The organism is Exiguobacterium sp. s166 (assembly GCF_018618855.1).
GTDB lineage: Bacteria > Bacillota > Bacilli > Exiguobacteriales > Exiguobacteriaceae > Exiguobacterium_A.
Genome location: NZ_JACSMU010000006.1, coordinates 57672 through 159630 on the forward strand (window position 1 = coordinate 57672; position 101959 = coordinate 159630).

Below are 101959 nucleotides of genomic sequence, written 5' to 3' on the forward strand. Positions count from 1 at the left end.
GTTCACGGCGTGCAGTTTCGTCTGTTGACTCCGCCCATTCCATCAGACCGCCCGGCAGTCCGAACCGGGCTTGTGTTTCATTGCGTTGTTCAAGTAAAATTTGGCCGTTCGTGACGACAAGCACGACGGCACCGACTAGAATCAGCGGGGTCTGTCCGATTTGCTTTCGGAGTGTCTCGACATAACTCATCGCGGCACCCCTTGATGAAACGGACAGCCGGTTGGCTTGGTTGTTTTTTCAACAGTCGCAGAACGGGCAAAGAAATTCGGACGCTTGACGGCCGGATCGAAATCTTTGTGGAAGACATGCGTCGCGGCACCGCTCATGGGCGGTACGAGCCAGGACCATTCTCCGGTTACGTCCCGTTCACAGGCCGCTTCATTTTTTTCGAACCGGGCAAATTGTTTCGTCGCCGTATGATGGTCGACAATCGTCACGCCGGCCCGTTCAAACGAATCAAGGACGGCGTAATTGAGTTCGACGAGTGCCCGGTCTTTCCATAATGACCGTTCGCGGGATGTGTTCAGTCCAAGTTGCTCCGCGACCAGCGACAAGAGGTTATACCGATCAACATCGGCCAAATTTCTTGCGCCGATTTCAGTCCCCATGTACCAGCCGTTAAACGGGGCGCACGGATAGGAGATACCGCCGATTTCAAGACGCATGTCAGAAATCATCGGGACAGCATACCATTTGACGGTATGGTTTGCGAACAAGTTAAAATCAGGATGTTGAATCGTGACTTCAAGCACCAGTTCATCCGGAATCGGATGCAGACTGACTTGTCCGTCGAGTTCGATCAGTAACGGCAGAAGATCAAAGTCGGTTCCTTGTCCACTCCATCCGAACGACTCACAAAGCGAGGTGAATGCAATGGATGCCGGATCACCAATGATACCATCCAGGGTGTCGTAACCGGCATAACGGATTAATTGATGGTTCAAGATGCGGACCCGGTCGGGATCAAAAATCGTAATCGTCGAACGGATCCGTCCATCATTGGTTGCATACTCCATATGATGAAACAAGGTGTCGCGGATCGATTCCACAGTCAGGGCATCCCGGGCGTCAATGACGTGAAGTTGCTCCCAAAAGAGGCGCCCGATACAGCGGTTGCTGTTCCGCCAGGCAAGTTTTGCTCCATAAGTCAGTTCTTGAAGCGTTTGAGTATACGTACCTGTCCGCAAAATTTCTTCGCGGACTTCGTGCAGACGATGTGTTTCTTGCGGGTATTGTTCTATATAGTCATGGAAAAAGCTTTCGGCTTCTGTGAGTAAAGTAGACACGGCGTAAATCCTTTCTTCATCCAACACGACGATTGTTCTTGCTTCAGTGTACCGTTTGCTTGAGCGTTGTGCCAAACGATAATCGCTAAACACTTACTTACAAGTTCAAAAGACGTTAAAAGTTTGAAAGTAGTGTCGAAAGGGGGATAGAGGAAAGAACTATTTGAAAGTGAGGAAATTGTTATGTCATTATTAAAACCTGTATTTGCCCGTTTTTTTGGCGAAGCCTTTTTTGATAAATCGGCTCAACTCGCCTATTATCTGATGTTGTCCTTATTCCCCTTTTTGTTATTTGTAGTTGGATTAGTATCCTTTTTACCGTTCACATCAGGAGACGTCCTTGATTTAATCCGTCCGTTCGCTCCGGCGGAAACATATGAATTGATCCGGAAAAACGTCGTCGGAATTTTTGATGACAGGGGATTGAAACTCGCCTCGATCAGTTTCCTGGCAGCCTTTTGGCTCGCTTCGATGTCGGTGCAGTCATTGGTTCGATCATTGAATGATGCGCTGGAAGTAACGCGGAAAGTGCCGTTTTGGAGAGGGTTACTGCAGGACTTCGGTTTTACGGTCGGCATGATGGTTATTTTACCGATGTCGCTTCTCGTTCCGGTTGCTGAAAAGTTAACGCGGCGTTTCATCACGCATTTTGCCATCGTCAATGATGTCGTCACGAACTACTCCTGGATTTGGTTTTTATTCCGTTGGGGACTCGGATCACTGTTCCTGTTGGTCTTCTTCATTCTGCTGTATCGTGTTCTGCCGAGCGTCCGGTTGACAGTCCGTCAAGTCTTGCCGGGTGCGTTGTTTGCGACAATCGCCTGGCAGGCTGTTTCTGAATTCTTCTCGTATTACGCGGAATTCGGCAGTTACGACCGTCTGTATGGACAACTGGCCGGAATTATCGTCCTGATGACGTGGTTCTATTTGTCATCTGTCGTCCTGATGCTCGGTGGATTGATGAACGCCGAACGGATGCGTCAAAAGAAAGAAGCGAAAGTCTTAAAACCTGAAAAAATCAAACAAGAGACTGTCCGTTAAGGGCAGTCTTTTGTTTGACGTTGAATTACTTTTTGATAGAAGAATACACCGATCAAACCGGTCGTAAACAAGGCGAGCAGAAGTAACGAGAGTTGTTCATAGTGCGTAGTTTTTAAGAACACGCTGGCTGCAACGGCGGCATAAAAACTGCCCAGACTCTTTTTGACGAATTGACTGCTGAAGAGATTGAGGAATGATGCGCCAAGCGGCGAGCCGATGATTGCTCCGATGATTAAAGCAATCCCTAAAGCAAGCGGAGCCTGTGTACCTGACATGAAGTAACTCGTAACGCCGCCGAGTACAATCAACGTAGCTGCCGCAATACTTGTTCCGATTGCTTGCTTAAGCGGGAAACGAACCCATCCCATCAAGAGTGGTGTCAGTAAAAATCCACCGCTGACACCCATCAAAGACGACAGGATTCCGGCAGCGGCACCGATTGCGACCAGTTTATAAAACGAGGCATGCGGCACAGATGTCTCCCGAACCACTTTTTTATCCGGTTTCAAAAACTGAATGGCAAACAACAGGAGCAGGACGATGTAAAGGGTGGAGATGACCGTATCGGCACCGCTGTGCCGTTCCATCCAAAAGACGACAGGCGTAATCGCAGCGGAGCCGATGATACCGGAAACGCCAATCGTGACAGCATCCCGAAGGTGAAAGTTATTTTGACGGAGATGGGCAAAGGTGCCTGTCACCGTCGAACCGAGTGTCAAAAGCAAACTTAAGACGATGGCGGTGCTCGGGGTGTATCCTAATATCAATAAAAGAGGGGTCAGGATGATGCCCCCGCCGATTCCGAAAAAACCGGATAGAATGCCGATTGCGGCTCCGAGTACAAGAAAAAGTAATAAATCCAAGAGTGTTCCTTCTTTCTATAAAGTGATACAGATGACTCTACGGGGAAAGTAATGATTAGGAAAATGAATTATACTGATCGCAACGATTAGAAAAATAAATGAGGGGAATCTATGAATTTTAATGAACTGAAGACCTTTGTCGCGTTGGTCGAAACAAAACATTTTACGAAAACAGCGGACCGCTTATACATTTCGCAGCCGACGGTCAGTCTCCATTTAAAACATTTGGAAGAACATTTTGGACAAAGTTTAATTCATCGCCATACCTTTAATAAAACGATTGAAATCTCGGAAGCGGGATGGATTGTGTACCGGCATGCCAAGGAAATTTTGCACCAAGCGATCCGGCTCGAGCAGGAAATGGATGAGTTGGAAGGCATTACACGCGGGACGCTCAGAATCGCGGCCACACATACGATCTACGAAGCGATGTTAGAAGAGATGATTCACGACTTTTTGCTGGTCTATCCGGATGTTTCCGTCGATGCGCGCGTCATGAATCAGGAACAAGTCGAACAGGCCTTGCTCCATTACGAGATTGATTTAGGTATGGTAGAAGGACTGCATCGCTCGCACCAAATCGAAGCCATTCCTTTTGCGACAGATCGACTGCGCATCATCGGTCATCATCATCTGGTTCCGGAACAGGCAACCTGGATTTACCGGGAAGAGGGATCAGCCGCACGTTTAGCACTGGAAACGTGGTTGCAGACACAAGCAATTGTTCCGAAGCGGATAATCACGGTATATTCCAACCGGTTAATTAAACAGTTAATCAAAAATGGAACGGGGATTTCGATTCTTTCGGAACGTTTGGCGGGAAGCCTGCTCGAATCAGAACGGTTTCAGACATATGATGATTCGCAGATTGATCCAAGGATGTTTCAATTCATTACGCTTAAAGGAGAGACAACCCGTCTGTCCCAAAAATGGATCAATCAACACGGTGGATCCGACTAAAAACTTTTTCGTTGACATATACCCCTGTAGGTATTATTGTATGGAATGTAGCCATTAGGTATGACACAGGTCACACGGAAAAAGGAGAGTGTTCTTCGCATGGAAAAAGTGTATGAAGACAAAATCATTCACCGGATGAACCGGATTGAAGGTCAGCTTCACGGTCTTATCCGGATGATGAAAGAAGAAGCGTCCTGTAAAGATGTTGTCACTCAACTCAGTGCGACACGAAGCGCGATTGATCGTGTCATTGGACTTGTCGTCAGTGAAAATCTAATTGAGTGTGTCACGAATGACGAAACCGACGATAACCATGAACAGGCTGTAGCAGAAGCGGTTCAACTATTACTGAAAAGCAGATAAAAAATTTTACAACGATTAATACCCTTAGGGGTAAAATAGATGGAGGAATTTTTCAGATGTCAGAGATTAAAAAAACAACGATTGTATTGTTCAGTGGAGATTACGATAAGGTCATGGCAGCGTATATCATTGCCAACGGAGCAGCCGCTTACGACCACGAAGTGACGGTTTTCCATACATTCTGGGGATTAAACGCGATGCGTAAAGACGAGCCGATTCAACCGAATAAAACACTACTTGAAAAAATGTTCGGTAAATTCATGCCGCGCGGTGCCGACAAAATGCCGCTCTCAAAAATGAACTTCGGTGGTGCCGGTCAGAAGATGATCAAAAACGTCATGAAAAAACACAATGCGATGCCGCTTCCCGATTTAATCGAACTGGCGAAAGAACAGGATGTAAAACTGGTTGCTTGTACGATGACAATGGATCTGCTCGGCTTAAAGCAGGAAGAACTGCATGATGGGATCGAATATGCCGGTGTCGCAGCGTACCTCGCGGATGCTGAAGACGGAAACGTCAACCTGTTCATCTAATTTCGAGGAGGACTGATGCAAGTGGATATCCTGAACATCGTATTTCTAGTGATTGTTGCCTTTCTCGCTTACCGGATGTTTGCACCGACAAAAGGTGTCAACAAACTGTCAGCAACTGAACTGAAACAGCATTTAGGTGACCGTAACCGATTTTATTTGGATGTCCGGACACCGGGTGAGTTCAAAGGAAATCACATTAAAGGATTTAAGAACATTCCGCTTCAAATATTACCGTCTCAACTTGACAAGATTCCGAAAGACAAAGAAGTCATCGTAATCTGTCAAAGCGGAATGCGTAGTAAACAAGCGGTCAAACAATTAAAAAAAGCCGGATACAGCCACGTAACAGAGGTATCAGGCGGAATGAATGTTTGGCGTTAAAAAACACGAGGAGGAATAACAAATGAAACGATTCACAGCAAAAGAAGTACAGGAAAAGCTAGAGAGCGGAGAACAACTTAACATCATTGATATCCGGGAAGTGGACGAAGTCAAAGAAGGAAAAATTCCGGAAACAATTCATATTCCACTCGGACTCGTTGAATTCAAAATGAATGAACTTGATAAGAAAAAACAATACGTCATGGTCTGCCGTTCAGGTGCCCGTAGTGGCCGTGCAGCCACTTATCTTGAGGGACAGGGATTTGATGTCATCAATATGGATGGCGGTATGATGGCATACGAAGGTAAAACCAACTAATTTTTTTAATCTTAATTATACCCCCATAGGTAAAAGGAGCGAATACTTTTGCAGACAATCAAAACAGATATCGTACTCGACGCACGTGGCTTAGTTTGCCCGATGCCGATCGTCCGAACGAAAAAAACGATGAAGACACTGGAACCGGGTCAAGTCGTAGAGGTTCAAGCGACAGATAAAGGATCGACGGCCGATCTCCGGGCCTGGGCAAACAGTACAGGCAACCAATACCTCGGAACGATTGAAGACGGCGATGTTCTGCGTCATTACGTCCGGAAAGCTTCCGGTAATGATCAGGAAGTGCCGGAGTTCGAACAAATCGTCAATAACGAGACGGTCGAAGTTGCTCGTCAGAACGCGGATACGCTTGTTCTCGATGTCCGGGAAACGGCAGAATATGCGTTTGCACATATTCCTAGTGCGGTAAACATTCCGCTGGGTGAACTGGAAGAACGTATCGAAGAACTCGATATGTCTAAAACGATTTATGTGGTCTGCCGAACAGGCAGCCGGAGTGACTTGGCTTGCCAACAACTCGATGCTAAAGGATTCAACGTTCAAAATGTCGTTCCCGGTATGAGTGACTGGGCATTTGATACAGAAAAAAACGTTTAATCCGTAAATTACTGTCAGGAGGAAAGACAAAGATGGCACAAGCAATGACAACAAAAGAAGTGACGCAAAAAATCATTCGCCGCGAAAAAATGTTTATCTTGGACGTCCGTAATGAAGACGCATTCCAGGACTGGAAGATTGAAGGCGAACAGTTTTCCTACTTGAACGTTCCTTATTTTGATTTACTTGATGGTGTCGAAGACATTTTAGACCAACTGCCGACCGATCAAGACGTGCTCGTCGTCTGTGCGAAGGAAGGATCGTCCATTTTTGTCGCGGATTTATTGAAAGAAGCAGGACGGACGGTCTCGTATCTTGCAGGCGGGATGAAAGCCTGGAGCGAACATCTCGAGCCGATTTCACTCGGATCATTAAATGAAACCGGGTCAGATTGTGGAGAAGTCGTTCAGTTCGTCCGGATCGGGAAAGGTTGCCTGTCTTACATGATCATCTCGGAAGGCAAAGCCGTCCTCGTGGATGCCACACGTATGACAGATATCTATCTCGACTATGCAAAAGAACGTCAGCTTGAAATCACACATGTATTTGATACACATCTTCATGCCGATCACATTTCCGGCGGACGTGAGATTGCGGAAAAAACAGGCGCAACATATTGGTTGCCACCAAAAGACGCTACAGACGTCACGTTTGATTATGAAGCGCTCGAAGATGGAAGCCACGTTCAGGTAGGAGATACACAAATTGATGTACGGGCCCTTTATTCCCCGGGACATACAATCGGGTCGACTTCGTTCGTCGTCGATAATCGTTATCTCCTGACGGGCGACATTTTGTTTATTGATTCCATCGGACGTCCTGATTTAGCCGGTCTCGCAGAAGACTGGGTCGGTGACTTAAGAGATTCGCTCTACAACACGTATCGTGAACTATCGAAAGACCTGATTGTTCTGCCTGCCCACTTCATGTTAATCGAAGAATTAAACGAAGACGGCAGCGTCGCGGAAAAACTGTATGTGTTACTTGCCAACAATCATGGCTTGAACATCGAAGACGAAGAAACATTCCGGAAAATGGTGACAGAAAACTTGCCGCCGCAACCGAATGCGTACCAGGAAATTCGAGAAACAAACATGGGGAAACAGACACCGGATCTCGAAGCACAACGTGAGATGGAAGTCGGTCCAAACCGCTGTGCCGTTCGCTAAACTAAAAAAATTACTTCAGGAGGAATTACAATTATGAAATCAGAACTCGTATTAGATGCAAAAGGACTTGCATGTCCAATGCCAATCGTCAAAACAAAAAAAGCAATCACCGGACTCGAATCCGGTCAAATCCTTGAAGTCCATGCAACGGACAAAGGGGCAAAAAACGATTTACAAGCATGGGCAAAATCAGGTGGCCATGAGCTTGTGAAACACGAAGAAGAGGCCAGCGTCTTAAAATTCTGGATCCAAAAAGGGTAATTCAAGTTACAGGAGGGCTGGAGACAGTCCTTCTTTTTCAAAAGGAGTGAATCGAATGGAAATCGGGTTTATCATTACCATTTTTTTGATTGGATTTGTCGGATCCTATATTTCCGGAATGCTCGGAATCGGCGGTTCAATCATCAAATATCCGATGCTGTTATACATTCCGCCGTTGCTCGGATTCGCTGCCTTTTCGGCCCATGAAGTGGCGGGAATCAGTGCCATTCAAGTCTTTTTTGCGACGATTGGCGGCGTTTGGGCTTACCGGAAAGGCGGTTATCTCAACAAGTCATTAATCGTAAGTATGGGTGGCGCCATTTTAAGCGGAAGTTTCCTCGGTGCCTACGGTTCAAATGTCTTGGCGGAAGATACAATCAATATCGTTTACGGAATACTGGCGTTAACGGCAGCGGTCATGATGTTCGTACCGAAAAAAGGACTGGATGATATTCCGCTTGATCAGGTCCGGTTCAACAAAACAATTGCAGCGAGTAGCGCGTTCATCGTCGGAGTCGGGGCAGGAATCGTCGGTGCGGCAGGAGCATTCTTACTTGTTCCGATTATGCTCGTCGTTTTAAAAATCCCGACCCGGATGACGATTGCTTCGTCGCTCGCGATTACCTTTATTTCGTCAATCGGCGCAACGGTCGGAAAGATTACGACAGGGCAGGTCGACTGGGGACCGGCTGCCATCATGGTCGTCGCCAGTCTGATTGCGGCACCGCTCGGCGCAATCGCCGGAAAAAAGATGAATACAAAAGTCCTGCAAATCATTTTGGCTGTCCTGATTTTAGCGACAGCCGTCAAAATCTGGCTCGATATTTTATGAAAGAGTACAAAAAAGCGATACTTTGCTTGTACATCAGCAAAGTATCGCTTTTTTTGATGAAGCTACAAACGGCTTTTTTCAATGACATCAACAAGTTGCCGTTCGACATCGAGTGCGACTTGTTTTAACTCGTCTTCTTCGACCAGACCAATCAGTGCCGTTGGACGCGGCATTCCGATTTTCGTCTGTCCATCTTCCGTATAAACAGCGAGCTTACACGGTAAAAAGTAGCCGGCCCGACGTTCCGCCGACAAGACACGATGGGCTTCCTTTGGATTACAGACTTCGAGGATATGGTATCGGTCTTCAAACGGTAACTCTTTTTCAGCAAATTTTTTCGCCAAATCAAACTCCCATAAGACGCCAAAGGAAACCTCGGCAAGTGCTGTTTTGAGACGTTCGATTGTTTTCTCCGTTGAATGATTCGAGTTGACTGTGTAGTCAAACATGAATACCCCTCCCGGTTTTTTTTAATGTCTTAAATTTATTTCCCTCTTTTGACAGGATGAATCGTCTTTTTTGAATGTGCCGAATGAGAGCAGACCGGGCGACAAACTGTGGGAAATCAAGGTACATTAGAAAAAAGACATCCGTCAGACAATGGACGACGTAAGCTTAAAAAAGGAGGCGGAGGGGGATGAAGAAACGAATGTTGACGATTTTATCGGTCGTAGCATTGATTGCAATCATGATTGGCGGCTACTTTGTCTTTCAGCAACAACAGGCAAAATCGAGTGGGAGCAAAGAACTGACCTATGCCAAAGAAGAAACGGCGATTCTCGCAGGCGGTTGTTTCTGGTGCATGGAGCCGCCGTTTGAAGAGTTAAAAGGGGTCAAATCCGTAATTTCCGGTTATACCGGTGGAGATGTGAAAAACCCGACGTATAATCAAGTATCGGCGGAAACAACCGGACACCGGGAAGCCGTTTTGATTACATTTGATCCGGCTGTTATTTCCTATAAACAGTTACTTGATGTCTACTGGCGCCAAATCGATCCGACCGATCCGAACGGTCAATTCGTCGATCAAGGCGAATCATATACGACGGCAATCTTCTATACAAATGCGGAACAAAAGCAGATTGCGGAACAGTCGAAGAACGAATTAGCTGAGAGCGGAATTTTTGATGAAAAAATTGTCACACCGTTGATTGAAGCGGGTCCGTTTTATGAGGCAGAAGCGTATCATCAAGACTATTACTTGAAGAGCGAAAAGAAATATAAATTTTACCGGGCTGCATCCGGACGTGATGAGTTCATCAATCGATATTGGAAAGATCAACCAAAACTGGACTTACCGAAGTATTCAAAATTGACCGATGAACAAATCAAAGCGAAGTTGACGGATATCCAATATAAAGTCACTCAGGAAGACGGGACAGAACCGGCTTTTGATAATCCGTATCATGATTTAAAAGCGGACGGGATTTATGTGGATCTGATTTCCGGTGAACCGCTGTTTTCTTCTAATGATAAATTTGATTCGAAAACCGGCTGGCCGAGCTTCATTCGACCGTTAGAAAAAGGAAATATCATTGAAAAAAGTGACTTTGCATTAGGGATGAAGCGGATGGAGGTCAGAAGCCGGCACGGAAATGCGCATCTTGGACATGTCTTTAACGATGGTCCTGAACCGACTGGTTTACGTTATTGTATGAATTCAGCTGCTTTACGGTTTGTGCCGAAAGCCGACCTCGAAAAAGAAGGTTACGGTCAGTATGCTTCCGAATTTAAATAATCAGCTAAAAAGGGATTTTTCACTTTCGTGAAAAGTCCCTTTTCTTTCGAAAATGTAAGGTGACCGCATTAAAAATAACTATCCATTTTATCCAAATATTGTTTATACTAGACACAATGTAAGATCATATCTTGAGGAGGAACATTGTGAAAAAGTTAACGATTTGGCTCATGCTGAGCTGTTTGATTCTGACGCTCGGAATCGGACCATCAGCTGTTAAAACAGCAGCGGCAAATGAATTGTCGGAAGCTGTCTTATTAAAGGCAGGACAGGAAACGCTTCTGGAAACAGGAACGAATAAAACGAATACATATTGGTATAAGGTCGATCATCAAGCCGGGATTGAAAAAACGGCGACACATTTTGAATTATCGATTGATACGGATCAGCCGATCGAAGTAACGGCTTACCCTAGTCAAGAGATGGCATCAAAAGATGAGACATTTGACCGTTACCGCGGATATGCAGAACCAAACGATAAGGACGTCACAAAAATCGCTGTTCCGTATGCATGGGACGGACCATATTACGTCAAAGTCGATTATTATCCGGAAATCGAAGAAGATAAGACGGTCAAACCAGCAAATGTCAACTTGACGTACAATAATGTCAAATTGGCTGTCGAATATGAGCCAATCAGCGATATCAGCTGTATGGCGGAAGAAGCACTGAAACAAACATCGGACGAAAAACCGATGCTTGCCTTGATGCATGCGATTCAAAAACAAGTGTTGAGCCAGTCGGAACAAGGACGCAGTTTAACGTCGTTGTACTACAAGGCATCACCATACGTCGTCAAAACCTTGTTGTTCAACAAAGACAAACGGACACAAGCATATGAAGATTTAAAATCACTGAAGCCGGCCATGTCTGCTCTTGTCAACGGTACATCATACACATTGACGAAAACCGATCAAGCAGCGGTCAACCGTTTATACGCGTTGACTCGTGACGCATCACCGGAAGTCATCGCAACGGAAATCAATCAAGTCGCGAAAACGGCGAACATTGAAACAATTGGTGGATCCAATTTGACGGATGCCTTCAAACCATTTGGTATTCAAGTGAAATCAGAAGCTAAAACACGGTTCATCGTTAAGCTGAAACCGGGTCATACAGAGCGGACGATGAAAATCGCCGGTACACAGGCAACAGACGTTGAGAAGTTATCGCTTGGTAAAACAGGTCAGTTTGTCATCGTCACGGAAGATCCGACGGTTAAAAATCAGTCGGCAGCAGTCCTGAAACAATCGTTGAAAAAATCAAGTGCTGTTGAGTATGTCGAAGAAGTTCAGACATACCGAGCAACTGGTGACATCAACTATGACTACCAATGGTCGCTCAACCAAAAATCGAGCGTCGAACAGTTCCCGGATGCGGGAATCGGATTCGAAAAATTCCTGAAAAACAATGCAGGTCAAAAGTTGAAACCAGTCACGATTGCAGTTATTGATACAGGGGTGGATTACCGCCTGAAGGATTTACAAGGGAAAGTTGATATTGCCCAGGAAAAGAACTACGTCGATGTGAACGGGAACGGAAATGCACTCGACGATAACGGTCACGGAACACACGTCTCAGGTGTGATTGCAGCAGCCCTTGAAAATGATTACGGCATTCGCGGCATCCATCAATCGGCGAAAATTCTTCCCGTTAAGGTTTTGAACGCCAACGGTGAAGGGGAAACGGATGCGATCGCACTCGGAATTAAATATGCAGTTGATCACGGGGCAAAAATCATCAATATGAGTCTTGGCGGCGGTGAAAGCCGGACGATGGCATATATGATGAAATATGCGGCAGATCGCGGTGTAACGGTCGTCGCAGCGTCAGGTAACGAATACGATATGTCCGTTGGTTTCCCGGCCAGTTCAGAATACGCCATTTCTGTCGGAGCGACAAATCCGCTCGGTATGGTTGCTGATTATTCGAACTACGGCATCGGACTCGATGTTGTCGCACCAGGTTCAAAAATTGCAAGTCTTGTTCCGGACGGTAATACCGTTTATATGGACGGAACAAGCATGGCGTCACCGCACGTCGCAGCCGTTGCCGGAATTCTTGCGTCACTCGATTCAAAATTGACGCCAAAACAAATCGAGTCGATCTTACGGACAAGTGCTGAACCGCTTGCCTTTGAGAATCCGAACGATTGGTACGATGATGAAGACGAAGATATGGAAGATGAGTATCCACCAGGATATGAAAAAGAAATGACACCGGACTTCCCGGCATTCGTCAGCCCGGTATCGGGATATGGAAAAGTCAACATCACACGTGCGATCTCGCAATTGCACCTAAACGGAAAAGTGAACCCGGTCTATGACAACCAGCTTGTTGTCAGCGGACAAGTTAAAACGGGTACAAAAGTTGAAGTTTGGTCGACGAAAAAGTTGACGGATACAAAAGACACGGCAAAAATGTTGGCAAAAACAACAGCAACAGCCGGTAAATACAGTGTGGCGATTCCCCGTCAGGAAAAAACATCTGTCTTGACGATTCGTTATGCGAACGGTCTTGACGTGACATCGGAACGGACGGAAGTTTTGCCAGGGAAAGCGCCGGCTGCACCGAAAGTCAACCGTGTGTTGGCCGGAGCAACGAAAGTAACCGGTACAGCCATCATCAATGGTAAAATTACAATTAAAGATTCAAAAAAGAAAGTAATCGGAAAAGCCGTTGTCGACAGTAAAGGGAAATTCACGGTCAAAGTCGCGAAATTAGCCCCTAATGCCCGTCTTGCGATCACGGTAAAAGATATTGCCAACCGTTCGAGCAAAGCGACCGTCATTACGGTTCTTGCTCCGCCAGCTGCACCGAAAGTAAAGCCGGTGACAGCCGGTCAAACGAAAGTAACCGGTACAGGTGAGAAAAAAACGCATGTGTATATCCAAAATGCGAAGAAAAAAGTCATCGCCAAAGGAGCCGTTACTTCTAAAGGAACGTTTTCTGTGAAGATTAACAAACAAAAAGTAGGAGCGAAGCTGTATGTTTATCTCAAAAATGACTTGAAACAAACGAGTACGAAGACAACAGTTGCCGTCAAAAAAGCGAAGAAATAAGTCTTAAAAGCACCCTTTTTCGGGTAAAACGAAAAAGGGTGCTTTTTTTTGATGGGTTACCTTATTTTTAAAGTATTTTTTTTGAAAATATGTTACTTTTAATTGATTAAACTATTTTTTAAAAAGCATCATTCAAAGCGAATGATGAGGAGGATATTTCATGATTAATTGGATTCGGAGACGAATCGGACGTCAACTACTGGCAGTGTTTTATGTAGTCCTATTTTTGGTTTCGATTACTTCCTTTTTTGTCTATGATTATATGGAAGAACGAATTGAATCCTCTCGCTCTGATCTCGAAGTCATCAGCGAACAAAACCAACGTGCGGATACATTATGGGATAACTGGCAAACCGTCCAGTTTGGGCTGCGCGGCTTCGTTATCTTTGGTAACCAGGAACGCTTTGATGAAATTCAAGAGTTACGTACGGAAATCAAAAGCGAAACGGACTGGTTTATGCGTAAAGCCAAAACGGATGAAGAAGAAGAATTTGCCGCCCAAATGACGAATCTATATGATTTGTATTATGGAGCTTTGTTTCCATTAACCCAGTCGTATGTGAATGAAAAAAAGGCGAATCAAATCAATGAAGACTTTTTACAAGGGGACAGCTTATTTTCTTTGCCAATTGCTAAACGATTAGTCGAGCAAGGTCAATTAAAGCCAACAGCTGACGGCTCGCTTGATGTTACGCCTGACATTGAAAAAGCATCTTCGGCATTAGAGGAATACCGTGATAACTTGCAACAACAACAGGACGATGCTGTCATGAATTTGCGGAGTGAAGTCACTAAAACCCAATGGATTTGGATCTCGAGTATCTTTGTCCTGATTATCTTTATATTACTGTTTGTTCATCCGTTCCTGAAACGAATGACGAAACAGTTATTACGCCTGATTGAGGACAATCGAAAGCTGTCACGAAACGAGCCGATTGAGATGGATGTCATGGAGCGGCGGACAGATGAGATTGGCATGTTGCGCTCATCCTTTAATCAGATGGCTGTGACGACCAATCTACACAAAGAAGAGATGCAGAATAAAAACGAAGAGTTACAGGCACAGAGTGAAGAATTACTGGCCCAACAAGAAGAATTACAATCGCAACAAGAAGAACTCGAAGAGGCATATCAGGCGACGAAACAAAACGAAGAGAAGCTGAAGATGCGCAGCGAATTAACGGAAGCACTCGCTGTCCGGGAAACGGTCGAATCGTACCCGGCGATTGTTCAAAAAATGTTGGATATTACGTCTTCCGAGTATGGCGCTTTATTATTGTATGACAATGGCGTTTACATCGGTGCGACGACGAACGGCATGAAGATACAACAGATTCAATCCTTACTGGATGATGAGAATTCCTTATTGAACCGGATGCGGTTAGGGACGAAAGTCGTTCAGTCGGAAAAGCGGGTCTCACGAACGGACGATACACCGTACAGCTTTAGTACACATGAAGTCGCCTTGCCGATTTACGATCCATCAACAAACCAATTGATGGCTGCTGTCTATATGGTTCGATACCAATCACCGTATCAGTCTCAGCATCTAGCGGACATGCGTGATTTTTCTCAGCAGATGACTTTATCCTTATTACGGACGCGTTCGTATGACGAGATGAAACAGGAAAAACAAAAAACCGAGCAGGTCCTCGACTCAATCCGGGAAGCGATTATCTATCTGGAAGACGGAAATGATGAATTATATGTCAATCGTCCGTTGTTCGAACTGATACCAGAATTGCAAACCGAATTTACGACGGACCGGACTTTATCGTCGGCCAGTTATGTGATTGAAGTGATGCGTAATATCGTCGATGATGTCGAACGATTTAACGATTACTTAGACTTGATACGTTCTGGAGAAGTTTCTCCGGATAAAGTTCAATTTGATGTCCGTGGTAATTCGGCACATCTTGAAGTATATGCAGAACGAATCGATATTGAAGGTGGCTGGAAAGGGGTCATCCTCGTCATCCGTGATATTACCCGGGAAACAGAAGCGGATCGTCTGAAGACAGAACTCGTTTCGACGGTGTCTCACGAATTGCGGACTCCCTTGTCTTCGATTTACGGATTCACGGAATTGATGCTCAATCGGGAGATTGATGCGATAAAACAACAGAAATATTTGTCGACGATTCATAATGAAACGGAACGGCTGTCGAATTTGGTGACCGATTTCCTCGATGTTCAACGGATGCAATCCGGTGGACAACGTTACCAAATGGCTCACCTTGATTTGTATTCGATCGTCGATCAAGTAATTGGTGTCTATAAGGCGTCAAACGGACTTCACGATATTCAACTTCACGTGTTGAGTGTAGAACGACCAGCGATTATTGGAGACGAAACACGGATTAAGCAGTTGCTGAACAATTTAGTCAACAACGCCATCAAGTATTCACCGGACGGTGGACAGGTTGACATTACAGTCAGCGCGGATCAAGAAAATGCGACGATTCAGATTACCGATCACGGTATCGGGATTCCACAATATGCCTTTGCCCATCTGTTTGATAAATTTTATCGTGTGGATAATTCAGATACACGACGAATCGGGGGTACGGGACTTGGTCTTTCGATTTGTAAGGAAATCGTCAAAGAACATGACGGTGTGATTCATGTCGAATCAACTGTCGGAAAGGGAAGCACCTTTACGGTCGCCCTGCCGTTGCACGCATTGGAAAATGTCTAATCCAAACAGGTATCGGATTGCTTCGGCAACCGGTACCTGTTTTTGTTTTACAATAATTTTTCAATCGCTGAGAAAAAACACAAGACGTTCAGTGAATATTTAAATATAATGAAAAGATAGTTAAAAAACAGAAAGATTTGCCGATAAACATATAGGACAAACGAACTAGGACAAAAGAAAGGGCGTGGACGATGCATAAACTAATCTATACCATCATCGGCGGATGGGTGATGTCTCATTTGTTATGGTTAGGAATCGTCGGTACATCATCGGACCTTTCGAGAACAGGGAACAGCCTGTTCATGATTCTAGGCGCTGTCCTTTCGACGATCATGTTGGTATTAGCGGCGCGGCGTCATCCGAATCGTCCATTTACGCAACGTCTATTTTTACTGCTCTTATTCGGAAATATGTCGCTGGCGATTGGCGAAACGTTAGAATTGATCGTGTCCCAACAGCACTTGGAACGTTCCGGAATATTTGATGGAATTGATTTAATATTCAGTCTGCAAATCGGATTTTATTTGCTGGCTTTTTGTTATTTTTTAATCAGTCGCCGTTCAGAAGTGAATTTACGATTTTTCCTATTTGATGAACTCATCATTTTGATTGTGACAGGAGCGATTTCCTGGCATTATCTCGTCACGCCGTATTTGGAACAGGCGGAACTGTTCAGCATGGAAACACTGTTGTTACTCCGTTATCCATTAGGAGATCTGCTGTTACTGGGTGGGATGTTAATCCTGTTCTTTGGTGTCATGAAACGTGAAAACAGTATCCCGCTTCTGATGATATTGATTGGTTTTCATCTGCAATTAATTGCGGATTTATTATACGTCATTTTGGATCGAACCAATTTTCCGATTTCTTTGATGTGGCTGGATCCGATTTGGATTGCGACCGTCTTATTAATTGGCGGGGCGGGACTGATATTCGACGTTGGTGAACAGCCGATCGGATTTAACGTCAACCGGCGGATTCTAGACGGGATTCGTCTCGTGACACCGTATGTCTTCCTGTTGATTTTGTTTGTGACAATGGCACGTCAAGCCGTCAGTTGGAATGGTTTGACGATTGGTTTAATGATTGCCATTCCTTTATTGATTTCAAGGCAGGTTCGGATCGTGATGGACAATCAACGGTTGCGGGAAAATCTTGAGGCGAAAGTCGAGGAGCGGACGGCAGCACTCGAACAGGCATTGGAAGAGATGGAGCATATGGCCTATCATGACGCACTGACGAATTTACCGAACCGGTATTTGTTTGCCCGCTTGTTCAAAGAGGAACTTCGCCGGGCGGAAATTCATCAACGATTTGTCGGTCTGTTTTTCATCGATATTGATCATTTTAAGCAAGTGAACGATACATACGGCCATCAAATTGGAGATCAGTTGATCATTGATATCGCCAACCGTCTTGAAAAAAAATTGCCGCATAATACGGTCATCTCCCGACAAGGCGGGGATGAGTTTGTTTTACTGTTATTTGATGTCAAAGACGAATCGGACATCGAAGCATGTGGCCGACAGCTGGTTCAGTTATTCGAACGGCCGTTCATTCTGAAAGACACGCCTGTCTTCATGACGGCAAGTATTGGCGGCGCTGTTTATCCGACGCATGCGACCTCCCGGACAGCTTTGATCGAACAGGCGGATGTCGCGATGTATGAAGCGAAGCGGCGCGGGAAAAATCAATTTCATGTGGAAGTCTGAATAAAGCAAAGAGTCCCTGACAACTGTCGGGGACTTTTTTTGACTCATTTCATCTTACTCAGTAATTTCTCCAAAGCGGTCGGATTAGTCACCTGCTCATTGCAATGGTCACTGTCGATACAAATATAATTTCCGATTGCCCGGTATTGATCAGCTGATTGATTCGTCCGGGCGGAGACAAGGGTGACATCACTATATTGATTGCAGATTGTACAGATGCCTTTTTGAATCGTCGGAAGATACGTGCCTTCGATTCCAATCCATTCTCCTTTTAAAAGATAGACAAAAAATTTCTTTTTATTCCCGGTGTCGTTCCAACTTAAATAGGTCGTCTTAAGAAAATCGATTGAGTGAAGGGGCGGATGCCGTAACTTTTTCGTTTTTCGAAACAGTTGCTGCAGTTGCTGTTCGGTAATCGACGGGAAAGATTGGACGAACGGTTGGATATCCTCGAGGTACCGGGCGGAATCCGTCTCGGTTTGAACGGTTCGAACTACCATCAATAACGCCTCCTGTTCGGCAGTCAAAACCGGAAGCAAATCAAAGATTTTTTTAGAGGCACTGTAAATGACGGCGTCCCGGACGTCGGGATCATGGACGGTACCCAATTGCTGAATCATCGCATCGACCTGACCACGGATGAAATTGTACTGAAATGGTTGAATGAAAGGTTCCATAAGATATCGCTCCCTTTGTAATTCTTTATTCACGAAATCGGTTTCGGTGAAACGGTATTTTTTTGTTTTCTTCATGTAACACCCGGGAAATAAATACCTGAGGAGGTGTACAGGAATGCAATCATTGACCGGACTTCGCCTGTTAAATTTAATCAGCTTTTTATTTGTCCTTTTAGCACGTGTCGTCTGGTATGAACCGCCGACGGGAGAGCCTCTTGCCATCGTGCCGGCATCGTTTACGGATGCGGTGTTTGGTGTTGTCTATACGACTTTGCTGATTTGGTGTATCCGGCCTGTCCAAGCGTACCCGGCTGACCGGACATTAATTTTTGATATCAGCGGCTGGTTTATATTGACGATGCTCGGATACGGAGCGAGTAGTATCGTCGGTCCTCCATGGGAACTTGTATTGACAACGATTTCGTTTATCAGTTTATGTATCATCTATATGAAAGTACAACATCATCCGAACCGTTCCCCGTGGATGCGTTCTCCTTTTTCCGTTTTTCTTGCCTGGTCGAGTATCCAGATATTAATTTTACCATTTCGTATTCTGCGTGATTTCCGGTTTGAAGATTTGTTTGGGCTGACGACATCCGAGTGGGTGACCGTCATGTTAATTTTATTTGCCTGCGGCATCGTATTTTTTATTTTCGTGCATACTGACTGGGTATTTGGTCTTGTCATGATTTGGTATTATGTCGGTCTGTTCTTTAATGGACGTTTAACGGACTTTCAACAAGGCGTGACAGTCATGAGCGTCATAGCAGTCCTGGTGGCGGTAGTTCTTGTCTTTCGGAAACGGGACCGGTTGTTTGCGCAAGAAAAAAGACCGGTTTCTTAAGAAAGCGGCAGTTGGTGTCATTGCTTTTGGTTTTTTGGGGTATATCCCTTATAGAAGTATAAAAGGGGGAAATGACCAATGGGGAAAAAGCAGTTGATCGGAACATATGATAATGAGACGGATTTGATTCGTCAGATTGAAGACTTACACTTTGCCGGATATCTGGAAGAAGACTTATACATCGTCCTGCAAGATAAAACCGATATGGCGATGTTACGCGGCCAATCGGCAGCACAGCTTGTTTCAGGGAAACGGACGTTATTCGAACGATTTACTGGAAAGCCGGTAACGGAAGAAGAAACCCGTGAAGCCTTCCAATCGTTAGGGCTGCCGGAAGGCGACATGGAACGACATGTGACAAGCGTCAAACACGGGTCTTATGTTCTGTTGGCGGATGAAGAAGGGGCAAGACGTCCTAAACCAGAACCCCAAAGTATTTTAGAGAGTGAACCGGAAGGCATTGAGGCTGAGCGGAAGCTTGACCATGAAAACCGGGCACTTGAGAACGAAAACGACCGGATGTTGTAACCGTGCCAGAGTGGAAAGGGTGAACGACGATGGATAGCCATTATCACACGATTTTAGTAGCAGTCGACGGCTCCAAAACAGCAGACTTAGCTTTTGAAAAAGCCGTTCAGTTCGCGAAACTCGATCAAGCAAAACTCGTCATCACACATGTCATCGATATTCAAACCTTTGCGAATGTCCGTGCGAACCAGCGCTTCATCGATCAAAATGTCACGGAGTACGCCCAGGAACTCCTTGATAAATATCAAAAACGGGCGGTCGAGGAAGGCGTAGCGGAAGTTGAACTGGTCATCGAAAGCGGATCACCGAAAACATTAATCCCGAAAGTCATTGCACCGCGTGTCGGGGCAGGGCTGATTGTCTGTGGCGCTGTCGGAATGAATGCAATGGAACGAATCATGATCGGGAGTGTCTCTGAAAACATTACCCGTTATGCGAAGTGTGATATCTATATCGTTCGCCCGAAAACACTCAAGTGAATACCACACAAACAGGCTGTTTCGATGAAGAATCGAAGCAGCCTGTTTGATGTTCAGTGATGTTTTTAAGTTAATAAATAATAAAAAATGCCTAAGATGATCAAAATAACCGGCAACAAGACTAGATACATCCAGGACATGTTTTTGGCTGTCTGGCTGTTGCTGTACGTTTCTTCGTTTCGACTCTGTCCGACCATTACTGTAAAAATAAGTCCAAGTACACAGATTACTAAAGCAATCCAAAATAAGACGGTCATGTTTAGCCCTCCTTCAGTAAGATAAATCCTCTCTCCCATCATAACGAAAATTGGATTTACATGTCAGGATAATTGTGACAGTTTGGAGTTGACGCCATCTGGTTTAGGGGCTAAACTACTGATATGAGTTTAGGGGGTAAACTAATCATGAAAGAAAATTTGCGGGAAGCCGTTCAATTATTTGAAGAGGTGATGATTCACGGGACAGAACGTGTCCTGAAATCAGTTGATTCACCGGTTTGGCGTCTCTATTCACCAGAACAACTCCATTTGCTGAAGCTGGTCGATAAATATGGACCGATAGCTTCCGGGCGGATTGCCGTCATTCAAGGAGTTCATAAAAGTGCGATTTCCAATCGTCTGAAAAAGTTAAATGAACACGGCCTGGTCGAAGTCGAACGTTCGGAAGATGATCACCGGACAAAACGGATTATTTTGACGGAAGCCGGGAAAGAAGTCGTCGAAGCGTCGGACCAAGCGATTTACAGTTATTTGGAACAATTGATTGATGGCAAGGTCGACGATGATGAGATCAAACAGTTCATCGAGACGTTCCGGAAAGTCAAAGCTATTTTAAAGATTGAAGATTAATTCAGAAAAACAGACACAGAAGAGGTGGAACGGGAATGCGACAAATCGTCAAATGGCGTTGGCCGATCGTAATCGTCTTGTTGCTTGCGACAGTCGGATTATTTTTAGCGGCACCAAACTTATCGAAACAAGCAGAAGATGCGGGTGCCATTCAGCTCGCGAGTGATACGGATTCACAACGGGCAGCGGATATTTTAAAAGCAGCCGGTGCAAGTGAAGAAACGATTTCGCTGGTCATTCCGCTAAAGGAAGCCGTCACGAAAGAAGACCGGATGGAAATCGGTCAAATCGTTAAAGATTTAGAGAAACTGGATAAACCGGTGACTGGAGTCCTGAATCCGTTTGAGAGTAAGGAAACGGAAGGACAACTGATTTCAAAAGACAAAAAAACAGTCCTCGTTCCGATTACCGTTGATGGTTCACAGGAAGAAATCACGGCACTCGCTGAAGATATCCGAAGTGATCTCTTACCGGATGACCGGACGATCTATCTGACGGGTGAATCACTCATCAATGCCGATGTGAACAAAAGCTCACAAGAAGGGTTAAAACGAACGGAATTAATCACAGTCGGTCTGATTTTTGGACTGTTGTTAATTGTTTTCCGTTCGATTGTCACACCATTCGTTCCATTATTTGCGGTGGGTGTCACGTATTTAATGAGTCAATCATTTGTCGCCTTTTTCGTTGATTGGTTCGGATTCCCCGTCTCGAACTTCACGCAGATTTTCCTTGTGGCGATTCTCTTTGGGATCGGGACGGATTACTGTATCCTGCTTCTGAGCCGGTACAAAGAAGAGTTGACTGCCGGACATGATGTCGAGACAGCCATCGTCAACACCTATAAAACAGCGGGACGGACTCTTCTCATCAGTGGTCTTGCCGTCCTCGTCGGCTTCTCGGCAATCGGGTTCGCTGATTTCCCGATCTTTAAATCGTCGGTCGCCGTTGCGGTCGGAATCGCAGTCTTGTTACTGGTTCTCTTTACACTGGTTCCGTTTTTCATGGCGACGTTAAAAGAGAAATTGTTCTGGCCGTCAAAAAATGCGGCGAGTCATCAAGACAGTCGTTTGTGGGCCCGGTACGGTGGATTATCGATTCGTCGTCCATTGCTTGCGATGGCAATCGTCGCTGTGGTGACGATCCCGACCCTGTTCACGTATGATGACGATCTATCGTTCAACACCGTCGATGAGATTGGTGCAAAATATGAAACGGTCAAAGGATTAAATGCCATTTCAGACGGCTTTGGTGCGGGTGAGTCGTTGCCGGTCAATATTATCCTGAAGGACGACCAAAACATCGTGACTGAAAAAACGGTTCCTTATGCAGAACAGTTGAGCCGCGAACTGGTCAAACTGGATGGCGTCAAAGCTGTCCGGTCCATCTCACGTCCGACGGGTGATGTCATTGACGATTTATATGTCGATCAACAACTGAAACAAGTTGCATCTGGTCTGACGGATGCAAAAGATGGACTCGGTGAAGTTGGTCAGGGTCTTCAGACTGTAGAAGGCAACTTACAGACTATCAGTGGTCAGCTTCCGGCCGGAGATCAAGCGTCGGCAGGAGCAGCACAGCTGCAGCAGGCCGCAGACGGTCTCGGTCAAATCAATCAACAGTTAACGCTTGTTGGTCAAGGGTTACAATCTGCGGAAAACATTCCGCAAACTGTCGGGACATTGACAGCGTTATCCGGTCAATTGACCCAAATTCAAACGGGGATCGCACAAGCGGCAACCGGGATTGAAACACAAGGTGCACAAGCCGGTCAACTCGGTACCGGATTAACCCAACTGGCGGATGGTGTCGGATCTGCCAATGCAGGGCTTGGTAAAATCGAAGACGGATTAACGGAAGCTGCCGATTTCCTGAAAGAGATGGGGAACGCCAAAACGATTCGCGGTACCGGGATGTTCATTCCAAAAGATACCTTAGTGAGTAAAGACTTCGAACCTGTCATTGACCGTTATACGATTGATGATCAAACCGGTCTGAAATTCGAAGTCATCCTGAATGATGATCCGTATTCACCGGAAGCGATCGAAACGGTCGCTGCCATCAAGAAAACGACAGCGAGCACACTGAAAGATACACCGCTTGAACAGGCACAAGTTGCTTACGGCGGTATCTCAAGCATCAACAGTGATTTAAATGATACGTCAAAAGCCGATTTCTCACGGACGGTCGTCATCATGATCATCAGTTTGTTCATCGTCCTTGCGATCATGTTCCGTTCATTGATCATGCCGCTGTTTATGATCGGTTCGCTCCTGTTGACGTACTATACGTCGGTATCGATTGCTGAACTGATCTTCGTCAACGGTCTTGGTTATGACGGCATCAGCTGGGCCGTTCCGTTCTTCGGATTTGTTATGCTCGTCGCTCTTGGTATCGATTACTCGATCTTCCTGCTCGACCGGTTCCGGGAAGAAACGATCAATGGACTCGAGACGAATGAAGCGATGTATGTTTCGATGAAGAAAATGGGATCTGTCATCATCACGGCTGCCATCATCCTTGCCGGAACGTTTGGTGCGATGATGCCGTCGGGTGTCCTGAGTCTGGTTCAGATTGCAACAATCGTTATCACGGGTCTGCTCCTGTACGGATTGATTGTCTTACCGCTCCTGATTCCAGCGATCACGGTATCGTTCGGACCGGGTGTCTGGTGGCCGTTCCGTCAAAAGCAAAATAAGAAGTAAGTCGATTCGACTGGTCCATTCGGAAATCATCCGGATGGACTTTTTCGTTATACTACAAACAGGAGGCGATGAAAATGCAACAGTTTAAACAATTAACGGACCGGATCTGGTATCAAACGCCGGTCAGTGAAACGGATCGGCCGATCGTTGCCGTCATTACGGGAGACGACCGGAGTATTGTAATTGATGCCGGAAACTCAAGTCAGCACGCGATACTCTTTTTGGACGAGATGGAGAAACAGGGGCTAGGACGACCGGATCTCGTCGCATTGACGCATTGGCACTGGGATCATATTTTCGGCATAAAACAGATGGCGGTACCAACGATCGCGACGAACCGGACAGTGGAAGAAATGCAGAAAATGCTGGACTACGAATGGACGGATGAGGCACTGGAAGAACGGATCCGTCAAGGCATTGAAATTCCGTTTTGTGCGGATGCCATCAAACTGGAGTTCGGGAAGGATCGGGAGATCGAAGTCATCTTGCCGACGATTCGTTTCACGGGAGAACTTGGAATCGACCTCGGGGGCGTGACGTGTCTGTTACGGCAAGTCGAGAATGACCACTCACCAGGGAGTGCTCTTGTCTATATTCCGGAAGAACGGGTTTTATTTTTAGGAGATGCCATGTACGCGGATATTTTCTCCGACAAGTGGAATTATACGGTCAATCAAACAACGCGGTTGTTAGATACGATTGCTGAATACGAGGCGGATTATTATGTCTGGTCTCACGGCGAAGCGATGGCAAAAGACGCGTTTGAGCAAGAGGTACACGTCTTACGCCAAATCATCGAAGTGACAAAACAAGCAGAAGGACATGTATCGGAGATGCGCCGGCTGTATCGTGATCTGGTCGGACGGGACTTGACGACAGACGAAGAAGAAACACTCGTATTTTTTGCGAATGGTGTAAAAAAATAATTAAAACAGCAGGTCCTTAACCGTTCATTCGAGAATTCCTATAAGTATAAGATGGAAAAAATCGGATTTTAGCAAAGGAGTTCTCGTAATGGATCGTAAGCCTGAAGATCGGAATGAAACGGCCAATCGTGTATTTTTTGGAACAGCTAACATTTTCACGATCCTTGTAGTGATTGGCTTTGCCTTATATCTGCTGTATCAATTTTTTGTGAAATGACTGATCACCCTGTAGCTCCGGGTGATTTTTTTCGTTTTAGGGGAGTGCAAGCGAACCAGATATTGGGTAATCCTTAACTGAGGGCACAAAGAAAACTCACTTAAAAGGAGGCACTTCAACTATGAAACGCATCCAGATTGCCGACTTTGATCGTCGAATGCCACCACTTGAACTGCGAGAGATGGATGACTATTACGAAGCGGTATTGGTATCAAACTATGATGAATTGTATCCTTCGACCCAAGTACGGACGATACAGTTGGCAGATATTTATGTCAATCTTGTGATGACTTCTGAAGGGGCGCATCTCGTATCCGCGCTCTTTTTAAAACCGGTCGAAGTACCGGATATCGTCGCCTGGATGCAACTCTATACGATAGGTTTTGCGACAGCGGATACAACAGGTTACTACGTGGAACAAGCAGATGAAATTTTAGAAATCGTCTTATATCAAGGAAATCCGATTGTCATTGCGACGAGAGGAACCGATCGATTGTACTATGAGACGGAAGGAGCGATTGAGATGCGGCGGGAATCAAGCGAAGTGATAGGGAAAAAACCGTTGTTGTATTTGAATGGGGAAGCCCGGTTTGAGGTTCCTCATCTTGAATTCAACTCGAATCAGGATGAGGTTCATATCAATGGAACCTTTTTATTTGCAGACTATATGGATACGTATCAGGGACGGGTCGGATTTTTCCGGAAAACGGATTCGAATCTGCCGATTGTCTTACTGGTCGGTAAAGCCATTATCGAAATGGAACTGACAGAAAATCCGGATGGAAGCCGTATCCTTGTCATTGAGCAGCCATACGATGAAGCTTAATTTTCCCGTGAGGATACCGTGGATTTTTTCTGAGAAAAGTTAAAAGGACGAATCTTTAGCTAATCATGAAATCCCTTACAAAATATGCGAGAATAGGAATAGAGACAAAAATGGAAGGGATGCGGGACGAACATGGTGAAAGAGATGCCACGAAATTCTAAGTGGATGCGTTCCTACAATCGGGCACTGGTATTACGTTTGATTCGGATGCATCAACCGATTTCACGGGTCGAACTGGCACAACAAACAAAACTGACGAAACCGACCGTTTCGAATATCGTCGGAGAATTGATTTCGGATCAACTCGTGACAGAGCGTGAACTCGGTGTCTCAAACGGAGGACGAAAGCCAATTTTGCTTGAACTCGTGGCGAAAGAACAATATGTCATCGGGATTGATGCGACAAGTCACCGTTTCATCGGAGTCATCGCGGATTTAAGCGGAAATACGATTCACGAAGTGGAAACGATGGGGAAATTTGATACAAACGAAGAATTAATGGAGGCCGTCGTTCTGTTGTGTGAGGAACTGATTGAGGCAACGGAGCAGGTCGGAACGATTCACGGCATCGGCATATCCGTTCATGGGATGGTCAATCCGGAGACCGGAGTGATTCTGTTTGCTCCTCGTTTTCATCTCCACGATGTCGCCTTAAAGGAACATTTGGAGCAGCATTTTGCGTACCCGGTCTTCATCGAAAACGATGTCCGGGCTCTCGCTTCCTTCGAATTGTTATTCGGAGAAGGTGTCGGAGTCGATCAATTTTTCTATCTGTATGCCGGAGAAGGGATCGGGGGCGCGTATGTCCTGGACGGGAAACTGATTGACGGCGAAAATCACATTACAGGTGAGGTCGGGCATATGCGGCTTGATTTGGACGGTCCGATTTGTTCCTGCGGGAATCGGGGGTGTCTCGAAGCGTTGGCTGGGGAAAAAGCGCTGTTGCGTGATTTTGAAGCCATTGACCCGCAAGTCAAAACACTGACGGAACTGAGAAAACGTCTGACGGACGGGGATCCGTATGCGAAAGCCGCGTACCACCGGGCCGGCGAATACATCGGAATCGGTGTGCTGAATACGATTCATCTGATCAATCCGAAACGTATTTTACTCGGGGGCCCGATGTTCGAACTGGCACCATCAATCGTCAATCAAATTAAAGAACGGGTCGAGCACACGGCTTTGACGACCGCTTCACGTGAAACCGACGTCAAGATGGTTCCTTGGAGTGAAAAACAAGGGGCGCTCAGCGCGGCTGCTTTGGCGACCAATAGTATTTTCCGAACGATTTAAAATCAGCTTGTTGGATGACGGTGTTGCTTACCGGATTCAACAGGCTTTTTTTGATGGAAATAAACGTTGAAAAAATATTTTTTGAAACCGTTTACAAAACAAATCAGCATGTGCTATAGTTTTCTTAAAGTTAGATAATAAATTTAATTTACTAAGTTTTCATCAACTAGTGGAGGTGGATGCAGACCGGCAGGGACCGGTTAAGCTGAAACAGAAAGAAGGGGGCGTCGCGCAGATGGAAACAGAGGATTTATGGGTTTCCTACCGTGAAGCTTTCGGGCGTTACGGAGCAATCCGTGGCTTTTACGTGAACCGTTTGACAGGAGATATGACGGAACAACAGCCGGGAGATAAGCGGTCTGCAGATCAGGACGGCGTTCTCGTTCGGCCACGACAAGATGGAGTCTTTCAATTTCGAATGTCGTCCGTACAAGGGGTACTGACGATTCGGTCTTCAGAACTTCATCTTCGAAAAAATGAGAACGGATACATCGAATTACGGGTGTTGATGCAACACATGCGCACAGCCGGTTGTTTGACGCTCGGTGGAGAATTTTATCTGTTCGTGACACCGGAAGTGGACACGCTCGACTATCGTCTGCGACTGATTGCACGGGTCTTGATTCAACTCCAACGGATGCCGATTGGCATGGAAGTCATCGAACAATGGTGTCAACACGCAAAGTTTGAAGGGCAACAGCTTAGAAAGTACGCTTGACCACTCACATACAAAGGGGATCACTCACATGAAATTCAAAAAAACAAAAGTTCTCGCAGCTGCATCAGTTCTGACATTATCGGCACTTCTCGCAGCTTGTGGCGGCGAAGATGAAAAACAAGCCACAACCAAAGACGGAAAAACGATCATTTCCTGGTGGGGTTGGGCACCTCAGCCTGAAGCTGGTAAGGAAGTCGTCGATGCCTTCAATAAATCACAAGACAAATACGTCGTCGAATTCAAACGGTACAGTGAAGATTACGAAAAGCAACTTCAAGTCGCGATGTTATCTGGTAAGGGGCCAGACATCATCGGCTTAAAAGAACCAATGATTCAACAATACAAAGACCGTGTCGTACCGGTCGATTCTTACATGGATAAAGCAGCCGGCAAAGGATGGAAAGATAAATTCGTTGAGCTCGGAATTGATCAAACGACGATTGACGGCAAACAATATGCAGTTCCAATCGGCTTTACGGGTCAAGCCTACTTGATGTACAACAAAACGATGCTTGATAAATACGGCGTGACGCCACCGAAAAACTACAAAGAAACAGTCGATGCTGTCAAAAAGATCAAAGCGTCCGGTGATAAAGTCATTCCGTTGATGCTCGGAGCAAAAGATGCCTGGATCGATATCGATGTCTACAACGTCTTAAGCCACCAGGTAGCACCGGGTTACATCCAAAAAGTCTTATCTGGCGAAGCGAAATGGACAGACGACGAGATGGTCAAGACAGCGCAAATCTGGCAAGATCTGTTTGAAAAGAAAGTCTTCCAAGAAGGTGCACTCGGACTTGCAACATACAATGACGGGATGAACCAGTTCTTCGATAAAAAAGCAGCGATGTGGGTCATCGGTTCATGGGAAGCGCACTCGATGACGACAGCTGAGAAAAAAGACAAATGGAAAATCAAAGATGAGCTTGGCTTCACACCACTTCCAAACCTTGCAGGTGGAACAGAACAACCAATCATCGCATCAATCGACATGGCGCTTGCCGTCAACAAAGAATCAAAACAACAAGAAGGTGCAGCTGAGTTCGTTGCCTTCATGAGCCAAGGTGAAGGACAGGAAGTCTACATGGGCGAGTTCGAAATGGCACCGGGAATCAAAGAGGTCAAAATTGATTCAGATGCAGCCTTCACATCCGAAGGGGAAAAAGAGTCGTACAAAATGCTGAACGAAACACTTTCTAAAGCTGTAGCAAGCCGTGGTATCCGTGATACAAAACTTAACGATATCCTCGGTAAGGAACTTCAAAACATCGCGACGGGTCAAAATCCGAAAGAAGCACTCCAACGTGTTCAGGATGCAGCCGATCAATCGAAAAAATAAGAACGATACAGTGAAGTGGTGCGCCCTGCGTGCCACTTCCTGATTTTTAAGATCAAGAAAGTGGGGAAATCGTTATGCAGACAGAGCAACAAGAATTGCCGATCAAACCAAAAGCGGAAACGCTGAAACCAGCACCCCGTTCAAACGTTCCGAAAAAGAAAAGAAAAGGCAAAATGAAGCAAAACATGGTCGGTTGGGCGTTCGTCGGACCCATCGTCCTGTTTGTCGTCGCGTTTATTTATTACGGGATTTTCTATAACGCGTATAACTCCTTCTTCTCATGGGACGGGATTTCGTTCGATAAAGTCTTCGTCGGGTTTGAAAACTACGCGGAAATGTTCCGTGATCCGGATTTCTATCTCTCGCTTAAAAACACGTTCATCTTCACGATTTTAACGGTTACGATTCAAGCCTTTATCGGTCTTGTTCTCGCGTACTTCCTGCACACACAGGGACCGTTACGGACTGCCATGAAATCGGTCTTCTTCTTCCCGGTTGTCCTGAGTCCGGTTGTACTCGGTGCCGCGTTCTCACAAATTTATGACTTCCAATTCGGTTACATCAACGAATTTCTCCGGGCAATCGGTCTCGGCAGCTTAGAACAAAACTGGCTGGGTGATCCGGATATCGCGTTGTACTCGGTCATTGCCATCAACATCTTCCAATGGACAGGTTCATCGATGGTCATGTACTACATGGCGATGCTGACAATTGAAAAAGAAATCTTTGAAGCCGCTAAAATCGATGGTGCCGGATTCTTCCGGACGCTTTGGAGTATCGTCTTCCCGAACTTAAAAGGAACGACGTTCACGTTATCGATTCTCGGTGTAATCGGTGGTCTGAAGACGTTTGACCTGGTCTGGATCACGACGGCCGGTGGCCCCGGTTCTTCAACAGAATTCATCTCGACGTACCTGTTCCGTAAATCGATGCTGCAACAAGAAGTCGGTTTTTCAAGTGCCGTTGCCATCATCTTGCTGACAATCGCTTTACTGATTACGTACATCCAGTTACGTGTTCAAAAGAAAATGGATAACTAAGGAGGAACGTCCCATGAATGTAGAATCTAAAAAAAGCCGTTGGGTAATCAACCTCGTCCTGATGCTTGCTTCGATCGTCTGGCTGTTCCCGATCTTTGTCATGTTCAAGGAGAGCTTACGTGTCAACGGATTTGAAAACTATATCGCAACGCTGCAAAACCCGAACTTCCCGACATTCGTCTTTAACAGTTTCTTCGTCGCCTTCTTCATGATCATCATCTCGATCACGATTCTCGCGTTTGCAGCATTCGCCTTTTCGAAACTCGAATTCGCCGGAAAACGTCTGCTGTTCAACATGGTACTCGCCGGTCTGATGTTACCGGTCGCTTCGATGATTGTGCCACTGTTCTTCACGTTACGTTCGTTTGACGGTCTCAACAACCACTGGGGTTTGATCGGGGCAGAAGTTGCCTTCTTCCTCCCGTTCGGTTTAATGCTGATCAAAGGATATTTTGACGAATTACCAAACGAATTAATGGAAGCCGCGTACATTGACGGCGCAACGATCTTGGAAGTCTTCTTCAAAGTCATGTTGCCGCTCGCGAAACCGGCTCTTGCGACAGCGTTGATCTATGCGTTCCTCAACTCGTGGAATGAGTATTTGATGGTCCTGACGTTCATGACGGATCCGGCTTATCAAACGGTCACGATGGCACCAAGTTTCTTCAAAGATGCACTCGGCGGTGACCCGGGTAAAATCTATGCGTCACTCGTCTTAATCAGTTTACCGACAATGGTCTTCTATATCTTCTTCCAACGTTTCTTCCAAAAAGGAATGACGGCAGGTGCAGTAAAATAATTTGTTTTCAGTCAGGAGGAGCACAATGTATTTAGGCGTCGATTATTACCCGGAACAAACTCCACGTGCGTTATGGGAGGAAGATTTCCGTTTGATGAAAGAACTTGGTGTCAACGTCGTGCGGTTGGCGGAATTTGCCTGGACGATGATGGAGCCGGAAGAAGGAGTTTACGACTTCCGGTTTTGGGACGATATCATCGAACGCTTAAGTGCCGCCGATTTTGATATCGTACTCGGGACACCGACGGCGACACCGCCGGCATGGATGTGCCACAAGTATCCGGAGATTCTTCCGGCAGACGAGCATGGCGTGACAATCAGCTTCGGAGCCCGTCGTCACTACACGGTTCACAGTGAAACATATCAAAAGTTTTCGGTTGCCATTACGACTGAAATGGCGAAACGGTACGGGAAACATCCGCGTGTGATCGGTTGGCAGACGGACAACGAATACGGTCATGAAAAATCAGATCGTTCTTACAGCGACATCGACCGGGCTGCATTCCAGCTGTGGCTGAAAAACCGCTACGAGACGCTTGACGCGTTAAATGAAACATGGGGAACCGTCTTCTGGAGTCAGACCTATACGGCATGGGAGCAAATCCCGGTGCCGCGGAAAGTCTACCAGGAACATAATCCGTCGTTACTCGTCGACTTTGACCGCTTCTGTGCCGACGGGTATAACCATTACAACAAACTCCAAGTCGATGCACTCCGGGAACATATTCATCCGGACGCCTTCATTACACATAACCTCGTTTACAGTGATATGGCCGTCAATCAACAGCAGATGGCACAGGATCTCGATTATGTCGCCTTTGATAACTATCCGGTCTGGGGTGGTTTGCCGGAACCGAACCGTTTCGAGAAGATGGCCAGCGATCATGACCTTTGCCGCTCCTCAAAACAAGGGAAAGGTTTTTGGGTGATGGAACAGCTCAGTGGAGCGCAAGGCTGGAGCAAAATCGGTTACTTGCCGCGTCCCGGTCATATCCGGTTGTGGACGTATCAGGCTGTCGCGCGCGGCGCCGAAGCGATCGTCTATTTCCGCTTCCGGGCTGCTTTGTTCGGGACGGAAGAGTTTTGCCACGGTATCATCGATCACGATGGAAAACCGAAACGCAAATTCAACGAAGTCAAACAGATCATGACCGAACTCAATACGTTTGGTGACGAGATCAATGCGAGCAGCTATCAAGCGGAAGTCGGCGTCTATTTTGATCAGGAAAATGTCTGGGCCTGGACACATCAGCCGCACAGCGATGCGTTTGATTTCCGGACCGAGTTCGTCCGGTTCTACGGCGGTGCCGTCCGTCGTCAAGCGTCGACGGATATCGTATTCCCGGGTGACAAACTGGATCAATACAAATTAATCATCGTTCCGCTGTATTTCCTGACGAACCCGACATTTGACCAAGCACTGATTGATTACATGGAGCAGGGCGGACACGTCATCTTCACGTACCGGACCGGCGTCAAGGACCCGCATAACAATGTCTTGCCGTTAACGTTACCAGGGAAATTCGCACCGTATGCAGGAATCGAAATCGATGAGTACGAATCGTTGCAGGCTGTACAGGAAAACCGGATTGAAGGCATCGGAGCATTCGCCGGACAAGGTTCACCGGCCCGAATCTGGTGTGACTTGATTACACCGACGTCAGCTGAACCGCTTGCTGTCTACCGGGATACGTTTTATGACGGGGTCGCTGCCGTGACACGTAACGAATACAAAGGAACAATTACCTACATCGGCGCATCGATTGATGATGCGATGATCGATACGATTTACCGGCAAGCGTTTCTCGATGCCGGCGTTCAGACGTTTGAAGCGCCGGATCAAGTCGAAGTCGTCCGCCGTCACGGGGAGACACGTGATTTCCTCTTCCTGATGAACCATGATACGAAAGCAAGCCGGGACGTTGTGCTCGATGCTGCCTATAAAGAGTTGAATACGAACGAGACATATAGTGGAACAGTGACACTCGCCCCGCTCGAGACGCTGATTCTGACAACGTAAGGAGGAGAACGACCATGGCCATTCTTGAACTGCCGAATCAGCGGTTCGTCCTCGAAGGACAACACGTCGCGCATGTCGTGACGATCGGACAGCACGGTAAAGTGTTGCATACGTATTTTGGAGCACGTCTGCCGTATCCATCCGACTATGAAGCATTGCCGAATCCGGTTCTTGCGCACAGCTCATTTGAATCACCGGATGGTGTCGCGGTCTACGACTTCATTCCGTTTGGTGAGATGGTCTACACGGAGCCGACTTTAAAATCAGAACGGGAGGACGGACAACGAATCAGTCAGTTCGCTTTTGAACGCGCCGAGCAATCCGGCAGTGGATTGACGTTATGGTTGTTTGATTCGTTACAAGAACTCCGGGTCGGCATCAAATACGACCTGTACGAAGCGTACGATATGATCGGACGGTCGCTCGTGATTGAAAATACCGGAACACAACCGGTCCGGTTGACGACAGCCCAATCCTTTGCGATGGGAATTCTGCAACGACCGAACTTGAACGTGCACCACTTCGCGGGGACATGGACCGGCGAATTCCAAAAACAGGTGACACCACTAACGCCGGGACGTAAGACGATTGACAGCCGGCGGGGTGTGACAAGTCATCAGGCGAATCCCTGGTTTGCACTTGAACAAGGGGCGACCGAATCAACCGGGGAAGTCATTTACGGACATTTTGCCTATTCTGGTAACTGGTCGATGCACTTCGAGCAGGATGCCTTTGGATTCGTTCAAGTATCCGGCGGGATGAATGAGTTTGATTTCAGTTGGAAACTCGAAGCCGGTCAACAGCTCGTGACACCGGACTTTTATATCGGGTATGCGGCAGACGGCTTTTCCGGGATGAGTGCCCGGGCGCATGATTTCCAGCGTGACATCATCATGCCGGAATCGGACCGGAACAAGGTCCGGCCCGTCCTCTACAATTCCTGGGAAGCGACCTATTTTGACGTGACGGAACACGGACAACGGGCGCTCGTCGACCAGGCTGCTGCGATTGGTTGTGAACTGTTCGTCGTCGATGACGGCTGGTTCGGTGAACGAAACTCTGATCAGGCCGGTCTCGGTGACTGGGTCGTGAATCCGGAAAAATTTCCGGACGGTTTAACCCCGTTGATCGAGTACGTGAAACAACAAAACATGCAGTTTGGTCTATGGGTCGAACCGGAAATGGTGAATCCAGATTCAAACCTTTACCGGACGCATCCCGATTGGATTTACCATAGTCCCGGTGCACACCGGACGACATCACGCAATCAGTTTGTTCTGAACCTTGGTTTACCGCAAGTCGAACAATTTGTGTTTGAGATGATGGATGAGTTGCTTGAGACACACGCGATTGATTACATCAAATGGGACATGAACCGTGCTTTTTCAGAACCGGGCGTTCCGGAAGCAACACCAGCAGCACAACAGGAATTATGGAAGCGTCATGTCGATGCCTTGTACCGGATCTTTGACGAGTTGCGGACACGTCACCCGGAAGTGGATTTTGAAGCCTGTGCCGGAGGCGGCGGAAGAATTGATCTTGGAATTCTCAAACGGACGGAACAGGTCTGGACGAGTGATAACACGGATCCAATGGACCGGTTGACGATCCAACATGATTTCTCGTTTGCCTATAATGCAAAGATGATGAGTTGTTGGGTGACGGATGGTCCGAACTGGCTGAACGGCCGGAACTTACCGCTTGCGACACGTTTCGTCTCATCGATGCAAGGAACACTTGGCATCGGCGGCAACTTAAGCGAATGGACAGCGGAAGAGTTAACGGAAGCAACCGAGTGGATTGCGACGTATAAAACAATTCGGGAAACCGTTCAATTCGGACGTCAGTACCGGTTGTCGGCAGACCGCATGGCGGCTTCCCTCATGCAATATACGTCAAACGATCAAACGGTTGTCCTGGCAGTAGCGCCGATGCGTCAGCACGGCTCAAACCAGTACCACTTCCGTCTGAACGGACTTGAGAAGACAGGTTTGTATCAGGTCGACGGGCGTCAGCTCAGCGGGGCCTACTTGATGCAACAAGGATTGACGATTACTTATACGACAGATTATGAAGCCCGTTGTCTACACATTCAGCCGGTTCACCGCAGCCTTCCTACATCAGAGTCAAAGGAGCCGATCGCATGACAGACCAGACATTAGAACAGATTTTTGAACAACAATTCGGTCAACCGTCGACCCAACGCTTTTTTGCACCGGGTCGTATCAACTTGATCGGAGAACATACAGACTACAATGGTGGACATGTCTTTCCGTGTGCTTTGACGCTTGGAACGCATGCGGTTGCCCGCAAGCGCGATGATGCGGTCTTCCGGTTTTATTCGCTGAACTTTGAAGCTGACGGCATCATCGAAGTCGCAGGGGATGACTTGACACATCAATCTGCCGATGGCTGGGCCAACTATGCCAAAGGGATGATTCATGTCTTACGGGAAGCCGGTTACCGGATTGATACAGGGTGCGACATTTTAATCAAAGGTGATATCCCGAACGGGGCCGGACTGTCTTCGTCCGCTTCTCTTGAACTGGTAATCGGTGTCTTGCTCGACAAACTGTACAATCTGAATGTCGACCGGATTGAACTTGTCAAATACGGTCAACAGGTTGAAAATCACTACATCGGTGTCAACAGCGGCATCATGGACCAATTTGCCATCGGGATGGGCAAAGCGGGATACGGACTCTTACTTGACTGTGAGACACTTGACTATACGTATGCACCACTCGATTTATCCGGTTATACGATCATCATCATGAATACGAATAAGCGCCGTGAGCTGGCCGATTCGAAATACAACGAACGCCGCTCGGAATGTGAAGCAGCACTGACCTATCTGCAACAGTACCGTCCGTATGCATCACTCGGTCAATGGTCGATGGATGAATTCGAAACGATTTCTTTTGAAGATGAACGATTGCAACGACGGGCACGTCACGCGATTTCTGAAAACGAGCGGACGTTGCAGGCGCTCGATGCTCTAAAAGAAGAGAGACTCGAAGCATTCGGTCAACTGATGAATGCCTCACACCGTTCGTTGCGGGTGGATTACGAAGTGACGGGGAAAGAGCTGGATACATTGGTCGAAGCGGCGTGGGCGCAACCGGGAGTCCTTGGTGCCCGAATGACGGGTGCCGGTTTTGGCGGTTGTGCGATTGCCATCGTCGAAGACGAAACGGTCGAGACATTCATGACGGAAGTCGGTCAAGCGTACGAGACGACAATCGGTTATCCGGCATCGTTCTATACGGCAACTGTTGGTGATGGAGCACGAGAAGTCGAACAGGAGGTCATTTAAATGGCAGTACTCGTAGTAGGTGGAGCAGGTTATATCGGATCACATGCAGTCTATCAACTGGTGGATGCCGGTCAGGACGTCGTCGTGGTCGATCATTTAAAGTCGGGTCACCGTGAAGCCGTTCATCCGAAAGCCCGTTTTTACGAAGGGGATATCCGGGATCGTGCCTTCCTTGACACCGTGTTTGAGACGGAAACAATCGATCAGGTCGTTCATTTTGCAGCCTTCTCGTTAGTCGGGGAATCGATGGAGCATCCGCTCGCTTATTTCGACAACAACGTCTACGGCACACAAGTGTTGCTTGAAGCGATGATGGCGCATGATGTGAAGCAGATTGTCTTCTCATCAACCGCGGCCACATACGGCGAGCAGGAACAGATGCCGATTCTCGAGACGGCAACGACGAACCCGACAAACGCCTACGGTGAAACGAAACTGATGATGGAGAAGATGATGCGTTGGTGTGAAACCGCGTACGGTCTCCAGTATGTGGCGCTCCGTTACTTTAACGTCGCCGGCGCACGTGCAACAGGTGAAATCGGAGAAGATCACACACCGGAAACCCATTTGGTTCCGCTCGTCCTCGAAGTCGCCAACGGTCAACGGCCGATGATTTCGATTTACGGCGATGATTATGCGACGGAAGACGGCACGTGTATTCGCGACTATATCCATGTTGAGGATTTAATCGATGCCCATCTGCTTGCGCTGGAGTATCTAAAACAGGGCAACACGAGTGATGTCTTTAATCTCGGTTCAAGCCGCGGCTTTTCTGTCCGGGAAATCATCGAAGCTGCCCGCCGCGTGACGGGACATGCGATTCCGGAACAAGTCGTCGCACGACGTGCCGGAGATCCGAGTACATTGATTGCCGGATCCGATAAAGCCAAAACGATCTTAGGCTGGACACCAAGCCGGACGGAAATCGACACCATCATTCAAGATGCATGGCGTTGGCACGAACAGCGTCCGCAAGGTTACAAAACACCTGTACGGTAAAGAGAGAGTTAGGAGAGTGAAGGCGATGAATGAACTCATCAAACAATTAATAGAGCAGGCGGTCCGTCAACGGTTGATTGAACCGGAAGACACGGTATATGCCCGAAACCGGCTTTTAACCTTGCTCGGGGAAGCTGCATATGTGGATCCGGGAACAGTCGGCACGCGTCCGATTCCTGATCTTTTGGACGAGATGATTGAACACCAGATCACGGCCGGAAAGCTGGCACCGCGTCTCGACGAAAAAGAACGGCTGGCGGCAGAATTGATGGATGTGTTCGTCGATCGCCCGTCTCAGATTACTTCGACTTTCCGTCAGTTGTACGCTGAAAATCCGCAACAGGCGACTGACTATTTTTATCAGCTTAGTCAAGCGAATAATTACATCCAGACGAAACGCATCGCCAAAAACATCCAGTATCAAGCGGACACGGTCTATGGTGAAATCGACATTACGATCAACCTGTCGAAACCGGAAAAAGATCCCCGTGAAATCGCGGCAGCACAAACGGAGGTCGTCGAATCGACCTATCCGACCTGTCTCTTGTGTGTCGAAAACGTCGGATATGCCGGACGGAGTAATCATCCGGCCCGTGCCAATCACCGGATTGTGCCGCTGTCACTCAGCGGTGAACCTTGGGCATTACAATATTCACCGTACGTCTATTACAACGAACACAGTATCATCTTGTCGCAGGAGCACCGGGACATGGTCATTAACCGTCAAGCATTTACGCGGTTGCTTGAATTCGTCGCCCAGTTCCCGCATTATTTTGCCGGATCCAATGCAGACCTGCCGATCGTCGGTGGATCGATTTTGACGCATGATCATTATCAGGGCGGACGGTATGAATTTGCGATGGATCGGGCGAAGACGCTCCAAGAGTTCGTCTTACCGGATCATCCGGATGTGGCCGGTGAAACATTACACTGGCCGTTGACGGTCGTTCGGTTGAGCAGCATCGATGCTGACGCATTACTCGATGCGGCGGACGACGTCTACCGGACGTGGCTGACGTACGAAGATGCCGATCATCAGATTCTCGCGGCAACAAATGGTGTCCGTCACAACACGGTGACACCGATTGCCCGGATGCGAGGCGAACGGTTTGAACTGGATCTCGTCTTACGAAACAACCGGACATCGACGGATCATCCGGACGGAATCTTCCATACCCATGCCGATATTCACCATATCAAACGCGAAAACATCGGTTTGATTGAAGTGATGGGACTCGCCGTTTTACCGGCCCGTCTTTTAGGTGAACTCGAGGAAGTCGAACAATTTGTGACAGGAACAGCCGCTTTGACGGCTCCTTCCCACCAAACATGGGCAACCGAATTAAAAGCAGCATACAACGGACAAGATGTGACGGAGTATGTCCGCCAAGCGGTCGCGGCCAAATTTGTCCGTGGTCTTGAAGACTGTGGTGTCTTTAAACAAACGCCGGGCGGGCAGGCGGGACTTGACCGCTTCCTTGAAACGGTCAGCCGCCAAGTGGCAGGTGATCGACGATGACGAAGCAGACACAATTAATTCAGGAAACGGATCTCATTCGTCATACGCTGACGCAACCGGGAATCGAAGTCGAGATTTGGAATTATGGCGGCATCATCAACGATATCCGTGTTGCGGATCGGGACGGCCGGATCGAGAGTGTCATCCTGGGTTTTGATACGTTAAAGGAATACCAGGACCATTCTCCATATTTCGGAGCCATCGTCGGCCGGGTCGCCGGGCGCATCGGACAAGCGCAAATGGAAGTGGAAGGAACCGTCTATCCGCTCGCAGTAAACGATGGAACGCATCATCTGCACGGAGGAATCAAAGGGTTTGATCAAACATTTTTTGACATCGTCGAAGCCACAACGGACCGGCTTCACCTCCGGTTGTTCAGTCCAGACGGAACGGAAGGGTACCCCGGGAACGTCACGCTCGATGCCATCTATCAGCTGGACGGTCTCGCCTTGACGCTGATGATGCACGCGACGACGGATCAGAAGACACCGTTGAATCTGACGAATCATACGTACTGGAACCTGTCCGGAAACTTGAAACGGGATATCCTTGATCATCACTTGACGATCCCGAGTAAAACGTATTTACCTGTTGGAGAAGATTTGTTGCCGACCGGTGAGTTGCGGGACGTGACGGGGACTCCCCTTGATTTTCGAACGGGACGGCAGATTCGAAGCAGTGCGGAATCCGATCATCCGGAAACGGTAGCCGCGGGACATGGATATGATCATCCGTTTCTCTTATCGGGACAGCCGATTCGCTTGGAAGACATGTCAAATGGCCGTTATGTAGAAGTGACGACGAATCAACCGGTCGTCATCCTCTATACGGGGACGCAACTCGAGACGGATTATGAGATCCGCGGTGTCGGTGCTCGTCCTTCGCTCGGTCTGTGTCTCGAAACGCAAGTTCATCCGAATGCGGTGAACGAACCAAACTTCCCGGACATTTTGGTTGAACCGGACCAGACGTACCACTGGGAAACGACGTACCGGTTTGGTGTAAATTCGGTATAAAAAAAGAGAACGGATTCGATTGATGTCGAGTTCGTTCTCTTTTGCTATGTTAGTGCGGTTGAGAAGAGGAAGTCTGTTCGATCGCGAGCAGTTGTCGTTTCATGTTCAGACCACCCCAATAGCCCGTCAGATCCCCTTTTTTTCCGATGATTCGATGACAGGGGACGACGATCAGGACACGATTTTTACTGATGGCGGTTCCGACGGCGCGTGTCGCACCCGGTCGATAAATCCGTTGGGCGATATCTGAATAAGTCACCGTCACACCGTATGGAATATGGCATAAGGCCTGCCAGACTTCCAACTGAAAGGGCGTGCCGATCAAATGAAGCGGGAGAGAAAACCGGGTGCGTGTTCCGTCTAAGTATTCGATGAGTTGTTCCTGGTACGGTTGCATGATCTGCGGATGCTCAATCAGTTCGGCCCGGGGTAACTGTTTTCGGGCCCAGTCGCTAAATAAGTCCCGGGGTTCGTTCAATGCCCCGACATAACACAGGCCATCCGTTGTTGCCGCGATTGGAAACGATGTTTCGTTCCAGCGTAACGTCGTGAAGTATAAGTCCATCATCGTACCTCCTTCAACCAAAAGATTCGCGCAAGAAACCGGTCCCCGCCCTCTTCTCCAAAAGAGGGCGGGGACCGGTTTTAGGATTACGACTTCGTTAAGACATCTTGTTGGCGGGGCGACAGGTGAATTGCGTGTCCGATTAACGATTCGACGGCTTCTGTCCAGGCTTCGCTCCGGCTCGGATGCGGCATGATTGGGAAGCGGACATCTTCTTCCTTGGCAGCCATCTCAAGAGCTTGTGCAAACGTTCCGGCGAGATCGACGGCGCCTTCGCCCATCATATGAACGCCTAAAAGGAGATTCGTCGTCGCATCGGAGATGACCTTGATGAAACCACTTCCGGCTTCGATCATCGTTGTTCCATTGGCATTAAGGGCAAATTGGCCGGTCCGGATCGAATGACCGGCGTCCGTTGCCGCCTGTTCCGTCAAGCCGATGGAGACGATTGGCGGAAGAGACCGGATGATGGTCGGGTAATAGGGTACCGTCGCATCGGCCAGTTGTCCGGATAAATGTTCGGCCGTCCGTTTCGCTTCATGGATGGCGCGTGTCGCAATCGCAGGACCAGGTGTTACATCTCCGATGGCATAAATATGCGGACGGTTTGTCTGTCCGAATGGATCGACGGGAATCGTTCCGTCTTCTGCTACCGTCACACCAATCCGCTCGAGTCCGAGTTCCAACGTGTGCGGAACGCGAGGCAACGATTGAAACAAAAAAGGAGCGGACCAGGTCGTCTCCTGTCCCTGTTTGACGACCGTAACGGTCACTGCCTCTTCTGCTTCGATGGCTGTGACGGTCCCAGAGACAAGTTGAATCTTTTGTTTTTTTAAGAGGCGTCGGAGTTCTTTGTTTATACTCGAATCCAACTGGAAGTCGTCGGCAATCAACGTGACCGACGTACCAAGAGCTTGAAAACTCATTGCGGCTTCGACAGCGATATAGTCTTGTCCGATGATGACGAGACGTTCAGGTAATTCGGTCAGTTGGTATAACTGTTCGGCATTTAAGATAGAGGGAGAATCTTGTTCGATGCTGTGGCTTCCGGTCGCAATCACGACGTCGGTAAACCGGTACGTATCAAACTGATGCCCCAGCTCGACCCCAATCCGGTCGTCTGCTAAAAATGAAGCGGTTCCGTGCAAGATTTCAATCGCGTTTGCCTGACAGAGCGCTTCGACTCCCGTTCGTAATTGACGGATGGTCCGTTCCCGGTACTCGACCAATTGACTGAAATCGTGGGTCGGGTTGAAAGAAAAACCGAGAGCAGACATGTGATTCATCTGTTGTTTGATATCTGCGGCATGAGCGACGACCTTGGACGGGATACATCCTTTGTTCAAGCAAAGTCCACCAAGCTGTGCCTGCTCAATCAAGGTGACATTGCGGCCCAGTTGACTGGCACGGATGGCAGCGGTGTAACCGGCCGGACCACCACCAAGAATCACTAAATCACGTTCTTGTGTCAGTTCACCTACGACCATTTAAATCAGCTCCATTAATAAAGTAGTGGGGTGTTCGATTAAGCCGGCGAACCGGTTCGTAAAAGCAACGGCCGTCGCGCCGTCAGCGACACGGTGATCAAAGGACATCGATAGATTCATCATCGAGCGGATGACGATCTGATCGTGATCATCGACGCAGACCCGTTTTTTTGTTTTGTGGAAGGCAATTAAAGCCGTTTCCGGGTAATTGATGATCGGGGTCGCTCCTGTACTTCCGAGGGGACCGACATTACTCATCGTAAAGGTGCTTGGTTTCAGATCGGCAGCTCGCAAGTCTCCTGTCTTGGCACGGGCGGACAGTTCCGCGACACGCGTGTGCAACTGTTGCATCGTCAGCTTGTCTGCGTCACGAACGACCGGGACAATCAGTCCGTCCGCCGTCTCGGTTGCGACACCGATATGATACTGTTGCTCGAGGATGATCTGTTCGTTGGCTTCATCGAGTTTTGCGTTAAACACCGGGAAGTCCTGGAGTGCGACAATCAAGGCTTTGATGAAAAAGGCGTTGACGCTGATCGGTTTACCGGCCGCCTTTAATTCTTCGCGCAAGGCGAGCAGGCGGGTCATATCCACTTCTTCAAAATGCGTGACGTGCGGAATCGTAAAGAGGGACTGTGTCATTTTTTTCGCAATCTGTTTCCGGATGCCGCGGAACGGAATCGTTTCGAACGGTTTAGCAGAAGGGGTACTTGTTTGTTCGACGACATCTGCCTTCTCGACAGAAGCAGTTATATCGAGGAACCGCCGGACATCCTCCTCCGTCACGCGACCGGATGGATCGGAAGGTGGAACTTGTTCCAAATCAATCCCGTGTTCGCGCGCGATTTTACGCGTGTAGGGGGTAGCCAAGACACGCCGACTACTCGATGGAACAGCCGGTGTTAGGACAGACGGCCGGACTTTGATTTGTTCCGTCGTCTGCCGGATCGGTTGTTCCGCAGTTACGGCCGTTTCTGTTTCAAGGGCTTCAATCAATAATAGGACCGTACCGACCGAGACGGTTTGACCAACAGGGATGATGAGGTCCGTAACGACACCGGAAACCGGTGCCGGTAATTCAGCGACCATTTTATCGGTCGACACTTCGACGACAGGCTGATCAATTGTGACACGATCCCCGACCCGGACCAGATAGTTCGCAATTTCACCTTCCGTCATCCCTTCACCGACGTCATGCAACTTTACTTCAATCATCACGTTCACTCCTTAAAAATCGACCGTACGCTGGATCGCTTCAAGTACACGCGTCGGCGTCGGGATGTAATGGTCCTCGAGGGCGAATAATGGAACGGGCACGTCGAACCCGGTGACACGGGCTACCGGGGCACGTAAATATAAGAACGAGGTATCGTTGATCAGCGCAAGCAAATCGTTGCCAAGCCCCCCCATAGCTTGTGCTTCGTGGATGATGACAGCCCGTCCGGTTTTTTGAACGGAGGCCGCAATCGTTTCACGATCAAGCGGATAGAGCGTCCGCAAATCAATCACTTCACAGGAAATACCACGGGTCGCAGCTTCCGTTGCGGCTTTTTGTGCGACTTGGACCATCGCTCCCCAAGCAATCAGTGTCACGTCCTGACCTTCGGTGACACATTTCGCTTTCCCGATTTCAACCGTATAGGCTTCACTCGGAACCGGCTCCTTAAAGGCCCGGTAGCTCCGCATCGACTCGAGGAATAAGACCGGATCCGGATCTTCAATGGCCGCAATCAATAAACCTTTCGCATCATACGGAGTGGAGGGACAGACGACTTTTAAGCCCGGCATCGAAGTGAAAAGGGCTTCCGTGCTGTCGGAATGAATCTCCGGCGCCCGAATACCGGCACCATAAGGGGCCCGGATGACCATCGGCACGCCGTAACGTCCCATCGTCCGCATCCGGATTCGCGAGACGTGGGTCATGATTTGTTCGTAAGCAGGATAGATGAAGCCGAGAAATTGGATTTCGACAATCGGCTTAAACCCGTTGACCGCGAGACCGATTGACGTTCCGACGATTCCTGCTTCGCTCAGCGGCGTATCGATGATCCGGTCCTCCCCGAACTCTTCCTGCAGACCGTCCGTCGCCCGGAAGACACCGCCGTTTTTCCCGACATCTTCACCTAGTACAAGCGTCGTCTCATCGTCCGTCAGTTTTGTCCGTAAGGCATCGGTAACAGCCTGGACGAGCGTCATCTCCGTTTGTCGATTGATTGGTGTCGCCATATCAATTCCCCCTTGCGGTCAGATAATCTGTTTTTTGACGGACTAAATCGTCCGGTAATGTTGCGTACGTATGATCGAACAAATCGTTGACGTCAGGCGGCGGGAAAGCTTCCATCGTTTTGACGGCGGCTTCGACCTCTTCTTGATGCCGCGTCCGGATGGCTTCGATTTCCTGTTCATCGTAGAAACCTTGTTCTTTCATGAAACCTTCCAAGCGGGTGAGGGGATCGATTCGGTCCCGGGAACGGTCCTGATCCCGGTATTTCGACGGATCATCCGCCGTCGTATGGGCACCGAATCGCCACGTGACCGCTTCAATCAAGGTTGGTCCGCCACCGGAGCGTGCCCGTTCCAGTGCAGTCTGCATCGTGAAATAAACGGCGAAGACATCATTGCCGTCAATCCGGACGCTCGGCATCCCGTAAGCCAAAGCCTTTTGGGCAATCGTTTCCGAATGCATCTGTTTTTGAATCGGGACGGAAATCGCATACCCGTTGTTTTGATTAAACAGGATGACCGGAGCCTGGAAGACGCTGGCGAAGTTCATGCCCTCGTGGAAATCACCTTCCGATGTGGCCCCGTCCCCAAAGTAAGCGACGGCGACCTGGGTTGATCCTTTTCGTTTTTCTGCCCAGGCCGCACCGACCGCATGCGGGATTTGTGTGGCAATCGGAACAGCGGGCGGGAAGATATGCAACTCATCCGTCGGGACACAGCCTTCGACACGTCCGTTCCAATACAAAAATGTCCGGACCATGTCGGCGCCGAACGTCAGCGTCGCTCCGTGATCCCGGTACGTCGGGAAGACCCAGTCCTTGTCCTGCAGCGCATACGCACTGCCGACCTGTGCCGCTTCCTGTCCTTCGAACGGCGCATAGGTCCCGAGCCGTCCTTGACGCTGCAGATTGATGGCTTTCCGGTCGAATGTCCGGATCCGGTTCATATGTGTGAAGAGTGCGAGACTCAAGTCTTTTGTCAGCAAATCAGTTTTAGATGTATCAAGGACGTGTCCTGCATCATCAAGTATCCGGTAAATCGGAAATTCGGTTTCCATTCGTGTCACCTCCATTTAGTCGTTCCGGATGTTCCATTTCGGTTTGATCGTATTCGTAAAAATGTTGTTATGGCGTGAGCGGATTTGAATCCGTTTGTTGCACATCCGATTGGCTGCTTCGAGTGTCGTGATCGATTCCGCATGAGACTCGTGGAATACTTCGAGGACCGCATCATAAATATGTTTGGTTTTTAACAGGACACGTTCATGGTTCGCCCCGTATAGTTCGTCGGCAACCTGAATCAGACCGCCGCCGTTGACGATATAATCGGGTGCATATAAAATACCGCGTTGCTGTAATTCGAGCGCAAGGGCATCATCGGCAAGTTGATTGTTGGCCGATCCACAGATTGCCTTACACTGGAGCTGTCCGATGTTCGCTGCTTGGATGACACCGCCATAAGCACAAGGCACAAAGATGTCGGCATCCGTCAGGTGAATTTCATGAGCGGCAATGACACGAACCGTTCCGGGTGTTTTTTCCGCTTGCTCGACGAGAGCAGCGAGAACGGATTCGCTCAAATCGGACACGTACAGGTTAGCACCGGCAGACAATAACTGTTCCGCAACTTTATAGCCGACCTTTCCGAGTCCTTGGACAGCGTAACTGGCCCGGCTTAAATCATCGGATCCGTATAACGTTTCGACCGTTGCCCGTAAGCCGTAAATGACGCCTTCCGCTGTTGGAATCGATGAATCGCCGCTGCCGCCGAAAGCTTCCGGAATCCCTACGATCCGTGACGTTTCCCGGCTGGCATGGACGAAATCGTCCATCGTCGTGCCCATATCCGTTCCGGTGTAGAAACGTCCGCCGAGTGAATCGACGAATCGTCCGAAGGCACGGAACAATTCGGGTGTTTTGTCCGTCGCCGGATTACCGATGATGACGGCTTTCCCGCCGCCGAAATCGACGTCAGCTGCTGCACATTTATACGTCATGCCACGCGACAGCCGCAAGACATCATCGAGTGCTTCGTCGACGGTCGAATACGGTGCCATCCGGCAACCACCGAGGGCGGGTCCGAGTGTCGTATCGTGAATGGCAATGATCGCCTGCAGACCGGACACAGGATCGTTACAAAAAACGACCTGTTCGTGACCGGAAATCTTCTCCATGATGGATGGTGATGGATCCGTGGATGGGTTCAACATATTCATAGTAAACATCCTCCTGACTTTAGTAAGCGCTTTCATTTTGCTCTTTAAAAAACACGCGGCGTCAACTTTTCCTGTATCAGCTGCTTATTTAAAATGATTTGTTTGACTTCCCCAAGACCGATGACACGATCACCTTGTCTGACTTCGACTTTGGCTACTACACGGCGGGATGTGAGCTCGCTGACAGTGGCTTCGATGCGGATATTGGATCCGAGTGTCGCCATTCCTAAATGCTTCAAGGAAACAGCACCACCGACTCCTTCTTCCTGTTCTTCCAGGTAGGGGAGGATGAGTTTTCGAGCGGCCCATTCCATATGATAGACCATCGAGACGGTGGAGTAAGCCGGGTGGACGACCACACCTTCGAACTGAGCGAACATTTCTTCTGTGACAATCGCCTCGATGACAGCAGAGTCGCCGAGCGACAAACCGTTTTTCATATCGTTTCCCCCTTGCCTGTGACCACAGCTGGTCTTACCAAAAATAGTATAACACTTGTCACACGATATTTTATCAATCAGTTACGAAATGAGCAAACATTTTCAGGAATATTTTCCAAAAAGAAATATCATTTTTAGTGTTTCTCTATAGGAAAGGTCTTTATTCAGACTTTTAATTGAAAAAAAGACCGGAATCAAGAAAGTTGGGAGCTTTTAACAAAATGAAGGATTGACAACATTGTGAACGTATCGTAGTTTAATGGTATAACCGTTTTAAAACGGACGTTTATTTATTGTGTTATATAGACGCGAGAAGGGGTGCCACTTGTATAACGAAATCCTGGAAACGATGGAAGCGGAAGAACGATCCCGCTTACAGCTTGCAAGTTTACGTGAGACCGTTCGTCATGTGATGGAACATGTCCCGTTTTATCAAACCCGCTTCATGGAACGGGGACTTAATCCGGAGGAATTCCAAACGATGGCGGATATTCAAAAGTTACCGTTCACATACAAAAGTGATTTGCGGGAACAGTATCCGTTTGGCTTATTTGCGGTTCCGCCTCAGGAAACGGTCCGGATCCATGCTTCATCCGGAACAAGTGGAAAACCGACCGTCGTTGGTTATACACAAAGCGATTTGGATGATTGGTCGAAAGCTGTCGCACGTGGTCTGGTCGCCATCGGTGCTGAAAAAACCGACTTGTTGCACAATGCTTACGGATACGGTTTATTCACCGGCGGACTCGGTCTGCACAGCGGAGCCGAACAACTCGGGATGACGATTGTTCCCGTGTCCGGCGGTAATACCGACCGGCAAATCACGTTGATTGAAGATTTCCAGCCCCGTGGAATTTGCGGAACACCGTCTTATATGTTGCATCTTGCGGAACGGATGGAAGAAAAGGGGTTTAATCCGAAAGCGAGCAGCCTCCGGTACGGGATTTTTGGAGCCGAGCCATGGTCGGAAGAACTGCGGAAGACCCTCGAAAACAAGTGGGGGATCCGGGCTTTTGATATCTACGGTCTCAGCGAAATCATGGGACCGGGTGTCGCAATGGAGTGTCAGGAACAAAACGGATTGCATCTGATGGATGATTTGTTTATCACGGAAGTCATTGATCCCGCAACGGGCGAACCGCTACCAGAAGGAATGGTCGGGGAACTCGTTTTTACAAGTTTGAAAAAGAAAGCGCTTCCAATAATTCGGTATCGTACCGGAGACTTGGCATCCGTCACGACAAAAATGTGCGGCTGTGGTCGGACGACGACCCGGATGTCGCGGGTCAAAGGGCGGACGGATGACATGATGATCATCCGTGGCGTCAACGTCTTTCCGTCCGAAATTGAACGGGTCTTATTACAGCAACCGGGTGTCACACCCCATTATCAAATTCACCGGATTCAACGGGCCGGGCTTGAAGCGCTGGAACTGCACATCGAACTCGAAGCCGGGACAGTTGCTGAAGAACTGAAACGGGTCATCTGTCATGCCATGAAAACCGAATGTCTGATCTCGGTGGATCTGATTTGTCACCCGCCATACGGTCTTCCGCGCTCTGAAGGGAAGGCTGTCCGGATCATCGACCGTCGCGCAATGTCCGAGAAGAAGTTTGTTTAAGCAGAGGAGGAACTGAAATGTACGATGCGACGCATCTTTTTGAACCAACGGTCATGACTGAAGAAGAAAAATTGGAACGGTTTAAAGAACGAATCGAAAACGGGGAAAAAATCGAAGCGGACGACTGGATGCCTGATTTCTACCGCGACACGCTGATCAAGCTGATTTCCATGCACGGCATCAGTGAAATCATGGGGGCTTTACCGGAAAAGGAATGGGTGCCAAAAGCTCCGTCGTTACGCCGGAAGCTCGGCATCATGGCAAAAGTCCAGGATGAGATGGGGCACGGTCAACTCCTGCTTCGGGTCGTCGAGGATTTGATGAAGCCGTACGGAAAAACGCGGGCCGACTTGATGGACGATTTATTTACGGGAAGCCTCAAATTCCACAACGTCTTCCACATGCCGACGCGTTCGTGGGCAGATGCCGGAACAATCGGCTGGCTCGTCGATGGAGCAGCCATCATTACTCAGACGAACATGCTCGGGGCTTCCTACGGCCCTTATGCGCGGGCGTTGCAACGGATTTGTGCGGAGGAAGTGTTCCATGCTCAGCACGGCGAATCCATCATCATGGCACTGGCGGAAGGGACACCGGAACAAAAAGCGATGATTCAGGAATCACTGGATGAATGGTGGGAATCCCTCTTGATGTTCTTCGGTCCGGCGTCGAAAGAGACGACCGGTACGTCCAAACAGGACGTGACGATTGCCTACAAAATCCGGACGAAAACGAACGAAGAGTTGCGTCAAAATTTCTTTACGAAATACGTTCCCCGGATCCGTTCGCTCGGACTCGTCATTCCGGATCCGACATTACGATTCGACGAGGAGACAGGACAGTGGATTTACGCCCAGCCGGACTGGACGGAATTCAAGAAAATCATTCAAGGTGGCGGCCCCCGTTCGAAGGAACGGCTCGCCTTACGTCAAACTTCGTATCAAAACAATGCGTGGGTACGCGAGGCACTTGCTGAGACGATCGGCTGAAGGAGGAGAGACCATGACGGAAACGTTTTATCAGGAGTTCGAGATTTTCAGTAAACGGACGCCGAATGCCGCTTTTACGCATCAGTTCAGTTTACTGGCACCGAATAAAGAGATGGCCCTGTTGATGGCGCAGGAAAACTTCATGCGCCGGGAGCCGGTCGTCGACATCTGGGTCGTCAAACGGGAAGATATCCGGGGAATGACTCCGGATGAAAAGCTGATGCTGCAACGGCTGGATAACAAAGATTACCGGACGACGAAAGGGTACGGCTACCTGAAGAAAAAATGGCGTCATTATGAACAACAGATGCTCGACGAAAAAGAAATCATGTCCTGGCAAGGAGGCGATTCCAAATGACGGAAGCAGAACGTTTGGCCTTGGGCTCACTGCTCTATCAATTAGCAGATGATGACTTTTTATATGCCTACCGCGGATCGGAATGGTTGGGACTCGCCCCGCATATCGAAGAAGATGTCGCGTCGTCCTCGATTGCTCAGGATTCGATGGGGCATGCGGCCATGTACTACCAACTGCTCGAAGAAATCGGCGAAGGAAAGGCTGATGCACTCGCTCATGTGCGGCTTGCGCATGAACGGAAAAACTCGGTCCTCGTCGAACGGGTCAACGGACCGGGATATTATATGGAGAATCCGGAATATGACTGGGCGTATGCCGTCGTGCGCAACTATTGTTATACGCTTGCGAAAAAGGTACGGATTGACTCGTTGAAAAAAAGCAGTTATGCGCCGCTCGCAGCACTCGCCGTCAAGGTCAACATGGAGTTGTACTATCATTTGTTGCACTGGCAAACGTGGTTCACCCAGCTGTATCAATCAACAGAAACAGCCCGTCAGAAGATGGATGCGGCTCTTGAACGGGTACTGGCTGACTTCGGTGACCTGTTTGATTACGGGGAAGCAGCGGAAATGATTGACGAGATGCGCCTGATTGAGGGGAAGGGGATTTTACTGGATCGTTGGTATCAGGCACTGACACCGGTCCTCGTCGATCTGAACGTCACGTTGCCGGAAATGAACATGACCTACAACGGACGAAACGGTGAACATTCTTCTGATTTGAACGATGCCTTATCGACGCTCGGGGAAGTCTATCTGCTCGATCAGTCAGCGGTATGGTGAAGGAGGAACGGCAGATGACGACAAGACTAGAACAGGACATCCGGGAAGCCCTGGATACAGTTAAAGATCCGGAAATCGATGCGGTAAGTATTCTCGATCTCGGAATGGTCGAAGCGACGGAATGGACGGAGACACCGTTCGGATACGATATCCGGATTACGCTTCTCCCGACATTTTTAGGATGTCCGGCGCTTGATATCATCCAAAAAAACACCGAATCCGCTTTGTTACAAGTGCCCCAGGTCAATACGGTCGATGTCGTTTTCCTGTTTGATCCGCCGTGGACCTCGGACCGGATTACAGAACAAGGAATTACCGGTCTGAAGTCCTTTGGAATCGCCCCGCCGCGGGTCGTCGACGGAAAGTGGGAAATCGACTGCCCGTACTGCGGATCGACGTTCGTCTCGATTGAAAATCTGTTTGGTCCGACGGCTTGCCGGAGTATTTTATATTGTAAATCATGCAAAAATCCATTCGAGGCGATGAAACCCGTCTCTACTCTCATGTGAAGGAAGGTAATCATTATGGTAAAACTAATCGCGCTTTATACACATCCGGAGAACAAGGAACAGTTTGACGAGCATTATTTCAATGTCCACGGTCCACTGACGGCGAAGATTCCCGGTCTGCAGCAGATGACGGTCACGAAGATCGTCGGTTCACCAATGGGCGGAGACGGTAAATATTATCTGATGTGCGAAATGGTCTACGAAAACCATGAAACGATGAAAGCCGGCATGCGTTCGCTTGAAGGAAAAGCGTCCGGTAAAGATTTGATGGGCTTTGCGGGAGATCTTGTGACGCTGATGATTGGTGAAGAAGTCCATGCTGACGCCACAGTACGTTAAGACAAGTATCGAGGGGCGAATCGGCCGGATTCGACTGAATCGCCCGGAACGTTACAATGCCTTGAACCGGACGATGATCCGGGAAATCGTCGAAGCGATGGAACAGTTTGATCAGGACGAAGCGATTACAGTCATTGTCCTGAACGGGGAAGGAAAATCCTTTTCAGCCGGAGCCGATATCGAGGAGATGGTCGACGCAACGCCGATTTCGATGGAATTACTCGATCCGTTTGCCGATTGGGACCGGATCAGCCGGTTGCATAAGCCGCTGATTGCTGCGGTTCATGGATTTGTGCTCGGCGGCGGGTTTGAACTGGCACTGGCCTGTGATTTGATTTATGCGACACCGGAGACTCAGTTCGGTTTCCCGGAAGTCGGACTCGGTGTCATGCCGGGCGCCGGCGGGACGCAACGCCTGACGAAACGGATCGGCCGGACCCGGGCCCTTGAATGGTTATGGACGGGAGACCGGATGCTGGCATCGGAAGCAGAATGTCTTGGAATCATCAACCGGATTGTGGAAGCGGATCAACTCGAAGCAAGTGTTTTGGCCGTTGCCGGACGGATTGCGGCACAACCGGTGATGTCCGTGCGACTGATCAAAGATGCAGTCGGTAAGGCAGGCGACCTGTCGTTGCAGGACGGCATGGATCATGAAAGAAGAAATTTCTACTTACTATTCGGGACGAATGATCAGACGGAAGGGATGCAAGCCTTTCTTGACAAACGTCAACCGACATTCAAAGGAAACTAAGGGGAGTGGGAGCTATGTCAACGGTACATGAAAAAACAATCGAGATGAAACGTTCCGTCTATCATCTGGTCATCAACGGCGAGCAAGTCGAAGGGACATCAGGGGAGACCTTCAAGACCTATAATCCGGCAACCGGCGAAGTCATCGCCGAAGTCGCAAAAGCTTCAAAAGAAGATGCCGATCGTGCGGTACAGGCGGCACGGGAAGCGTTTGATCACGGGAAGTGGAAAATGTGGCCGGTCGGCCGCCGGTCGCAAGTCCTGAACAAAATTGCCGGGATCATGCGTTCACGTTTCAATGAACTGGTGGAACTTGAGATTCTCGATACCGGAAAATCCCTCGCGGCAGCGCAAGGGCAAATCACGCAAGCGATTGAAGACTTTGAATTTTATGCCGGAGCCATCGTCGGTCACCGTGGTGCCGTCAATAACGTGCCGGGGCAATTCCATAACTACACGGAAAAAGAACCGGTCGGTGTCTGTGCCCAAATCATTCCATGGAACTATCCATTGATGATGGCGGCCTGGAAAGTCGCACCGGCGATTGCGGTCGGCTGTTCGGTTGTCGTCAAACCGGCGACGCTGACACCGTTGACAGCTATCATCCTCGGCGAGATTTGTCTCGAAGCCGGTGTACCGGCAGGTGTCGTCAACGTCATTCCGGGGTCGGGTCGCGAAATCGGCAACCACTTGGTGGAACACCCGAATGTCGATAAAGTCGCCTTTACCGGTTCGACACCGGTTGGAAAAGATATCATGGGCCGGGCGTCGGAAAGCTTAAAACGCGTCACGTTGGAGCTCGGCGGTAAATCACCGAACCTCGTGTTTGAGGATGCTGACATCACGGCAGCCGTCGACGGGTCACTGTTTGGCATCTTCTACAACAGCGGGCAGTCGTGCGAAGCACGGTCGCGCCTGTATGTCCATGAAGACATTTACGATACGTTCATGGAACAATTCGTCGCCAAAACAAAACAACTGGTGCTCGGTAATCCGTTTGATAAAGGGACACATGTCGGGGCAATCATCGATCAACAACAGCTTGATGTCATCGACGGTTATGTCCAGTCGGCAAAAGCGGACGGAGCTACGATCTTGACGGGAGGTCAAATCGAGAAAGTGGCTGGTTTTGAAGAAGGTTTCTGGTATGCACCGACAATCATTGCCGATGTCACACACGAGATGAAAGTTGTCCAGGAAGAAATCTTTGGACCGGTCGTCGTCGTGATGAAGTTCAAGGATGAAAAAGAAGCCGTTCGTCTGGCAAACGACACGGAGTTCGGACTTGGGTCGGCAATTTGGACAAAAGACGGAGCACGCGCGACGCGGATTGCGAATCAAATCAAAGCTGGTATCGTCATGATCAACTGTCCGTTCTCAGCCTTCCCGGGCACACCATTCGGCGGCTACAAACAATCTGGTTTCGGGCGCGAACTCTGCATCGAGACACTTGATTTATATACGGAAACGAAAAGTATCCTGTCGTATTACGGCAGTCGTCCACTTAATCCGTTCGGACTGTAAAAACCAAGCGTGCGGACGTTCGTCCGCACGTTTTTTAAAGGAGGAAAATCAGATGATGGTTCAACAGATGGTGGTCGTAGGGTCAGGTGTGATGGGCAGAGGGATTGCATACGTAGCAGCAGCCAGCGGATTTGCCGTGACATTGGTCGATGTCGAGCAACAGTTGCTGACGTCCGCACAACAGGAATTGGAACAGGTTGCCGATAAAGCCATCGTCCGAGGGAAAATGACGACGGAAGAAGTCGGGCAACTGTTCGACCGTTTGCGTTATGCAACGGATTTAAAGGAGTCTGTCAGAGACGCAGATCTTGTGATTGAAGCCGTTCCGGAACGGCTTGAGATTAAGCGGACAGTCTTTGAGACACTGGACCGTTATGCGCCGGCTGGTTGTATTTTTGCGACCAATACGTCGACGATGAGCCCGACCGAGATTGCTTCGTTTACGAAACGTCCGGAACGGGTCATGGCGATGCATTTCTTTAATCCGGTTCACCGGATGCCGCTCGTCGAACTGGCACGGGGGCTTGAAACGTCAGAAGAGACCGTGTCGATTTGTGAAACCGTTGCGCAACAAATGGGGAAAGAGACAGTTGTCATCCGGGAGTTTCCCGGATTCGTCACGTCACGCATCAGTGCCCTTGTCGGCAATGAAGCATTTTATATGTTGCAGGAAGGACTCGGCACACCGGAAGAAATTGATAAAGCAATTAAGCTCGGACTGAACTATCCGATGGGACCGTTCGAACTCGGGGATCTCGTCGGACTCGACACCCGCTTAAACAATCTACGGTATCTTCACGAAAAGTTAGGCGAAAAATACCGTCCGGCACCGCTCCTCGAACAATACGTCAAAGCAGGACGTCTCGGACGGAAAACCGGGCGCGGCGTCTATGATTATTCGGACAGCGGGGTGAAGAGCCGATGAGACGTGTCGCGATCATGGATGCGGTCCGTACACCAATCGGCCGCTATAACGGAGTACTCAAAGACGTCCGGCCGGATGATTTAGGGGCTTGTGTCATCAAAGCGCTCGTTGATCGAAATCCGGAGCTGGATCCGCATTTAATCGAAGAAGTGATTTTTGGAAATGCCAATCAGGCGGGAGAAGACAACCGGAATGTCGCCCGCATGTCTGGCCTGCTTGCCGGTCTGCCGGTCGAAGTTGCCGGAACAACCGTTAACCGGTTGTGCGGTTCCGGACTCGATGCTGTCATCGCCGCAGCCCGGGCGATTGCGATGAACGAAGGGGAGATTTATATTGCCGGCGGAACGGAAAGCATGACCCGGGCTCCGCTCGTCATGGGCAAGCCGGAAACCGGTTTCGCCCGCGGGAATCCGGCGATCTACGATACGACGATCGGGTGGCGGTTCGTCAATGAAAAACTGCAAGATATGTACGGAACAGACTCGATGCCGGAGACAGCGGAACATGTAGCGGTCCGCTATGGTATCTCTCGGGAGGCACAGGATGATTTTGCCTATTTAAGTCAGCAACGGGCGAAACAGGCGATGGAGACACATCGTTTTCAAACAGAACTTGTTCCGGTGCAGTATACGACACGCAAAGGACAGGTCGTCGAAGTGAAGACGGATGAACATCCACGTCCCGACACGAGTCGTGAACAACTGGGCACGCTTAAAAGCCTGTTTCCGAACGGCACCGTCACGGCAGGGAATGCTTCCGGTGTCAACGACGGGGCAGCTGCCTTGTTATTGATGAGTGAAGAAACAGCGGAACGTCTCGGGTTGACGCCGCTCGCCTATTACCGGGCCAGTGCCGTTGCCGGCGTCGAACCGGCTGTCATGGGAATCGGACCGGTTGATGCGACGCGCAAAGCGCTGAACCGGGCAGGATTGACGGTCGACCAGCTGGATTTGATTGAACTCAACGAAGCGTTTGCGGCGCAAAGCGTCGCCTGTATGCAAGAACTCGAATTACCAGCGGAAAAAGTCAATGTCAACGGAGGAGCGATTGCCTTTGGTCATCCGCTCGGTGCCAGTGGGGCACGGATTTTAACGACGTTGATTCACGAGATGTGCCGTACGAATCAGACATACGGTCTCGCGACGATGTGTGTCGGAGTCGGACAAGGCATTGCCCTCGTCGTTGAACGGGAGGGACTCACATGATTCATTTGGAACGATCGGATCACGTCGCCATCATCCGGATTGACCGGCCGGAACGGATGAACTGTTTTGATTATCCGACGCTCGTCGAGCTGCAACAGCTGGTCACGACCGTCCGTCACGATCCGACCATCCGGATTGTCATCTTTACCGGAACAGGGAAGGCGTTCAGCGCCGGCGCTGACTTGAAGGAACGGGTGACATTAAACGAAACGGAAGTCCGGCGCAACGTCGAAGCCATTCGTGACGTCTTCACCGACATCGCCAATTTGCCGCAACCGACGATCGCGGCCGTCAATGGTCATGCGCTCGGGGGCGGCTTCGAATGGATGCTCGCCTGTGATTTCCGGATGATCGTCAAAGGAGCACTGGTCGGATTGACAGAAACCAGTTTCGGCATCATTCCCGGTGCCGGCGGGACACAACGGTTGCCACGGTTGATTGGAGAGACCCGGGCGAAGGAATTGATTTTCACTGCTAAGAAAATTGATGCACAGACCGCTGAACAGTACGGAATCGTCTCGCGGGTCGTCGCAACAGGGGAAGAATTGATGGAAGTTTGTCTTTCGTTTGCGGATGAGATGTTACAAAACGGACCGGTCGCCATCCGCCAGGCAAAAATGGCGATTGATCAAGGACTGGATCATACGCTCGCGGAAGGCTTGGGAATTGAGACAACAGCTTATGAAGTGGTCATCCCGACGGAAGACCGGCTGGAGGCGTTACGTGCCTTCGCTGAAAAACGGACACCGCAGTTTCAAGGGAAATGAGGATGGTCGTCTTCTGAAATAACACGTATACTAACGGTACACAAAAAAACGTTATATTAAAGAGAGAGTGAATGACATGAGTGCGAATACACAATCGATGATTTTTACAGTATACGGAGATTACATCCGCCATTACGGCAATCAAATCTGGGTCGGCAGTCTGATTCGCCTGCTGAAAGAATTTGGTCATAATGAACAGGCCGTCCGGGTTGCCGTTTCCCGGATGGTCAAACAAGGCTGGCTGACATCGCAAAAACAAGGGACAAAAAGTTTTTATTCGTTGACCCCGCGCGGCGTTGAGCGGATGGAAGAAGCCGCGCGACGGATCTATAAATCGACGCCTCATGTCTGGGACGGGAAATGGCGGACCTTGATGTATACGATTCCGGAAGACAAACGGCAAATCCGCGATGAATTACGAAAAGAGTTGTCGTGGAGCGGTTTCGGGAATTTATCGAACGGGGTCTGGATTTCACCGAACCCGCTCGAAAAAGAAGCGGAACGATTGATTGACGCCTACGGTATCACCGAGTATGTCGATTTTTTCGTCGGCGAATATCATGGACCGCAACCGGATCAATCGCTGGTCGAACGCGCTTTCCCACTGGATGAGTTGCAAGAACGGTATGAACGGTTCATCGCCGAATACAGCCGGCGTTATATCGTCCATCAAAGCCGGATTCAGCTTGGCGAGATGGATGAGGAGCAGTGTTTTGTCGAACGGACGACCCTTGTCCATGAATACCGCAAGTTTTTGTTTACCGATCCCGGTCTGCCGCAAGAGTTGTTGCCGGATGAGTGGAGCGGTCATCATGCCGCCTTACTGTTTGAACAATACTACCGGTTGCTCGCGGAACCGGCGAGCCGGTTTTTTGAATCGATCTTTCGTGAAACGCATGATGTGACGCAAAAAAGTGCCGATTATGATGCTTCGCAACATCCCTTGTTCGCAGAACGCTAAAACAAAAACGCTCATCCCGAAGAAACGAGATGAGCGTTTTCGTGCCGATCGTCAATTGTCAGCAAGCTGTTTTCGGAAGGCATACCCTTTATCGACATACGAATCGATCGATTCCTGAATCATCTCAAGATCGGCTGCCGTGAGTTCACGTACGACTTTACCCGGTGACCCGATGATGAGCGAACGAGGCGGGAATTTTTTGCCGGACGGGATTAAGGTGTTGGCACCGATGATACATTCTTCCCCGATTTCAGCATGATCGAGGACGGTTGCTCCCATTCCGACAATCGAGCGCCGACCGATTTTGCAACCGTGCAAGATGGCATTGTGACCGACCGTCACTTCATCTTCGACAATGACCGGTGCACCCTCATAAAGATGGATGGTCGCATTGTCCTGGATACTGCAACGTTTGCCGATCGTAATCGGTCCTTCATCGCCGCGCAGGACGGCATTGAACCAAATCGTCGATTCTTCGCCGACGATTACGTCACCAATCAAAAAAGCACCGGGGGCGACAAAAACATGTGTGGCTAGCTTTGGTGAAACATCGCGGTACGGAATATTCATAAGGACGCCTCTTTTCTAAAAATGAATTAAAATTCAGTCCTACTTAGTATACCATTCTTAACAACGGAAACGGAGGGAGACCATGTCTCGTCTATGTACCACATTACAGATTGATGTGCCGATCATTCAAGGGGGTATGGGGAACATCAGCCATGCCGAACTGACGGCGGCGGTCTCGAATGCCGGAGGTCTCGGAACGATTGGATGCGGAACGATGACGCCTGTCGAGGTTAAACAATTGATTGACGCGACACGAAGCTTGACGTCGCGTCCGTTTGCCTTGAATATCGCCATCCGGGTCTCACCTTATACCGAACAGTTGATTGAGTTAGCGATTGAGGAACGGATTCCAGTCGTGTCCTTGTCAGCCGGTAATCCGGCTCCTTTTTTATCGAAGTTACGGGAGGCGGGAATCCGGACGATTGGTGTCGTTGCTTCCGTCAAACAGGCAATTAAAGCCGAGCAGTCCGGAGTGGACATATTGGTAGCGGAAGGAGTCGAGGCTGCGGGAATCAATTCACCGCTCGAGTTGACGACGATGACCCTGATTCCGCAAATCACAGATCATGTCACGCTTCCCGTCCTTGCCGCGGGCGGCATCGGCGACGGACGTGGTCTTGCAGCAGCTTGGATGCTCGGAGCAGAAGGCGTGCAGCTCGGAACCCGGTTGATTGCGACTCAGGAATCCCGTGTCCATGAGCACTATAAAAAACACCTTGTGCAGGCGGATGATCTCGGGACACGAATCATTGGCCGAGAAGTCGGACAAGTCCGGCGGGTGTTGAACGGACCGTACGTCGAGGCGTTGCAGCCGACATCACTCGCTGCCTTTCAAGAACAGACGAACGAATCGTTTCATATCAAAGGGGCACTGGAAGGCGACGAGACGGCAGGATACGTCAATGCCGGTCTCGTTTCCGGTTTGATTGATGATGTTCCGACCGTTGCGGAGCTCTTTAACCGGATGATGGATGATGCGTTCGGGCGAATCGAACGGACATACCGGGCCCTCCAGTGACGTGAATATAAGCGCAGCTGACCGATCAGGTCGGCTTTTTTGTGTTTCAGGACATTTGTCCTTTCAAAAGATCACAGAATAGGGTCTACTCGTAACTAGAGAAAAAGGAGGATGAAGATGCAAGGAGTCGTGTTTGCCTTATTCAGTGGATTGTTCATTGCCTTGCAAGGCATTTTTAATGCCCGGCTCGGTGACGCGGTTGGTCCATGGTTATCCGTGACGATCGTTCATTTCGTCGGTCTGATCGGCTGTTTATTAATTTACGGATTTGTCCGGGACCGGAAAATCGGCGGTTTTCGCACGTTGCCGCTGATTTACGCAAGCGGCGGATTGCTTGGTGTCCTGGTCGTCGTGACGGAACTGACGTCGATTCAATTACTCGGCATGACATGGGCGATGTCGCTGTTGCTCGTCGCCCAGATTTTGTGTGCCTTTGTGATTGATTTGAACGGCTGGTTCGGAGTCATTAAAAAAAGCAGTAATACAGGGCAGTGGGTTGGTGTCGGCTTGATGTTGACCGGCGTCTTGATTTTTTCATTTGCCTGAATGGAATATGAGGAGGAATTAGAATGGGACTCGGAATGTTTTGTGCCATCGTCGCAGGGATGATGATCAGTTTACAGACCGTTTTAAATGCACGGATGAGTCATGCCTTCGGTGCTTGGGCGACGACGACGCTAGTCTTTTTTGTCGGACTGCTCGGGTCGTTGCTCGCATTGGTTTTCTTTCGGGGCGGGGAGGTCGCGGCGCTTACAGAGGTCGAACCGCTTTATCTATTTGGCGGTTTCGTTGGTGTCGGGGTCGTATTTTGTGTCATGCGGGGAATTCAACTGCTGGGACCGTCGATTGCGATTTCCGTCGTCCTGATTTCGCAACTCAGTTTTGCGCTCTGTGTCGATGTCTTTGGCTGGTTCGGTTTACCGAAAGTCGAGTTATCGTTTGGTCAAATCATCGGCCTGGCCGTCATGTTGAGCGGCATTTTCGTCTTAAAACGTTATCAGGTCGTGGACGAGTCAAATCAAACAGATGAAATCAAAGCGATTTCTTAAAAACATCGTCAACCACTCAAAAGAGATCACGGCTTTCACGCAACTTTTACAGTAAAGTGCGTGAAAGGGTGATCTCTTTTAAAAGACGTTTCATTTAAATCAGACGGATACTTCTTCTTTCCAGGCGACGTCGATAAAGGCATCACGGCCGGAGGCTTTCCGGTCTTTTTTGTAGTGGGCCGGATTTTTTTTGTGGAAGTCCTGATGGTATTCTTCCGCCGGATAGAAAGCGTGTGCCGGTTCGATCCGGGTGACGATCGGTTGTTTGAAACGGTTTGTTGCAGCCAGCGCATCACGTGACGCAATCGCTGCAAGGCGTTGTTGTTCCGTATGATAAAAAATCGCCGGAGCATACTGTGTACCGCGGTCCTGGAATTGTCCGCCGGCATCGGTCGGATCCGTTTGAGGCCAGTACAGTTCGAGTAACCGTTCGTATGAGAACAGGGCCGGATCAAATGTAATTTCGACGACTTCGGAATGTCCGGTCGTTCCGGTTTTGACTTGCTCGTATGTCGGATTGTCGACATGTCCTCCTGTATAGCCGGATACGATACTGTGAATCCCCGGCAGTTCCTCAAATGGTGTCACCATGCACCAGAAACATCCTCCTGCAAATGTTGCTTTTTCCATGTCATCTCTCCCTTTCCCTTGGCTTCTTGAGCCGTCATCCTGTCATGTCTGACAGTGAGAAAACGAAAACGACTCCTTTGCTTGGTTGCAAAAGGAGTCGCCGCTTTTTATCAACCAAAGCTTTCGCTTTGCTGGTCGTAGCACCTTGCTATGCGCAGGTTGCTGGGACGTCATCGATCCAGATCTCTCGGTCCACTCTTGATAAGTGTTATATGAAGTTGATGTAAGTTCGTTATCATTGGGATGATAATACCATTCATAAAAGTGGAAAGTCAATCCTTATGTTTGCAGGGCACGAAGAACGGTCGCTCCTAACGTTTTCGCCCCGATCAGCAAGGACTGCTCATCGATTTCGTACTTCGGATGGTGTTGCGGATAAATCGTCCGTCCATCCGTCTTTGCAGAGCCTGTGAAGAAATAACTGCCCGGTACTTTTTCGAGGTAATAGGCAAAGTCATCCGCTGCCATCATCGGTTTCATCTCGCGAACCTGTGCTTCCGGTAAAAAGCCGGCCGCTTCCCGGACGAGCTGTGTTTCATCCGGATGATTCCAAAGCGACGGATAACCGGTCGTGAAATCAATGGAATACGTGGCGCCAATTCCAGCACACGTCGTTCGCGCGACGAGATCGACCTGTTGGCGTAACTGGTGCCGGAGCTGTTCATTGAACGTCCGGATTTCTCCGACGATCCGAGCTTCGCCGGTGACGATGTTCGGTGCCGTCCCGGCGTGGAACGAGCCGATCGCAACGATAGCCGGTTCAAACGGATCAACGCGCCGGCTGACGAGATGCTGGAGATTACAGACAAGCTGGGCACCGGCGACGAGCGCATCCTGTGTCCGGTGCGGCGCCTGGGCATGACCGCCTTGACCGTGAACGACGATCTCAAATTCATCGATGGCACATAATGTATGACCGCTGTGATAACCGATTGATCCGACCGGAAGATCATTTTCGAGATGCGTGCCGAAGATCGCATCGACACCGTCGAGACAACCGTCCTCAATCATCTGGATGGCACCGCCGGGGAACACTTCTTCACCGTGTTGATGAATGAAGACGACACTACCTGCCAGTTCATCCTGTATGGCATGAAAAGCAGCGGCCAGTCCGAGGACAATCGCCGTATGACCGTCGTGTCCGCAGGCATGCATGACGCCGGGGCGGATCGAACGGAACGATAACTCCGTCTCTTCCTGTAACGGTAACGCATCAAAATCGGCCCGGATGGCGATTGTTTTTCCGGGACGTGTTCCTTTCAGTGTCGCGACAATCCCGCTGCCGCCGACGTTTGCCCGGTACGGAATACCGAGTTCATCGTAAAAAGCAGCGATTTTAGCAGGAGTCCGCACTTCCTGAAACGATAATTCCGGATGGCGGTGAAAGTCGCGGCGTAAACGAATCATTTCGGATTCATACTCAGTTAAGTAGGTGAATAAATTTTCTTGCATCGAAATCATCCTTTTCGGTATGTCTTGAGTAAAAACGGGTACAGATAGAGGTAATCAATCAGAGGAGGAATCAACATATGGGTGAAATTATCGTCAATGCCGTTCTTACAGTCAAAGCAGGGTTAGCTGATCAAGTCTTTCCGATTTTAAGCACAGTCTACAAAGCAGCACAAAACGAGCCGGGCTGCTTGCGTTATACATTACATCAATCGATTGAAAATGAACATCAGTTCATGCTCTATGAAGTCTATCAGGATGAAGAAGCACTGGAAGCCCATATTGCATCGGACCACTATAAAGCATACCGGGAACAAATCGAGCTGTACCTGGAGGACCGTCAAGTGACGAAATACGTCGAGATGACATTCTGAAACAAGGAAAGAAGGGCGTATGGATCCGCAAGGATCCATACGCCCTTTTCGTTGTTACATCGATTTAAAGCCGAGGAAATGTTCCCGCCAGCGTGGTTCATAAATCGAATTGATCTGGAGTTGCGATCCGCCCGCATGAATGAAATATTCATTGTCGAGCATGATCCCGATGTGTGACGGTCCGTCCGTGTAGGTATTTTCGAAAAAGACGATATCCGACCGTTTTCCACTGCTGATCGTCGTCCGGCGATTTGTAAAGAAGGCGCCGTACCAGTAGCCGCTGACATTGGTCCGTCCCCCGTACTTCCCGGCTTGGTTCGTTGCATAATGAATCAGTCCTGAACAATCAAACCCGCCGTTGGCTGAGGTTTGCGAACCCCATGTGTACGGTGTACCGAGGTGTTTGGCGGCCGCTTGAATCAACTTTTCTCCGCGCGATGTGTTTTTCTGTGCAATCCGTGTATCCGTCTTGACGCTGACGGCACTAATCGGCAGATAAACAGGTGACCAGCCGGATTGAATGACATAAAAATTGCCGACCCGGTACCGGGGATAAACCCGTTTTCCCTGTTCGATCAATCCAGTGCTTTTTGGACTAGCCGGCGTCGCAAAATAAGACGTCGTTGTTTTGACCGTATAAACTTTTTGCCGGTTAATCGCTTGTTGGGTATAACGCATATCCGGTTTCGTCGTCCCGATGTAGGGATTGATGACATAACCTGTCGTACCGTTCGGTAAGCGGACGTGCCAGAAATCATCGTCAATTGCCTTCAGACCGATCAGCTTCGTGCCTTTATTGAGATAAGCGGCAGGGCGGCTGTACGCGACATCGGCCGAAAACAGCGGGGTCTGATCAAAATGAACATAAAAGACGGTTCCGACTTTAGACGGTGCGACCGGTTTGTTTAAGCCGAGTTTGCTCGAGTCGACAAAGCCAAACGTCGTCCCGATCTTGACCCGTGTGTAGTAGCCGCTTTTGCCGTAAATCGACAGTTGCGTATTCTTTTTCAGGGTGCCGATTTTTCCTGTCAGACTGGCTTTTGGGTGAACGACCACTTTATCATCGAGAACGTAACGGATTCCGGTGACATCATACAAGTCTGGTTTTTTCGTGACGAGATCCGTTGTCTTGACGTAACCGTACACCGATCCGATTTTGACACGTGTATACGCGCCGCTTGTGCCGTAAATATCGATCGATTCCGCCCGTTTCATTGTGCGGACAATCGTTTTTGTCGTCGTGTCTTTAAAAATCGATGTCGGTTTGCTTGCATACCGGAGACCTGTCTTAGCATAGATTTTTGTTGTGGCGAGCGTACTCGTTAAGACGTACGCATATTGTCCCCGGAATAAAATCCGGCTGTAGGCGCCGCTCGTTCCGTAGACTGTTAACAGGGTGTTCGTCTGATGTTGCTTTAGGACAGGACTGGACGTGTTAGGGGCGGAACGGATCGCTGATGGTGTCTGTACATACAAACGGGCTGTCTTGGCATAGACTTTTAAAGGAGCAAGTGCGCTCGTCAGGACATATGCATATTGTCCGCGGAATAAGATCCGGCTGTAGGCGCCGCTTGTTCCGTAGACCGTCAGCAGGGTATTCGTCTGGTGTTCTTTTAAGACGGGACTCGATGCATTGGGTGCTTGGCGGATTGGAGTAGGAGACTGGACATACAAACGGGCTGTTTGTGCAAAGACCTCCAGATCTCCTAACTGAGCCGTCAGGACAAATCCATAGACACCGTTTAAGCGGACTCGTGTATAAGCACCGGATACACCGTAGATGTCGACTAATTGATTTTGTGCCAATGTCCCAAGCAGTTTCCCGGTCGCCGCAGCGGTTGGGTAGACGTTGGCAAGTTGCTGACTGTACTTTTTGCCGGTTGCTTCATACGAGACGACCGGTTTCGTTCCGAGGTGAGCTGTTAAGACAAAAGCATATGTACCGTTCCATTCGATCCGGGTAAAAGTCCCTGACGTCCCGAACGTCTTGATGGAATCGTTTTGTTTCAACGTGGTGAGCGGTGTTCCAACTGCATCAGCTGTTGGATAAACCGACGTTTTTTCCTGAACGAACCGTTCACCTGTCATCGAGTACACAGGGGTCGTACTTAAATCCGCTGTCAGGACGAACAGATAACCGGTATCCTGTTTAATCCGGGTGAAGAGACCGACCTGACCATAGGTATCAATTTTATTATTTTGAGCGAGTGTCTGAGTGGTCGCCGTTGACGAATCCGCCGTTGGATAAAGGACTGTAACTTTATTCGTATACCGGCTGTCGATTTTCGGATACGTAGGGGTATCCGCTAATTGGTCTGTCTTTACAAAACGATAGACTCCATCGAGCAGGATACGTGTGAAGAGACCTTCGACTCCGAACGTCTCGACTTCAGTTGTTGCGGGCAGGGTAGCGACGGGTTCTTTACTTTCCGGTGTTTCGAAGACCGGGGTATCGGTTTGGGTAAACAATTTGCCGGTCGAAACTTCAGTTTGCTCATCGACGACCGTTTGCGAAACGTCGCCTTCTGCAAGCGTATTAATCGGGAAAGAACTGAACAGCATGACGGAAGCGGCAAGTGTCGTGAACCATTTTTTTGAAAGAGGCATCGTATGTAAAACTCCATTTCTATAGAAATTTAATTTTCGCTCCATTTAAAACTAAGTTTACCATGTTCATTTTTATTGGTGTAAAAAGATATCAAAAAAAGTCAATCATCAACCAAATGATACGAGGAGAGGAGACGAAAAAACGGTACCTCCTGGATAAGGGGTACCGGTCTGGTTTATTTTTGATCGTCTTCGTGATCGACCTGCCACTCCCAATCAAGCATGCCGTAAATGAGGGAATCACGCCAATGGTCTTCGAGATATACCGTTTCGCGAAGCTGACCTTCTTTCGTCATCCCGACTTTCTGCAGGACACGTTCTGAAGCGACGTTTCGCGGGTCACACGTGGCTGTAATCCGGTGTAACTCCAGTTTCTCGAATCCGAATTCGAGTAAAAATGCGGCAACGGATGTCGCATAGCCGTTTCCCCATTCATCCGGCGACAGAATATAACCGATCTCCGCCGTTTTGTGTTCGGTATCGGTGATCACTAGTTCACCGGCTCCAATCACACGATCATCCGGGAAGGTGACGGCGAAGACATACCGGCGGCGCGGATTCTCAAGTTCACTTTCAAGTGCGTCATGAATAAATTGTTTGCTGTCACTTTCGGAGTTGGGTCCCCACGATTGATACTGACTGACAATGGGTTTTGAGGCATAGGCATGGACAGCTTCTAAATCTTCTGGAGTAAAACGACGGATCCGTAGTTGCTCATTGATTTTGTAGCGCATGATGGACTCCTCCTCTATAGTTGACTCTTTATAAGATATTGGCTGTTCAGCCGGATTTTCCTGTTTGACAGGCAAAATCGGGCGTGCTAAAGTCTTGGTATCGAATGAACAGAATAGTAATCCTCTAGGGTTCCGTTCGGCTGGACCAAGGGAGGAACATAAGGGACACCTTATGCAACGGAGGGATAAAAGCCCGGGAGTAAAGCGTTTAGGCGCTTGCTCCCGGGCTTTTTTGTTTGATTCGAAACAGAGGAGGAAACAACATGGCAAAATATTGGTTAAGCATCATCCTGGCATCCTTTTTTGAAGTCGGTTGGGTCATCGGATTAAAACACGCTGCGACCCCACTCGAGTGGGGAGCGACGATTGTCAGCATCATCGTCAGCTTCACGGTGTTAATCAAGGTCAGTAATCATCTGCCGGTCGGAACAGTCTATGCGGTGTTCGTCGGACTCGGGACAGCGGGTACGGTCGTAACGGATATCGTCTTATTCGGTCAGTCGGCATCCATCATCAAGTTGATGTTGATTGCAGTCCTGTTAGTGGGCGTGATTGGTTTGAAATTAGTCAGTGGGGAGGGGGAACAACAATGAGTTGGTTCTATTTAATTTTAGCAGGACTCTTTGAAATGTTGGGTGTCGTCCTGATCAATACGTTTAATCAGCAAAAAAACACCAAAAATCTGTTGTTGATGTTCGCTGGTTTTGGTCTCAGTTTTTTATTCCTCACTTTGGCGATGAACGAGCTGCCGATGGGGACGGCTTATGCGGTGTGGACCGGAATTGGAGCAGCCGGCGGGACGATTCTCAGCATGATTTTTTACAACGAAGCGAAGGATTGGAAACGGATTGTTTGTATCGGTTTAATTCTCAGTGCGACGATCGGTTTGAAGCTGGTCGGAGAATAAACATATCATTTAGATTACTTTTCCTGTTTGAGCCGACTGGGTGGCATATTTTAGCTGAAAAAAGGAAATACTCCTTATAAGACAAGTACGTCATTAAATTCGTGCATAAGGGGATGGATTGGTATGAAAACGAAACAGTATATCGGAACGTTTTATAAAGAAGAAGAACTGATTTCAAAAATGGATGAGTTGCATCAGCAAGGTCATCGCGAAGAAGATTTTTATATCATCGTTAAAGAAAAATCGAATCTTCAACTGGTCCGCAGTCAGATGGACGCGGAAATCGCGACGACGAAACCGTCGTGGATTGACCGGATTCGCGGGAATCAGGGACGTGATCAGGAAGTAAATGATCTGTTTGGTTCACTCGATTTACCGGCGGATCAAGTCGAGGTCCATAAGACGGAAGTCGAAGGCGGTGGATTCGTTCTGTTACTGGAAGTTCAGGACATTCAGTTCGATCCCCACTTAAACACGGACAATACACATCCTGACGTCAAAGTACGTTACGGCAGTTACGAAGAAACGCATACATCGGACGATGCCAATTCAAATGCCCAACTCGGATCGGGAAATCCGCTTGATGTCGATAAAGACTCAAAAGAAGAACACGCGGAGATTGATTTGCACCGTGCGGGTACGGATAAGATGCCGCAAGACGAAGAAGCCATTCATCATGCCAAGTTAAAAGAAGATCGTAAACCGGATATCGCGATGCGCCGGGACGATGATTTTAAGCGTCCGGAGTGGGAAGAACAAAAAGTACGTCACGAAGAACAGCAGGACGTGAAAAAAGACGACATCCACCGTCCGAACCGTTCGGCGGATCATTCCGATGATTTAGCAAAACAAGATCACGGAAATGATTTGGACCGTTAATGCATACAAAAAGGCTGACGCTCATGTCAGCCTTTTTGTATGGGGCGATGTTTACGTTGATGTAAGCCTCGTCTTATTTTTTATGCATGTCGTCCGGATTCGAGCCGGTCCGCTCATTCCGATTGAGCTGATCGATTTGTCGCATGTCATCCGGTGATAACACAAAATCAAAGATGTCCAAGTTTTCCTGAATCCGGCTTGGTGTGACGGATTTCGGGATCGCGATGATGTCATGCTGAAGATGCCAACGGAGAACGACTTGAGCAGGTGTCTTACCGTGACGTGCCGCGATGTCTGTGATGACCGGGTCTGTTAAGGCATCGCGTCCCTTCATCAACGGGCTCCAGGCTTCGACGACAATCCCGTTCTTTTGGCAAAATGCGCGAATCGCTTCCTGACTTAAGAACGGATGCAGTTCGATTTGATTGACGGCAGGGACGACGGTTCCTTCTTCCAATACCCGTGTTAAATGCGGAATGTGGAAATTCGATACTCCGATCGCTTTTGTTTTGCCATCTCGATACAGCTGTTCTAAAGCACGCCACGTATCCATATACAAATCCTCGTCCGGCATCGGCCAATGAATCAAGTATAAATCAACGTAATCAACCCCGAGCTTTTGGAGACTGGTTTCAAACGCGGCCAGTGTCCGTTCATAACCTTGATCCTTATTCCAAACCTTTGTCGTCAAAAAGATATCTTCCCGTGGAATCCCCGAATCCTTTAAGGCGCGACCGACACCGGCCTCGTTTTCATAAATCATTGCCGTATCAATGGAACGGTAGCCGACCCGTAAAGCTTCCCGCACCGCTTCATATACTTCCTGTTCCGGGACTTTAAACACACCGTATCCGAGTTGCGGCATGACCAGCCCGTTGTTCAGCGTAACAAATTCCATTTGAATTCCCCCTTAAGATGATAATCCTGTCTTACCCAGTTTACGCCTTTCCCTTTCGAAAATCGAATCAAAGGAAGGGTTGAATTGGCGCCAGGAAATCCGTATACTGAGCGTTAACAAATAATGGGAGGGATCAGGATGATTCGTCAAGCCGTTTTACAATACATACACGAAGAACAAGCCGTCGAGCGGCTTTCAGAATTGTTACGGGGGAGAAAAGCGGTGCTGATTCACGGTGAACAGGCATTAAAATCGTCCGCACAGTATTTGCCGGAACTGCCGAAGCTGCTGTTTACAGGACACTGTACCGATCAGCAGGTAGCTAAGCTGGCAGAACGATGTGCCACGTACGAAATGATCATCGCTCTTGGCGGCGGATCCGTTATTGATACGGCCAAACAAGTTGCGGTCAAACGAAATTGCCCGTTGATTGTTATTCCGACGATCGTCTCGAACTGTGCCCCGTGGACACCTCTCAGTGTCATGTATAATGAACGGGGGCGGTACCTTCGTTTTGACACGATTCCTGTCGTCATTGAAGCATTATTGCTCGATCACCGGATTTTAGCAGCCAGTCCATATGATTATTTTGTTGCCGGACTGGTCGATACATTAGCGAAATGGTACGAAGCCCGGGCGCTGAGCGGATCGACTTCTGATCATCCGGTCGTTGAATCGACCTTACGGATGGCAGAGCACTGTAAACGATTAATTTTGCAGACACCGATCAGTTCAGAACGATTTCAGGAGTATTCGTCCCCGATTCAACATCTGGTGGAGACGGTTATTCCACTGGCCGGAAGTGTCGGTGGATTCGGTGACGAAGCAACACGCGGGGCGATTGGTCACGGCGTTCATAATGCGTTATCTCCGTTCCCGTCGACGCATCGGATTTTACACGGAAGTAAAGTCGGTTACGGCTTGTTGATTCAGGAGTTATTGTTAGGTGAAACAGCGTCCTATAAAGAGTTGCGACAGTATTTGATTGAAAACAAACAACCGACGACGAGTACAGCGCTTGGATTGACGGAAGCGGAGCGAGCCGACTTGGCGCAACGAATTGGTCAGGAACCGCTTTGTCAACTGATTGCGACGGATTGGTCAGAGGCGACCGTTCTTTCGGCCCTAATAAAAAATGATCGGGAAGCAGTACTCATATCTTGATGGACATATAAGATAAAGCCCCTCTCCTCGGTTTCGAGGAGAGGGGCTTTATACGATCACTGTGCTTTTGCCAGTTCTGAGTACGGTGCGGGACGGCCGAGCAGATAACCTTGTCCGAGATCAAATCCAAGTTCGCGGCAGAGGTCGAGTTCTTCTTGACGTTCGATACCTTCCGCAAGAATCTGAATCCCCATCTCTTTTGTTAAATGACGCGCTTTTCGTAAAAAGGCTTCATTTTCTGTGACAGTGTCACAGTTTGAGATGAAGGCACGATCAATTTTGACATAATCCGGTTGGAGTAACGACAACATATCAAGCGTCGAGAAGCCGGCGCCGACATCATCGAGTGCTACTTGGATACCTTGTTTTTTATATTGTTCGAAAACATGTTTCAAGTGATTGACGTCTTCGATTTTTTCCGTCTCGACGACTTCGAACACAAGCCGGCTTGGATCCACGTTATACCGTTCGACGATTTCGAACGTATGACGCAGGCAGTACTCCGGATTGTAGATGGTCGAAGGAAGGAAGTTGATAAAGGTTTTTTGCGTTCCACCGACCAGATGTGTTGCCCGGATCGCTTCTTCACGCGCCCGTTGATCGAGCCGGGAATGAAGCCCCATTTTGGAAGCAGTCGAAAAGAGCAGACCCGGGGACATCGGAATCGATTGATCAGCAGCCCGAAGTAACGCTTCATTCGCAAAAAGTGAGTTGTCTTGAATGTTGAAGATTGGTTGCAGATGACTCGTCATGATACCGTTTTGAATGAAATCAATGGCTTGTCGGCTCTTTAACTGTTCGAGCAAAACAGAAGCTGCAAGTACAGGTGTCACGAGACGTGATCCGTTCGCCCGGCAGGAAACCGGAAAATCCCCAATCTGTAACGTAGAGCTAAGGATTTGTTCCAACTGCTCGAATGAACTGTAAGAAAATACTTCTGGCGTAGGCGATTGAATATGTAAAGAACCGGCCTCGATAAAACGGATTGTTGTTGTACATTCGGCGCAAGGATGCCACATGAATGGGTGTCCACCTCTCTTGGTAAAATACGTCTGTAAAAGATGTATTTATTAAATTAGTTAAAGTCTTTACCCGAAGATAATCTATAAATAAACCTGATATCAACTATTTGTCCTTCTATTGACCAAAGTAAAAAAAAAGACAGGTCCAGTTCATCTTTTGATGAACCATCCTGTCTTTTTTATCGGTTAATCGGTACATAATTTAAAGGATTACGATCGAATCCACAAAATCCAAAGCGTAGCATGCAGTAAAATTGCTAACGGTACAAAGAGTTGGAATTTAGCGGTCCGTGTTTTATGCCGGACGAGTTGCATTGCCAAAAGCGTCCCGAGTGCGCCGCCTAAAAAAGCAATCATCAACAAGGTCGCTTCCGGCGTCCGCCATTCGTGTTGCTGCGCTTTACGTTTATCCCGCCACATCGAAACGAATCCAATGACGGACATGATCCCGTAAAATACAACGATACCTGAAAAAATAGTCATAGCAGTCCTTACCTTTCCGCACCGCCGCCGCCGGAACTTCCGCCGCCGCCTCGGCTGCCACCGCCACCGCCTCCACCACCACGCATGATAGCGGAAAAGATGTTGATGATGGCAAAGAAGAACATCCCGCCGGTGAACTTCATATCGAGGAATAACAAGAGAACGAGACCGGCGCCAATCAGGACTTTTGCCCATGTACTCAAACCGTCGTCCGCACTTTTCTTGACCGGGTCCTGCGATTCAAGCGATTGTTCTTTCGACACGACACTGACGACCGCTTTATAGGTTTCGGACGCTGCTTTGCCGTAATCACCTTGATCCCGGTACGGAACAGCGTACTTGTCGAGGATGCGTCCGGCTGTGATGTCGGTCAGAATGCCTTCGAGCTTATAGCCGACCTCGATCCGGAAGTTCCGGTCTTTTTCGTTTGGTGCCACGACAACGAGAATTCCGTTATCTTTTCCGGCCTGTCCAATGCCTTGAGCCCGGAACGTTTCATTGGCATACGTGCTTAAATCTTGTCCTTTTAAATCCGGCACAGTCTTGAGCACGACCTGTGCCGTCGTATATTGTTCAAGTTCTTGCCCGAGACGAGCGAGTTCCGCTTCTTCCGACGCGGTCAGCAGCTGTGCATCATCCTGGATGAAGAATGCTGCGCCCGTGCGTTCTGACACGGCTTCGGCAGTCGGAGTCAGAAGGAAGAAGACGAGGAACGCGGTAAAAAGCAGGCGCGTTCGTCGCCAAATCATTTCGAATCACTATTGAAGTCGACCGTCGGATTTTCACGGTCACTTTCTGAGATTTCATAATATGGTTTTTTCTCGAAACCAAATGCCGAAGCATAAAGCGAAGTTGGGAAGCTGCGACGTTTTTTGTTATAGACCGTCACGGCATCATTATAATCTTTACGGGCAATACCGAGACGATTTTCCGTTCCTTCGAGTGTATCCATCAACGACTGGAACCGTTCGCTTGATTTTAAGTCCGGATACGTCGTTTGCAATGCGATTAATCCGCGAAGCGAAGAGGTGACTTGTTGATCGGCTTCAATCCGTTGTTCTGTTGAAGCAGCACGTGCTAAGCCGGCTTGTGCTTCAGCGATATCACCATACACTTTTTGTTCCTGACCGGCGACACCTTTGACGGTTTCGACGAGATTCGGAATTAAATCCGCCCGGCGTTTGATTTGATTATCGACTTGCGACCACTTATTTGAAACATCTTCTTCGACATTGACGAGACTGTTGTATTGTCCGATTGCTAAAAATGCAATCAGGACGACGACAGCAATTCCGATGATGAGAGGTAACTTGGAACCTCCACGATTTCTACGAGCCATAACGATGACCACTCCTTTTTTCTGTATCTCAACTATCTATACCCTAATCTGTTGCAATAAGTTTCAAGAAATAAAAAAACCATCAGCGAATCGCTGATGATTTTAAGGTTACATGTAGACGACGACTGCAAGAATGGCTGCTAAGACAAGACGGTAAATCGCAAACGGAACGAGTTTGATTTTGTTGATCAGTTTCAGGAAGAAACGGATCGACAGCAGTGCAAAACCGAACGAAGCGATGAAGCCGACTGCATAAAAACCAAGGTCTCCGACATTGATATATTCCCAGTTCTTGACGAGTGACAAGGCACTTGCACCGAACATGATCGGAACAGCCATGATGAACGTAAAGTCTGCTGCCGTCCGGTGATTCATACCGAGGAAAACCCCTCCGGAAATTGTTGAACCGGACCGTGAGAAGCCTGGCCAGAGCGAGATACACTGGAACAGACCGACAAGGGCCGCCTGACGGTACGAAATTTGATCAAGCGTTGTTGTTTTCGGTTCTTTTGGTCCGAACTTATCAGCAGCAATCATCAAGATCGCGCCGGCGGCAAGACCGATGATGACGGTGTCGATCGAGAAGAGGTTCTCGTCGATGAAGTCTTCGAACAACAAACCGAGAACGGCTGCCGGCAGTAGACCAATCAGGACGTGGCGTAACTTTAATTTGTGTGTACCCGACGCATCATGTTCACCTTCAATTTTGTAAAGACCGATTAAACTGAACAACCGTTTCCAAAAGACGACGATGACAGCTAAAATCGAGCCGAGCTGGATAACGATTTTAAAGGTGTTCGCTGAGTACTTGCCCAGGAAATCTGTTGTCTGAAGCCACATGTCATCGACGATGATCATATGTCCTGTCGAGGAGACAGGGGCGAATTCCGTCATTCCTTCGACGAAACCGAGTAAAAGTGCTTTAAGTAATTCAATGATAGTCATGTTATTCTCCTTCTATATTTTTCTAATTAAAAACATATCATGTTTTATTCTTCTGAGATAGAACTAATCAAAATATCGGGCGCAAGTCTGAGACAAATGTGACTTGTTGAAAAAGAAAAAAGAGAGTAAGCTGTTCTTATAATCAAACAAACGTTTGAATGAGGTGGAGAAATGGAAGCGAAAACAGAACGTCTTCAGATTACAGGAATCGATTGTGCGAATTGTGCTGCGAAAGTGGAGCGGGGTGTTGCGAACGTAACAGGCATTGAACAGGCAGATTTGGATTTTGCCGGTCAGAAACTTTATCTGACGTATGAAAAGGATGCCGCATACGACGAGACGTATCAGGCAGTCGTCGAACGGATTCAGCAACTCGAACCGGATGTACAAGTGATACGGACAGTATCCGCAGAAGCGGTTGATCCGCATCAACAGGCGGAACATGACCACAGTCACCCGCACGAGCATGGTCCATTTTTAAACCGTACGAAAAAAATCCAGTACAGTATCGGGATGATATCGTTCATCGGTGCCTTTTTTGTTCCGGGATCAATTGACCTTCTATTTTTTACGATTGCCTATTTTTTAATCGGTTGGGATGTTCTTCGAACCGCTGTCAGAAATATCCGGCACGGTCAAGTGTTTGATGAGAACTTCCTCATGGTCATTGCGACAGCCGGTGCCTTCTTGATTGGAGAATACCCGGAAGCCGTCGCCGTCATGTTGTTTTATCAAGTCGGTGAGTTTTTCCAACACCGTGCCGTCGATCAGTCGCGAAAATCAATTGCCGCGTTGATGGACATCCGACCGGATATTGCGACGCTTGAAGATGGACGACGTGTGAGTCCGGAACAGGTGAACATCGGTCAGCGGATTCTTGTCCGAGCAGGGGAGAAGATTCCACTGGATGGAATCGTTCTTGAAGGGGAAGCCTTCATTGATACGACGGCTTTGACCGGTGAATCAGTCCCGCGTCGTGTCCGCCCGACCGAGCCGATTTTAGCCGGAACGATCAATACGGACGGTCATCTGTTGATTCAGGTCGATCGACGGTACGGTGAGTCGACTGTCGCTAAAATTCTCGATTTAGTCGAAAATGCGTCACGTCATAAAGCACCGACGGAAAAATTCATCACACGATTTGCACGGGTCTACACCCCGATTGTCGTCGTCATTGCAACACTTCTTGCCATCGTGCCGCCGCTTGTCTTGAACGGAGCGATGTGGAACGACTGGATTTACCGGGCACTGGTCTTCCTTGTCATCAGTTGTCCCTGTGCGCTCGTGATTTCGATTCCGCTGGGCTTTTTTAGTGGAATCGGTGCCGCTTCGAAACGCGGTATTCTTGTCAAAGGCGGAAATCATCTCGAAGCGTTACAACAACTGGATACGGTCGTCTTCGATAAAACGGGAACGTTGACGGAAGGTGTGTTTGAAGTCGTCGAACTGAACGCCGTTCATGGATCAGAAGACGAACTGCTTCGCGTCGCAGCGACCGTTGAGCAGCATTCCAATCATCCGATTGCAAAATCGATTCAGCGGATGTATGCCCGGCACGGTTCTGTTTCAACCGCTGTTCAAGACTATCAGGAAGTAGCCGGTTCCGGCGTCGCCGGGCGGTTCGGCACGGATCAGATTCAGGCGGGAAATGCCCGGTGGTTCAACGAACTCGGCTTGACGCCGCTCAATCAGACCGAAGACGGGACTTATGTGCATGTCGCCCGAAACGACCGCTACCTTGGATATATCCGGATTGCCGACCGTATTAAAGATACGACGGTAGCAGCCTTGCGTGAACTAAAAACACTCGGGATTCGCCAGACAATCATGTTGACCGGGGACCGGCGGGAGACGGCGGAACGGATCGGGCAACAAATCGGGATAACGCAAGTAAAGGCAGAACTGTTACCGGATCAAAAAGTGGAACAACTCGAAGCGATCTTAGATCAAGCGAAGGGCCGGGTCGCGTTTGTCGGCGACGGGATTAACGATGCTCCCGTGTTGACGCGGGCGGATGTCGGAATTGCGATGGGGGGACTCGGAAGTGATGTCGCAATCGAGGCGGCGGATGTCGTCCTGATGACGGATGAACCGAAACAGCTCGTCGAAGCGATTCGGATTGCCCGGGCGACACGCCGGATTGTTTATCAGAACATCGCATTTGCACTGGGTATCAAAGGCGTGTTCTTATTGCTTGGTGCCTTTGGTGTTGCGACAATGTGGGAAGCTGTTTTTGCCGATGTCGGTGTAACGGTCCTCGCGGTCTTAAACGCGATGCGGATTTTACGAAAATAAGAATGGATGCACAATAAAACCTCTCCCGCGTAAAGATGGGAGAGGTTTTATTCGTGTTACATCAGCCGAGTGCGACGTCCAAAATCATCATGACCGTGAAGCCGACCATCAGACCGAGTGTTGCCAAGTCGGATCCGTTTTCAGCCTGCGATTCGGGAATCAATTCTTCGACGACGACGAAAATCATCGCGCCGGCAGCAAACGCCAAGGCATACGGCAAGAGAGGCTGAATAAAGAAGACGGCAGCAGCTCCGACCATAGCGGCAATCGGTTCGACGATCGCCGATAATTGTCCGTAATTAAAGGCGCGCCGGCGTGACATGCCTTCTCCGCGGAGCGGAATCGACAAAGCAGCCCCTTCCGGCATGTTTTGAATCCCGATTCCAAGTGCCAGTGTCAAGGCACCGGCAACGGTCGCACCATCCATGTTCAGTGCGGCTGCACCAAAAGCGACACCGATTGCGAGTCCTTCCGGGATATTGTGGAGCGTAATCGCGAGAAACAGTAACGTTGTCTTTTTCAGACCGGTCGAAGGACCTTCGGCGGTTTCGAGCGGAGCGGATAAATGCAGGTGGGGAGTTACGAAATCCAGGAGGCGGACAAAAAAACCACCTGCCAGGAAACCGATTGCGGCCGGCAACCAGGCAATTCCACCATCATTTTCCGTAAATTCAATTGCCGGAGCCAGCAAGGACCAAAACGACGCCGCAATCATGACACCGGCCGCAAAACCGAGCATCATATTCATGACCCGTTTTTCAATCGTCGTAAAGACGAAGACAAGTGCGGCTCCGAGTGCCGTTAACCCCCAGGTCATCATACCGGCAAGCAAGGCTTGCAGGACGACCGGAAGTCCGGTAAACCATTCCATCATACTAATCATTCCTTCTTTCAATTCCCATTCTTAAAATAAGTGCGTGAGGTACAGCAGCTTCTGTCTCTTCTACCCGTTTTCGATCCGGATGATTCGTCCGAGCGGAATCTCAAGCAATGAGGATCCATGCAAAACAAGATAAGCACGTTCCCGATGCACCTGCTCGATGAAACCAGATGTCGTGACATAGCCTCTTTCACTATAGTACGTGATTTCGAGCTCGATTCCTTCTATTAATGCTTGTTCGAGTAAGAACTGCCAAGGATACTGCAGTTGTTCATCGATGATTGGAAAATCGATGTGATGTGTTTCAAGATAATAGGCTTTGAGCAACTGGATGTGTTCCGGCATCAAAAAGGGAAGCCACTTGAGATTTCCGCGGTCACGGTAACGTGTCATGTAAATCACCTCCGGGATGGCCGCCGACGAACCGGAGCCGGCGTTTTGCGACACTTGTATCGAGGAAGGAGACAGCGAGCCGGATCGTTCCTTTTCCGTAACGTAAATTGACATGGTCGATGGCTTTTAATAACCGTTTTCGGCGCCAGACCTTTGTATTGTCTTCAAATAAGGACAACTGAAGTGTTCCCTGATCCGGAGTGAGTTGTCCAAGAGCGACGGATAGAAAGCGGACCGGTTCACCGTCCAGCCAATTCGGTTCGAACAATTGGAGGACGTAACGTAACAACAGCCGTTCATCGGATGTCGGATAAGGCAGGCGGAGCTGTTTCGAAAAGCCGTCCCGCGTGACATGGCGCGAATAGCGGACGCCCAGGTGCACCGTCCAACCGACCTGATTGGAAAAACGGACTCGTGCCGCGACATCACTTGCTAATTCAGCCAAAACTAAACGAATCTGTTCGTACTGGTAATAATCGCGCATCAAGGTCACTCCATGGCCGATTGTTCTTTTGGCGTCCGGCGCAGTCTGGAATAAGGTCATCGGATCAATGATGGTCGGAGAACTGTCGATTCCCCAGGAATGGTGCCAAAGTTCTGCCCCGAGGACTCCAAACCGTTCGTGTAAGTCTTCCACCCGTGCTGCGGCCAGGTCACCAATGGTGTTGATGCCCATTACCGACAAGTGTTGCTCCATCATCCGTCCGACTCCCCACATCTTGCGAACCGGAAAATCATGTAACAACCGAGAAACATCTGCATACCCGCATTGTGCGATGCCTTCACGTTTTCCACGTAAGTCGAGCACCAGTTTTGCGATGACGTTGTTCGGACCGATGCCAATCCGGACCGGAATGCCGGTCTGTTGCCAAATTGCTGTCTGGATTTTTTGAGCTGTTTCAACATCTGATCCAAAAAGCCGTTCCGTTCCGCTCATGTCGATAAAATTTTCGTCGATTGAATAGATCCGGATAGCATCGGGCGGGGCAAACTGATGCAAGACATCCAATACTTCAATTGATGTTTTCATATATGCGAGCATCCGCGGTTCAACTAGTATAATCTGCTTTCGCTCCCGATAAGGCAATTGTTCGATCTGATAGAGTCGACTGGCGGTCTTGATGCCGAGTTGTTTTAAGGCAGGGCTGGCTGCGAGGACAACGGATCCGGAGCGGGTCAAGTCCGATACGACAGCAAGTTTCGTCGTCAAAGGAGGAAGGCTTCGGTAACGGCATTCGCAACTGGCATAGAAGGAGACACTGTCGACACAAAAGATGCGTTGATCGGGAAAAGAGCTTGTCGGGTTCATCGGAAACACTCCTTGGTACTAAAAAGAACATTTGTTCTTATTTTTGATTTGACTATATCATGGTCTCAGTTGGTCTCAAATCAAAAAACCAAAAAAAGAGTCAATCTTTGCTATACTAAAAAAGAGAAAAGTGATGTAGAAGGAAAGAAGGGGAAGTACGTGAAAAAACAAATCATTCAATTACCCGAGTTACCACATCAATTGACACCGGAAACCTTTGCGGATGTCGAAATCGATGACCCGTATCTGTACCAAACGCTGTATGAAAAAGAGACATTACCGGTCGAGCTGACAGAGCGGCTCGACGTCAATCAAGTCTGTTTTCGGAACGTCTCGTTTGCAGGACTGGTCTTTGAGCGGGCTTCATTTGAAAACGTCCGGTTTGAACAATGTGACTTCACAGGATGTCAGTTCCAGGACAGCCGTTTTCACCGGGTCATTTTTGAGGAGTGCCGTCTGACCGGAATTCACTTTGAGTCCAATACGGTTGATCATGTAACGATCAAAAACTGTCAGGCGAATTATGCTCAAATTATCCGGACAGCGTTACGTCACGTCGCAGTGGAACAGACGACGATGCGGGAAAGTCATTTCTTTGAAATGAAACCGACCGATTTCCGTCTCCATGAAGTTGATTTATCGGAAAGCCAATGGGTCGAGACGGCGTTAAAAGGACTCGATCTGCGGCACGTCGATCTGTCCGGAATCACGATTGATCCACGTTTCTTACCGGGTGCCGTCGTTACGGAAAGCCAGGCCATCACCTTTGCCCGGTTACTCGGACTCGTCATTCCAAGTCACGATTAACGATTAACAAAATGAAGTCCGCTGTCCAGTACTACCGGGACAGCGGACTTCATTTTGTTTAGAAGGAAATGGTTTCACCGTCATCCGGGATGAGGAAATGCGCGGACAGATGATGAGCGGCCAGAAAATCGGCAATCATATCGCGGCGCAGAAGACAATGGTTGACGGACTCGAGATGCGAGACGATGATCGTGGCTTCAGCCGCCGCCTGATGAACAGCAAGCAAGTCACGCTGGGACATCGTAATCGGTTCGCCGGTCAGGAATTGTGCAGCACCACTGTTGACGATGATGATATCTGGCGCATGTTGTTCAATCGCCGTCGCGACTTCATCACACCAAATCGTGTCACCGGTGATATAGAGCGTCGGTTCGTCCGGATGTTTCAAGACGAGACCGGACACGGTACCCATCCGTTGACCGATTTCACCGACACCGTGCTGTCCCGACGTATGGGAGACACGGATATCACCGAGCGACAGTCCGTCTTCGAATGAAGAGACATTGGTGAATCCGGCTTCGCGGATCGTGGCCGCATCCGTCTCATTTTGCGTATAAAGCGGAATTTGTTTCGGTAACACTTCTTTTGCCGTCTCGTCAAAATGGTCGGCATGCAGATGGGTGACGAAAATCGCGTCCGGATCAAGTAACGTCGCGATATCGACCGGTAAGTCGACGAGCGGGTTCGGAACGGCATTAGGTGTGTGACCAAACGGCGGTAAGGTTCCTTTTTCACCGAGAAACGGATCGATTAAAAATACTTGATTGGCATAAGTAACGACGAGTGTCGCATTACGGATCTGTTGAATATCCACAGGCAGTCTTCCTTTCGGGTTGGGAATGTTTCACTGTTCGTTCATTTCCCATTCAGACGCCGGACTAATCATATCTGCTCGTCGATCGTTTTCGGAAGCAACTTTTCCATCGCCAGGACATCGACATAATACCCGTTGAGCATACCCTGTTCCTTAAATGTTCCGACAATCCGGAAACCGGACCGGATGTACAGTTTTTGACCGAGTCTGTTAAACGGAAACGTAAACAGAATCAACTTGTGGAACCCTTGCGTAATCGCGTGTTCTTCAATGACATGGAGCAGCTGACGCCCGATGCCTTGTCCGCGGTGGGTCCGGGTGATGTAGACCGATAGTTCACCGACCGATTGATAGACGGGGCGCGGATTGTAGGGGTCAAGTGAGATGAAGCCAAGGATCGTCGTTCCTTCATACGCTACAAACCCGGCATAGCGGGGTGTCCGTTCCTGATACCAGTCCTGCATGAAAGATAATTCCTTGGTATCCGTTTCAAGCGTCGCGATCCGATCTTCGATGCCTTCGTTATAGATGTCGAGGATGTCTTGTAAATCAGCTTCTTGGACAGGACGAATCATCATACACGTGACCTCCAATTCAAAAGAGTCTTTTCTTCATTATATAGGAGGAAACGAAAACAAGCGGTATGTTTGTAAGATAGGAATGGAGCAGAAAAAAACAGACAGCCGGATGGACCGGGCCGTCTGCTATTCGGATGTTTCCTCAGTTTGTAGTTTCGATCGGATCTTTTTCGTAAATTGGAACCCAACCATCCGTTGTCACGAAAATCCGGACCGCAACGACTTGGCGATCGTCCTGTAGTGTGAAGTAATGACGTGTATTGACGGGAACGGAAATCAAATCTCCGGGGTTCAGTTCAATGTTGTAATAGCCGACTTCGTCGTCCTGGATCGCAAAGACGCCGTGACCGCTGACGATGAACCGGACTTCGTCATCCGTATGGTGGTGCTCTTTTTGGAAGTTGACGAGCAACTCATCTAAGTTCGGTGTCGCATCGGACAGTGAGATGATATCGGCCGTCTGGTAGCCGCGGCGTTCCGAGACGTCCGTAATTTCCGGCTCGAACGTATCGAGAATCGTTTGTTTGTCCGCGTCCGTCAGCGTATAGGTGTCGACCAGTTCTGCCGGGAGTTTCGAGACATCCCATTGTTCATACAGGACACCACGTGAAGAAAGAAAAGCGGAAACCTCGTTTTGATCCGTATACCGTTCGTTTGTCTTTTGGAAAAGTACTGTTGCCATTTTAAATTCCTCCTTTTAATGAATCGCCTGTCGGCACGTTTGCAGTTTTAACGTGTAGCTGAATAAAAATTCAAAGGCTTCCAACTGTTTTTTCGCTTCAAAGGCAGTCGGTGCCCAGACGGTGATCCCGTGATTGCGAATCAGGACGGCACCGCTTTCCGTTTTTACATGCTTGGCAAACACTGCGGCAAGAGTCGGGATATCCGCATGGTTCGCAATAACCGGTACGACGACTTCCGCATCTTCTTCCCAGCGGCCGAGTGCCTTGATGATTTCCTGACCGGTAAACCGGATTTCCCCGCGGTCTCCGTAGAGTTCTGAAATGACATTGTTGTCGACGGTATGGACATGAAGCGAGCAGCCGGCCGTCGTCCGGTTAAAAACTTCGACATGAAGTAACGTCTCCGCGGAAGGACGTCCGTTTTGTTCGCCGATCAATTGACCGGTCGCGTCAACATGGACGAAATCGTCCGGCGTGTCCTGGCGTTTATCTTTGCCGCTTGCCGTCACAAGAAATTCCGTCGGACTGCTGTTCGTTCGAATGGCGAGGTTACCGCTCGTGCCGGGAAACCAGTCGCGTGCGGCGAACTCCTGCTTGATAGCGCGGAGTTCTTCGTATCGTTTCAAGAATGTCATGCATGCACCCCCGTGGTCTGTAAGTGTTTGACGATGTCATAAAACGTTTCAAACGGCGTATAGGGAATACCGTGCTGTTCACAGAGTGTTATCAGATAACCCCGGGCATAGACGTGATCAGCCTTTTTCGCCAGTTCAAAATCCGTCACGGAATCGCCGATTGCGATGATCGTATCGCCGTCCTGCTTCAACTTCCGGGCGATTGACGTTTTACAACAGCCGCATTGATTGTTGCATGCCGCATCGCAAGCGTGTGGCCATTCAATCCGGACCGTCTCTTCACTGAAGTCACTGCCGTTGCAGTAAATCGTTTCATCTGTCAGTAAACAGGCAAGAATCGGTTGGACAAAAAAGTCAATTCCGCCGCTGACAATCGCAAAGTCGATTCCGTTTGATTTGGCAAAGGCGAGTAAGGTGTCGAAGCCGGGACGGATGACTGCCCGATTAATCAAAAAATCGATATACTCCTGTTTTCGATCTGAGGGCAACAATCGGAACATCTGTCCAACCCCGGACCGGATCGACAGCGACCGGTCGAGCACACCTTTTTTTAATGGTTCAAATGCTTCTTGCGGGGCAAACTCTTTCATCAAGGCGATGATGTTGTCGTGTTCCGTCACCGTGCCGTCGAAGTCACATAAAATCCGAGTCGTCATTTCGTGATCCCCCAGGCGTCAAGGGCGACCCGTAATTCTTCCTGCCGCGTTGCGGCACTTGTCAGCGATTCTCCGGTCAGTGCGGCGTCGAGCGCCTGACGAAATGCAAGGACACCGGCCGCTGCCCCTTGCGGATGACCGTGAACGCCGCCTCCGGCATTGATGACCGAATCGGTACCGAAATCACGGACGAGCTGAGCGACGAGGCCGGGATGGATGCCGGCGGACGGAACCGGCAGAATCGTCTTCGTTTCTCCGATTCGCGTCGCTTCAACGGCGATCCCGCGGGCCAAATCTTTGGCGAGTGCAACGTTACCATAGGGAGACGGGAACAATGTCAAGTCAGCACCGGCCAGTCGGGGTAACGTTCCAAGCAGAACAGGAGCCGAAATACCGTATTCAGGACTTGCGATCAAGGCACCGCTTAAGGCCGGGTGATTAAAAATCGGGACGGAAATGTCCGCATCGGCAGCCAACTCGCGCAGGACATCGAGTCCGTATGTAAACGTGTTGAGCAGGAAGGCCGTGGCACCTGCTTCAATCAGGCGTTTTGCCTGTTCCTTCAAGCCGAAGACGGGACCGCTTAACGTAATCGCATAAAGCGCCCGTTTGCCGGTGCGTTCATAATGGGCGTCGAGGACTTCCCGTCCGATCCGTGCCCGGTCGAGTGCCGGCGTCAACGGATTGTCGTATAGAATCTCATCATCTTTAACGAGATCGATGCCGCCCGCGAGCTGTGCTTCGAGTTGTTCCCGTAAAAAGACGAGGTCCCGTCCGATGACTCCTTTAAATATGCTCATCAACAGGGGACGGTCATGGACCTGAATCAATTGACGGACTCCTTCAATCCCGAATTTGGCACCGGGAAAGTCGTTCGTGAATGACGGGGGAAGCTGTAAGTCGGTTAACTTGATTTGTCCATCGAGCGACAGTTTACCGAAGACCGTCGTTAAGATAGCGGAAAAGTCCCGTGAGACGTTGTGTTCCGGATAACGGATCGTAATGTAACCTTTGCCGTCATGTTCTTCTGTATGGACGACCTGTCCTTTAAAGGATTCCAGTTGTTGTTGTTCCAAGTGATTTAAATCGGTCCATGAACCGACCGTCAGACCGAGCGCGATTTGCTCTGCCCGTTTCGGCAACTGATCGGTCGTTCCGAGTTGGTATGTTGCGGTAATGTACGCCATATGAATCGTCTCTCCCTTATTGAAAAATACAAAAATGGTCCCTCGTCAATGACAAGAGACCATGAAAATTTGCGCGTGGACTCTTATCTGTCAGCGTATTAGCTGCAAGAATTAGCACCGTGCCAAGTGGTCGGTTGCTGCGACATCGTAGGGCTCGTCCCTCCGTCTGCTCTTGATAAGAATTGGATGAAATTGTGAAATCTAATTGCAATTTTTACATGAGATCCATCACTTGTCAAACTATATTTTGAAAATTTATTTTTTTGAAAATACTTCTTCTATAGACGGTTCCGTTTTTGAATCCGTTTCACTAAAAATTGGAATTGACAGACGGCCAGCAACGCACGTAGTATTCAAATCAACATCAAATCACATGACAACTACATATGACTCTTATCGTGAGTTGGCAGAGGGAATTGGCCCGAAGACGCCGCAGCAACCGACCATCCGGCACGGTGCTACATCCAACAGACATTCGTCTGAGAGATAAGAGGACGGAGTATTCTGCCGCGCCTCTTTTCTTTGACGAAAAGAGGCGTTTTTTCGTGTGATCAACAAGGAGGAAACCAGAATGGGATACCAAGCATTTACAGTACAGGACGCGATTGAACGGGTCCGGACACTCGGATTAATCGGCAATGAACCGGTGACGGCAGAAGAGATCGGGGACGGGAATTTAAATCTCGTTTTCCGGATTCAGGAAGGAGAAAAACGGCTGATTTTAAAGCAGGCGTTGCCATATGCGAAAGTCGTCGGGGAAAGCTGGCCGCTGTCGCTCGAACGGGCCTGGATTGAACAATCGGCCTTAAAAGAATTCGCAAAAGTCGCTGTTCCTTTCGTTCCGCACGTCTACCATGCGAGCAAGGAAGAAGCGTTTACGGTGATGGAGGATTTGTCGCATTTGACGATCGCCCGGACCGGCTTGCTCGAAGGGGAAAAGTATCCGTTACTCGCGGAACACATCGGTTCGTACCTGGCGCGGACACTGTTTTATACGTCGGATTTTGCGCTTGGACCGGTCGCGAAAAAACAAGTGGCACGGAACTACTACAATCCGGATCTCTGTGATATCACGGAAAAATTGATCTTCACAGACCCGTTTTATGATGCGGAAACGAATGCGATTGAAGCAGGCCTCGAAGCGGAAGCGGTTCGGTTATGGCAGGATGCAGAACTGAAACGCGAAGTCGCGAAACTGGAAACACTGTTCATCACAAAAGGTGATGCATTATTGCACGGTGACTTACATACCGGAAGTATTTTTGCTTCAGCCGATGAAACGAAAGTCATCGATCCCGAGTTCGCCTTTTACGGACCGTTTGGTTTTGATGTCGGACAATTCATCGCCCATCTCTGCTTTGCCGCGTATCCAAACTATGCCGAGTTACGGGATGGACGGGTGAAGGATATCGATACGTTTTGGCTGACCTTTGCGTCGACGTTCAAAGCATTATGGGAACGCGAAGCGGTAGAGCCGTTCCGTTCGGCGGGCGGACTTGTCGACGATGTCCTCAGTACGATTTTACAGGACGCACTGGGCTTTGCCGGTTGTGAGTTGATCCGGCGGACGATTGGATTGGCACCGGTTGCGGACCTCGAGAACATCACGGACGCGAGGGAACGACTTGAGCGGAAACGTCATGCGTTACGTCTTGGAGTGGCATTGATCAAACGCCGGACCGAATGCAAGACGTTCACCGATTTACGAAACTTCGATTTGACGGAGGAACTCAGCCGATGAGCCAATTCGTCCAAAGCATCATCTATGACAACGGGACGGTGACGATTTTGGATCAGACCCGGCTCCCGGAAGAAGAACGATACGAGGTTATCCATGACTTGGCGCAAGCGATTGACGCCATCAAACAATTGCGTGTCCGCGGTGCACCGGCCATCAGCCTGTTCGGCGGCTTCATCCTTGTGCAGGAAGCATTCCGCCGGACGACAGGGTCACTTTCTGAAGCGAAACAAGAACTGTTGACGGTGTCGGCCCAATTGCTCGCAACCCGGCCGACCGCTGTCAATTTGCGGAACGTGCTTGATGAGCTGAATCAAATTATTGTCTCGAGTACGGCGCTTGCCGAGTTACCAAAACGGTTGGAACAAAAGGCGCTCGAACTGTATGAAACGGATGCCAAGACATCCCGGCAAATCGGGATCCACGCATTGGAATTATTTGAGTCCGGTGACCGGGTTCTGACGATTTGTAATGCCGGATCGATTGCGACAGCGGCTTACGGGACGGCACTCGCCCCGTTTTATCTCGCGAAAGAACAGGAAATTCTGCTCTCCGTTTATGCGTCGGAAACGCGGCCGTTACTGCAGGGAGCGCGTCTGACGACATGGGAACTGCAACGGGCCGGTATTGACGTGACCTTGATTACCGATAATATGGTCGCCCATACCATCAAAGAAAAAAACATCACCGCCATCATCGTCGGTGCCGACCGGATTACCCGAAACGGGGATACCGCGAATAAAATCGGGACGTTTCAACTGGCGTTACTGGCCCGTGCTTTCGGGATTCCGTTTTATGTCGCGGCACCCCTTTCGACCTTTGATTTGACGAGCTTGTCGGGAGACGAGATTGAGATTGAAGAACGCGATGCCCGTGAAGTGACGCAATTCGCAGGGAAAGCAACGGCGCCGGCCGGTGTGGCCGTCTTTAATCCGGCGTTTGACGTGACACCGCACGAATTGATCACGGCAATCATTACGGAACTGGGAGTCATCAAGCATCCGTCCGTCGAAACGATCGAGCAGACAATCGGACAACAAATACGTTAAACAGACTGGGGAGATCGAAATGAAAAAATTAGCATTTGCGGTACTTGCACCGGCGGTCTTGCTGGCTGCTTGCGCCAATAGCGAAGCGACACCGACGAAAAAAATCAGTGGTGTACCGGAAAGTGTCCAGGGAGACGTCAAAATTGCCGTCATCCGCAATCTGGCATCCGATGACCATACGAAACAGTTTTTGGACGGAGCTCGTTCGGAAGGGGAAGCGCTCGGTTTTCAGGTTAACACGTTCATCTCGGAAGGCAATGACGTCAAATTCAAGGAACTCGTCGCCCAAGCCGTCCAACAGGATTATGACGGACTGATCATCTCGCACGGAAAAGAGGATTATGCCTACGACATGATCAAACCGGCAATCGACAAAGGAATCAAAGTCGTGACGTTCGATACAGTGACAAAGAAAAAGGACCAGACGTTAAAAGGCATCACGGAAACGTTCCAGGATGATCATAAACTGGCACAGCTTTCACTCGATGAAGTAACGAAAGTCAAAGACGATCAGCCGGTCCGGGTCATCAAACTGTGGTTCGGTCCGGGATTTGCCCCGCTTGACCGCCGTCAGGAAATCTACAAGACATACGAAGCAGACGGAAAAATTAAAACGCTTGAAACAGTCGGACCAACGAACTTCCAGGATGTCCAAGGCGATATTGCGACGAAGATGAACGCGATTCTCGCCAAATATCCGAAAGGAAGTATCGATGCCGTCTGGGGTGCTTGGGATGAAGTCGCCAAAGGAGCCTATAAATCCTTAAAGGATAACAAACGTCAGGAGATTCCGTTGATTTCAATCGACGTTTCGAACCAGGACATCAATCTGATGCGTGAAAAGGGCAGTAACTGGGTGTCGACGAGTGCCGTCGATCCGCATTTGATCGGACAGACGGATATGCGTCTGCTGGCGAAAAAGCTGGCCGGGGAAAACACACCGGACACTTTTGACCTAGACGCTAAACTGGTCGAACAAAAAGCACTGAAAGCCGATACGACGATGTACAATCTCGATACGATCATCAAAGGCTGGAGTACGTCCGAAAAGTTCAATGAACCGTGGATGGAAAAACTGCGGAAAGCGAATGACGGGAAATGACCCGTCCGGTGAAGGAACAACGACTGGAGATGCAGGGAATTTCAATCGAATTCCCCGGCGTCAAGGCGCTGGACGATGTTGATTTTTCCGTGGGCCGCGGGGAAATCCATGCGCTTGTCGGAGCGAACGGAGCCGGTAAATCCACGCTGATGAAAGTGTTGGCCGGGGCGTACGATTCATATGACGGAACGATTTGGTTTGACGGTGTACCTCTGACAATCGATTCACCGGCTGCCGCAAAACGGGCCGGGATTGAAATCGTTTATCAGGAAGTCGATACGGCACTGGTCGGTTATTTGACCGTGGCGGAAAATATTTGTCTCGATGTGCTGACGAACGGACAGCTGAAAGGGTTCATCAGACGGCAGCGATACGAGGAAATAGCCGAACGTGCTTTACGGAAACTGAAAGCATCAATTGATGTCCGGCAGCGGGTCAGCGAGTTGCGTCTGGCCGAAAAACAACTGGTCTTGATTGCCCGCGCCTTGGTCCAGGAGAGCCGGTTCCTGATATTGGATGAGCCGACCGCCCCGCTCAGCGGACGGGAAACGGAGCAACTGTTTCGCATCATTCGTGAGCTGGCAGAGACGGAACAACTGGGCGTCATCTTCATTTCCCACCGGCTGCAAGAACTATTTGAGATTTGTGAATCCATTTCTGTCATGCGGGACGGCAAGCTGGTGTCACGTCAGCTTCTTGCCGGACAAACAAAGGAAACAGTCGTCGAACAGATGCTGGGCCGGCGTCTGCGCCAATCGAAACGGGAAGCGCGTCCGGCGGGTGCACCATCACTTGAACTCGACCGGGTCACAGTCGCCGGACAACTGGATGACATCTCGTTAACCGTCCGTGCCGGAGAAGTGATCGGAATTGCCGGACTCGTCGGTGCCGGTAAGACGGAACTGTGTAAAACGATTTTCGGATCGCTTTCTGTCACTTCGGGATCGATTCGTCTGCATGGAGAAACACACCGCCTTCGTTCGCCGAATGATGCAGTCCGGCTCGGTATTGGGCTGGTGCCGGAAGAACGGCGGAAAGAAGGGATTTTAGTCGCAGATCCGATTGACCAAAACATGACGGCAGCCAGTCTCCAACAATTCGTCAACCGGTTCGGATTTATACAGAAAACAAAGGAGCGGACCGCAGCTCAAAAAATCGTGCAGCAACTGTCGATTAAAGTCAGCAGTACCGAGCAACGTGCCGCCGACTTATCCGGCGGGAACCAGCAAAAAGTCGCCATCGGGAAATGGTTGCTGGCAGACGCGTCCGTCCTGGTATTGGATGAACCGACAAAAGGCGTCGATGTCGGGGCGAAAGCGGAAATCTTCCAAGTGATTGATCAATTGGCTGCAGAACAGAAAGCCGTCATCTATGCGTCGAGCGAACTGGATGAACTGCTGGCTGTGACCGACCGGATTTATGTCATGTATGACGGACGGATCGTGTTTGAAACGACCACTGCGGAAACGACCGAAGAACAATTATTGTGGTATGCAACAGGAGGACAACAGAATGAATGATGTATTGCAAAAACCGACGGCAAAGCCGGACGCACCACGAACCGCACCGGGAAAACCGTTATTACGCTTTTTGAACGACTGGGGCATCGTCCTCGCGATTGTTGCACTTATTCTGTTCTTTGCCATGACGGCGCCGAATTTCTTACAAGGGACGAACCTGGTCAATATTTTACGAAGCATCTCGATTGTGACCATCATCGCCATCGGATTAACGATTTCGTTGACGGTCAACGGCTTTGACTTGTCCGTCGGTTCAACCGCAACCTTTGCCAGCTCGCTCGTCGTCTCTTTTTTTGTCTGGTACAGCCTGCCGCTCGGCGTCTCGATTGGTCTGGCCCTCGTAATTGCCTTGGCGGTCGCACTCGTCAACATTTTGTTGATTGTGAAGTTTAAGATTCCGGATCTGTTCGCCACACTTGCGACGATGTTCATTTTTGAAGGCGTCGCGATGACCTATACCGGTGGCGGATCAATCAGTGCCGGGATGCCCCGTCTCGACGGAACACCGACGGTCGGATTGATTCCGGAGTCGTTTTTAAAAATCAGTCAGGCGCCTTGGATCATTCTGATCATGCTTGTCGTCGTCGCCGTGACGCATGTCTTTTTGAACTATACCCGGCATGGACGTTTTTTGTACATCATCGGCGGAAATCCGGAAGCGGCCCATCTGACCGGAATCCGGGTCAACCGGTACCGGGCACTCGCTTATCTGATTGCCGGATTACTGGCGGCTGTCGGCGGGATCTTGCTGGCGTCGCAAGTCGGTTCCTCCCAAATCAATGCCGGATCCGGTTATTTGATGCCGGCTGTTGCAGCAGCGTTCATCGGTTCTTCATTTGCCGGACAAGGGAAGCCGAATGCGCTCGGGACACTGGTCGGTGCTTGTCTCGTCGGAATTCTTGAGAACGGGCTCGTCATGTTGTCGGTACCGTATTATTCACTGAACATCATCAAAGGTGCCGTTTTGGCGCTTGCCTTGGCTTCGACCTATTACCGTTTCAAAAAAAATTAAAAAAAGTGGTTTAACTTCGAATAGAATAGGTAATATTCAGTATATGAAAGGATGGTGATGCACATGAATGATTATCAATGTATAGGGAACGATCGCATGTCGCTTCGAGAAGAAGAGGATCACCGGACTTGACGGACGCAACATGACAATAGACACGAAGTGATTCGTGTTTTACGTGCAGATTGCACGGTTCAAGAACGGTTTACGATATGTGATCGTTCCTGAAAGCAGGAAGGGGGAGTCGCGAACAGCGGCGCCCCCTTTTGTGCGTATTCAGCTATCCCTATGCCTTTAAAAGCATCGACAGATATGAGATGATATAAAAAGTCAGAAAATTCAACTACTAAACAGCAAGGGGCCAGACAATGCGAACATATACGAAGGAGATTCAAGCGATCATCGACAACGTAGAAAAAGTAATCATCGGAAAAGAAAACGTGATTACACAATCTTTAGCAGCATTACTTGCCGGAGGTCACGTGTTACTCGAAGACGTACCGGGTGTCGGAAAGACGATGCTCGTTCGCGCATTCAGCCGTTCGATTGGTTTGACATTTAAACGTGTCCAATTCACACCTGATCTGCTGCCGTCCGATTTGACGGGGGTTTCGATGTATAACCAAAAGACGAGTCAGTTTGAATACCGGCCGGGTCCTTTGATGGGAAACATTGTCCTGGCAGATGAAATCAACCGGACCTCACCAAAAACACAATCTGCATTGCTCGAAGGGATGGCAGAAGCGAATGTCACGGTGGATGGAGAAATTCACACGCTTCCTAATCCCTTTTTTGTCATGGCGACTCAAAATCCGATTGAACATGAAGGGACGTATCCGCTTCCGGAAGCCCAACTCGACCGGTTTTTGATTAAGGTCAAGATGGGTTATCCCGACTTTCAACAAGAAATGAAGCTATTGACGCGGTTCGAACGGGATGAACCGATCGAGACGCTCGAGTCCGTCATCACACGTGACGAATTGTTACGGATGAAAGAGGCCGTGAAGGACGTTCATGTCTCTCAACCGGTTAAAAAATATATCGTTCAACTGGTCCAGGCGACACGGACGCATGCATCCCTTTATCTCGGAGCCAGTCCGCGGTCTTCGATCGCCCTGATGAAAGTGGCACAAGCCTGGGCGTACATGGAAGGACGGTCATTCGTCTTACCGGATGACGTCAAGGAGCTGTTGACGCCTGTGCTCTCGCACCGCCTGATTTTAACAGCGGACGCACGCTATCACGGACAGACGGCAGAACGAATTCTCGAACAAGTGAAAAAAGAAGTCACCGTGCCGATTCAGCAGGATGTGGAGTCCTTATGACGAGATGGCAAATCGGTTGGCGTTACGCCGTCTTGCTGATCACACTCACCGCGTTATGGGTCTATGCCCGGATTGACGGCGGGAATGTCGCATCGCTGTTGGTTTATGTCATGGCAGGATTGACCGTGTACTGGACACTGTTTTTGATTTGGCCCGTCACGCAAGCGTTGGCGACGCGGGAAGTTTCCAATAAGATGTTGATTGCGGGAACCGATATACCGGTCTCGCTTCAAGTACGACGGAAGTTTCCGTTCCTTGTCGGGGCCGTCGACGTGACGGAAGCCGTTCCGGATGCACTCAGTGAAGAACCGCTGAATATCCGGCATCCGCTGCGGGCACATTACCGGAAAGTCGAACACATTGATTATTTGATTCCATCGATCCGTCGTGGACTGTATCAAATTCCCGGTTGTGTACTGGAAATACGCGATCCGTTCGGCTTGTTCATGCGGAAAAAGCTCTATCCGGTCGAAACATATCTGGCAGTCGAACCTGCCCGGTTGGCGGTTCAACTGCCGCACGAAGATGACCGTGGCGACGGCGGGATTTCTCCCGTTTCACTCGATCTCCGGCAATCGTCCTTTACGGTCGTCGGTGTCCGCGAATACGTCAGCGGGGACCGGATGAATCAGATTGACTGGAAATCGACCGCGAAACGGCAGGGATTGATGACGAAAACGTTTGAACGGGAACAGGAACGCGAGACGACGATTGTATTTGACGAAGGAACGGTCAGTGATGAGAACTTTGAAAAAAGTATTTCCATGCTGGCTGCCGCGACGGATCAACTGAACAAACGTCATCTGAATTACCGGATTCACCTCGTCGGGCACGGTGTGCAGTCCTTATCGTTGCCGCTTGAAGGCGCGAAGTTGACCCACTATCTGATGACGGCGCAACCGAGCCGGACCCGGTCATTCATCGAATCCTGGGAATACTCTTCGAAAGCGTTACGACTGAGCGGAAATGTCCTGTTCATCACACCGGATCTCGAATCCAACAATGAAATGTGGATTTCGAAAGTCCGGCAGGAAGCAAGCGTTCATGTCTACACACCAGAGAGGAGGACGACCGGATGATACGACGACTGATTTGGAATCTGCTTGCAGGATTACTGTTTGCGAGCTTCATGCCGCCGTTACTCGAACTGACGACATTTGAGAGTGTCATTCCGTTCTTGCCGCTCCTGTTGACCCCCCTCCTGTTGTCGCATCTGCGGCGCAGCTGGTTTTTACTCAGCAGTTTGCTTGCGTTACTCGTTTCGTTTTACTTTATTTTGATTCCCGGAGAAGCACCGTGGAACTTGTTCCGTGAAATCGCGGGCGACATCAACCGTGTCATCAACGGAGAGTTACCGGGACGTCCGGCATTTGCCTTCTCGATTGGACTGATCAGTTTTTTGATCGGCTATTTGGCGCGGCGGACGTTTCCGAACCGAGGCTTTGTTTTCGGGCTGGCGCTCGGCGTCATCGGCTTCATTGCCTACTGCGACACATGGACGGATTACTCGGGAGAACATTTCATCATCTATCCGATCGTCCTGGCACTGTTTCTGTTGTATGCGACAGAAGTCAGCGAACGTCCGACGGCGTCTTACGTCCGTCCGCTCAGTGCGTTGCTTATCATCGGAGCGACAGTGGTTGCTGCTGTTCAAAGCCCGGTCATTACGGCGACGTGGCAGGATAGCTGGTATGACTGGACCGATGGTTTCGAGAGTGAGGGCACATCGTCGAGCCGGATTCAAAAAGTTGGCTACGGCAACAACGACGAGCAGCTCGGCGGTCCGTTCCAGATGGACGACCGGGAAGTCTTTCAGGTCGAAAGTGAAGGCAGCCGTTACTGGCGTGTCGAGACAAAAGACGTCTATACCGGAAAAGGCTGGGTCCTGTCGAAATCAGAACCGGAAATTGATTCGCGGGGATTTTTCTCGCACTTCGGAGATGATGTCAAGACACGGGAAGAACGGGCGACATTTGAACTGTCACGGGAGCTGCCGTTTGTGCCGTATAACGGGGACAATGTCCGTTTGAGTGTAGATAAGCAACGGCAAAATCTGTTGATTGATCCGGAAAATCAAAAGGTCTCGTACCTGGATGATGCGGAACGCCAGCAAAATTATCAGATTCAATACACGTATCCGTTGTTTACGGAAGAATTGCTCCAGACGGATGAGCCGATTACATTGTCGGAGATGGAGCAGGACCGGTATTTACAGTTACCGGATACGTTACCGAATCGTGTCCGAGATCTCGCGGAAGAGATCGTCGCGGACGAAGACAGTCCGTGGGACAAAGCGAAGGCGATCGAAAGTTATTTTGAGCAGGAAAACTTCGAATACAATACGGAAGAAGTCGCCGTACCGGAAGAAAATCAGGATTATGTCGATCAATTTTTATTTGAGACGAAACTCGGCTACTGTGATAATTTTTCGACGTCCGCGACCGTGTTATTACGCGCTGCCGGTTTGCCGGCCCGCTGGGTAAAAGGATTTACGGGCGGCGAATCGGATGTCATCGGGGCAGCCGTGACGAGTTATACGGTCCGCAATAAAAATGCCCACTCGTGGGTCGAAGTCTATATCGAAGGACCGGGTTGGGTACCGCTCGAACCGACCGTCAGTTTTGACGGAGCCGGACAATATACGATTGATCAGGAAACGAATAATGAGACCGAACAAGCGAATCCGCAACGCGATACGGAGACCGATACGGAAACCGCAACACCGGAACGTCCGCAGGAGAATCTGCTGGATGAAGAACAAACGACGACAGCAGCGCAGACCGAACAACAATCGTTTCCGATTTGGCCGGTTGTCGGTGTAATCGTCGGACTGGTATTCTTGTATCTGTTCCGGAAACCGTTGACCCGGACCGCGGCGATTTTATTTTTCCGCAACCAGCTTCATCGTCCGGAAGGATTCAAGCGGATGTACCGTTTCTTATTGCGCCGTCTCGACAAACAAGGCTTCCACTACAAGGACGGCCGGACACTGACGGAACTTGCGCATGAGGTTGACGGATATTACGAAACGTATGCGATGCGTCCGTTGACGGATGCCTATGAACGGATGGTCTACGGAGGCGAATCGTTATCGGTTGATAAAAAACGTGAATATTTCGAAAATATCATTCGACGGATAGAGGGTTGATATTTTCGAATTGATACAGTTACAATGGGAACAACGTAAATCATACATGCATCTCCTTTGTATATACTCGCGAATATGGCGTGAGAGTCTCTACCGGGTCACCTTAAACGACCTGACTATGAAGGAGCAGACCCTTCGTATACACTTTTTTGTGAAGCGGCCTGCTCTTTTTCCATTTATCTATGGGGGAAGAGTGGGCTTTTTTCATCGGGGTACGCATGAAATTGGAAAGGCGGGAATAGATTTGGAAGCACATTTGGACCAAGAAATGATCCTCGTCCTCGACTTTGGAGGTCAGTACAATCAATTGATCACACGCCGCATTCGTGATCTCGGAGTTTACAGTGAACTGCATTCGCATAAGATCACTGCAGCGGAAGTAAAAGACATCGCACCAGCCGGTATCATCTTCTCCGGTGGACCACGGAGTGTCTACGCAGAAGACGCGTACCGCTGTGATCCAGAAATCTTTGACCTCGGCATTCCGATTTTCGGAATTTGTTACGGTATGCAATTGATGTCGCAACACTTTGGTGGAACGGTTGAACGCGCCGGACACCGCGAGTACGGAAAAGCGACGTTGACACTCAACGATCCATCGCCGATGTATGCGAACCTCCCGCTCGAACAGACGGTTTGGATGAGCCACAGTGACCTCGTCACATCGGTACCAAACGGTTTCGTCGTCGATGGAACAAATGTCTCGTGCCCAATTGCTTCAATCAAAAACGAAGAGCTGAAGATGTACGGCGTCCAGTATCATCCGGAAGTCAACCATACGATGTTCGGTAAAGAACTCTTGAAAAACTTCCTCTTCGAAGTCTGTCAGTGTACGGGCGACTGGTCGATGGAAAACTTCATCGAAATCGAAATCGCAAAAATTAAAGAAGAAGTCGGCGATAAAAAGGTCCTTTGCGCCCTTTCAGGCGGCGTTGATTCATCCGTCGTCGCGGCACTCATTCACGCAGCAATCGGTGACCAGTTGACATGTATGTTCGTCGACCACGGTCTCTTGCGAAAAGGGGAAGCCGAAAGTGTCATGAAGACATTTGCGGATCACTTCCACATGAACGTCATCAAGATTGACGCGCAGGACCGCTTCCTCAACAAGTTAAAAGGGATCTCGGATCCGGAGCAAAAACGAAAAATCATCGGGAACGAATTCGTTTATGTATTCGACGAAGAAGCGTCGAAGCTGACGGATATGGACTTCCTGGCTCAAGGAACGCTTTATACGGATATCATCGAAAGCGGAACAGATACGGCCCAAACGATTAAATCACACCACAACGTTGGTGGATTGCCGGAAGACATGCAGTTCAAGTTGATCGAACCGATCAACACGCTGTTCAAGGACGAAGTCCGCGAACTCGGAAAAGAACTCGGTTTGTCGGACGAAATCGTCTGGCGTCAGCCGTTCCCGGGACCAGGTCTCGGGATCCGTGTCCTCGGTGAAATCACAGACGAGAAACTTGAAATCGTCCGCGAATCCGATTTCATCCTCCGTGATGAAATCAAAAAAGCCGGTCTCGAACGCGAAATTTGGCAGTACTTCACGGTCTTGCCGCCGCTTCGTTCAGTCGGTGTCATGGGCGACGAGCGGACATACGACTATGCCGTCGGAATCCGTGCCGTTACGTCAATCGACGGTATGACATCGGACTGGGCACGCATCCCGTGGGACGTGCTCGAGAAGATTTCAGTCCGGATCGTCAACGAAGTTCAGAACGTCAACCGCGTCCTGTACGATGTGACGTCGAAACCACCTTCAACGATTGAGTGGGAATAAGAACTAGACTTGCTGAGGAGATTCGTCTCATGAAGCCTGTCCTACCAACGTGTTAAAGGACACAGGTGAAAGGAAGTCCGTTTCACCTTCAACAACTCTATTTTAAAACGAAGCTCTCTTTTGTTCACACGATTTGTGAATGAAAGGGGCTTTTTTCGCGACTAAAATCATGGAACTGTTGAGTGACGTCAAACTGAACCAACAAATTCTAAGGAGTAAAATAAGACACACCGAGCTGTGTATCGTACAGTTGATATAATATGAAGTCAGTAATGAAATGGAATAGGTGGCGAACCACTATGATTGATTGGACATGGCCTGAAGTTGATCGATTAGAGCATCAAGAGAATTGGAATGAAGCAAAAGAATATCTTATAAAAGCATGGCAACAAAATCCGACGGACTTAAAAACGACTGTACGACTTGGCTTTTTTTGTTGGTATGTCGTAGTCGAACAAGGGCCGCTTGGGATTACAGATGCAGATATAGATACGGATGAATTAGAGTCTGTGTTGACTGAAGTGACAAATTTCGGTTTGGCTCATTTTATAACGCATGAAGATTTTCTCTGGTGTTTTGGTTATATGATTTCCATGTTTCCTTATTACTTTGGAGACTATGAACAGTGGGAAGAAAAAGGGATTTCCATGTTAAAGCATGCTTATGAATTGTATCCTGAGGAACCTATATATAAATATTCTTACTTAGGATCTTTCACGAATACTTATCGAACACGTAAGAATGAATTAAAGCGGGTAAAACCTGTTTTAGAAGATCGATTTAGAGGAGAAGGCCTACTGTCTGAGTACTTTAAAAGTATATTTAGCTAACATTCCAGATGATTTTTAATCCTCAATTTTTTTGCATGAGATCTGATGTATAAAAAATGTGAAGAAGTATAGAGGGGTTAAGGCGAAATATTAGTTTTTTTGTTGATTAATGCAAAACATGGAATGCCAGAAGAAAGTCTGTTGCTAAACCAGCGCGGACTTTCTTTTAATTAAACATGTGAAAAAAATGTTTAATTAAAAAAGAAGTAGGGGAAATTCAAAATGTTGGCATTTAAAATTACTTGTAAGCGTTTGATATTTGATTTTAACATTGAATTTTAAACGCTGTTTATCCCAAAGGAGGAGAAGGTCATGAGTAGAAAAGAAAATACATTTATCGACGTGTTTAATACCCAAGCGGAAGTATTAAGTAAAGTGAATGAATTAAAGGCACAGGGTTACAATGAAAGCGATATGTATGTCGTCGCACAAGATAAAGATTCGTTTTCTATGTTAAAAGACCAGACAGACGTCCATGTGGATACTACGGGTGAAGAGCAGCATCAAGGGTTCATGGGGAAATTTATGGCCGCCTTCTCTGAAGATTCTTCTGCGGGAGCATTCAGTGGTATGGGATTGGATCGTACTGAATCGGAAGAGTATCGCCGTCAAGTACAAAACGGCAAATTAGTATTGTATGTAGACAGTGAGTATGGGGATTCTTACGAAAAACACAATCAAAGTTATGGTGTTGCTTCAGATATGAACGGGGATCAAGGATACGGTACGACTTCCGGAGTGGACCGGAATCAGGATTATGATAACTCTTCAAAAACGGATCGGACATCTGCTATTGCACCAGATGCTGGAACAGAGGAAGAACGTCTTCGCTTGCATGAAGAACGTTTGAACGTTGATAAAGAAAGAGTTCAAACTGGAGAAGTAAATGTCAGCAAACGTGTTGTCGAAGATCAACAATCCATCGAAGTGCCTGTTGAACGCGAAGAAGTATATGTGGAACGTCGCCCGGTCAACGAGAGCGAAACAAGAACAGATGATTTTGTAGATGAAAATGATTCGATTCATGTTCCACTTTCTGAAGAACGCGTTGTCGTTTCAAAACAAGATGTTGTTACTGAAGAAATTGTCGTCGGGAAACGGAAAGTTCAGGATACGGAAACCGTCTCAGAAACAGTTCGCCGTGAAGAAGCAGATATTGATGATAGTGTGAGTACTACTAATAACCTGGACCGAGACAACGATCTTGATCGGGATAACAGACTTGACCGAGATAATGATCTTGATCGAAACAACGGACTTAATCGAGATGACAGAAGATAATTTTTTAGTTAATGGTTAAGAGGGCGTAGCTTATGAGCTACGCTCTTTTTATTTATATGGAATACGATATCTTGGTACAAAGACGCTGACCATCTATATATACATACTTTATAAGTTTGTGGTTAAAAGGCTCATCGCCTCTGCTTATTTTAATGAGCTTACGATAAGAAAAGGATACTGGCGATTGTTCTTGTAGTTGGCTTGGGAAGAATCACGATTCGTTTTCAGTTATCCCCGCTCTTGTTTAAGAACGACAGACGTAATTAGGAAAACTTGGAAGAAGTGAGTTAATTGAGAAAAACGCTTCCAAAACCGAACGTTCGGATTATTTAAACGACTAAATTTCGTTTTTATGGTTGACCCGCAATTTTGAGCATGCTACGATGTGTCTGTTCTTATTTTAATTATCCACTAAAAAACAAAAAATAATGCCGTATAATTCTGGGGATATGGCCCGGAAGTCTCTACAGGAACACCTTAAAGGTTCCTACTACGGCGTGCACTGATTCTGGTGTGCGCTTAAAGAAACGGCTTTTACCGCTTAGGTAACTGCCGTTTTTTTCGTTTCTTGAGACGGCTTATTTGGAAAGAGGGCAATCATGAGCACACAGATGAAACCGCAACAACCAAAACAAAAGGAGAATGCGATTGCGCGTTACTTCGATTTTAATGGACTCGGTACGAATATGCGGACAGAGTTCATCGCCGGTATGACGACGTTCTTCGCGATGGCCTACATCTTGTTCGTCAATCCGAACACACTCGCAGAAGCGGGAATGGATGCGGGAGCGGTCTTCGGTGCAACAGCACTTGTTGCCATCATCGGTTCGGTTACGATGGGCTTACTCGCCAATTACCCAATCGCTCTGGCACCAGGTATGGGATTGAATGCGTTCTTCGCTTACAGTGTCGTCATCGGAATGGGGATCCCATGGCAAACGGCTTTATCCGGTGTTTTAGTATCCGGTCTGGTCTTCATGGTGTTAACAGCGTCTGGTATTCGGGAAACAATCATCAATGCGATTCCAGAACCGCTTAAAATGGCAGTAGCTGCCGGAATCGGTTTATTCATTGCTTTCATCGGCTTAAAAACGGGCGGTATCGTCGTCGCCAATGAAGCAACACTCGTGTCACTCGGTAACCTGGGGCAGGGGACGACATTACTTGCTGTCTTCGGTTTAGTCATCTCAGCTATCTTGATGACACGCGGAATTAAAGGGGCGATCTTCTTCGGAATGATCATCACAGCCATTGCCGGTATGATCTTTGGTTTAATTCCGGTCCCGTCAGGTCTCAGTGAAATCGTCTCAGCACCACCAAGTATCGCACCGACATTCGGTCAAGCATTCTTACACTTTGACGAAATCTTCACAGTCCAGATGGCAGTCGTCATCCTGACATTCTTCTTCGTTGATTTCTTCGATACAGCAGGAACACTTGTTGCAGTCGCAAACCAGGCAGGATTGATTAAAGAAAATAAAGTCCCGCGTGCCGGGCGCGCCTTGATTGCAGATTCGACGGCAACGGTCGCAGGTTCAATTCTCGGAACATCGACTACGGTCTCTTACATTGAATCAAGTGCGGGTGTCGCAGCAGGCGGTCGTTCAGGAATGACGGCGATTGTTACCGGTTTATTCTTCGGACTTGCATTGTTCTTCTCGCCACTCCTCGCAGTTATCACAGCACCGGTAACAGCACCGGCATTAATCATCGTTGGTGTATTGATGGCTTCATCTCTTCTCCAGATTGACTGGAAGAAGTTCGAGTACGCGGTTCCGGCCTTCTTGACGGTCATCATGATGCCGCTTACGTATTCCATTGCAACCGGAATCGCTTTCGGATTCTTGTTCTATCCGATTACGATGATTGCAAAAGGTCGCGCGAAGGAAGTCCATCCGATCATGTACGCGATGTCACTCGGATTCCTTGCTTACTTCATCTGGTTACACTGAGTTTCCTTTTATAGTTAACGCCTTTCTTCTATATAGAAGAAAGGCGTTTTTTTTATGCAGGAGGGAAAGGGAAATAAGAGGAGGTGTTTCCATGATTGAAAAGATTACAGGTCCTGTCTTTGAATACTTGGCGGAGCATAAAGGGTTGATTGGAACGGCGCGGAAGGTGGGGCTGCCGTTAGGGGGGGACATTTTTTGTCGGTGGACAACGGACGGAAGAAACCATCGAGACGGTTCGAACCTTAAATCAGGACGGACGAGCAGTCACAGTGGACTGTCTCGGTGAATTCATCGAAACGGAACAAGATGCAATCGGGATTGCTGATGAATGCATCAAAGTCATTCATCGGATTTCGGAAGAAAAGTTGAATGCGCAAGTCTCATTGAAACTGACTTCAGTCGGATTAAGGTTAAATCCGAAAATTGCAGTTGCGCAGATGACACGGATTTTGGAAACAGCAGAAACGTTTGATTTGCGTGTCACGATTAATATGGAAGAAGAAGCCGTATGTGAAAGCATCATTCAAGTTTTTGAACAATTGCATCGTCGTTTTTCAAATGTCGGAATCGCTTTGCAAGCCAATCTATACCGAACGCGTTTTGATCTTGAACGATTGCATTCGACGGTTCGTGTCGTCAAGGGTGCCTATACGGGTCCGGAAGACATTTATATCGAGCGGAAAGAAACGGTGGATGCGACGTATTTACAACTCGTGAAACAAAATCTTTTGCAAGGCTGTTATACGCAAGTCGCGACACATGACGAAGATATGATTCAAGAAGTCATTCGATTCGTCCACCGACAGGGAATTGGATTCGATCAATTTGAATTCCAGATGCTGCAAGGGATGCGGCCGAAGCGGCAACAGGAATTAGCAGCTGAAGGATATCGTGTCGTCATTTATGTCCCTCATGGTGTCGACTGGTATACGTATCTGATGAAACGTTTGGCGGAACGACCGGCCAACATCGGCTTCACGGCAATGAGCATGTTAAGACTCTAAAGGCTTTACAAAGGGTTTTTAAATCCTTTGTAAAGTTTTTTTGAAATAATGCTTGTGTTTGTCGAATTTTGTTGGTATATTAATAAATGTTCCAGCGAGACGCCTTTTATAAACGGTTTGTTGGGGCTGAAAAATCTTTTCTAAAACGTGGTTGACATAATCGAAAGAACCTGTTAATCTATTGAAGTCGCTAACACGACGCGGAAGAAATGACGAACTTTGAAAACTGAACGATGAGGCAAAAAACGTATCTTCGGATACAAACAATGAATGAAGCGCAAGCTTCGTCAACGTGACT

The 101959-nt window shown here is 48.8% G+C and carries 103 protein-coding genes and 5 riboswitches (1 of these 108 running past the window's edge); of the genes, 69 read left to right on the forward strand and 34 right to left on the reverse strand.

Translation table 11 applies throughout. The features are described from left to right. Together KNP93_RS12575 and KNP93_RS12580 are read right to left on the reverse strand one after the other, a co-directional pair. Positions 1 to 190 carry the beginning of an NUDIX hydrolase gene (locus KNP93_RS12575; protein ID WP_214855567.1) on the reverse strand. The gene continues 257 nt to the left of window position 1, outside the view, so 190 of the gene's 447 nt are visible here — the first part of the coding sequence; its start codon is at positions 188 to 190; its stop codon lies beyond the left edge, outside the window. After that, positions 187 to 1287 (reverse strand): nitric oxide synthase oxygenase, encoded by a 1101-nt coding sequence (locus tag KNP93_RS12580; RefSeq protein ID WP_214855570.1) that lies wholly within the window; start codon positions 1285 to 1287, stop codon positions 187 to 189. Before KNP93_RS12580 ends, KNP93_RS12575 begins: the two co-directional genes overlap by 4 nt. 183 nt (positions 1288 to 1470) lie before the next feature. Here KNP93_RS12580 and KNP93_RS12585 point away from each other — a divergent pair, with 183 nt between their 5' ends. Beyond that, positions 1471 to 2328 carry a YihY/virulence factor BrkB family protein gene (locus KNP93_RS12585; RefSeq protein ID WP_214855572.1) on the forward strand — a complete coding sequence of 286 codons (858 nt, stop codon included), beginning with the start codon at positions 1471 to 1473 and terminating at the stop codon, positions 2326 to 2328. Here the strand turns inward: KNP93_RS12585 and KNP93_RS12590 are convergent. Continuing rightward, positions 2325 to 3191, reverse strand: a complete 867-nt coding sequence (locus KNP93_RS12590) for a sulfite exporter TauE/SafE family protein (protein WP_214855574.1) — start codon at positions 3189 to 3191, stop codon at positions 2325 to 2327. The two genes, KNP93_RS12585 and KNP93_RS12590, sit on opposite strands and share 4 nt — an antisense overlap. A gap of 111 nt (positions 3192 to 3302) precedes the next feature. Here KNP93_RS12590 and KNP93_RS12595 point away from each other — a divergent pair, with 111 nt between their 5' ends. From KNP93_RS12595 to KNP93_RS12635, 9 genes are all read left to right on the forward strand, one after another. Next, positions 3303 to 4151, forward strand: coding sequence for a LysR family transcriptional regulator (locus KNP93_RS12595; RefSeq protein WP_131503354.1), 849 nt, complete (start codon positions 3303 to 3305; stop codon positions 4149 to 4151). A 99-nt stretch (positions 4152 to 4250) separates the two neighbouring features. Beyond that, positions 4251 to 4514, forward strand: coding sequence for a metal-sensitive transcriptional regulator (locus KNP93_RS12600; RefSeq protein ID WP_214855576.1), 264 nt, complete (start codon positions 4251 to 4253; stop codon positions 4512 to 4514). Positions 4515 to 4570: 56 nt separating this feature from the next. Next, complete coding sequence (locus tag KNP93_RS12605) at positions 4571 to 5050, forward strand: DsrE/DsrF/DrsH-like family protein (RefSeq protein ID WP_131973341.1); 480 nt, start codon at positions 4571 to 4573, stop codon at positions 5048 to 5050. Positions 5051 to 5065: 15 nt separating this feature from the next. Continuing rightward, complete coding sequence (locus tag KNP93_RS12610; protein WP_131503356.1) at positions 5066 to 5431, forward strand: rhodanese-like domain-containing protein; 366 nt, start codon at positions 5066 to 5068, stop codon at positions 5429 to 5431. A gap of 22 nt (positions 5432 to 5453) precedes the next feature. Beyond that, on the forward strand, positions 5454 to 5750 hold the full coding sequence (locus KNP93_RS12615; RefSeq protein ID WP_214855578.1) for a rhodanese-like domain-containing protein: 297 nt from the start codon (positions 5454 to 5456) through the stop codon (positions 5748 to 5750). A gap of 48 nt (positions 5751 to 5798) precedes the next feature. Continuing rightward, on the forward strand, positions 5799 to 6365 hold the full coding sequence (locus KNP93_RS12620; RefSeq protein WP_214855580.1) for a sulfurtransferase TusA family protein: 567 nt from the start codon (positions 5799 to 5801) through the stop codon (positions 6363 to 6365). 32 nt (positions 6366 to 6397) lie between these two features. Further along, entirely contained in the window at positions 6398 to 7534 is a 1137-nt protein-coding gene (locus KNP93_RS12625; RefSeq protein ID WP_214855582.1) for an MBL fold metallo-hydrolase, read from the forward strand. A 33-nt stretch (positions 7535 to 7567) separates the two neighbouring features. Next, positions 7568 to 7795: a sulfurtransferase TusA family protein gene (locus KNP93_RS12630; protein ID WP_131503360.1), complete on the forward strand. Its 228-nt coding sequence runs from the start codon at positions 7568 to 7570 to the stop codon at positions 7793 to 7795. A 55-nt stretch (positions 7796 to 7850) separates the two neighbouring features. Continuing rightward, on the forward strand, positions 7851 to 8627 hold the full coding sequence (locus KNP93_RS12635) for a sulfite exporter TauE/SafE family protein (protein WP_131503361.1): 777 nt from the start codon (positions 7851 to 7853) through the stop codon (positions 8625 to 8627). A gap of 62 nt (positions 8628 to 8689) precedes the next feature. Here KNP93_RS12635 and KNP93_RS12640 read toward each other — a convergent pair whose 3' ends face one another. Further along, positions 8690 to 9076: a DUF302 domain-containing protein gene (locus KNP93_RS12640; protein WP_131973338.1), complete on the reverse strand. Its 387-nt coding sequence runs from the start codon at positions 9074 to 9076 to the stop codon at positions 8690 to 8692. A gap of 188 nt (positions 9077 to 9264) precedes the next feature. Between KNP93_RS12640 and msrB the strand changes: the two genes are divergently transcribed. The 4 genes from msrB to KNP93_RS12660 all read left to right on the forward strand — a co-directional run bounded on the left by msrB (position 9265) and on the right by KNP93_RS12660 (position 17837). Beyond that, entirely contained in the window at positions 9265 to 10365 is a 1101-nt protein-coding gene (gene msrB / locus KNP93_RS12645) for a peptide-methionine (R)-S-oxide reductase MsrB (RefSeq protein WP_131973337.1), read from the forward strand. A 146-nt stretch (positions 10366 to 10511) separates the two neighbouring features. Then, on the forward strand, positions 10512 to 13427 hold the full coding sequence (locus KNP93_RS12650) for a S8 family peptidase (RefSeq protein WP_214855585.1): 2916 nt from the start codon (positions 10512 to 10514) through the stop codon (positions 13425 to 13427). Between the two features lie 160 nt (positions 13428 to 13587). After that, positions 13588 to 16125: an ATP-binding protein gene (locus KNP93_RS12655; RefSeq protein ID WP_131503365.1), complete on the forward strand. Its 2538-nt coding sequence runs from the start codon at positions 13588 to 13590 to the stop codon at positions 16123 to 16125. Positions 16126 to 16316: 191 nt separating this feature from the next. Next, positions 16317 to 17837, forward strand: coding sequence for a GGDEF domain-containing protein (locus KNP93_RS12660; RefSeq protein WP_214855587.1), 1521 nt, complete (start codon positions 16317 to 16319; stop codon positions 17835 to 17837). Positions 17838 to 17881: 44 nt separating this feature from the next. On the opposite strand, the gene KNP93_RS12665 is transcribed toward KNP93_RS12660, so the two are convergent. Then, complete coding sequence (locus tag KNP93_RS12665; RefSeq protein ID WP_214855589.1) at positions 17882 to 18514, reverse strand: FusB/FusC family EF-G-binding protein; 633 nt, start codon at positions 18512 to 18514, stop codon at positions 17882 to 17884. Positions 18515 to 18629: 115 nt separating this feature from the next. Between KNP93_RS12665 and KNP93_RS12670 the strand changes: the two genes are divergently transcribed. The 3 genes from KNP93_RS12670 to KNP93_RS12680 all read left to right on the forward strand — a co-directional run bounded on the left by KNP93_RS12670 (position 18630) and on the right by KNP93_RS12680 (position 20365). Further along, entirely contained in the window at positions 18630 to 19358 is a 729-nt protein-coding gene (locus KNP93_RS12670) for a hypothetical protein (RefSeq protein WP_214855591.1), read from the forward strand. Positions 19359 to 19436: 78 nt separating this feature from the next. Next, the gene (locus tag KNP93_RS12675) at positions 19437 to 19886 is read left to right on the forward strand and encodes a general stress protein (RefSeq protein WP_188005103.1); all 450 of its coding nucleotides are present in this window, start codon (positions 19437 to 19439) and stop codon (positions 19884 to 19886) included. Positions 19887 to 19915: 29 nt separating this feature from the next. Further along, positions 19916 to 20365, forward strand: coding sequence for a universal stress protein (locus KNP93_RS12680; RefSeq protein ID WP_114597045.1), 450 nt, complete (start codon positions 19916 to 19918; stop codon positions 20363 to 20365). 65 nt (positions 20366 to 20430) lie between these two features. Here the strand turns inward: KNP93_RS12680 and KNP93_RS12685 are convergent, their stop codons facing one another. Next, the gene (locus KNP93_RS12685) at positions 20431 to 20622 is read right to left on the reverse strand and encodes a hypothetical protein (protein ID WP_012369273.1); all 192 of its coding nucleotides are present in this window, start codon (positions 20620 to 20622) and stop codon (positions 20431 to 20433) included. 147 nt (positions 20623 to 20769) lie between these two features. On the opposite strand from KNP93_RS12685, the gene KNP93_RS12690 reads away from it, so the two are divergent. From KNP93_RS12690 to KNP93_RS12760, 16 genes are all read left to right on the forward strand, one after another. Continuing rightward, a complete protein-coding gene (locus KNP93_RS12690) occupies positions 20770 to 21213 on the forward strand; it encodes a MarR family winged helix-turn-helix transcriptional regulator (RefSeq protein WP_026829386.1) in 444 nt (147 codons plus the stop codon). A 35-nt stretch (positions 21214 to 21248) separates the two neighbouring features. Then, a complete protein-coding gene (locus tag KNP93_RS12695) occupies positions 21249 to 23918 on the forward strand; it encodes an MMPL family transporter (protein ID WP_188005104.1) in 2670 nt (889 codons plus the stop codon). A gap of 74 nt (positions 23919 to 23992) precedes the next feature. Beyond that, positions 23993 to 24844, forward strand: coding sequence for an MBL fold metallo-hydrolase (locus KNP93_RS12700; RefSeq protein ID WP_214855593.1), 852 nt, complete (start codon positions 23993 to 23995; stop codon positions 24842 to 24844). Between the two features lie 88 nt (positions 24845 to 24932). Then, positions 24933 to 25061 (forward strand): hypothetical protein, encoded by a 129-nt coding sequence (locus KNP93_RS15805; RefSeq protein ID WP_255508417.1) that lies wholly within the window; start codon positions 24933 to 24935, stop codon positions 25059 to 25061. 121 nt (positions 25062 to 25182) lie between these two features. After that, on the forward strand, positions 25183 to 25887 hold the full coding sequence (locus KNP93_RS12705) for a hypothetical protein (RefSeq protein WP_131503373.1): 705 nt from the start codon (positions 25183 to 25185) through the stop codon (positions 25885 to 25887). Positions 25888 to 26019: 132 nt separating this feature from the next. Then, positions 26020 to 27180: an ROK family transcriptional regulator gene (locus tag KNP93_RS12710; RefSeq protein ID WP_188005106.1), complete on the forward strand. Its 1161-nt coding sequence runs from the start codon at positions 26020 to 26022 to the stop codon at positions 27178 to 27180. A 235-nt stretch (positions 27181 to 27415) separates the two neighbouring features. After that, entirely contained in the window at positions 27416 to 27898 is a 483-nt protein-coding gene (locus tag KNP93_RS12715) for a hypothetical protein (protein WP_131503375.1), read from the forward strand. A gap of 28 nt (positions 27899 to 27926) precedes the next feature. Then, positions 27927 to 29237, forward strand: coding sequence for an ABC transporter substrate-binding protein (locus tag KNP93_RS12720; protein ID WP_131503376.1), 1311 nt, complete (start codon positions 27927 to 27929; stop codon positions 29235 to 29237). 74 nt (positions 29238 to 29311) lie between these two features. Next, positions 29312 to 30277: a carbohydrate ABC transporter permease gene (locus KNP93_RS12725; RefSeq protein ID WP_114597049.1), complete on the forward strand. Its 966-nt coding sequence runs from the start codon at positions 29312 to 29314 to the stop codon at positions 30275 to 30277. A 13-nt stretch (positions 30278 to 30290) separates the two neighbouring features. After that, positions 30291 to 31076, forward strand: a complete 786-nt coding sequence (locus KNP93_RS12730; RefSeq protein ID WP_026829378.1) for a carbohydrate ABC transporter permease — start codon at positions 30291 to 30293, stop codon at positions 31074 to 31076. 25 nt (positions 31077 to 31101) lie between these two features. After that, entirely contained in the window at positions 31102 to 33096 is a 1995-nt protein-coding gene (locus KNP93_RS12735) for a beta-galactosidase (RefSeq protein ID WP_214855595.1), read from the forward strand. 14 nt (positions 33097 to 33110) lie between these two features. Further along, positions 33111 to 35243, forward strand: a complete 2133-nt coding sequence (locus KNP93_RS12740) for an alpha-galactosidase (protein WP_214855597.1) — start codon at positions 33111 to 33113, stop codon at positions 35241 to 35243. Then, positions 35240 to 36412 (forward strand): galactokinase, encoded by a 1173-nt coding sequence (locus tag KNP93_RS12745; RefSeq protein WP_214855600.1) that lies wholly within the window; start codon positions 35240 to 35242, stop codon positions 36410 to 36412. The genes KNP93_RS12740 and KNP93_RS12745 overlap by 4 nt, the downstream gene beginning before the upstream one ends. After that, complete coding sequence (galE, locus tag KNP93_RS12750; protein WP_114597053.1) at positions 36413 to 37411, forward strand: UDP-glucose 4-epimerase GalE; 999 nt, start codon at positions 36413 to 36415, stop codon at positions 37409 to 37411. Between the two features lie 25 nt (positions 37412 to 37436). Beyond that, positions 37437 to 38930 (forward strand): UDP-glucose--hexose-1-phosphate uridylyltransferase, encoded by a 1494-nt coding sequence (locus tag KNP93_RS12755; RefSeq protein ID WP_214855603.1) that lies wholly within the window; start codon positions 37437 to 37439, stop codon positions 38928 to 38930. After that, entirely contained in the window at positions 38927 to 39946 is a 1020-nt protein-coding gene (locus KNP93_RS12760; protein ID WP_214855606.1) for an aldose epimerase family protein, read from the forward strand. Before KNP93_RS12755 ends, KNP93_RS12760 begins: the two co-directional genes overlap by 4 nt. A gap of 49 nt (positions 39947 to 39995) precedes the next feature. Here the strand turns inward: KNP93_RS12760 and KNP93_RS12765 are convergent, their stop codons facing one another. From KNP93_RS12765 to KNP93_RS12795, 7 genes are all read right to left on the reverse strand, one after another. Beyond that, complete coding sequence (locus KNP93_RS12765; protein ID WP_188005113.1) at positions 39996 to 40511, reverse strand: methylated-DNA--[protein]-cysteine S-methyltransferase; 516 nt, start codon at positions 40509 to 40511, stop codon at positions 39996 to 39998. 86 nt (positions 40512 to 40597) lie between these two features. Then, complete coding sequence (locus tag KNP93_RS12770) at positions 40598 to 41998, reverse strand: dihydrolipoyl dehydrogenase family protein (RefSeq protein WP_214855608.1); 1401 nt, start codon at positions 41996 to 41998, stop codon at positions 40598 to 40600. After that, on the reverse strand, positions 41999 to 43213 hold the full coding sequence (locus KNP93_RS12775) for a dihydrolipoamide acetyltransferase family protein (protein ID WP_214855610.1): 1215 nt from the start codon (positions 43211 to 43213) through the stop codon (positions 41999 to 42001). It lies immediately after the preceding gene. Positions 43214 to 43225: 12 nt separating this feature from the next. Beyond that, on the reverse strand, positions 43226 to 44224 hold the full coding sequence (locus KNP93_RS12780; protein ID WP_131503385.1) for an alpha-ketoacid dehydrogenase subunit beta: 999 nt from the start codon (positions 44222 to 44224) through the stop codon (positions 43226 to 43228). A gap of 1 nt (position 44225) precedes the next feature. Continuing rightward, a complete protein-coding gene (gene pdhA, locus KNP93_RS12785; RefSeq protein ID WP_214855611.1) occupies positions 44226 to 45278 on the reverse strand; it encodes a pyruvate dehydrogenase (acetyl-transferring) E1 component subunit alpha in 1053 nt (350 codons plus the stop codon). A gap of 15 nt (positions 45279 to 45293) precedes the next feature. Then, positions 45294 to 46436, reverse strand: a complete 1143-nt coding sequence (locus KNP93_RS12790) for a Glu/Leu/Phe/Val family dehydrogenase (protein WP_131503387.1) — start codon at positions 46434 to 46436, stop codon at positions 45294 to 45296. 44 nt (positions 46437 to 46480) lie between these two features. Beyond that, on the reverse strand, positions 46481 to 46876 hold the full coding sequence (locus KNP93_RS12795) for a thioesterase family protein (RefSeq protein ID WP_131503388.1): 396 nt from the start codon (positions 46874 to 46876) through the stop codon (positions 46481 to 46483). 325 nt (positions 46877 to 47201) lie between these two features. On the opposite strand from KNP93_RS12795, the gene KNP93_RS12800 reads away from it, so the two are divergent. The 12 genes from KNP93_RS12800 (at position 47202) to paaX (ending at position 57609) form a co-directional block, all read left to right on the forward strand. After that, on the forward strand, positions 47202 to 48497 hold the full coding sequence (locus KNP93_RS12800) for a phenylacetate--CoA ligase family protein (RefSeq protein WP_371819930.1): 1296 nt from the start codon (positions 47202 to 47204) through the stop codon (positions 48495 to 48497). 17 nt (positions 48498 to 48514) lie between these two features. Then, positions 48515 to 49486: a 1,2-phenylacetyl-CoA epoxidase subunit PaaA gene (paaA, locus tag KNP93_RS12805; protein WP_214855613.1), complete on the forward strand. Its 972-nt coding sequence runs from the start codon at positions 48515 to 48517 to the stop codon at positions 49484 to 49486. 13 nt (positions 49487 to 49499) lie between these two features. Next, the gene (gene paaB, locus KNP93_RS12810; RefSeq protein ID WP_131503389.1) at positions 49500 to 49844 is read left to right on the forward strand and encodes a 1,2-phenylacetyl-CoA epoxidase subunit PaaB; all 345 of its coding nucleotides are present in this window, start codon (positions 49500 to 49502) and stop codon (positions 49842 to 49844) included. Continuing rightward, positions 49841 to 50626: a 1,2-phenylacetyl-CoA epoxidase subunit PaaC gene (gene paaC / locus KNP93_RS12815; RefSeq protein WP_131973316.1), complete on the forward strand. Its 786-nt coding sequence runs from the start codon at positions 49841 to 49843 to the stop codon at positions 50624 to 50626. Before paaB ends, paaC begins: the two co-directional genes overlap by 4 nt. 14 nt (positions 50627 to 50640) lie before the next feature. Then, complete coding sequence (gene paaD / locus KNP93_RS12820) at positions 50641 to 51135, forward strand: 1,2-phenylacetyl-CoA epoxidase subunit PaaD (RefSeq protein WP_131503391.1); 495 nt, start codon at positions 50641 to 50643, stop codon at positions 51133 to 51135. 15 nt (positions 51136 to 51150) lie between these two features. Next, on the forward strand, positions 51151 to 51474 hold the full coding sequence (locus KNP93_RS12825; protein ID WP_131503392.1) for an EthD family reductase: 324 nt from the start codon (positions 51151 to 51153) through the stop codon (positions 51472 to 51474). Continuing rightward, positions 51452 to 52228, forward strand: a complete 777-nt coding sequence (locus KNP93_RS12830) for an enoyl-CoA hydratase/isomerase family protein (protein ID WP_214855615.1) — start codon at positions 51452 to 51454, stop codon at positions 52226 to 52228. The genes KNP93_RS12825 and KNP93_RS12830 overlap by 23 nt, the downstream gene beginning before the upstream one ends. 14 nt (positions 52229 to 52242) lie before the next feature. Then, positions 52243 to 53751: an aldehyde dehydrogenase family protein gene (locus KNP93_RS12835; RefSeq protein ID WP_114597069.1), complete on the forward strand. Its 1509-nt coding sequence runs from the start codon at positions 52243 to 52245 to the stop codon at positions 53749 to 53751. Between the two features lie 55 nt (positions 53752 to 53806). Beyond that, positions 53807 to 54676, forward strand: coding sequence for a 3-hydroxyacyl-CoA dehydrogenase (locus KNP93_RS12840; protein ID WP_114597112.1), 870 nt, complete (start codon positions 53807 to 53809; stop codon positions 54674 to 54676). Further along, a complete protein-coding gene (locus KNP93_RS12845) occupies positions 54673 to 55881 on the forward strand; it encodes an acetyl-CoA C-acyltransferase (RefSeq protein WP_214855617.1) in 1209 nt (402 codons plus the stop codon). Before KNP93_RS12840 ends, KNP93_RS12845 begins: the two co-directional genes overlap by 4 nt. Then, positions 55878 to 56648 (forward strand): enoyl-CoA hydratase-related protein, encoded by a 771-nt coding sequence (locus KNP93_RS12850; protein ID WP_114597071.1) that lies wholly within the window; start codon positions 55878 to 55880, stop codon positions 56646 to 56648. Before KNP93_RS12845 ends, KNP93_RS12850 begins: the two co-directional genes overlap by 4 nt. A gap of 76 nt (positions 56649 to 56724) precedes the next feature. After that, the gene (gene paaX, locus KNP93_RS12855; RefSeq protein WP_114597072.1) at positions 56725 to 57609 is read left to right on the forward strand and encodes a phenylacetic acid degradation operon negative regulatory protein PaaX; all 885 of its coding nucleotides are present in this window, start codon (positions 56725 to 56727) and stop codon (positions 57607 to 57609) included. Positions 57610 to 57660: 51 nt separating this feature from the next. Here paaX and KNP93_RS12860 read toward each other — a convergent pair whose 3' ends face one another. Further along, complete coding sequence (locus KNP93_RS12860) at positions 57661 to 58179, reverse strand: gamma carbonic anhydrase family protein (protein ID WP_114597073.1); 519 nt, start codon at positions 58177 to 58179, stop codon at positions 57661 to 57663. Between the two features lie 82 nt (positions 58180 to 58261). Here KNP93_RS12860 and KNP93_RS12865 point away from each other — a divergent pair, with 82 nt between their 5' ends. The 3 genes from KNP93_RS12865 (at position 58262) to KNP93_RS12875 (ending at position 60246) form a co-directional block, all read left to right on the forward strand. After that, positions 58262 to 59197 (forward strand): NAD(P)H-dependent flavin oxidoreductase, encoded by a 936-nt coding sequence (locus tag KNP93_RS12865; protein ID WP_114597074.1) that lies wholly within the window; start codon positions 58262 to 58264, stop codon positions 59195 to 59197. A 117-nt stretch (positions 59198 to 59314) separates the two neighbouring features. Beyond that, positions 59315 to 59743, forward strand: coding sequence for a DMT family transporter (locus tag KNP93_RS12870; RefSeq protein ID WP_214855620.1), 429 nt, complete (start codon positions 59315 to 59317; stop codon positions 59741 to 59743). Between the two features lie 23 nt (positions 59744 to 59766). Next, the gene (locus KNP93_RS12875) at positions 59767 to 60246 is read left to right on the forward strand and encodes a DMT family transporter (protein ID WP_114597076.1); all 480 of its coding nucleotides are present in this window, start codon (positions 59767 to 59769) and stop codon (positions 60244 to 60246) included. 99 nt (positions 60247 to 60345) lie between these two features. Here KNP93_RS12875 and msrA read toward each other — a convergent pair whose 3' ends face one another. Next, positions 60346 to 60876 (reverse strand): peptide-methionine (S)-S-oxide reductase MsrA, encoded by a 531-nt coding sequence (msrA, locus tag KNP93_RS12880; RefSeq protein WP_114597077.1) that lies wholly within the window; start codon positions 60874 to 60876, stop codon positions 60346 to 60348. A 104-nt stretch (positions 60877 to 60980) separates the two neighbouring features. Beyond that, positions 60981 to 61084: riboswitch (SAM riboswitch) on the reverse strand. Between the two features lie 71 nt (positions 61085 to 61155). Continuing rightward, a complete protein-coding gene (locus tag KNP93_RS12885; RefSeq protein WP_114597078.1) occupies positions 61156 to 62328 on the reverse strand; it encodes a M20 metallopeptidase family protein in 1173 nt (390 codons plus the stop codon). Positions 62329 to 62405: 77 nt separating this feature from the next. On the opposite strand from KNP93_RS12885, the gene KNP93_RS12890 reads away from it, so the two are divergent. After that, the gene (locus KNP93_RS12890) at positions 62406 to 62699 is read left to right on the forward strand and encodes a putative quinol monooxygenase (protein ID WP_214855623.1); all 294 of its coding nucleotides are present in this window, start codon (positions 62406 to 62408) and stop codon (positions 62697 to 62699) included. 54 nt (positions 62700 to 62753) lie between these two features. Here the strand turns inward: KNP93_RS12890 and KNP93_RS12895 are convergent, their stop codons facing one another. Continuing rightward, positions 62754 to 65306, reverse strand: a complete 2553-nt coding sequence (locus KNP93_RS12895; RefSeq protein ID WP_251138814.1) for a C40 family peptidase — start codon at positions 65304 to 65306, stop codon at positions 62754 to 62756. A gap of 176 nt (positions 65307 to 65482) precedes the next feature. Further along, a complete protein-coding gene (locus tag KNP93_RS12900) occupies positions 65483 to 66040 on the reverse strand; it encodes a GNAT family N-acetyltransferase (protein WP_114597080.1) in 558 nt (185 codons plus the stop codon). Positions 66041 to 66303: 263 nt separating this feature from the next. Here KNP93_RS12900 and KNP93_RS12905 point away from each other — a divergent pair, with 263 nt between their 5' ends. The 3 genes from KNP93_RS12905 to KNP93_RS12915 all read left to right on the forward strand — a co-directional run bounded on the left by KNP93_RS12905 (position 66304) and on the right by KNP93_RS12915 (position 67826). Beyond that, entirely contained in the window at positions 66304 to 66633 is a 330-nt protein-coding gene (locus tag KNP93_RS12905) for a DMT family transporter (RefSeq protein WP_114597081.1), read from the forward strand. Next, a complete protein-coding gene (locus KNP93_RS12910; RefSeq protein ID WP_114597082.1) occupies positions 66630 to 66947 on the forward strand; it encodes a DMT family transporter in 318 nt (105 codons plus the stop codon). The genes KNP93_RS12905 and KNP93_RS12910 overlap by 4 nt, the downstream gene beginning before the upstream one ends. Positions 66948 to 67070: 123 nt before the next feature. Further along, entirely contained in the window at positions 67071 to 67826 is a 756-nt protein-coding gene (locus tag KNP93_RS12915; RefSeq protein WP_214855626.1) for a general stress protein, read from the forward strand. A 73-nt stretch (positions 67827 to 67899) separates the two neighbouring features. Here the strand turns inward: KNP93_RS12915 and KNP93_RS12920 are convergent, their stop codons facing one another. Next, the gene (locus KNP93_RS12920) at positions 67900 to 68724 is read right to left on the reverse strand and encodes an aldo/keto reductase (RefSeq protein WP_131973310.1); all 825 of its coding nucleotides are present in this window, start codon (positions 68722 to 68724) and stop codon (positions 67900 to 67902) included. 138 nt (positions 68725 to 68862) lie between these two features. Here KNP93_RS12920 and KNP93_RS12925 point away from each other — a divergent pair, with 138 nt between their 5' ends. Then, positions 68863 to 69888 (forward strand): iron-containing alcohol dehydrogenase family protein, encoded by a 1026-nt coding sequence (locus tag KNP93_RS12925; RefSeq protein WP_214855628.1) that lies wholly within the window; start codon positions 68863 to 68865, stop codon positions 69886 to 69888. Positions 69889 to 69944: 56 nt separating this feature from the next. Here KNP93_RS12925 and KNP93_RS12930 read toward each other — a convergent pair whose 3' ends face one another. The 5 genes from KNP93_RS12930 to KNP93_RS12950 all read right to left on the reverse strand — a co-directional run bounded on the left by KNP93_RS12930 (position 69945) and on the right by KNP93_RS12950 (position 73677). Next, the gene (locus tag KNP93_RS12930; protein ID WP_114597086.1) at positions 69945 to 70907 is read right to left on the reverse strand and encodes an EAL domain-containing protein; all 963 of its coding nucleotides are present in this window, start codon (positions 70905 to 70907) and stop codon (positions 69945 to 69947) included. A gap of 213 nt (positions 70908 to 71120) precedes the next feature. Next, positions 71121 to 71393: a DUF1294 domain-containing protein gene (locus tag KNP93_RS12935; protein ID WP_114597087.1), complete on the reverse strand. Its 273-nt coding sequence runs from the start codon at positions 71391 to 71393 to the stop codon at positions 71121 to 71123. Positions 71394 to 71401: 8 nt separating this feature from the next. Next, positions 71402 to 72142, reverse strand: a complete 741-nt coding sequence (locus KNP93_RS12940) for a TPM domain-containing protein (RefSeq protein ID WP_114597088.1) — start codon at positions 72140 to 72142, stop codon at positions 71402 to 71404. After that, a complete protein-coding gene (locus KNP93_RS12945) occupies positions 72139 to 72732 on the reverse strand; it encodes a LemA family protein (protein ID WP_114597089.1) in 594 nt (197 codons plus the stop codon). The genes KNP93_RS12940 and KNP93_RS12945 overlap by 4 nt, the downstream gene beginning before the upstream one ends. Positions 72733 to 72840: 108 nt before the next feature. After that, on the reverse strand, positions 72841 to 73677 hold the full coding sequence (locus KNP93_RS12950) for an undecaprenyl-diphosphate phosphatase (protein WP_114597090.1): 837 nt from the start codon (positions 73675 to 73677) through the stop codon (positions 72841 to 72843). A gap of 171 nt (positions 73678 to 73848) precedes the next feature. Between KNP93_RS12950 and KNP93_RS12955 the strand changes: the two genes are divergently transcribed. Then, positions 73849 to 75972 carry a heavy metal translocating P-type ATPase gene (locus KNP93_RS12955; RefSeq protein WP_214855630.1) on the forward strand — a complete coding sequence of 708 codons (2124 nt, stop codon included), beginning with the start codon at positions 73849 to 73851 and terminating at the stop codon, positions 75970 to 75972. Positions 75973 to 76033: 61 nt separating this feature from the next. Here KNP93_RS12955 and KNP93_RS12960 read toward each other — a convergent pair whose 3' ends face one another. The 3 genes from KNP93_RS12960 to KNP93_RS12970 all read right to left on the reverse strand — a co-directional run bounded on the left by KNP93_RS12960 (position 76034) and on the right by KNP93_RS12970 (position 78554). Continuing rightward, complete coding sequence (locus KNP93_RS12960) at positions 76034 to 76846, reverse strand: ZIP family metal transporter (RefSeq protein ID WP_114597092.1); 813 nt, start codon at positions 76844 to 76846, stop codon at positions 76034 to 76036. Positions 76847 to 76915: 69 nt separating this feature from the next. Then, positions 76916 to 77245, reverse strand: coding sequence for a YolD-like family protein (locus KNP93_RS12965; protein WP_114597093.1), 330 nt, complete (start codon positions 77243 to 77245; stop codon positions 76916 to 76918). Continuing rightward, on the reverse strand, positions 77229 to 78554 hold the full coding sequence (locus KNP93_RS12970; RefSeq protein ID WP_214855632.1) for a Y-family DNA polymerase: 1326 nt from the start codon (positions 78552 to 78554) through the stop codon (positions 77229 to 77231). The genes KNP93_RS12965 and KNP93_RS12970 overlap by 17 nt, the downstream gene beginning before the upstream one ends. A gap of 159 nt (positions 78555 to 78713) precedes the next feature. Here KNP93_RS12970 and KNP93_RS12975 point away from each other — a divergent pair, with 159 nt between their 5' ends. After that, positions 78714 to 79361, forward strand: a complete 648-nt coding sequence (locus KNP93_RS12975; protein ID WP_114597095.1) for a pentapeptide repeat-containing protein — start codon at positions 78714 to 78716, stop codon at positions 79359 to 79361. Positions 79362 to 79419: 58 nt separating this feature from the next. On the opposite strand, the gene KNP93_RS12980 is transcribed toward KNP93_RS12975, so the two are convergent. The 6 genes from KNP93_RS12980 to KNP93_RS13005 all read right to left on the reverse strand — a co-directional run bounded on the left by KNP93_RS12980 (position 79420) and on the right by KNP93_RS13005 (position 83914). Beyond that, positions 79420 to 80175 carry an MBL fold metallo-hydrolase gene (locus KNP93_RS12980; protein ID WP_214855634.1) on the reverse strand — a complete coding sequence of 252 codons (756 nt, stop codon included), beginning with the start codon at positions 80173 to 80175 and terminating at the stop codon, positions 79420 to 79422. Between the two features lie 68 nt (positions 80176 to 80243). Beyond that, on the reverse strand, positions 80244 to 80753 hold the full coding sequence (locus KNP93_RS12985; RefSeq protein WP_131503416.1) for an arsinothricin resistance N-acetyltransferase ArsN1 family A: 510 nt from the start codon (positions 80751 to 80753) through the stop codon (positions 80244 to 80246). Positions 80754 to 80895: 142 nt separating this feature from the next. Further along, on the reverse strand, positions 80896 to 81435 hold the full coding sequence (locus KNP93_RS12990) for a 1,2-dihydroxy-3-keto-5-methylthiopentene dioxygenase (protein ID WP_214855636.1): 540 nt from the start codon (positions 81433 to 81435) through the stop codon (positions 80896 to 80898). Positions 81436 to 81450: 15 nt separating this feature from the next. Next, positions 81451 to 82071 (reverse strand): methylthioribulose 1-phosphate dehydratase, encoded by a 621-nt coding sequence (locus tag KNP93_RS12995; RefSeq protein ID WP_214855638.1) that lies wholly within the window; start codon positions 82069 to 82071, stop codon positions 81451 to 81453. Then, the gene (locus KNP93_RS13000) at positions 82068 to 82727 is read right to left on the reverse strand and encodes a 2-hydroxy-3-keto-5-methylthiopentenyl-1-phosphate phosphatase (protein ID WP_214855641.1); all 660 of its coding nucleotides are present in this window, start codon (positions 82725 to 82727) and stop codon (positions 82068 to 82070) included. Before KNP93_RS13000 ends, KNP93_RS12995 begins: the two co-directional genes overlap by 4 nt. After that, the gene (locus tag KNP93_RS13005) at positions 82724 to 83914 is read right to left on the reverse strand and encodes a 2,3-diketo-5-methylthiopentyl-1-phosphate enolase (protein ID WP_131503420.1); all 1191 of its coding nucleotides are present in this window, start codon (positions 83912 to 83914) and stop codon (positions 82724 to 82726) included. Before KNP93_RS13005 ends, KNP93_RS13000 begins: the two co-directional genes overlap by 4 nt. A gap of 80 nt (positions 83915 to 83994) precedes the next feature. Beyond that, positions 83995 to 84096, reverse strand: a riboswitch (SAM riboswitch). A 208-nt stretch (positions 84097 to 84304) separates the two neighbouring features. Continuing rightward, positions 84305 to 84407: riboswitch (SAM riboswitch) on the forward strand. A gap of 78 nt (positions 84408 to 84485) precedes the next feature. Here KNP93_RS13005 and mtnK point away from each other — a divergent pair. From mtnK to KNP93_RS13070, 14 genes are all read left to right on the forward strand, one after another. Then, positions 84486 to 85655 (forward strand): S-methyl-5-thioribose kinase, encoded by a 1170-nt coding sequence (mtnK, locus tag KNP93_RS13010; RefSeq protein WP_214855644.1) that lies wholly within the window; start codon positions 84486 to 84488, stop codon positions 85653 to 85655. Continuing rightward, positions 85652 to 86701, forward strand: coding sequence for an S-methyl-5-thioribose-1-phosphate isomerase (gene mtnA, locus KNP93_RS13015; RefSeq protein WP_188005122.1), 1050 nt, complete (start codon positions 85652 to 85654; stop codon positions 86699 to 86701). Before mtnK ends, mtnA begins: the two co-directional genes overlap by 4 nt. A gap of 19 nt (positions 86702 to 86720) precedes the next feature. Next, a complete protein-coding gene (locus tag KNP93_RS13020) occupies positions 86721 to 87803 on the forward strand; it encodes a sugar ABC transporter substrate-binding protein (RefSeq protein ID WP_131503423.1) in 1083 nt (360 codons plus the stop codon). Then, complete coding sequence (locus KNP93_RS13025) at positions 87800 to 89323, forward strand: sugar ABC transporter ATP-binding protein (protein ID WP_131503424.1); 1524 nt, start codon at positions 87800 to 87802, stop codon at positions 89321 to 89323. Before KNP93_RS13020 ends, KNP93_RS13025 begins: the two co-directional genes overlap by 4 nt. Continuing rightward, a complete protein-coding gene (locus KNP93_RS13030) occupies positions 89316 to 90335 on the forward strand; it encodes an ABC transporter permease (protein ID WP_214855647.1) in 1020 nt (339 codons plus the stop codon). Before KNP93_RS13025 ends, KNP93_RS13030 begins: the two co-directional genes overlap by 8 nt. Before the next feature lie 365 nt (positions 90336 to 90700). Continuing rightward, on the forward strand, positions 90701 to 91657 hold the full coding sequence (locus KNP93_RS13035; protein ID WP_214855650.1) for an AAA family ATPase: 957 nt from the start codon (positions 90701 to 90703) through the stop codon (positions 91655 to 91657). Then, entirely contained in the window at positions 91654 to 92736 is a 1083-nt protein-coding gene (locus KNP93_RS13040; protein WP_214855653.1) for a DUF58 domain-containing protein, read from the forward strand. Before KNP93_RS13035 ends, KNP93_RS13040 begins: the two co-directional genes overlap by 4 nt. Then, on the forward strand, positions 92733 to 94805 hold the full coding sequence (locus KNP93_RS13045; protein WP_214855656.1) for a transglutaminase TgpA family protein: 2073 nt from the start codon (positions 92733 to 92735) through the stop codon (positions 94803 to 94805). The genes KNP93_RS13040 and KNP93_RS13045 overlap by 4 nt, the downstream gene beginning before the upstream one ends. 37 nt (positions 94806 to 94842) lie before the next feature. After that, a riboswitch (purine riboswitch) is annotated at positions 94843 to 94944 on the forward strand. Between the two features lie 129 nt (positions 94945 to 95073). After that, positions 95074 to 96594 (forward strand): glutamine-hydrolyzing GMP synthase, encoded by a 1521-nt coding sequence (guaA, locus tag KNP93_RS13050; RefSeq protein ID WP_041261800.1) that lies wholly within the window; start codon positions 95074 to 95076, stop codon positions 96592 to 96594. Between the two features lie 299 nt (positions 96595 to 96893). Further along, complete coding sequence (locus tag KNP93_RS13055; protein ID WP_188005128.1) at positions 96894 to 97424, forward strand: hypothetical protein; 531 nt, start codon at positions 96894 to 96896, stop codon at positions 97422 to 97424. Between the two features lie 312 nt (positions 97425 to 97736). Continuing rightward, positions 97737 to 98705 carry a YsnF/AvaK domain-containing protein gene (locus KNP93_RS13060; protein WP_214855659.1) on the forward strand — a complete coding sequence of 323 codons (969 nt, stop codon included), beginning with the start codon at positions 97737 to 97739 and terminating at the stop codon, positions 98703 to 98705. 411 nt (positions 98706 to 99116) lie between these two features. Further along, positions 99117 to 99218: riboswitch (purine riboswitch) on the forward strand. Between the two features lie 134 nt (positions 99219 to 99352). Beyond that, positions 99353 to 100657 carry an NCS2 family permease gene (locus tag KNP93_RS13065; RefSeq protein ID WP_214855676.1) on the forward strand — a complete coding sequence of 435 codons (1305 nt, stop codon included), beginning with the start codon at positions 99353 to 99355 and terminating at the stop codon, positions 100655 to 100657. Positions 100658 to 100748: 91 nt separating this feature from the next. After that, positions 100749 to 100943: a hypothetical protein gene (locus KNP93_RS15710; protein WP_251138816.1), complete on the forward strand. Its 195-nt coding sequence runs from the start codon at positions 100749 to 100751 to the stop codon at positions 100941 to 100943. Beyond that, positions 100927 to 101661, forward strand: a complete 735-nt coding sequence (locus tag KNP93_RS13070; RefSeq protein ID WP_371819931.1) for a proline dehydrogenase family protein — start codon at positions 100927 to 100929, stop codon at positions 101659 to 101661. The genes KNP93_RS15710 and KNP93_RS13070 overlap by 17 nt, the downstream gene beginning before the upstream one ends. 18 nt (positions 101662 to 101679) lie before the next feature. On the opposite strand, the gene KNP93_RS13075 is transcribed toward KNP93_RS13070, so the two are convergent. Next, on the reverse strand, positions 101680 to 101959 hold a 280-nt coding region (locus KNP93_RS13075), incomplete at its 5' end, for a hypothetical protein (protein ID WP_214855662.1).

What these genes read in the sequence shown, in the direction of transcription:
- KNP93_RS12990 (WP_214855636.1), bottom strand. Translation starts at nt 81,435, where the DNA reads ATGGCAACAGTACTTTTCCAAAAGACAAACGAACGGTATACGGATCAA.
- KNP93_RS12600 (WP_214855576.1), top strand. Translation starts at nt 4,251, where the DNA reads ATGGAAAAAGTGTATGAAGACAAAATCATTCACCGGATGAACCGGATT.
- KNP93_RS12885 (WP_114597078.1), bottom strand. Translation starts at nt 62,328, where the DNA reads ATGCAAGAAAATTTATTCACCTACTTAACTGAGTATGAATCCGAAATG.
- KNP93_RS13040 (WP_214855653.1), top strand. Translation starts at nt 91,654, where the DNA reads ATGACGAGATGGCAAATCGGTTGGCGTTACGCCGTCTTGCTGATCACA.
- KNP93_RS12660 (WP_214855587.1), top strand. Translation starts at nt 16,317, where the DNA reads ATGCATAAACTAATCTATACCATCATCGGCGGATGGGTGATGTCTCAT.
- KNP93_RS12755 (WP_214855603.1), top strand. Translation starts at nt 37,437, where the DNA reads ATGAATGAACTCATCAAACAATTAATAGAGCAGGCGGTCCGTCAACGG.
- KNP93_RS12950 (WP_114597090.1), bottom strand. Translation starts at nt 73,677, where the DNA reads ATGACTATCATTGAATTACTTAAAGCACTTTTACTCGGTTTCGTCGAA.
- KNP93_RS12635 (WP_131503361.1), top strand. Translation starts at nt 7,851, where the DNA reads ATGGAAATCGGGTTTATCATTACCATTTTTTTGATTGGATTTGTCGGA.
- KNP93_RS12930 (WP_114597086.1), bottom strand. Translation starts at nt 70,907, where the DNA reads ATGTGGCATCCTTGCGCCGAATGTACAACAACAATCCGTTTTATCGAG.
- KNP93_RS12920 (WP_131973310.1), bottom strand. Translation starts at nt 68,724, where the DNA reads ATGGAATTTGTTACGCTGAACAACGGGCTGGTCATGCCGCAACTCGGA.
- paaB (WP_131503389.1), top strand. Translation starts at nt 49,500, where the DNA reads ATGACGGAAACGTTTTATCAGGAGTTCGAGATTTTCAGTAAACGGACG.
- KNP93_RS12640 (WP_131973338.1), bottom strand. Translation starts at nt 9,076, where the DNA reads ATGTTTGACTACACAGTCAACTCGAATCATTCAACGGAGAAAACAATC.
- KNP93_RS12770 (WP_214855608.1), bottom strand. Translation starts at nt 41,998, where the DNA reads ATGGTCGTAGGTGAACTGACACAAGAACGTGATTTAGTGATTCTTGGT.
- mtnK (WP_214855644.1), top strand. Translation starts at nt 84,486, where the DNA reads ATGGGATACCAAGCATTTACAGTACAGGACGCGATTGAACGGGTCCGG.
- KNP93_RS12630 (WP_131503360.1), top strand. Translation starts at nt 7,568, where the DNA reads ATGAAATCAGAACTCGTATTAGATGCAAAAGGACTTGCATGTCCAATG.
- KNP93_RS12605 (WP_131973341.1), top strand. Translation starts at nt 4,571, where the DNA reads ATGTCAGAGATTAAAAAAACAACGATTGTATTGTTCAGTGGAGATTAC.
- KNP93_RS12700 (WP_214855593.1), top strand. Translation starts at nt 23,993, where the DNA reads ATGCAACAGTTTAAACAATTAACGGACCGGATCTGGTATCAAACGCCG.
- KNP93_RS13045 (WP_214855656.1), top strand. Translation starts at nt 92,733, where the DNA reads ATGATACGACGACTGATTTGGAATCTGCTTGCAGGATTACTGTTTGCG.
- KNP93_RS12740 (WP_214855597.1), top strand. Translation starts at nt 33,111, where the DNA reads ATGGCCATTCTTGAACTGCCGAATCAGCGGTTCGTCCTCGAAGGACAA.
- KNP93_RS12685 (WP_012369273.1), bottom strand. Translation starts at nt 20,622, where the DNA reads ATGACCGTCTTATTTTGGATTGCTTTAGTAATCTGTGTACTTGGACTT.
- KNP93_RS12830 (WP_214855615.1), top strand. Translation starts at nt 51,452, where the DNA reads ATGCTGACGCCACAGTACGTTAAGACAAGTATCGAGGGGCGAATCGGC.
- KNP93_RS13005 (WP_131503420.1), bottom strand. Translation starts at nt 83,914, where the DNA reads ATGGCGTACATTACCGCAACATACCAACTCGGAACGACCGATCAGTTG.
- paaX (WP_114597072.1), top strand. Translation starts at nt 56,725, where the DNA reads ATGAGTGCGAATACACAATCGATGATTTTTACAGTATACGGAGATTAC.
- KNP93_RS12625 (WP_214855582.1), top strand. Translation starts at nt 6,398, where the DNA reads ATGGCACAAGCAATGACAACAAAAGAAGTGACGCAAAAAATCATTCGC.
- KNP93_RS12915 (WP_214855626.1), top strand. Translation starts at nt 67,071, where the DNA reads ATGAAAACGAAACAGTATATCGGAACGTTTTATAAAGAAGAAGAACTG.
- KNP93_RS12840 (WP_114597112.1), top strand. Translation starts at nt 53,807, where the DNA reads ATGGTTCAACAGATGGTGGTCGTAGGGTCAGGTGTGATGGGCAGAGGG.
- KNP93_RS12895 (WP_251138814.1), bottom strand. Translation starts at nt 65,306, where the DNA reads ATGCCTCTTTCAAAAAAATGGTTCACGACACTTGCCGCTTCCGTCATG.
- KNP93_RS12890 (WP_214855623.1), top strand. Translation starts at nt 62,406, where the DNA reads ATGGGTGAAATTATCGTCAATGCCGTTCTTACAGTCAAAGCAGGGTTA.
- KNP93_RS12960 (WP_114597092.1), bottom strand. Translation starts at nt 76,846, where the DNA reads ATGATGGAATGGTTTACCGGACTTCCGGTCGTCCTGCAAGCCTTGCTT.
- KNP93_RS12760 (WP_214855606.1), top strand. Translation starts at nt 38,927, where the DNA reads ATGACGAAGCAGACACAATTAATTCAGGAAACGGATCTCATTCGTCAT.
- KNP93_RS13020 (WP_131503423.1), top strand. Translation starts at nt 86,721, where the DNA reads ATGAAAAAATTAGCATTTGCGGTACTTGCACCGGCGGTCTTGCTGGCT.
- KNP93_RS12655 (WP_131503365.1), top strand. Translation starts at nt 13,588, where the DNA reads ATGATTAATTGGATTCGGAGACGAATCGGACGTCAACTACTGGCAGTG.
- KNP93_RS12965 (WP_114597093.1), bottom strand. Translation starts at nt 77,245, where the DNA reads ATGACACGTTACCGTGACCGCGGAAATCTCAAGTGGCTTCCCTTTTTG.
- KNP93_RS12615 (WP_214855578.1), top strand. Translation starts at nt 5,454, where the DNA reads ATGAAACGATTCACAGCAAAAGAAGTACAGGAAAAGCTAGAGAGCGGA.
- KNP93_RS12670 (WP_214855591.1), top strand. Translation starts at nt 18,630, where the DNA reads ATGCAATCATTGACCGGACTTCGCCTGTTAAATTTAATCAGCTTTTTA.
- KNP93_RS12900 (WP_114597080.1), bottom strand. Translation starts at nt 66,040, where the DNA reads ATGCGCTACAAAATCAATGAGCAACTACGGATCCGTCGTTTTACTCCA.
- KNP93_RS13025 (WP_131503424.1), top strand. Translation starts at nt 87,800, where the DNA reads ATGACCCGTCCGGTGAAGGAACAACGACTGGAGATGCAGGGAATTTCA.
- KNP93_RS12725 (WP_114597049.1), top strand. Translation starts at nt 29,312, where the DNA reads ATGCAGACAGAGCAACAAGAATTGCCGATCAAACCAAAAGCGGAAACG.
- KNP93_RS12610 (WP_131503356.1), top strand. Translation starts at nt 5,066, where the DNA reads ATGCAAGTGGATATCCTGAACATCGTATTTCTAGTGATTGTTGCCTTT.
- KNP93_RS12825 (WP_131503392.1), top strand. Translation starts at nt 51,151, where the DNA reads ATGGTAAAACTAATCGCGCTTTATACACATCCGGAGAACAAGGAACAG.
- KNP93_RS12680 (WP_114597045.1), top strand. Translation starts at nt 19,916, where the DNA reads ATGGATAGCCATTATCACACGATTTTAGTAGCAGTCGACGGCTCCAAA.
- KNP93_RS12720 (WP_131503376.1), top strand. Translation starts at nt 27,927, where the DNA reads ATGAAATTCAAAAAAACAAAAGTTCTCGCAGCTGCATCAGTTCTGACA.
- KNP93_RS12850 (WP_114597071.1), top strand. Translation starts at nt 55,878, where the DNA reads ATGATTCATTTGGAACGATCGGATCACGTCGCCATCATCCGGATTGAC.
- KNP93_RS12585 (WP_214855572.1), top strand. Translation starts at nt 1,471, where the DNA reads ATGTCATTATTAAAACCTGTATTTGCCCGTTTTTTTGGCGAAGCCTTT.
- KNP93_RS12665 (WP_214855589.1), bottom strand. Translation starts at nt 18,514, where the DNA reads ATGGAACCTTTCATTCAACCATTTCAGTACAATTTCATCCGTGGTCAG.
- msrB (WP_131973337.1), top strand. Translation starts at nt 9,265, where the DNA reads ATGAAGAAACGAATGTTGACGATTTTATCGGTCGTAGCATTGATTGCA.
- KNP93_RS12690 (WP_026829386.1), top strand. Translation starts at nt 20,770, where the DNA reads ATGAAAGAAAATTTGCGGGAAGCCGTTCAATTATTTGAAGAGGTGATG.
- KNP93_RS12955 (WP_214855630.1), top strand. Translation starts at nt 73,849, where the DNA reads ATGGAAGCGAAAACAGAACGTCTTCAGATTACAGGAATCGATTGTGCG.
- KNP93_RS12780 (WP_131503385.1), bottom strand. Translation starts at nt 44,224, where the DNA reads ATGGCGACACCAATCAATCGACAAACGGAGATGACGCTCGTCCAGGCT.
- KNP93_RS12765 (WP_188005113.1), bottom strand. Translation starts at nt 40,511, where the DNA reads ATGGACTTATACTTCACGACGTTACGCTGGAACGAAACATCGTTTCCA.
- KNP93_RS12595 (WP_131503354.1), top strand. Translation starts at nt 3,303, where the DNA reads ATGAATTTTAATGAACTGAAGACCTTTGTCGCGTTGGTCGAAACAAAA.
- paaC (WP_131973316.1), top strand. Translation starts at nt 49,841, where the DNA reads ATGACGGAAGCAGAACGTTTGGCCTTGGGCTCACTGCTCTATCAATTA.
- KNP93_RS12745 (WP_214855600.1), top strand. Translation starts at nt 35,240, where the DNA reads ATGACAGACCAGACATTAGAACAGATTTTTGAACAACAATTCGGTCAA.
- KNP93_RS12735 (WP_214855595.1), top strand. Translation starts at nt 31,102, where the DNA reads ATGTATTTAGGCGTCGATTATTACCCGGAACAAACTCCACGTGCGTTA.
- KNP93_RS13000 (WP_214855641.1), bottom strand. Translation starts at nt 82,727, where the DNA reads ATGACGACTCGGATTTTATGTGACTTCGACGGCACGGTGACGGAACAC.
- msrA (WP_114597077.1), bottom strand. Translation starts at nt 60,876, where the DNA reads ATGGAAAAAGCAACATTTGCAGGAGGATGTTTCTGGTGCATGGTGACA.
- KNP93_RS12910 (WP_114597082.1), top strand. Translation starts at nt 66,630, where the DNA reads ATGAGTTGGTTCTATTTAATTTTAGCAGGACTCTTTGAAATGTTGGGT.
- KNP93_RS12715 (WP_131503375.1), top strand. Translation starts at nt 27,416, where the DNA reads ATGGAAACAGAGGATTTATGGGTTTCCTACCGTGAAGCTTTCGGGCGT.
- KNP93_RS12835 (WP_114597069.1), top strand. Translation starts at nt 52,243, where the DNA reads ATGTCAACGGTACATGAAAAAACAATCGAGATGAAACGTTCCGTCTAT.
- KNP93_RS12870 (WP_214855620.1), top strand. Translation starts at nt 59,315, where the DNA reads ATGCAAGGAGTCGTGTTTGCCTTATTCAGTGGATTGTTCATTGCCTTG.
- KNP93_RS12945 (WP_114597089.1), bottom strand. Translation starts at nt 72,732, where the DNA reads ATGGCTCGTAGAAATCGTGGAGGTTCCAAGTTACCTCTCATCATCGGA.
- KNP93_RS12925 (WP_214855628.1), top strand. Translation starts at nt 68,863, where the DNA reads ATGATTCGTCAAGCCGTTTTACAATACATACACGAAGAACAAGCCGTC.
- KNP93_RS12795 (WP_131503388.1), bottom strand. Translation starts at nt 46,876, where the DNA reads ATGAAAAACGGTTTGTCGCTCGGCGACTCTGCTGTCATCGAGGCGATT.
- KNP93_RS12970 (WP_214855632.1), bottom strand. Translation starts at nt 78,554, where the DNA reads ATGAACCCGACAAGCTCTTTTCCCGATCAACGCATCTTTTGTGTCGAC.
- guaA (WP_041261800.1), top strand. Translation starts at nt 95,074, where the DNA reads ATGATCCTCGTCCTCGACTTTGGAGGTCAGTACAATCAATTGATCACA.
- KNP93_RS12995 (WP_214855638.1), bottom strand. Translation starts at nt 82,071, where the DNA reads ATGACATTCTTGAAACGATACGAAGAACTCCGCGCTATCAAGCAGGAG.
- KNP93_RS13035 (WP_214855650.1), top strand. Translation starts at nt 90,701, where the DNA reads ATGCGAACATATACGAAGGAGATTCAAGCGATCATCGACAACGTAGAA.
- KNP93_RS15710 (WP_251138816.1), top strand. Translation starts at nt 100,749, where the DNA reads ATGATTGAAAAGATTACAGGTCCTGTCTTTGAATACTTGGCGGAGCAT.
- KNP93_RS12705 (WP_131503373.1), top strand. Translation starts at nt 25,183, where the DNA reads ATGAAACGCATCCAGATTGCCGACTTTGATCGTCGAATGCCACCACTT.
- paaD (WP_131503391.1), top strand. Translation starts at nt 50,641, where the DNA reads ATGACGACAAGACTAGAACAGGACATCCGGGAAGCCCTGGATACAGTT.
- KNP93_RS12905 (WP_114597081.1), top strand. Translation starts at nt 66,304, where the DNA reads ATGGCAAAATATTGGTTAAGCATCATCCTGGCATCCTTTTTTGAAGTC.
- mtnA (WP_188005122.1), top strand. Translation starts at nt 85,652, where the DNA reads ATGAGCCAATTCGTCCAAAGCATCATCTATGACAACGGGACGGTGACG.
- KNP93_RS12940 (WP_114597088.1), bottom strand. Translation starts at nt 72,142, where the DNA reads ATGATTTGGCGACGAACGCGCCTGCTTTTTACCGCGTTCCTCGTCTTC.
- pdhA (WP_214855611.1), bottom strand. Translation starts at nt 45,278, where the DNA reads ATGGAAACCGAATTTCCGATTTACCGGATACTTGATGATGCAGGACAC.
- KNP93_RS12710 (WP_188005106.1), top strand. Translation starts at nt 26,020, where the DNA reads ATGGTGAAAGAGATGCCACGAAATTCTAAGTGGATGCGTTCCTACAAT.
- KNP93_RS12695 (WP_188005104.1), top strand. Translation starts at nt 21,249, where the DNA reads ATGCGACAAATCGTCAAATGGCGTTGGCCGATCGTAATCGTCTTGTTG.
- KNP93_RS12845 (WP_214855617.1), top strand. Translation starts at nt 54,673, where the DNA reads ATGAGACGTGTCGCGATCATGGATGCGGTCCGTACACCAATCGGCCGC.
- KNP93_RS12790 (WP_131503387.1), bottom strand. Translation starts at nt 46,436, where the DNA reads ATGAATATGTTGAACCCATCCACGGATCCATCACCATCCATCATGGAG.
- KNP93_RS12985 (WP_131503416.1), bottom strand. Translation starts at nt 80,753, where the DNA reads ATGATGATTCGTCCTGTCCAAGAAGCTGATTTACAAGACATCCTCGAC.
- galE (WP_114597053.1), top strand. Translation starts at nt 36,413, where the DNA reads ATGGCAGTACTCGTAGTAGGTGGAGCAGGTTATATCGGATCACATGCA.
- paaA (WP_214855613.1), top strand. Translation starts at nt 48,515, where the DNA reads ATGTACGATGCGACGCATCTTTTTGAACCAACGGTCATGACTGAAGAA.
- KNP93_RS12935 (WP_114597087.1), bottom strand. Translation starts at nt 71,393, where the DNA reads ATGACTATTTTTTCAGGTATCGTTGTATTTTACGGGATCATGTCCGTC.
- KNP93_RS12875 (WP_114597076.1), top strand. Translation starts at nt 59,767, where the DNA reads ATGGGACTCGGAATGTTTTGTGCCATCGTCGCAGGGATGATGATCAGT.
- KNP93_RS13060 (WP_214855659.1), top strand. Translation starts at nt 97,737, where the DNA reads ATGAGTAGAAAAGAAAATACATTTATCGACGTGTTTAATACCCAAGCG.
- KNP93_RS12775 (WP_214855610.1), bottom strand. Translation starts at nt 43,213, where the DNA reads ATGATTGAAGTAAAGTTGCATGACGTCGGTGAAGGGATGACGGAAGGT.
- KNP93_RS13055 (WP_188005128.1), top strand. Translation starts at nt 96,894, where the DNA reads ATGATTGATTGGACATGGCCTGAAGTTGATCGATTAGAGCATCAAGAG.
- KNP93_RS12865 (WP_114597074.1), top strand. Translation starts at nt 58,262, where the DNA reads ATGTCTCGTCTATGTACCACATTACAGATTGATGTGCCGATCATTCAA.
- KNP93_RS12860 (WP_114597073.1), bottom strand. Translation starts at nt 58,179, where the DNA reads ATGAATATTCCGTACCGCGATGTTTCACCAAAGCTAGCCACACATGTT.
- KNP93_RS13030 (WP_214855647.1), top strand. Translation starts at nt 89,316, where the DNA reads ATGAATGATGTATTGCAAAAACCGACGGCAAAGCCGGACGCACCACGA.
- KNP93_RS12675 (WP_188005103.1), top strand. Translation starts at nt 19,437, where the DNA reads ATGGGGAAAAAGCAGTTGATCGGAACATATGATAATGAGACGGATTTG.
- KNP93_RS15805 (WP_255508417.1), top strand. Translation starts at nt 24,933, where the DNA reads ATGGATCGTAAGCCTGAAGATCGGAATGAAACGGCCAATCGTGTATTT.
- KNP93_RS12730 (WP_026829378.1), top strand. Translation starts at nt 30,291, where the DNA reads ATGAATGTAGAATCTAAAAAAAGCCGTTGGGTAATCAACCTCGTCCTG.